This window comes from Aeromonas sp. 2HA2 (assembly GCF_029237345.1).
Classification (GTDB): domain Bacteria; phylum Pseudomonadota; class Gammaproteobacteria; order Enterobacterales; family Aeromonadaceae; genus Aeromonas; species Aeromonas salmonicida.
Genome location: NZ_JAACGB010000006.1, coordinates 57,672 through 173,014, shown reverse-complemented (window position 1 = coordinate 173,014; position 115,343 = coordinate 57,672). Strand labels below are relative to the sequence as shown.

Annotated in this window: 106 protein-coding genes, 2 tRNA genes and 1 pseudogene (2 of these 109 cut by a window edge); 54 read left to right on the top strand and 55 right to left on the bottom strand. The window is 59.1% G+C overall.

The features are described from left to right. The 3 genes from GWQ29_RS10595 to GWQ29_RS10585 all read right to left on the bottom strand — a co-directional run. A protein-coding gene (locus GWQ29_RS10595) for a methyl-accepting chemotaxis protein (protein ID WP_275919388.1) crosses the window boundary here: on the bottom strand, positions 1–1,091 show its 5' portion. The gene continues 799 nt to the left of window position 1, outside the view; only the first 1,091 of its 1,890 coding nucleotides appear in the window; the start codon lies at positions 1,089–1,091; its stop codon lies off the left edge, out of view. A 254-nt stretch (positions 1,092–1,345) separates the two neighbouring features. After that, positions 1,346–2,716 (bottom strand): phosphatidylserine decarboxylase family protein, encoded by a 1,371-nt coding sequence (locus GWQ29_RS10590; protein WP_275919387.1) that lies wholly within the window; start codon positions 2,714–2,716, stop codon positions 1,346–1,348. Between the two features lie 306 nt (positions 2,717–3,022). Beyond that, positions 3,023–3,099, bottom strand: a tRNA-Trp gene (locus GWQ29_RS10585). A gap of 201 nt (positions 3,100–3,300) precedes the next feature. Between GWQ29_RS10585 and GWQ29_RS10580 the strand changes: the two genes are divergently transcribed. The 4 genes from GWQ29_RS10580 to GWQ29_RS10565 all read left to right on the top strand — a co-directional run bounded on the left by GWQ29_RS10580 (position 3,301) and on the right by GWQ29_RS10565 (position 6,213). Then, complete coding sequence (locus GWQ29_RS10580; RefSeq protein ID WP_275919386.1) at positions 3,301–3,843, top strand: hypothetical protein; 543 nt, start codon at positions 3,301–3,303, stop codon at positions 3,841–3,843. 274 nt (positions 3,844–4,117) lie between these two features. Next, a complete protein-coding gene (pyrB, locus tag GWQ29_RS10575; RefSeq protein WP_059111826.1) occupies positions 4,118–5,038 on the top strand; it encodes an aspartate carbamoyltransferase in 921 nt (306 codons plus the stop codon). A gap of 17 nt (positions 5,039–5,055) precedes the next feature. Beyond that, positions 5,056–5,520 carry an aspartate carbamoyltransferase regulatory subunit gene (pyrI, locus tag GWQ29_RS10570; protein WP_005318436.1) on the top strand — a complete coding sequence of 155 codons (465 nt, stop codon included), beginning with the start codon at positions 5,056–5,058 and terminating at the stop codon, positions 5,518–5,520. A gap of 201 nt (positions 5,521–5,721) precedes the next feature. After that, entirely contained in the window at positions 5,722–6,213 is a 492-nt protein-coding gene (locus GWQ29_RS10565) for an arginine repressor ArgR (RefSeq protein ID WP_005318434.1), read from the top strand. 191 nt (positions 6,214–6,404) lie between these two features. On the opposite strand, the gene GWQ29_RS10560 is transcribed toward GWQ29_RS10565, so the two are convergent. From GWQ29_RS10560 to arcA, 4 genes are all read right to left on the bottom strand, one after another. Next, complete coding sequence (locus GWQ29_RS10560) at positions 6,405–7,811, bottom strand: YfcC family protein (RefSeq protein ID WP_111588556.1); 1,407 nt, start codon at positions 7,809–7,811, stop codon at positions 6,405–6,407. 122 nt (positions 7,812–7,933) lie between these two features. Continuing rightward, a complete protein-coding gene (gene argF, locus GWQ29_RS10555) occupies positions 7,934–8,938 on the bottom strand; it encodes an ornithine carbamoyltransferase (protein ID WP_275919385.1) in 1,005 nt (334 codons plus the stop codon). A gap of 102 nt (positions 8,939–9,040) precedes the next feature. Next, complete coding sequence (arcC, locus tag GWQ29_RS10550; protein ID WP_087756965.1) at positions 9,041–9,967, bottom strand: carbamate kinase; 927 nt, start codon at positions 9,965–9,967, stop codon at positions 9,041–9,043. A gap of 62 nt (positions 9,968–10,029) precedes the next feature. Further along, positions 10,030–11,250 (bottom strand): arginine deiminase, encoded by a 1,221-nt coding sequence (gene arcA, locus GWQ29_RS10545; protein ID WP_058395113.1) that lies wholly within the window; start codon positions 11,248–11,250, stop codon positions 10,030–10,032. A gap of 747 nt (positions 11,251–11,997) precedes the next feature. Here arcA and GWQ29_RS10540 point away from each other — a divergent pair. The 3 genes from GWQ29_RS10540 (at position 11,998) to GWQ29_RS10530 (ending at position 13,291) form a co-directional block, all read left to right on the top strand. Then, on the top strand, positions 11,998–12,174 hold the full coding sequence (locus GWQ29_RS10540) for a hypothetical protein (protein WP_005318424.1): 177 nt from the start codon (positions 11,998–12,000) through the stop codon (positions 12,172–12,174). Between the two features lie 99 nt (positions 12,175–12,273). Beyond that, a complete protein-coding gene (locus tag GWQ29_RS10535; RefSeq protein WP_265461759.1) occupies positions 12,274–12,921 on the top strand; it encodes an AAA family ATPase in 648 nt (215 codons plus the stop codon). Between the two features lies 1 nt (position 12,922). Beyond that, entirely contained in the window at positions 12,923–13,291 is a 369-nt protein-coding gene (locus GWQ29_RS10530) for a hypothetical protein (protein ID WP_005318419.1), read from the top strand. Between the two features lie 602 nt (positions 13,292–13,893). On the opposite strand, the gene GWQ29_RS10525 is transcribed toward GWQ29_RS10530, so the two are convergent. From GWQ29_RS10525 to GWQ29_RS10500, 6 genes are all read right to left on the bottom strand, one after another. After that, positions 13,894–15,627: a methyl-accepting chemotaxis protein gene (locus tag GWQ29_RS10525; RefSeq protein ID WP_275919384.1), complete on the bottom strand. Its 1,734-nt coding sequence runs from the start codon at positions 15,625–15,627 to the stop codon at positions 13,894–13,896. Positions 15,628–15,678: 51 nt separating this feature from the next. Then, positions 15,679–16,689: a galactose/methyl galactoside ABC transporter permease MglC gene (mglC, locus tag GWQ29_RS10520; RefSeq protein ID WP_017412477.1), complete on the bottom strand. Its 1,011-nt coding sequence runs from the start codon at positions 16,687–16,689 to the stop codon at positions 15,679–15,681. Positions 16,690–16,705: 16 nt separating this feature from the next. Beyond that, positions 16,706–18,226, bottom strand: a complete 1,521-nt coding sequence (gene mglA, locus GWQ29_RS10515; RefSeq protein ID WP_021141103.1) for a galactose/methyl galactoside ABC transporter ATP-binding protein MglA — start codon at positions 18,224–18,226, stop codon at positions 16,706–16,708. Between the two features lie 53 nt (positions 18,227–18,279). Then, on the bottom strand, positions 18,280–19,266 hold the full coding sequence (mglB, locus tag GWQ29_RS10510; RefSeq protein WP_005318413.1) for a galactose/glucose ABC transporter substrate-binding protein MglB: 987 nt from the start codon (positions 19,264–19,266) through the stop codon (positions 18,280–18,282). A gap of 234 nt (positions 19,267–19,500) precedes the next feature. Continuing rightward, positions 19,501–22,578, bottom strand: a complete 3,078-nt coding sequence (locus tag GWQ29_RS10505; protein ID WP_275919383.1) for a beta-galactosidase — start codon at positions 22,576–22,578, stop codon at positions 19,501–19,503. 218 nt (positions 22,579–22,796) lie between these two features. Further along, complete coding sequence (locus GWQ29_RS10500) at positions 22,797–23,801, bottom strand: substrate-binding domain-containing protein (RefSeq protein WP_275919382.1); 1,005 nt, start codon at positions 23,799–23,801, stop codon at positions 22,797–22,799. 204 nt (positions 23,802–24,005) lie between these two features. Here GWQ29_RS10500 and galE point away from each other — a divergent pair, with 204 nt between their 5' ends. The 6 genes from galE (at position 24,006) to bacA (ending at position 30,737) form a co-directional block, all read left to right on the top strand. Next, entirely contained in the window at positions 24,006–25,019 is a 1,014-nt protein-coding gene (gene galE, locus GWQ29_RS10495; protein WP_275919381.1) for a UDP-glucose 4-epimerase GalE, read from the top strand. 82 nt (positions 25,020–25,101) lie between these two features. Continuing rightward, positions 25,102–26,160, top strand: coding sequence for a UDP-glucose--hexose-1-phosphate uridylyltransferase (locus GWQ29_RS10490; RefSeq protein WP_275919380.1), 1,059 nt, complete (start codon positions 25,102–25,104; stop codon positions 26,158–26,160). After that, positions 26,157–27,305, top strand: a complete 1,149-nt coding sequence (gene galK / locus GWQ29_RS10485) for a galactokinase (RefSeq protein WP_059168213.1) — start codon at positions 26,157–26,159, stop codon at positions 27,303–27,305. The genes GWQ29_RS10490 and galK overlap by 4 nt, the downstream gene beginning before the upstream one ends. 186 nt (positions 27,306–27,491) lie before the next feature. After that, positions 27,492–28,472 (top strand): galactose-1-epimerase, encoded by a 981-nt coding sequence (gene galM, locus GWQ29_RS10480; RefSeq protein ID WP_265422522.1) that lies wholly within the window; start codon positions 27,492–27,494, stop codon positions 28,470–28,472. Between the two features lie 182 nt (positions 28,473–28,654). After that, the gene (locus GWQ29_RS10475; protein WP_275919379.1) at positions 28,655–29,650 is read left to right on the top strand and encodes an aldo/keto reductase; all 996 of its coding nucleotides are present in this window, start codon (positions 28,655–28,657) and stop codon (positions 29,648–29,650) included. Positions 29,651–29,921: 271 nt separating this feature from the next. Continuing rightward, the gene (gene bacA, locus GWQ29_RS10470) at positions 29,922–30,737 is read left to right on the top strand and encodes an undecaprenyl-diphosphate phosphatase (protein WP_021141140.1); all 816 of its coding nucleotides are present in this window, start codon (positions 29,922–29,924) and stop codon (positions 30,735–30,737) included. Between the two features lie 63 nt (positions 30,738–30,800). On the opposite strand, the gene GWQ29_RS10465 is transcribed toward bacA, so the two are convergent. The 3 genes from GWQ29_RS10465 to GWQ29_RS10455 form a co-directional block, all read right to left on the bottom strand. Further along, entirely contained in the window at positions 30,801–31,478 is a 678-nt protein-coding gene (locus tag GWQ29_RS10465; RefSeq protein ID WP_275919378.1) for a ChrR family anti-sigma-E factor, read from the bottom strand. Further along, a complete protein-coding gene (locus GWQ29_RS10460; protein ID WP_275919377.1) occupies positions 31,471–32,040 on the bottom strand; it encodes a sigma-70 family RNA polymerase sigma factor in 570 nt (189 codons plus the stop codon). The genes GWQ29_RS10465 and GWQ29_RS10460 overlap by 8 nt, the downstream gene beginning before the upstream one ends. A gap of 132 nt (positions 32,041–32,172) precedes the next feature. Next, positions 32,173–32,739 carry an LON peptidase substrate-binding domain-containing protein gene (locus GWQ29_RS10455; protein ID WP_021138448.1) on the bottom strand — a complete coding sequence of 189 codons (567 nt, stop codon included), beginning with the start codon at positions 32,737–32,739 and terminating at the stop codon, positions 32,173–32,175. 313 nt (positions 32,740–33,052) lie between these two features. On the opposite strand from GWQ29_RS10455, the gene argS reads away from it, so the two are divergent. The 4 genes from argS to hslU all read left to right on the top strand — a co-directional run bounded on the left by argS (position 33,053) and on the right by hslU (position 37,747). After that, a complete protein-coding gene (argS, locus tag GWQ29_RS10450; RefSeq protein ID WP_058395123.1) occupies positions 33,053–34,798 on the top strand; it encodes an arginine--tRNA ligase in 1,746 nt (581 codons plus the stop codon). Between the two features lie 3 nt (positions 34,799–34,801). After that, positions 34,802–35,629: an SPOR domain-containing protein gene (locus tag GWQ29_RS10445; RefSeq protein ID WP_275919376.1), complete on the top strand. Its 828-nt coding sequence runs from the start codon at positions 34,802–34,804 to the stop codon at positions 35,627–35,629. 191 nt (positions 35,630–35,820) lie between these two features. Further along, complete coding sequence (gene hslV / locus GWQ29_RS10440) at positions 35,821–36,354, top strand: ATP-dependent protease subunit HslV (protein WP_005318389.1); 534 nt, start codon at positions 35,821–35,823, stop codon at positions 36,352–36,354. 64 nt (positions 36,355–36,418) lie between these two features. Then, positions 36,419–37,747 carry an HslU--HslV peptidase ATPase subunit gene (hslU, locus tag GWQ29_RS10435; RefSeq protein ID WP_005318386.1) on the top strand — a complete coding sequence of 443 codons (1,329 nt, stop codon included), beginning with the start codon at positions 36,419–36,421 and terminating at the stop codon, positions 37,745–37,747. A 73-nt stretch (positions 37,748–37,820) separates the two neighbouring features. Here the strand turns inward: hslU and GWQ29_RS10430 are convergent, their stop codons facing one another. Then, positions 37,821–39,215 (bottom strand): MFS transporter, encoded by a 1,395-nt coding sequence (locus GWQ29_RS10430; RefSeq protein WP_275919375.1) that lies wholly within the window; start codon positions 39,213–39,215, stop codon positions 37,821–37,823. A gap of 190 nt (positions 39,216–39,405) precedes the next feature. On the opposite strand from GWQ29_RS10430, the gene GWQ29_RS10425 reads away from it, so the two are divergent. From GWQ29_RS10425 to mgtE, 12 genes and pseudogenes are all read left to right on the top strand, one after another. Next, entirely contained in the window at positions 39,406–40,326 is a 921-nt protein-coding gene (locus GWQ29_RS10425; protein WP_275919374.1) for a LysR family transcriptional regulator, read from the top strand. A 226-nt stretch (positions 40,327–40,552) separates the two neighbouring features. Continuing rightward, the gene (locus GWQ29_RS10420; protein ID WP_265448362.1) at positions 40,553–41,185 is read left to right on the top strand and encodes a TetR/AcrR family transcriptional regulator; all 633 of its coding nucleotides are present in this window, start codon (positions 40,553–40,555) and stop codon (positions 41,183–41,185) included. Beyond that, positions 41,182–42,150 carry a secretion protein HlyD gene (gene hlyD / locus GWQ29_RS10415; protein ID WP_265448361.1) on the top strand — a complete coding sequence of 323 codons (969 nt, stop codon included), beginning with the start codon at positions 41,182–41,184 and terminating at the stop codon, positions 42,148–42,150. The genes GWQ29_RS10420 and hlyD overlap by 4 nt, the downstream gene beginning before the upstream one ends. After that, positions 42,147–43,901 carry an ATP-binding cassette domain-containing protein gene (locus tag GWQ29_RS10410; RefSeq protein ID WP_265448360.1) on the top strand — a complete coding sequence of 585 codons (1,755 nt, stop codon included), beginning with the start codon at positions 42,147–42,149 and terminating at the stop codon, positions 43,899–43,901. The genes hlyD and GWQ29_RS10410 overlap by 4 nt, the downstream gene beginning before the upstream one ends. Then, positions 43,898–45,007 carry an ABC transporter permease gene (locus GWQ29_RS10405; protein ID WP_265448359.1) on the top strand — a complete coding sequence of 370 codons (1,110 nt, stop codon included), beginning with the start codon at positions 43,898–43,900 and terminating at the stop codon, positions 45,005–45,007. The genes GWQ29_RS10410 and GWQ29_RS10405 overlap by 4 nt, the downstream gene beginning before the upstream one ends. Positions 45,008–45,011: 4 nt before the next feature. Further along, positions 45,012–46,100, top strand: a complete 1,089-nt coding sequence (locus tag GWQ29_RS10400) for an ABC transporter permease (protein WP_275919373.1) — start codon at positions 45,012–45,014, stop codon at positions 46,098–46,100. 244 nt (positions 46,101–46,344) lie between these two features. Next, entirely contained in the window at positions 46,345–48,891 is a 2,547-nt protein-coding gene (gene nirB, locus GWQ29_RS10395; RefSeq protein ID WP_275919372.1) for a nitrite reductase large subunit NirB, read from the top strand. Beyond that, positions 48,891–48,962, top strand: a pseudogene (gene nirD / locus GWQ29_RS10390) (nitrite reductase small subunit); the annotation flags it as partial. The gene nirB and the pseudogene nirD (GWQ29_RS10390), both read left to right, overlap by 1 nt. Before the next feature lie 35 nt (positions 48,963–48,997). After that, positions 48,998–49,315, top strand: coding sequence for a nitrite reductase small subunit NirD (nirD, locus tag GWQ29_RS10385; protein WP_234592656.1), 318 nt, complete (start codon positions 48,998–49,000; stop codon positions 49,313–49,315). Positions 49,316–49,366: 51 nt separating this feature from the next. Further along, positions 49,367–50,176 carry a nitrite transporter NirC gene (gene nirC, locus GWQ29_RS10380; RefSeq protein WP_275919371.1) on the top strand — a complete coding sequence of 270 codons (810 nt, stop codon included), beginning with the start codon at positions 49,367–49,369 and terminating at the stop codon, positions 50,174–50,176. A gap of 12 nt (positions 50,177–50,188) precedes the next feature. Then, positions 50,189–51,595, top strand: coding sequence for a siroheme synthase CysG (gene cysG / locus GWQ29_RS10375; protein ID WP_275919370.1), 1,407 nt, complete (start codon positions 50,189–50,191; stop codon positions 51,593–51,595). A 150-nt stretch (positions 51,596–51,745) separates the two neighbouring features. Next, positions 51,746–53,170 carry a magnesium transporter gene (gene mgtE, locus GWQ29_RS10370; RefSeq protein ID WP_265448519.1) on the top strand — a complete coding sequence of 475 codons (1,425 nt, stop codon included), beginning with the start codon at positions 51,746–51,748 and terminating at the stop codon, positions 53,168–53,170. Positions 53,171–53,235: 65 nt separating this feature from the next. On the opposite strand, the gene GWQ29_RS10365 is transcribed toward mgtE, so the two are convergent. Beyond that, positions 53,236–55,089, bottom strand: coding sequence for a methyl-accepting chemotaxis protein (locus tag GWQ29_RS10365; protein WP_265421821.1), 1,854 nt, complete (start codon positions 55,087–55,089; stop codon positions 53,236–53,238). A gap of 145 nt (positions 55,090–55,234) precedes the next feature. Here GWQ29_RS10365 and rraA point away from each other — a divergent pair, with 145 nt between their 5' ends. After that, positions 55,235–55,720: a ribonuclease E activity regulator RraA gene (rraA, locus tag GWQ29_RS10360; RefSeq protein ID WP_005318362.1), complete on the top strand. Its 486-nt coding sequence runs from the start codon at positions 55,235–55,237 to the stop codon at positions 55,718–55,720. 270 nt (positions 55,721–55,990) lie between these two features. On the opposite strand, the gene GWQ29_RS10355 is transcribed toward rraA, so the two are convergent. From GWQ29_RS10355 to GWQ29_RS10345, 3 genes are all read right to left on the bottom strand, one after another. Further along, the gene (locus GWQ29_RS10355; protein WP_275919369.1) at positions 55,991–56,665 is read right to left on the bottom strand and encodes a 7-cyano-7-deazaguanine/7-aminomethyl-7-deazaguanine transporter; all 675 of its coding nucleotides are present in this window, start codon (positions 56,663–56,665) and stop codon (positions 55,991–55,993) included. A 170-nt stretch (positions 56,666–56,835) separates the two neighbouring features. After that, a complete protein-coding gene (locus tag GWQ29_RS10350; RefSeq protein ID WP_275919368.1) occupies positions 56,836–57,123 on the bottom strand; it encodes a DUF3630 family protein in 288 nt (95 codons plus the stop codon). Between the two features lie 10 nt (positions 57,124–57,133). After that, on the bottom strand, positions 57,134–58,561 hold the full coding sequence (locus GWQ29_RS10345) for a protein adenylyltransferase SelO (RefSeq protein ID WP_275919367.1): 1,428 nt from the start codon (positions 58,559–58,561) through the stop codon (positions 57,134–57,136). Between the two features lie 104 nt (positions 58,562–58,665). Between GWQ29_RS10345 and GWQ29_RS10340 the strand changes: the two genes are divergently transcribed. Continuing rightward, positions 58,666–58,968 (top strand): c-type cytochrome, encoded by a 303-nt coding sequence (locus GWQ29_RS10340; protein WP_125608323.1) that lies wholly within the window; start codon positions 58,666–58,668, stop codon positions 58,966–58,968. Between the two features lie 86 nt (positions 58,969–59,054). Here the strand turns inward: GWQ29_RS10340 and recQ are convergent, their stop codons facing one another. Beyond that, complete coding sequence (recQ, locus tag GWQ29_RS10335; RefSeq protein WP_265421824.1) at positions 59,055–60,878, bottom strand: ATP-dependent DNA helicase RecQ; 1,824 nt, start codon at positions 60,876–60,878, stop codon at positions 59,055–59,057. 133 nt (positions 60,879–61,011) lie between these two features. Between recQ and GWQ29_RS10330 the strand changes: the two genes are divergently transcribed. The 3 genes from GWQ29_RS10330 to GWQ29_RS10320 all read left to right on the top strand — a co-directional run bounded on the left by GWQ29_RS10330 (position 61,012) and on the right by GWQ29_RS10320 (position 62,471). Next, positions 61,012–61,476, top strand: a complete 465-nt coding sequence (locus GWQ29_RS10330) for a thioesterase family protein (RefSeq protein WP_058395137.1) — start codon at positions 61,012–61,014, stop codon at positions 61,474–61,476. 124 nt (positions 61,477–61,600) lie between these two features. Then, positions 61,601–62,128 carry a hypothetical protein gene (locus GWQ29_RS10325; RefSeq protein WP_005318344.1) on the top strand — a complete coding sequence of 176 codons (528 nt, stop codon included), beginning with the start codon at positions 61,601–61,603 and terminating at the stop codon, positions 62,126–62,128. Between the two features lie 94 nt (positions 62,129–62,222). Then, the gene (locus tag GWQ29_RS10320) at positions 62,223–62,471 is read left to right on the top strand and encodes a hypothetical protein (protein WP_275919366.1); all 249 of its coding nucleotides are present in this window, start codon (positions 62,223–62,225) and stop codon (positions 62,469–62,471) included. A 2-nt stretch (positions 62,472–62,473) separates the two neighbouring features. On the opposite strand, the gene GWQ29_RS10315 is transcribed toward GWQ29_RS10320, so the two are convergent. The 9 genes from GWQ29_RS10315 to GWQ29_RS10275 form a co-directional block, all read right to left on the bottom strand. Further along, a tRNA-Pro gene (locus GWQ29_RS10315) sits at positions 62,474–62,550 on the bottom strand. Between the two features lie 112 nt (positions 62,551–62,662). Continuing rightward, positions 62,663–63,409 (bottom strand): MOSC domain-containing protein, encoded by a 747-nt coding sequence (locus tag GWQ29_RS10310; protein WP_265421826.1) that lies wholly within the window; start codon positions 63,407–63,409, stop codon positions 62,663–62,665. Between the two features lie 45 nt (positions 63,410–63,454). Next, a complete protein-coding gene (locus GWQ29_RS10305; RefSeq protein WP_005318337.1) occupies positions 63,455–64,297 on the bottom strand; it encodes an ABC transporter permease subunit in 843 nt (280 codons plus the stop codon). Positions 64,298–64,447: 150 nt separating this feature from the next. After that, positions 64,448–65,353, bottom strand: coding sequence for an ABC transporter permease subunit (locus tag GWQ29_RS10300; protein ID WP_005318334.1), 906 nt, complete (start codon positions 65,351–65,353; stop codon positions 64,448–64,450). Further along, on the bottom strand, positions 65,350–66,504 hold the full coding sequence (potA, locus tag GWQ29_RS10295; protein WP_005318332.1) for a polyamine ABC transporter ATP-binding protein: 1,155 nt from the start codon (positions 66,502–66,504) through the stop codon (positions 65,350–65,352). Before potA ends, GWQ29_RS10300 begins: the two co-directional genes overlap by 4 nt. Positions 66,505–66,580: 76 nt before the next feature. Then, positions 66,581–67,666, bottom strand: coding sequence for a polyamine ABC transporter substrate-binding protein (locus tag GWQ29_RS10290; protein WP_059111854.1), 1,086 nt, complete (start codon positions 67,664–67,666; stop codon positions 66,581–66,583). Positions 67,667–67,782: 116 nt separating this feature from the next. Then, positions 67,783–68,880: a polyamine ABC transporter substrate-binding protein gene (locus GWQ29_RS10285; protein ID WP_081097817.1), complete on the bottom strand. Its 1,098-nt coding sequence runs from the start codon at positions 68,878–68,880 to the stop codon at positions 67,783–67,785. Positions 68,881–68,934: 54 nt separating this feature from the next. Continuing rightward, positions 68,935–70,296 carry an aspartate aminotransferase family protein gene (locus GWQ29_RS10280; RefSeq protein ID WP_099994574.1) on the bottom strand — a complete coding sequence of 454 codons (1,362 nt, stop codon included), beginning with the start codon at positions 70,294–70,296 and terminating at the stop codon, positions 68,935–68,937. A gap of 178 nt (positions 70,297–70,474) precedes the next feature. Continuing rightward, on the bottom strand, positions 70,475–71,806 hold the full coding sequence (locus tag GWQ29_RS10275; RefSeq protein WP_219598034.1) for a glutamine synthetase family protein: 1,332 nt from the start codon (positions 71,804–71,806) through the stop codon (positions 70,475–70,477). A 467-nt stretch (positions 71,807–72,273) separates the two neighbouring features. Here GWQ29_RS10275 and GWQ29_RS10270 point away from each other — a divergent pair, with 467 nt between their 5' ends. From GWQ29_RS10270 to pseC, 10 genes are all read left to right on the top strand, one after another. Continuing rightward, positions 72,274–72,660, top strand: coding sequence for a TraR/DksA C4-type zinc finger protein (locus GWQ29_RS10270; protein ID WP_005318322.1), 387 nt, complete (start codon positions 72,274–72,276; stop codon positions 72,658–72,660). A gap of 50 nt (positions 72,661–72,710) precedes the next feature. Beyond that, positions 72,711–73,565 carry a hypothetical protein gene (locus GWQ29_RS10265; protein WP_271773843.1) on the top strand — a complete coding sequence of 285 codons (855 nt, stop codon included), beginning with the start codon at positions 72,711–72,713 and terminating at the stop codon, positions 73,563–73,565. A 174-nt stretch (positions 73,566–73,739) separates the two neighbouring features. Beyond that, positions 73,740–74,198: a CreA family protein gene (locus tag GWQ29_RS10260; RefSeq protein WP_275919411.1), complete on the top strand. Its 459-nt coding sequence runs from the start codon at positions 73,740–73,742 to the stop codon at positions 74,196–74,198. Between the two features lie 77 nt (positions 74,199–74,275). Then, a complete protein-coding gene (locus GWQ29_RS10255; protein WP_159167252.1) occupies positions 74,276–75,265 on the top strand; it encodes a 2-hydroxyacid dehydrogenase in 990 nt (329 codons plus the stop codon). 177 nt (positions 75,266–75,442) lie between these two features. Further along, complete coding sequence (gene yegD, locus GWQ29_RS10250) at positions 75,443–76,804, top strand: molecular chaperone (RefSeq protein ID WP_059111859.1); 1,362 nt, start codon at positions 75,443–75,445, stop codon at positions 76,802–76,804. A 334-nt stretch (positions 76,805–77,138) separates the two neighbouring features. Next, positions 77,139–77,558: an META domain-containing protein gene (locus tag GWQ29_RS10245; protein ID WP_058395143.1), complete on the top strand. Its 420-nt coding sequence runs from the start codon at positions 77,139–77,141 to the stop codon at positions 77,556–77,558. A gap of 137 nt (positions 77,559–77,695) precedes the next feature. Beyond that, positions 77,696–78,544, top strand: coding sequence for an HDOD domain-containing protein (locus tag GWQ29_RS10240; RefSeq protein WP_005318309.1), 849 nt, complete (start codon positions 77,696–77,698; stop codon positions 78,542–78,544). 6 nt (positions 78,545–78,550) lie between these two features. Next, the gene (gene malZ, locus GWQ29_RS10235; protein ID WP_275919365.1) at positions 78,551–80,380 is read left to right on the top strand and encodes a maltodextrin glucosidase; all 1,830 of its coding nucleotides are present in this window, start codon (positions 78,551–78,553) and stop codon (positions 80,378–80,380) included. Between the two features lie 221 nt (positions 80,381–80,601). Beyond that, positions 80,602–81,606 (top strand): UDP-N-acetylglucosamine 4,6-dehydratase (inverting), encoded by a 1,005-nt coding sequence (pseB, locus tag GWQ29_RS10230; protein ID WP_275919364.1) that lies wholly within the window; start codon positions 80,602–80,604, stop codon positions 81,604–81,606. Continuing rightward, positions 81,603–82,733: a UDP-4-amino-4,6-dideoxy-N-acetyl-beta-L-altrosamine transaminase gene (gene pseC, locus GWQ29_RS10225; RefSeq protein ID WP_275919363.1), complete on the top strand. Its 1,131-nt coding sequence runs from the start codon at positions 81,603–81,605 to the stop codon at positions 82,731–82,733. The genes pseB and pseC overlap by 4 nt, the downstream gene beginning before the upstream one ends. Here pseC and GWQ29_RS10220 read toward each other — a convergent pair. The 16 genes from GWQ29_RS10220 to GWQ29_RS10145 all read right to left on the bottom strand — a co-directional run bounded on the left by GWQ29_RS10220 (position 82,730) and on the right by GWQ29_RS10145 (position 99,464). Beyond that, positions 82,730–83,326 (bottom strand): class I SAM-dependent methyltransferase, encoded by a 597-nt coding sequence (locus GWQ29_RS10220; protein WP_275909134.1) that lies wholly within the window; start codon positions 83,324–83,326, stop codon positions 82,730–82,732. The genes pseC and GWQ29_RS10220 overlap by 4 nt on opposite strands. A gap of 21 nt (positions 83,327–83,347) precedes the next feature. After that, positions 83,348–83,866: a class I SAM-dependent methyltransferase gene (locus tag GWQ29_RS10215; RefSeq protein WP_275919362.1), complete on the bottom strand. Its 519-nt coding sequence runs from the start codon at positions 83,864–83,866 to the stop codon at positions 83,348–83,350. Between the two features lie 3 nt (positions 83,867–83,869). Further along, a complete protein-coding gene (locus GWQ29_RS10210; protein WP_275919361.1) occupies positions 83,870–85,582 on the bottom strand; it encodes a hypothetical protein in 1,713 nt (570 codons plus the stop codon). Beyond that, the gene (locus tag GWQ29_RS10205; protein WP_275919360.1) at positions 85,579–86,793 is read right to left on the bottom strand and encodes a hypothetical protein; all 1,215 of its coding nucleotides are present in this window, start codon (positions 86,791–86,793) and stop codon (positions 85,579–85,581) included. Before GWQ29_RS10205 ends, GWQ29_RS10210 begins: the two co-directional genes overlap by 4 nt. After that, positions 86,783–87,577 carry a methyltransferase domain-containing protein gene (locus tag GWQ29_RS10200; protein ID WP_275919359.1) on the bottom strand — a complete coding sequence of 265 codons (795 nt, stop codon included), beginning with the start codon at positions 87,575–87,577 and terminating at the stop codon, positions 86,783–86,785. Before GWQ29_RS10200 ends, GWQ29_RS10205 begins: the two co-directional genes overlap by 11 nt. Next, complete coding sequence (locus GWQ29_RS10195; RefSeq protein ID WP_275919358.1) at positions 87,570–88,298, bottom strand: HAD-IA family hydrolase; 729 nt, start codon at positions 88,296–88,298, stop codon at positions 87,570–87,572. The genes GWQ29_RS10200 and GWQ29_RS10195 overlap by 8 nt, the downstream gene beginning before the upstream one ends. Positions 88,299–88,325: 27 nt before the next feature. Next, positions 88,326–89,654 (bottom strand): glycosyltransferase family 2 protein, encoded by a 1,329-nt coding sequence (locus tag GWQ29_RS10190; protein ID WP_275919357.1) that lies wholly within the window; start codon positions 89,652–89,654, stop codon positions 88,326–88,328. An 83-nt stretch (positions 89,655–89,737) separates the two neighbouring features. After that, entirely contained in the window at positions 89,738–92,077 is a 2,340-nt protein-coding gene (locus tag GWQ29_RS10185; RefSeq protein ID WP_275919356.1) for a hypothetical protein, read from the bottom strand. After that, complete coding sequence (gene glf, locus GWQ29_RS10180; RefSeq protein WP_275919355.1) at positions 92,037–93,197, bottom strand: UDP-galactopyranose mutase; 1,161 nt, start codon at positions 93,195–93,197, stop codon at positions 92,037–92,039. Before glf ends, GWQ29_RS10185 begins: the two co-directional genes overlap by 41 nt. Beyond that, positions 93,194–94,165, bottom strand: a complete 972-nt coding sequence (locus GWQ29_RS10175) for a glycosyltransferase (RefSeq protein WP_275919354.1) — start codon at positions 94,163–94,165, stop codon at positions 93,194–93,196. Before GWQ29_RS10175 ends, glf begins: the two co-directional genes overlap by 4 nt. A gap of 171 nt (positions 94,166–94,336) precedes the next feature. Continuing rightward, positions 94,337–95,542, bottom strand: coding sequence for an acyl-CoA reductase (locus GWQ29_RS10170; protein ID WP_275919353.1), 1,206 nt, complete (start codon positions 95,540–95,542; stop codon positions 94,337–94,339). After that, positions 95,521–96,579 carry an acyl-protein synthetase gene (locus GWQ29_RS10165; RefSeq protein ID WP_275919352.1) on the bottom strand — a complete coding sequence of 353 codons (1,059 nt, stop codon included), beginning with the start codon at positions 96,577–96,579 and terminating at the stop codon, positions 95,521–95,523. Before GWQ29_RS10165 ends, GWQ29_RS10170 begins: the two co-directional genes overlap by 22 nt. Beyond that, complete coding sequence (locus GWQ29_RS10160; protein ID WP_275919351.1) at positions 96,579–97,949, bottom strand: AMP-binding protein; 1,371 nt, start codon at positions 97,947–97,949, stop codon at positions 96,579–96,581. Before GWQ29_RS10160 ends, GWQ29_RS10165 begins: the two co-directional genes overlap by 1 nt. Further along, on the bottom strand, positions 97,949–98,698 hold the full coding sequence (locus GWQ29_RS10155; RefSeq protein WP_275919350.1) for an SDR family NAD(P)-dependent oxidoreductase: 750 nt from the start codon (positions 98,696–98,698) through the stop codon (positions 97,949–97,951). Before GWQ29_RS10155 ends, GWQ29_RS10160 begins: the two co-directional genes overlap by 1 nt. Continuing rightward, the gene (locus tag GWQ29_RS10150; RefSeq protein WP_005318271.1) at positions 98,698–98,931 is read right to left on the bottom strand and encodes a hypothetical protein; all 234 of its coding nucleotides are present in this window, start codon (positions 98,929–98,931) and stop codon (positions 98,698–98,700) included. The genes GWQ29_RS10155 and GWQ29_RS10150 overlap by 1 nt, the downstream gene beginning before the upstream one ends. Then, complete coding sequence (locus tag GWQ29_RS10145; protein WP_275919349.1) at positions 98,928–99,464, bottom strand: GNAT family N-acetyltransferase; 537 nt, start codon at positions 99,462–99,464, stop codon at positions 98,928–98,930. Before GWQ29_RS10145 ends, GWQ29_RS10150 begins: the two co-directional genes overlap by 4 nt. A gap of 165 nt (positions 99,465–99,629) precedes the next feature. Here GWQ29_RS10145 and pseF point away from each other — a divergent pair, with 165 nt between their 5' ends. The 6 genes from pseF to GWQ29_RS10115 are packed head-to-tail and all read left to right on the top strand — an operon-like array spanning position 99,630 to position 104,911. Further along, entirely contained in the window at positions 99,630–100,325 is a 696-nt protein-coding gene (pseF, locus tag GWQ29_RS10140) for a pseudaminic acid cytidylyltransferase (RefSeq protein ID WP_275919348.1), read from the top strand. Continuing rightward, complete coding sequence (pseG, locus tag GWQ29_RS10135; protein WP_275919347.1) at positions 100,315–101,598, top strand: UDP-2,4-diacetamido-2,4,6-trideoxy-beta-L-altropyranose hydrolase; 1,284 nt, start codon at positions 100,315–100,317, stop codon at positions 101,596–101,598. Before pseF ends, pseG begins: the two co-directional genes overlap by 11 nt. Continuing rightward, on the top strand, positions 101,574–102,620 hold the full coding sequence (gene pseI, locus GWQ29_RS10130; protein ID WP_275919346.1) for a pseudaminic acid synthase: 1,047 nt from the start codon (positions 101,574–101,576) through the stop codon (positions 102,618–102,620). Before pseG ends, pseI begins: the two co-directional genes overlap by 25 nt. Beyond that, positions 102,613–103,908, top strand: a complete 1,296-nt coding sequence (locus GWQ29_RS10125; protein ID WP_275919345.1) for a 6-hydroxymethylpterin diphosphokinase MptE-like protein — start codon at positions 102,613–102,615, stop codon at positions 103,906–103,908. Before pseI ends, GWQ29_RS10125 begins: the two co-directional genes overlap by 8 nt. Then, entirely contained in the window at positions 103,905–104,168 is a 264-nt protein-coding gene (locus GWQ29_RS10120; RefSeq protein WP_275919344.1) for a hypothetical protein, read from the top strand. Before GWQ29_RS10125 ends, GWQ29_RS10120 begins: the two co-directional genes overlap by 4 nt. Then, the gene (locus tag GWQ29_RS10115; protein ID WP_275919343.1) at positions 104,165–104,911 is read left to right on the top strand and encodes a crotonobetainyl-CoA--carnitine CoA-transferase; all 747 of its coding nucleotides are present in this window, start codon (positions 104,165–104,167) and stop codon (positions 104,909–104,911) included. The genes GWQ29_RS10120 and GWQ29_RS10115 overlap by 4 nt, the downstream gene beginning before the upstream one ends. Here the strand turns inward: GWQ29_RS10115 and GWQ29_RS10110 are convergent. From GWQ29_RS10110 to GWQ29_RS10080, 7 genes are all read right to left on the bottom strand, one after another. Next, positions 104,893–106,254 carry a DUF4910 domain-containing protein gene (locus GWQ29_RS10110; RefSeq protein WP_275919342.1) on the bottom strand — a complete coding sequence of 454 codons (1,362 nt, stop codon included), beginning with the start codon at positions 106,252–106,254 and terminating at the stop codon, positions 104,893–104,895. The two genes, GWQ29_RS10115 and GWQ29_RS10110, sit on opposite strands and share 19 nt — an antisense overlap. Next, positions 106,251–106,652: a VOC family protein gene (locus GWQ29_RS10105; protein ID WP_275919341.1), complete on the bottom strand. Its 402-nt coding sequence runs from the start codon at positions 106,650–106,652 to the stop codon at positions 106,251–106,253. The genes GWQ29_RS10110 and GWQ29_RS10105 overlap by 4 nt, the downstream gene beginning before the upstream one ends. Continuing rightward, positions 106,642–107,406, bottom strand: coding sequence for an AAC(3) family N-acetyltransferase (locus GWQ29_RS10100; protein WP_275919340.1), 765 nt, complete (start codon positions 107,404–107,406; stop codon positions 106,642–106,644). The genes GWQ29_RS10105 and GWQ29_RS10100 overlap by 11 nt, the downstream gene beginning before the upstream one ends. Continuing rightward, positions 107,403–107,633 carry an acyl carrier protein gene (locus GWQ29_RS10095; RefSeq protein WP_096118969.1) on the bottom strand — a complete coding sequence of 77 codons (231 nt, stop codon included), beginning with the start codon at positions 107,631–107,633 and terminating at the stop codon, positions 107,403–107,405. Before GWQ29_RS10095 ends, GWQ29_RS10100 begins: the two co-directional genes overlap by 4 nt. After that, positions 107,626–109,308 carry an HAD-IIIC family phosphatase gene (locus GWQ29_RS10090; RefSeq protein WP_275919339.1) on the bottom strand — a complete coding sequence of 561 codons (1,683 nt, stop codon included), beginning with the start codon at positions 109,306–109,308 and terminating at the stop codon, positions 107,626–107,628. The genes GWQ29_RS10095 and GWQ29_RS10090 overlap by 8 nt, the downstream gene beginning before the upstream one ends. Positions 109,309–109,407: 99 nt before the next feature. Then, positions 109,408–109,947 (bottom strand): ATP--cob(I)alamin adenosyltransferase, encoded by a 540-nt coding sequence (locus GWQ29_RS10085; protein WP_265432084.1) that lies wholly within the window; start codon positions 109,945–109,947, stop codon positions 109,408–109,410. Positions 109,948–110,037: 90 nt separating this feature from the next. Then, on the bottom strand, positions 110,038–111,180 hold the full coding sequence (locus GWQ29_RS10080; protein ID WP_059111892.1) for a DUF5610 domain-containing protein: 1,143 nt from the start codon (positions 111,178–111,180) through the stop codon (positions 110,038–110,040). A 172-nt stretch (positions 111,181–111,352) separates the two neighbouring features. Between GWQ29_RS10080 and trmA the strand changes: the two genes are divergently transcribed. The 4 genes from trmA (at position 111,353) to GWQ29_RS10060 (ending at position 114,978) form a co-directional block, all read left to right on the top strand. Beyond that, on the top strand, positions 111,353–112,486 hold the full coding sequence (gene trmA / locus GWQ29_RS10075) for a tRNA (uridine(54)-C5)-methyltransferase TrmA (RefSeq protein ID WP_021138480.1): 1,134 nt from the start codon (positions 111,353–111,355) through the stop codon (positions 112,484–112,486). A 136-nt stretch (positions 112,487–112,622) separates the two neighbouring features. Continuing rightward, complete coding sequence (gene rstA, locus GWQ29_RS10070) at positions 112,623–113,330, top strand: two-component system response regulator RstA (RefSeq protein ID WP_275919338.1); 708 nt, start codon at positions 112,623–112,625, stop codon at positions 113,328–113,330. 85 nt (positions 113,331–113,415) lie between these two features. Further along, a complete protein-coding gene (gene rstB, locus GWQ29_RS10065) occupies positions 113,416–114,741 on the top strand; it encodes a two-component system sensor histidine kinase RstB (protein WP_275919337.1) in 1,326 nt (441 codons plus the stop codon). Positions 114,742–114,795: 54 nt separating this feature from the next. Continuing rightward, on the top strand, positions 114,796–114,978 hold the full coding sequence (locus tag GWQ29_RS10060) for a hypothetical protein (protein WP_021138483.1): 183 nt from the start codon (positions 114,796–114,798) through the stop codon (positions 114,976–114,978). Positions 114,979–115,057: 79 nt separating this feature from the next. Here the strand turns inward: GWQ29_RS10060 and GWQ29_RS10055 are convergent, their stop codons facing one another. Beyond that, positions 115,058–115,343 carry the end of a malic enzyme-like NAD(P)-binding protein gene (locus GWQ29_RS10055; protein ID WP_275919336.1) on the bottom strand. It continues 959 nt past the right edge of the window, so 286 of the gene's 1,245 nt are visible here — the last part of the coding sequence; the start codon falls outside the window, past its right edge; it ends in the stop codon at positions 115,058–115,060.

The window sequence follows — 115,343 nt, the reverse complement described above, 5'->3', positions numbered from 1 at the left end:
TGGGCTGCCAGTTCGACGGTCACATCCCGCAAGCGGCTGACGATGCCGTGTAGGCGGGCCACAAACTGGTTGAAGCTCTCGGCCAGCTGGCCCACTTCATCCTTGCTGCGGGTGTTGATGTGAACTGTAAGGTCCCCCTCGCCGTGGGCGATATCGTGCAACGCCCCTGCCACCCGGCCCAGATCCTGGAACAGGTACTTGAAGGTGCTGGTCAGCACCAGGCCGAACACCAGGATCAGACCCGCACTGATGAGTGACAACTGCAACAGCAGGCTCTGCAACGGCGCCATCAGCACATCCTCATGCATCACCATGGCCAGCAGCCAGTCGGTGTTGGGGATCGGCAACACCAGCATCTTGGTGTCGCGTCCGCCGATCTGCACCGCCTGCAGGCCGCCCTGCTGACTCATGCCCACCAAGCGGTTGACATCGAGCTCAGGCGCCAAGTCCTGGCTCTTCTTGAGCGCCAGATCCTTGTTCGGGTGAGCGACGATGAGGCCGCTCTTGTCCAGCAGCATGGCGTAGCCATCCCCCTGCACCCGCATCGCCAGCACATCCTTGATGAGCTGTTCCAGCGCCAGGTTGGCACCGACCACACCGGCCAGTCGGCCCTGCTGCATCACGGGCTCGGCCAGGGTCACCACCAGCTGCTGCATGGTCACGCTGACATAAGGTTCCGTGATGATGAGCTTGCCCGCCTTGACCGCATCCTGATACCAGGGCCGCGCACGCGGGTCATAATCACCCTTGTTGAGGGAGGGATCGTTGCGGGTCATCACCCCCTCCTCCGAGCCGTAGTAGGCCAGCCCGAAGCCGCCGGAGCGCAAGGTCTGCTGCAGATGAGGCACCAGCTCGGACGTCGGGTGGTTGGCGATGACATTGACCTGGGCGGTCAGGCTCTCGCGCCTGTCCTGCATCCATTTCCCGATCCCCTCGGCGTAGGCGCTGGCATAGTTGCGCGCCTCGCTGTCGATGGCGCTCAGGGTCTGGTTTTTCAGGGTATAGAAGGCGGTCATGCCCAGCAGGCAAACCGTGATCAGGACCACGCCAAGACTGGTGGCCAACAACTTGCCGCGAAGGGAGAGATTCATGGGATATCCTTATGGCTGTCTCAATGGCGTCAAACAAGGCTGCACACCTTGTGTGGACTATATCGACTGAAAATCCTGTTCCATGAATACCAATCCCTTGATTTTAAATGCATCAGTAGCTATCCCACTGGCAACGTTCCTTTCCATCCGGCACTCATCCTTTCCCTCTTGATCCACTGTCGGTGCAACCCCAACCAACGTAAAAAGGCCGCCTTGAGAGGCGGCCCGTCTTGTATCCCGTCACACGCGCCTACCTAGCGCACCCGGGCGATGGCGGTGTTGAGCCTCATGTTGCCTGCATCCAGGCTCGGGGTTTGACCGTAAAACTCGAACTCCAGCTTGACCCCGGGGCGGAACACCAGACAGTGGGTCGAGCCGCCGAAGTGGAACATGCCGAGCGGATCCCCCTTCTTCACCCTGTCCCCCGCCCTCACGGTAACATCGCAGCTCGACACCTCCGCCATGCCCACAGGCACCACGCACATCAGCCCGATTTTGGGGTTGTCTGCTTCGATGAAGATCAACGCCCGGGTTGCCACCGAGGTAAGGAAAGGCTGTGAGTTGTTGGGCGCGCTGGGGTCCGCCCCCTGCGGGTCGAGAAAGCCCTCGAACTGGTTCTCCAGATAGTAGGTGCCGTTGACCACGCGCACCTTGCGGATGGTGCCGCTCACCGGGCTGTGCCAGCGGTGATAGCTGAGCGCACTGAGGAAGGCCTGATAGACTGTGCCGCCATCGAAGCGGGGCGCCAGATCGTCGAAATCGAGCATGTTGTCCAGCGAATAGGACTGTCCCTTGAGCCAGAACTGATCGCTGCGGCTCACCCCTTTCTTCACCTGCAGCGGCGCCGATTCGCAGGCGTTGACGATGACGTTGTCATCCTCAGGTGCCGAAACGGGTCGCACATCAGGACGGAAGGTACGGGTGAAAAAGTCATCCCAGCAACTGAAACCGTGATACTCGGCCGACGGGTCACATTGGAAAATCTGCTCAAAGCTGCCAGGTGTCGGATTTGTCCCTTCCCCCAGGGCCCCGCAGGCCACCTTGACCATTTCACTCTTGGCCGCCTTGCCGAGCCAGGGCACCACCAGAGTCTCTTTATCCAGCTTGCTGACCGGCTCATTCAGCACATAGCGTGAGACCGGACTTTGCAGAAACAGCGCCCAGTAATCGAGGATTTTCTTGAACTGCTGATTGATCAGGGCGTTGGCAAAGAAGTGATAACCGGATTGGGTCGCCATGGGCCAGTCGAGCAGGGCATTGATGGGAAAACCGATAAGGCCGGAGGGTTCGTGCGTCGGAATATCCTGATATGCCTCTGGTGCCGTGGTCATGATGCCGTTGAGCAGCCCCAGAAACTCCTCGAAGGATCGCACCTCGACCTGGCCGAGCGGGGTCAGATGCTTGTGACGCCAGGCCTCCTTGAACATGGCTTCTGCCTGGGCGTGCAACCAGGGATCGGCATTGACCAGATCCCGCAGCTCGGCGATGGGGGGCACCAGCTCACCCGGCTGGTTGGCGACATAGTGCTTCATCCGCCGGATCCAGCGCGCTATATGAGCACTGTCCCGGGGTACCCAGCCGCCGGGGCGAGACTTGTTCAGTCGGGTTTCAACTGCCTCGTTCATGAGTCTATCTCCGCAAGTGATGTTCACGCCCACAATCCACGGCTTGAGCATTGGCTATCTGAGCGCCATCAAAGCGCAATGGCACCGCCCGTCTTGTGTAGCACAGGGAGCCATGAAGCACGATTGCCAGAAACGACAGGGCGGATTGGTGCAATAGCGACTAGCGGTCAAGGCAGGCGTTGAATGTGAAGCGAGACAACTGCCGCGAAACGGCCGCAACACAGGGAAGAGAGAGGGAACCAGGGGAACAAAACCGGGAACGCAGAAATGCGAAAAGCCAGCTCAATGAGCTGGCTTTTCTGAAAATGGCAGGGGCGGCAGGACTCGAACCCGCAACCATCGGTTTTGGAGACCGCTGTTCTACCAATTGGAACTACGCCCCTGCAACAAACGAGGCGAATTATACAAAGCCGGGTTCAAAGGTAAAGGCTTTTTTCTCACTTTCGATGCGATTGCACAAATGACGAGCAACTTGCATTAATTTGCGCAGCATCACTGGGTAACTTGCTGTATTTACAGCCTTGTCAGGGTAGGAAAGCCGCATAAATGGGGGTAGGGTGAAGATTGGTTCCGGGAGGCTGTTCATGCTCAATTACCGATTGCTCCAACAACTGGCGCCGCTCAACTTCAGGGATGAACGCAAGACGGAGTCCCTGCCCGACTATCTCGACCGGGTTGCCCCGCAGGTCCCCTTCATTCCCCACAGCGTGCTTTCTCAATGGATTTATCGTCATTGGCGCGGTTTTGAGTCCAACTGGAGCTTTATCGATCTCGCCCGTCACCAGTTCGAGTGCGAGCAGTGGCCCACCGAGCGGATCATCGCCCAGACCGGCTCCCGTCATATGGAGGTGATCGAGCGCTGGGGCGAGATGCTGCGCCACAACCGCTACGTACGCCGATCCTGGCTCGGCGACTACATGCTGACGCAAGGCACCTGGTCAGAGCCCATCATAGTGCTGGCCACGGCGCCGGATAGCCGTTACCCGGACGGGCAGCCGCTGCCACAACCCTATTGCCTGCTGGAAGGACATCACAGACTCGCCTATCTGCGTTCCATGGCCGAAGATCAACAGCCCCTGCAAACAGAACACAGCGTGTGGGTTTGCCGACCCGTTTACGCCACTTAAACGTTTTCCTGCGCAAATCCTGCCTTTGAAATAAATTTTTGACAATTCAAAAACCGGCCCTATAATCTGTCCGGTTTTGAAAAAGGTCGGGACAAGACGATGCAGTTTTTGATTCGGAAAACAGCCTTGCAGACGGGTGGTGCGCACCAGAGCGGCCCCGTTGTTTCCGGTTCCCGCCCCACAGATCCCCAGTTATTTTTAAAAAAGGCCCCTGTTTCAGGGGCTTTTTTTTGTGCCCGAAAAACCTTCATTGATGTCAAAGGGAATGCAGACGATGACCAATCCACTCTATAAGAAACATGTCATCTCCATTTCGGACCTGACCCGGCCCGACATGGAACTGGTGGTCGCAACCGCACAGCGGTTGAAGGCCGAGCCCGACACCCGCCTGTTGAAAGACAAGCTGATTGCCAGCTGCTTCTTCGAAGCGTCTACCCGTACCCGCCTCTCGTTCGAGACCGCGGTCCAGCGCCTGGGTGGCAACATCATCGGCTTCGCCGACGGCGGCAACACCAGTGCCAAGAAGGGCGAGACCCTGGCCGACTCCATCAAGATCATCGGCTCCTACTCGGATGCGGTAGTGATGCGTCACCCGAAAGAGGGCGCCGCCCGCCTCGCCTCCGAGTTCTCCCGCGTGCCTGTCATCAACGGCGGTGACGGTTCCAACCAGCATCCGACCCAGACCCTGCTCGACCTTTTCTCCATCCATGAGACCCAAGGCAAGCTCGATGGCCTCAACGTAGCCTTCGTGGGTGACCTGAAATACGGCCGCACAGTTCACTCCCTGGCACAGGCCCTGAGCCTGTTCAACTGCCGCTTCTTCTTCATCTCCCCGGAAGCGCTGGCGATGCCGGACTACATCTGCGAAGAGCTGGAAGAGAAGGGCATACGGTTCAGCGTGCACGAAACCATGGAAGAGGTGATGCCGGAGCTCGACATCCTCTACATGACCCGGGTGCAGAAAGAGCGCTTCGATGAGACCGAATACAAGCACATGGCCGCCAAATTCGTGCTGGAGCTGGCGACCCTGGAAGGGGCCAAGCCCACCATGAAGATCCTGCACCCCCTGCCCCGCGTCGACGAGATCGATGTGGCGGTCGACAAAACGCCCCACGCCTACTACTTCCAGCAGGCGGAAAACGGGGTCTACGCGCGCCAGGCACTGCTGGCTCTGGTACTGAACGAAACCGTCTAAGGGAAAAGGGGAACATCATGTCCGAGAAGAATCAACTGCAAGTCGAAGCCATCCGTCACGGCTCCGTCATCGACCACGTCCCCGCCGGCCAGGGCATCAAGATCCTCAAGCTGTTCCAGCTGATCGAGACCCAGGAGCGGATCACCGTCGGTTTCAACCTCAAATCCGGCGCGCTGGGCAAAAAGGATCTCATCAAGATAGAGAACACCCGCCTGACCGCGGAACAGGCCAACCAGCTGGCCCTGTTCGCCCCCAAGGCGACCGTCAACATCATCGAAGACTTCGCCGTGGTGAAGAAGCATCAGCTGGAACTGCCTGAGTTCATTACCGGTGTGTTCCACTGCCCCAACTCCAACTGCATCTCCCACAACGAGCCGGTCGACAGCTACTTCCGGGTGCGCGAGGTGAAGGGCGTAGTACGCATGAAGTGCAAATACTGCGAGAAGTCCTTCACCCAGGACATCGTCAGCGAACGTTACTGATATCCAAGTGGGCCCCAATGGGCCCATTTTTGACCCCTGTCACATCACAGATTCTCCGTTTAGCTATAATTTGCCATCCAATAAAGGCTAAACATCGTTGATTCCCTGCCTCACGTCTTACCATCAGAATTTTTAGCTATAAAAAAGCATTGATGGCAGATATCGAGCGATAGCCTCCGGTCACCGTCAAAGGAAATCGCCGTGGTCAAAACCCTCAGTCGTCCCGTTGAACAAGAGCCCGATCTGGCCCAGCTGGATGCCTGTCGCCAGATCATCGGCCAGCACTGCTACAGCACCCAGGAAGAGATCCGCCGCGAGCTATCGATGCGCGGCTTTGCCGACATCAGCCAGTCCACTATCTCCCGTCTGTTGCGTCGCCTCGGCGTGGCCAAGGCCCAGAATGCCAACGGCAAGAAGGTCTACACACTAGTGGACGATCAGCTGGAACCCGCCGGCAGCACCCGCTCCATTCACGACATGGTGCGCGAAGTGGTGCACAACCAGCAGATGGTGCTGATCCACACCACACCGGGCGCCGCCACCGTAGTGGCCCGTCTGCTGGATCGCAACGCCAATCCCGAGATCATGGGCGCCGTCGCCGGCAACGATGTTGTGCTGGTCGCCCCGCGACATATCAGCCGTACCCGTCAGGCCCACGCCGCCGTGGTGCGCACCCTGGAGCAGGCCCGCTGAGCTCCTTCCCTGAATGCAGCAAGGCGACCCAGGTCGCCTTTTTGTTGCCTGAGCGCCGCTCGTATCATCACCCACCCCTCCCGTTTTCCCCCACGCCGCCCAAATTGCTCTACAGCAAATGGCCAGCCACGTTATCCAGTCATAAAAAACGGGAGCCACAGGCTCCCGCTTCATATTGCATGTCATCGATGTCATAAGAGCACGGCGCCCAGGCTCAGGCAAACCACGATCAGCACTGTCAGGATACCGAGCAGCGGAGCCACCCACTTCAGCCAGCGCACATAAGGCACCTTGGCGATGGCAAGACCGCCCATGACGACGGCGGAGGTCGGGGTCACCAGGTTCACCAGACCGGAGGCAGACTGATAAGCGGTCACCACCAGCTCGCGACCCACGTTGGCGAAGTCGGCCAGCGGCGCCATGATAGGCATGGTCAGCACGGCCAGACCGGATGAGGACGGCACCAGGAAGGAGAGCACCACTTCCAGCACGAACATGACGTTGATGAACACCACTGTGGAGAGACCGGTCACTATTCCTTCTGCGCTGTGCAAAATGGTGTGAGTGATCATGCCGTTGTCCATCACCACCACGATACCGCGAGCGATACCTATGATCAGGGCCACACCGAGCAAGTCGCGGGCACCGTCGATGAAGTTGGTGGTCAGCTCCTCTTCGCTCATGCGAGAGATGACACCGACTATGATGGCGGCGGCCAGGAAGACGCCGGAGATCTGCGCCATCCACCAGCCGAGCACGGCCACCCCGTAGATCATCACGGCGAAGGCAGCGACGAAGATACCCAGCACTATCTTGCGAGTCAGAGTGAACTCCAGCATCTGGTCGCTCTTGTTGCCAAGGAAGTGGGCACGGTTCTCTTCCCACTTGTCAGCCACCAGGGATTTGCTGGGGTCGTTGCGCACCATCTTGGCGTAACGCATCACATAAGCCACGCACAGCAACCAGCCGGCCACCAGCATGGCGACGCGCAGCCAGATGCCGTCGGTGAAGGAGATGCCCGCCGCGTTGGCGGCAATGACGGTGGCGAACGGGTTGATGGTAGAACCCAGAGTACCGATACCGGCACCCAGCAATACGGTCGCTGCGGCTACTACCGGGTCGAAGCGGGCGGCCATCATCACGGGCACCAGCAAGGTGTAGAAGGGCAGCGACTCTTCGGCCATGCCGTAGATGGTGCCCCCTGCGGCGAACAGCGCCATCAGGATCGGGATCATCCACTCTTCACGGCCACGCAGCCGATCGGTGACCCGTTCGATACCGGCATCGATGGCACCCGTCTTGGTCACAATGCCAAGAAAACCACCGATGATCAGGATGAAGAGGGAGACGTCGATGGCGCCGGCCTCATAAGTGTCGTGGTTGTAGAGACCATCGATGGGTGCCAGCAGCACGTCGACTATCCCCTGGGGATTCCCCTCTACCAGCTTGTAGGTTCCGGCCACCGGCACTTCCTTGCCGAGGGCATCGTTCATGATCATGTCGTATTTGCCGGCTGGCACTACCCAGCTCAGGGCGGCCACCAAGGCGATCAGCACAAACAGTATCGTGTAGGCTGACGGGAACTTGAATTTGGTCATGGTCCAGCTTCCTTCTGTGGTGTGGTATCCATGCAAGCTGCGGGTTGTAGGGTTAGAGGTATTATGCCGCCGTCACATGGTCGAAAAGCCGGGGGTTACCCCCCGGCACCACTACTGCGACCTTAGTCGCCCAGCGTAGCAACCATCACTGCCTTGATGGTGTGCATCCGGTTTTCGGCCTCGTCAAACACGATACTGTGCTCTGATTCGAACACGTCCTCGGTCACTTCCAGACCTTTCATCCCATATTTGTCAGCCACTTCCTTGCCCATGGTGGTCTCATCGTTGTGGAACGCCGGCAGGCAGTGCATAAACTTCACATCCGGGTTCTTGGTGGCGTTGATGACGTCCATGTTGATCTGATACGGGGTCATCAGTTTCACCCTTTGATCCCAGGCTTCTTTTGCTTCACCCATGGATACCCAAACGTCGGTGTAGAGGAAATCGGTGCCCAGCACACCCTCTTTCACATCTTCGGTCAGGGTGATGCGAGCGCCGGTTTCTTCGGCGCTCAGGCGGCACTTGGCAACCAGATCCTCTTCCGGCCAGAAGGCTTTGGGGGCAACCAGGCGGATATCCATGCCCATCTTGGCGGCACCGACCATCAGGGAGTTGCCCATGTTGTTGCGGGCATCCCCCAGGTAGGCGAACTTGATTTGATCCAGACGTTTGCCCTTGCCGTGTTCCAGCATGGTCATGAAGTCGGCCAGGATCTGGGTCGGGTGGAATTCGTTGGTCAGGCCGTTCCAGACCGGGACACCGGCATAAGCGCCCAGCTCTTCCACGATCTCCTGGCCGTAGCCACGATATTCGATGCCGTCATACATACGCCCCAGCACACGGGCGGTGTCCTTCATGGACTCCTTGTGACCGATTTGGGAACCGCTTGGGCCGAGGTAAGAGACTTGCGCGCCCTGGTCGAAGGCCGCCACTTCAAACGCACAGCGGGTGCGGGTGGAAGTCTTCTCGAAGATCAGGGCGATGTTCTTGTCGGTCAGGTGTTTGCGCTCATAGCCACCGTATTTGGCTTTTTTCAGGTCGATGGCGAGATCGATCATGTATTGGATTTCGCGTGGGGTGAAGTCCAGCAGTTTCAGGAAGTTACGGTTACGCAGATTAAAAGCCATGATGAGTTCTCTCTCTATATTTGTTCAGACCAGATAGGCAGTAGTGTTGGCTACGCATTCACAGTTCAAATTTGTTCGAGTCACATTCGGGTGCGCTATTGGCTACACACCCACGGTGCGAGTGGCGATGATATTGGTACCGGCTTCTCCCTTGAGGATGGCGAGACCATCTTCCAGCGAGCCGATCCCGACCATGCCGCCAGTCGCTTTGACAAATTCACAGGACGCCTCAACCTTGGGCCCCATGGAGCCGGCATCGAACTTGACGCCAGCCAGTTCATCCGGGCTGGTGACTCGCAGCGGATGCTGGGTCGGCTTGCCCCAATCCAGGTAGACGGCATCGGCATCGGTCAGGATCAGCAGGGCGTCGGCCTTGATCTGCTTGGCCAGATAGGCGGCAGACATGTCCTTGTCGATGACGGCTTCAATACCGGTCAGGCACTGGCCATCCCAGGTCACGGGAATGCCACCACCACCGGTACAGATGATGAGGTGTCCTTGTGCAATCAGGGTTTCGATGGCGTCGCCCTCGACGATGCGCTGGGGCAGCGGGGACGGCACCACGCGGCGGAAGAACTTGCCGTCAGCCTTGACGACCCAGCGCTTCTCTTCAGCCAGGGCGCGAGCTTCCGCTTCCTCATAGACGGGGCCGATAAATTTGGTCGGATTGGCAAATGCCGGATCCTTGGGGTCAACCTGCACCTGAGTCAGCAGCGCGGTCACGTTGCGGCTCGGCATCAGGTTTTTGAGCTCCTGGATCAGCATGTAGCCGATCATGCCCTGGGACTCGGCGCCCAGCACATCCAGGGGATAGGGAGAGACCTTGGTATAGGCGCTGTTTTGCAGGGCAAGCAGGCCGACTTGCGGGCCGTTGCCGTGCACCAGTACCACGTTGTACTCCTGAGCTATCAGGGCGATGGTCTTGGCAGCGGTGGCGATATTCTTGCGCTGGATATCCGCTTCAAGGGGCTCGCCACGACGGAGCAGGGCATTGCCACCCAGGGCGACGACGACAGTTGGTTTTTTCATGAGTGTTGATCTCGAGTCTTGGTATGTGTGGCGCCAGCCTCTGCCGGCGCCACGCCGTCTTGTCAGATGCCGTCACGTTCCATCGGGCAGCTCATGCAGCGGGCGCCGCCGCGGCCACGACCCAGTTCTTCACCCGGAATGGAGAGCACTGTGATGCCGGCCTTGTCATATTTCTCGTTGGTGTAGGTGTTGCGCTCATACCCCACCACCACGCCAGGACGCACTGTCAGCACGTTGTTGGCATCGTTCCATTGTTCGCGTTCGGCTTCGAAGCTGTCACCACCCGTGGTGATGAGCTTGAGCTGATCCACGCCCAGCGCTTTTTCAATGGCGGAAACAAAGTAACCCTCTTCCTTGATGTTCATGCCGGTGGCACCGCCCGGAGTCAGGCTCCAGCAGTTCACGTCCTTGCGGATGACTTCCGGATAGACGGAGAAGGTATCTATATCCATGTGGGTCATAACGGTATCCAGGTGCATGCAGCTGCGGTGTTTTGGCAGTTGCATGGCGATGACCTGTTTGGCCTGACCGTGTTTGAACAGGCTGCGAGCCAGGTGCTCGACCCCTTGCGGCGTGGTGCGCTCGGACATGCCGATGAGCACGGAGCCACGACCGATTACCAGTACATCTCCCCCTTCGATGGTGGAGTTGTCATAGTCATGATCCTCATCACCGAAGTACTTGATGAAGTCCTGACCGGCAAACTGCGGGTGCCAGCGGTAGATGGCCTTCACATGGTTGGTTTCACGGCGGCGGGCGGCCTTGGCCATGGGGTTGATGGAGACGCCACCGTAAACCCAGCAGGAGGTGTCACGGGTAAAGAGATGGTTCGGCAGAGGTTCAATGATGAAATCGGTCGGAGCGTGCATGCCGACGACCATGTTGACGCCACTGTAAGGCATCTCTGAGTAGGTCAGGCCGCCGGAGAGGATGCGGGCCAGCTCACGGTGCGGCATGTCCGCCAGGAAGCAACGCACGTCATTGGCAAGAGAAGAGCCGAGACGATAATCGGAGACCTGATGTTGCAACAGCCAGGTTTTGGCTTCCGGTACATCCAGGGTTTCAGCCAACAGGTTGGTCAGCAGGAAAACTTCGACATTCTGATCGCGCAGTACCTGAGCGAATTTGTCGTGCTCCTGACCGGCACGCTCAACGGACAGGACATCGTCAAACAGCAGATCCTGGCAGTTGGAGGGGGTCAGACGCTTCAGACTGAGGTTGGGGCGGTGCAGCATGACGCGGCGCAATTGGCCAACTTCAGAACCTACATAAAATTTGCTCATGATTATATTCCGTCTAGCAGTGGTCCCTGCGAGTGATTGAATAGATTCCTTCTATTCATGCTCGTGGCTAAGGCGGGATATTCTTTATGTAGGGTACTCAGCTTGTGTTCTATCCTGCCCTTGCCTTTCGAGACCGAGGTTAGACCTGCAAATCACGCCAAACTTGGACATTGATCACATTCAGCCAGAACTGAATAAAACCACAGTTTATTCTTTGACGAGCATAACAGAACTGACAATCTCCCATTCAACAGAACCGCTTGAATAAGCAATTTCCTACACTTTAATTTCATATTTCAGCTTATTTAATTCATTTTAAATCTCGACAGAGTGAAACAAACAAAAACAAAAAACCTTGTTTTTCATATATATAAAGAGAAACTCTTAATCTATTGAATTTAATATTCAAAAAAATGAATTCTTCACTGATTTTAAAGGGAGGGAGACCAAGATAAAAAGTCATAACCGGATCGCCCGCTGAATAATCCTCTTCTTGTCCCAGATCATGGCATTGTGCCAGACCCGCCAGCACAGGCCTGTGCCGCAAGCTGTCAGTGACATACCTTTTATATGGATATGCACAAAACCAGCATCTTGGTCATGCATTTTTCACCGACCCAGCCACACCCTCTTTTCAAACTTTTTTCATTAGTTGAATTTATTTCGCAACCTTGCGTCACAGGCCGACTCGACTTAACTCAGAAAGTGATCCGGATCACGCCCTGTTCTGTCACCAAGGAGATAGTCATGAAGATCAAGTCCCTGTTTCTGCTTGCTGCCCTGGTTCTGCCCGCAACACCGTCCCTGGTCAGCGCGCAAGGCGCCCCCGCCATCCCCATGGTGGTCTGCCATGTGGACAAGGCTCCCCAGATGCTGGTCCCCGAGTATGTCTGTCAGTGGTACGGAGGTCGTCAGCACTACTGAGTGTGAAAGCCAGGAGGAGCTCGGCTCCTCCTGGCTTGTCATGCATCAACCCCCTCCTATACTCAAGGCAGCTATTTTTCATAGGGATAGGGGACTGTCATGATCCTGCTGGTCGGTGGTGAGAAGGGTGGGAGCGGCAAGAGTTGCCTGGCTCAGAATCTGGCAGTCGACCTCAGAACCCGGTTTCATGGCGAAGTGTTATTGGTCGATTGTGACCCCCAGCGCACCACCTCCGACTGGATCCAGGAGCGCAATGACAACCCGGATCTCCCCCAGATCAACTGCGTGCAGCTATACGGCAACATTCGCAACGACCTCCTCAGCCTGAAGAATCGCTACGACTACGTCATCGTCGACTGCGGTGGTCAGGATAACCGGGCTCTGCGCTCCACCATGGCGGTGGCCACCCATGCCCTGATCCCGCTTAGACCCAAGCGCCGCGATCTCAAGACCTTGCCGCACATGGAAGACCTCATCACCACCTGCAAGATGGTCAATCCCACCCTCAAGGCTGCCGTTGTACTGACCCAGTGCCCTGCTCTGCCCAACCAGGTAAAACGCATTCTGGAGGCCAAGGAGGTCTGCTCCTCGTTCGGGGTCGATGTACTGAACGCCATCACCTACAGCCGCAACGTCTATGACGACAGCGAAGAGAAGGGGCTCTCCGTCATGGAGATCGAGCCAGATGGCAAGTCGGCCGAAGAGATCCGGACCATCGCCAAAGAGTTTTTGGATCTGGAGGTGTGAAATGGGCCTTGCCGACCTGAAGAAGAAGCACAATCTGCATCATCAGAAGAAATTCACCATCGACGAGTTTATCGAGGATGCGGATTTCTACGCCAAGGGCAAACCCAAAGTAGTCAGTCTTGAGCTGAGCCTGCATCGGGATGAAGCCCTGACGGCGCTCGCCTTTATCGAGCGTGGCGAACACCTGAAACCCAGCTATAAAAAGGCAACTTTCTCCCTGAGTACGGCGGCCATCGACGAGCTGGGCAACCTGACCCAGCAGGACGGCATGAACAAATCCCTGCTGTTGCGCCTGTTCACCCACTATTTCTCCTCTCTTAGCCCGGAAGAGCGCCAAACCATCTATGAGCGGCTGCAAGAGCACAACTGAATCTCACCGTATTGGCAACCATTCTCATCCCCCCCGCGCCCCTGTTGTGACTCCCTCTCCACTTCCTGAACCCGAGTTAAATGGAGTGTGAGACATTCGCCATTGACTGCGTAAGCCAGGCGCCTGAAAAGACCCCGCGATAGTCGGAAGAAAGGATCGAAAAACCTGAACAATAAATTATTAAGGTAATGATTTTAAAAACAAAAAAACCATAAAGGTTTCCTTCGTAACCAGATCGGTAAAAACGTTTTTCACACTGCCGTTGTCGTCCCTCCTGAAATCCTTATAGTTACTCCTGCACGGACGCAATGAAGTCGGTCAGGAAGACTGGCTGCCAGGGTTGGGCAAATGGACTCACCACAGGATGTGGTAAAGGACACCTCCCAGGACGGAGAAAGTGCGATGGGAACGGATGACTCGTCAGGCCATGATGGCTAAAGGACACCCCAAAGGATTGGGAAGGGGAAACCTAAAGGAAGAGGTATAGTCAGGGATTGCAGGGAGCAACTTCGTTCAAGGATATGAGCGATAAGACTATCGGGGGCGACGCAAGTCGCCCCCATCTTTTTGGCTTTTTTTACCTCGGCCACACCATAGCGCTATTACGCCAGTCGGAAGTGCCCCACGATTTCTCTCAGCCGATCATAAGTCTTCTGCATCGACGCCGAGCTTGCCACCGTCTCTTCCCCGTTGCTGGTCAGCTGACGGATCACCTCGGCAATGGCACTCATGTTGCGATTGATCTCTTCCGCTACCGCACTCTGCTGCTCGGCAGCCGTGGCAATGTGGCTGATGAGATCGTTGATCTCCACCACTTCACCCGCCATCAAGTCCAGCGACTCGTTGACCTTGGTGGTGTTCTCGGCAGCTCCCTGACAACTCTGCTTGGTGTTGCTCATGGCATCCACCACAGTCTGGGTTCCCCGCTGCAAGCTGGCCAGCATGGTCTGGATTTCGGCCGTGCTCTTCTGGGTTCTAGCCGCCAGCGAACGCACCTCGTCCGCCACCACCGCAAAACCCCGTCCCTGTTCACCGGCGCGAGCCGCCTCTATGGCAGCGTTGAGCGCCAACAGGTTGGTTTGCTCGGCAATGCTGCCAATTACCCCAAGCACTGAACCAATCTGCTGCACATCCTGCTGCATGGCTTCGATGGATCGCGCCGTCGCCGCCACCTCGTCCACCAGCGCCATCACGCTGGCCATGGCCTGATCGACTACCTGACGGGATTGATCCGCCAGCTGCTGGCTCTGGCCGGTGAGCTGGGCCGTGCTGGCGGCACTCTCCGAGACGGAAACCGCAGTGCGACTCATCTCGTTGATGGCCGTCACCACCTGTTCGGTCTCGCGCACATGATCCGCCAGCAAGGATTGAGCGGCACCGGTCTGGTTGGCCAATCCTTCGATGCCGGTATTGAGCTGGCCACTCGCCCCCCGCACCTCTCTCATCATCTCCTGCAGACGCTCGATGAAGCGGTTGATGCCGGCCGAGATCTGGCCCAGGTCATCCTTGCTCGTCACCGCCAGTCGGCGGGTCAGGTCGCCGCTGCCGCGAGAAAGCTCCAGCACCAGATCCCGCAACGAGAGGATGGGACGATAGGCCACATTGAGCGCCAGCATGGCAAGCACCAGCACCAGTACAGCCACCGCCAGCAGGGCCATGACAATCTTGCCGTTGAGTGCCTGGGTCATGGCGCGGATATAGTCGAGATCGACATAACCGGTCAGCGTCCAGCTGCTGCCACGAATATCAAGCTGATTGGGGCGAGACTCGCTTTCTCCCTGCGGCTTGCTGCTGTAGAGCACATTGCCCTGACCGTCAGCAAGGGAGAAGTAGCGCCCTTCCCCGCTCACTTTTTCCAGCAGACGCTTGAACTCGCTCATGTCGAGGTAATAAAGGTAGGCAGAATCGGCACCGCGCGGCACCAGTATGGTAATGACCGGCTTGCCATCCACCTGTTGTAACGGGCTGATGGTGATCTGGTTGTTGGCTTCGGGGATCAGCTTGCGCAGGGCATCCACCTTGGCCGCATCGTTGATGACACCGCCCACGTCGAACGCCATGTCGCCGATCACCTTGACGATGTTGTGAAATCCGGTCTCTTCCAGGGTCTTTTTGACGTTGGTCACGCCGAAGTTGAGGTTGGCCGCCAGCAGGATTTTCTGATTGATGTCTCCCGCCAGCTTCTCTTTGACGAGCGCTATCTGTTCATTGATGTTCTGGGTGGACTGGGTACGAATATAACCACTGATAAAGTGATTCACACTGAACCAGGCGGTGCCGATGGTGACCAGAATGGCCAATAGCAGCAAGAGGTAAATCTTGACCTTGAATGGCATGGGTTCCCTCCAGAAGGGAGGGCCGGCATTGCCAACCCTCCCTGCCAATTGTTATTTCTTCTTGGCGTACTTCATGGAGTCCAGAGCCACCGCCAGTATGATGATGCCGCCCTTGATGATGAACTGCCAGTAAGGGCTGACTCCAATATAGGTCAGGCCGTAGTTGATCAGGGTGAAGATGAGCACCCCTGTGATCACGCCGGCAACCGTCCCCACACCACCGGCGAACGAAACCCCACCCACCACGCAGGCTGCGATGGCATCCAGCTCGTACATGAAGCCCAGGTTGTTGGTAGCACTGCCTACACGGCCCGCTTCCAGCATGCCGCCGAAGGCGTAGAAGACACCGGCCAGGGCATAGATCATCACCAGGTTGACTGCCACATTGACACCGGAAACCTTGGCGGCCTCGGGGTTGCCGCCGATGGCGAAGATGTTTTTGCCAAAGCGGGTCTTGTTCCACAGCACCCAGACAAAGACGCTGGCGATGGCTGCATAGAAGGTGAGATACGAAAGCTTGAACCCCCCTATCCGGATAAAGCCCTGCGCGAAACTCGAGAAGCGGGGGTCAAAACCGGCCACCGGCGAGGCACCCACGGAGTCAAAGTAGAGGGAGTTGATGCCGTAGACGATGATCATGGTACCCAGGGTGGTAATGAACGGGGTTACGTTCAGATAGGCCACGATCAGACCGTTAACCAGCCCGATCAACGCCCCCACGGCACACACCAGCAGGATCACCACGGGAATAGGCACTTCCCCCAGGCTGGGAAACACCTTGTTGACGTTGGTCAGCGCCTGCAACATGGTCGCCGCAATCAGCGCCGCCAGACCGACCTGACGACCGGCCGAGAGATCCGTCCCCTGGGTGATGATAATGCCCGCCACCCCCAGCGCTATGATGACCCGCACCGAAGACTGGGTCAGGATGTTGCTGAAGTTGGTGAGGCTCAGGAAGGATGGCTCCTGGATCACTATGACCATGAGCAGCACCAGCAGCACCAAATAGATGGCGTTTTCCTTAAGCGCCTGCATCAGATTGAAATTTTTAGCCGACTCCATAAATGTCTTCCTGTCTCTAGAGGTACAGAGATGCCAGGCGCAGTATCTCGCTCTGGTCAGTTTCTTTGGTGTTGACGATCCCGGCGACCCGGCCATTGCTCATCACCATGATGCGATCCGTGATGCCGAGCAGCTCGGGCATTTCAGACGAGATGATGATGATGCCCTTGTCCTTCTTCGCCAGCTCCAGGATGAGCTGGTAGATCTCGAACTTGGCCCCCACGTCGATGCCGCGGGTCGGTTCATCCAGCATCAGGATCTCCGGCTGGGTCAGCAGCCAGCGGCCGATAATGACCTTCTGCTGGTTGCCACCGGAGAGGGAGCCGATCTGCGTCTGCTGGGTCGGCGTCTTGACCCGCATGGCGTCGATGACCCACTGGGTGTCGCTCTTCATCTTGTTGTTGCTGAGCAGCCCCATGGAGCCCTTGTAGCTGTCCATGTTGGCGATCAGGGAGTTGAAGGCGATATCGAGGCGCGAATAGATACCGGTGGAGCGGCGCTCTTCCGTCACCAGGGCGAAGCCGTTCAAGATGGCCTCATGCGCCGTATGATTCGCCACCACCTTGCCGTGCAGCTTGATGGCACCCGCACTGTGATCGCGAATGCCAAACAGGGTTTCTACTATGTCGGTGCGCTTGGCCCCCACCAGCCCGGCGATGCCGAGGATCTCCCCCTTGTGCAGGTTGAAGGTCACGTCCTGGATGGAGGGCTGGTTTTTGGCTGTCAGATGTTCGACCTCGAGGATCACCTCTTTGGGCTGGTTGGTTTTTTCCGGGAATCGCTGGGTCAGCTCGCGACCGACCATCATGCCGATGATCTGATCCATGGTCATACCCTTGAGTGGCTGGGTTGCCACCCACTGGCCATCCCGCAATATGGTGATCTCGTCACACAGCTGGAAGATCTCTTCCATCTTGTGGGAGATATAGACGATGCCGCAGCCCTTCTCTTTCAGCTTGTTGATGATCTTGAAGAGATGGTTTACCTCTTTCTCGGTCAGGGAGGAGGTAGGCTCGTCCATGATGACGATCTTGGCGTCATAGGAGAATGCCTTGGCGATCTCGATCATCTGCATCTGGGACACGGAGAGCGTGCCCACCTTGACCTTGGGATCGATATCGATATCCAGCTCGTCAAAGATGCGCTTGGTATCGTCATACATCTTGCCGTGGTCGACAAACCAGCCCTTGGTGGGATAGCGACCTAGCCACATGTTGTCCATCACGGTGCGCTGTAATACCAGGTTGAGCTCCTGATGCACCATGGAGACGCCATTTTCCAGCGCCTCTTTGGAGGAGGTGAAATTGACCTCCTGCCCCTTGAAGAAAATCTTGCCCTGATCCTTTTCATAGATGCCGAACAGGCACTTGAGCAGCGTGGATTTCCCCGCCCCGTTCTCGCCCATCAACGCATGCACAGAATGAGGACGGACCCGTAAATTGACATTATCGAGTGCCTTGACGCCGGGAAAGCTTTTACTGACGTCAATCATCTCCAACAGCCATTCTGATTGTTGCTGTGTTGTCATATCAGCCATCACATCTGGTTGAAAAAAGGGCAAGGGGATCTCCCTTGCCCTGGAGGAGGGAGTTACTCGAATTGAGACAGGTTGTCTTTATCCACACCCACGTAGGCAACACGTACGACCTTGTCGACGATAGTCCACTGGGTACCTTCACCGGCCGGCTTGCCTTCAGCCAGATTCTTGGTCAGCTCGAAGGTGGCTTTGGCCTGGTTGGCTGCATCGTTCAGCACGGTGCCCGCCATGGCACCGCTCTTGACCATGGCCAGCGCTTCCGGCAGCGCATCGACGCCGAACACCGGAATGGCGGTCTTGCCCTGGGCTTTCAGTGACTCGACGGCGCCCATCGCCATGCCGTCGTTGTTGGCGATGACCACTTCAATCTTGTTGGCGTTGGGGCCGGAGATCCAGGCATCCATCTTGTCCTTGGCCATGGCGGTATCCCACATACCTGTATCCATGTGCAGCTGCTCCGTCTTGAGACCGCCATCGTTCAGGGTCTTGACGACGTAGGAGGTGCGGGCTTCGGCATCCGGGTGGCCCGGCTCGCCTTTGAGCAGCACGAACTGGATGACGCCATCCTTGTTCAGATCCCACTCGGGATGAGCTTTCCAGTGTTTGGCGATCAGCTGACCCTGAATGATGCCTGACTCCTTGGAGTCGGTACCCACGTAGTAAGCCTTCTCATAGCTGGCCAGATCGGCAGTGCTCGGCTCCTTGTTGTAGAAGACGACCGGAATATCTTCGCCACGGGCCTTCTCAATCACGACAGGGGCAGCCGCCGGGTCAACCAGGTTGATCGCCAGGGCCTTCACGCCCTTGGCCAGCAGCACATCGATCTGATCGTTCTGCTTGGACTGGTCATTCTGGGAGTCATTCATCAGCAGCTCCACACCCGGGTTTGCCGCTGCTTCCTTCTCGATAGCCTTGCGTACCACAGCCATAAAGTTGTCGTCGTACTTGTAAACGGTAACCCCCAAACGGGTTTCGGCATGGGCAGTGGCCCCTGCCATCAGGCTCATCAGTACGGCGGCAACTGTCGTGATTTTTTTCATTGTTATGCTCCGATCTCTCTATCTGTTTTTGTAGGGAATGCTGTACACCAATTGAACTGGCGCCAGCCTAATGTAATCAGTTTGTTGTATGTCGGTCTGTGATCATGGCAACAAAATGAAAACGTTTACACTCTGTTACATAGCAATAAATTCATTAAAAATCATGGTGTTGAAGTTAACCCCGCTTGGTGGGGACCTGAACGTGCCTTTTCGCTACCTATGAGCAGGTCAGATTCAGCGTAGAACACAGTTCCAATAGTAGCTCCCTGGCTGCAACCAATATTCCGGTCGCACGCTCTGGCTCCAGGAATCATCGCCACCCACCCCCATATGAAAACCATCGAGACAGAGGTGCAGGCCTCCCTGCGTCACCAGATCGGTCTGATGGCGCGCCAGGGTCAACTGCTGCTGACTGTAGCGACTGACGCTGAAGTGGAACTGCCCTTCGACCGTCAGGTCCCCCAGCAACAGTTGGCGCGTCTCACAACGCAGTCCGTTGTCGGTCGGGAACACATAAGGGGTGTGCAGAGCCGTCAGAGGCAACTGCCAGCGACCGAGATCTGCGCCAAGCAGGCGATCCGGATAGTTCTCATGGGGGCCGCGGCCCAGCCAGCTCACCTCATTGAACTCATGGTTCACTCCTTCATCCAGCCAGAGCCTGGTACCGATGCGGGGCAGCGATGGCATGTCTGCGGCGACCTCCACCCTGATGGTGAGTCCCATGGCACCATCGGCGCCAAAGCTGTGCTGCCAGCGGGTCGATAGCTTGAGCGCCTCGTTGACGAAGTAACCGTGAGTGACCACCACACAGCCCTGATGAGCATTGACCTCCAACCCGAGACAGCGATGCTGCAGATGGTTGAGCCCTGCCCTTTCCCAACGGGCAATCCAGGCGTCGGGATCGGCGTGATCCGCTTCGCTGGTGCCTATGTCGTTGTCCAACGGCGCGCGATAGAAGTGATCGGCAATGGCCTCCCGCAGCCGCTCGCGGCCATGTTTCTGCCAACTGCGGATGCGGCCGCTGCTTTTGTCCAGTTGCCACTCGCAGCCAGCCGCGCAGACAAGCCAGTGATCCGACTGCTCGCTTATCGCGGCGGGTTTAAACGCCGCCGGAATCGCCATGGGCGTTGGCAGCATAAATTGCTGGTGCGCCACCTCATGCTCCGGCTCGGCCCAGGCCGTAGCTGCGGGTTGCACTATGGCCAGCTCCAGCCAGGCGAGGGAGCCTGCCGCAAAGGCTGGCAGCGTATCCAGCAAGGTCAGCGCCATACTGGCCCGAGGCGCGAGTGTGAGTGGGCATTCCCCCTGCAGCACGACAACGCCGTTCTCGCACAGTCGCCAGCGCAGCAATTCGTTATCCGTGGTACGGAACAGGTATTCACTGTCGATCCCCACCACCAGGGGATGCTGGCTCAGCAATGTCAGCTCGAAAAATTGCTGGGCCCGCTTTGCCTCGAACAGGGCGGGATGGGGCGTCCTGTCCGGAAACAGCAGGCCGTTGCAGCAGAACTGGCGATCGTTGGGCTGGTCGCCGAAGTCACCGCCGTAAGCCCAATAGTGGCGGCCATCACCGGTCTGCTTGTCGAGCCCCTGATCCACCCAATCCCACACGAAGCCGCCCTGCAACCTGGGATGATCGCGAAACGCCTGCCAGTAGTGGGCAAAGCCCCCCAGACTGTTGCCCATGGCATGGGCGTATTCACACAGGATGAGTGGCCGGGTCTCGCCCGGCAGGCCGATCCACTTGGCCAGCGCCCACTTGGGCACGGCCGGGAAGGGTTGATCCTGATGGGTACGGGCATACATGGGGCAGATGATGTCGGTAGCGGCCGTGTCTGCCCCGCCCCCTTCGTACTGGACCGGACGACTCGGATCACTGCGCTTGAGCCAGCCATACATGGCGTCGTGGGCAGGGCCATAGCCGGATTCGTTGCCCAGTGACCAGATGATGATGGAGGGGTGGTTGAAGTCGCGCGCCACCATGCGGGTGACCCGCTCCAGAAACGCACCACTCCAGGCGGGATCCTGCGCCAGCCGCCCCATGGGCACCATGCCGTGAGTCTCCAGGTTCGCCTCGTCCACCACGTAGAGACCGAGCCGATCGCACAGGCGATACAAGTCAGGATGATTGGGGTAATGGGAACAGCGCACCGCGTTGAAGTTGTGTTGTTTCATCAACCGCAGATCCTGCTCCATGGCGGCAGGGGTCACCACATGCCCCAGGGCTGCGTCGTGCTCGTGGCGGTTGGCGCCGCGAATGAGCAGAGGCTGGCCATTGACCCGCAGCAGACCGTCACGGATCTCCACCGCCCGGAAGCCCACGTCATGGGCCTCGCTCTCGATGGGCTCGCCCTGTTCATCCAGCAGGGTCAGGGTCAGTCGATAAAGGTAGGGCGTCTCGGCGCTCCACTTGTGCGGCGTCGCTACCTCCAGCCATAGCTCGGCCCTGTCTGTGTAAGCGCCCTTCTCGTCGATGGCGCCTGTGCCCAGCGGCTGGCGCCGGTCGGCGATCAGCGTCTCACTGAAATAGAGCTTGGCCTCCACCGCCAGCCCAGTGCCCTCATTGACTTGCAACTCCACCTTGAGGCGAGCATCCCGATAGCAGGCATCCAGCACGGGTGTCAGCCGCACATCCATCAGATGGCGCTCGGGTTTGTGCAGCAGGCTGACGGAACGGAAGATGCCGCTCATGCGCCACATGTCCTGATCTTCCAGATAGGAGCCATCAGACCAGCGCAGCACCAGCACCGCCAACCGGTTGCAACCGACATTGAGGCATGGACTCAGATCGAATTCGGCAGGCAGCCGGCTGTCCTGGGAATAACCGATCCAGCGGCCGTTGCAGAACAGGTAGAAGGCGCTGTCCACCCCGTCGAAGATGATGCGAGTCTGGCCGCTGGCCAGCCAGTCGGCGGGCAACTCGAACTCGCGGGAGTAACAGCCGGTCGGATTGTCTGCCGGTACCCGGGGCGGATCACAGGGGAAGGGATACTTGATATTGGTGTAGATGGGGCCGTCAGTGGCGGGACGCGACGCCGGATAGGCGGCATCCAGCTGCCAGTTGCCGGGCACAGAGATGGCACAGGCATCCGCCAGATCCTGCTCTAGCCACTGCTCCGGCACGAACTCCGGTGCCTCGAAGAAGGAGAAACGCCATTCGCCATCCAGCAGCAACCGTGACGGTGAGGCGAGAGCGGCACGGGCATCCGCCTCGCTGCGCCAGCTGAACAAGGGGGTATGAGCCGCCAGACGATTCACCGATGTAATCGCCTGGGTCTGCCAATCCTGACGGGCCACTATCTCCCTGAGCATCTTTTTCTCTCCCTGCATCGACGCTGAAAACCTATGCAGTGTAGGGGAGTTTTGCCTGGGGATCGGCGATCTTGCTCACACAGATGTAAACGATTACACCAATTGTGTTAAGTAAAGCAGGGTAAAAAATCGCTAAATGAAGGTAAAAATGAGCGCAGCCGGATCGCCCACCTGAAAAAGGGCGATCCGGGACAGGAAACTGACGGAAACAGGAGGGATCAGGCTCGAACGGGTGCCACAGAGTGACGATTGATAAGCGTCGGGGTGTAAATGCGGCTCTGCACAGCGTCACTTTCACCCGCCGCCAGCTGCAACGCCAGCTTGGCTGCCTGGGCCGCCATCAGTTCGATGGGATAACGCATGGTGGAAAGCTTGGGCCTCAGGTATCGGGCGTAGATGATGTCATCGAAGCCCACCACCGAGACCTCCTCAGGCACCTTGAGGCCGTTGTCAGCCAGCACTGAGATGGCCCCCGCCGCCATGGCATCGTTGTAGGCAACCACGGCCGTGATGGGCTGCCCTTTGGCCAGCAGGTTGAGCATGGCGCGCTCCCCCCCCTCCTCGTTGGGCATGCCGCTCTCGACCAGCTCGGGATCGGCGCGCAGCCCAGCCTCGGTCAGCGCATCCTGGTAACCCTGCAACCGCAAGGTAGCATCCTCGATGGCGTGGTCCGAGCTGAGAAAAGCGATATGCCGGTGGCCCAGCTCCAGCAGATGCCGGGTCGCAGTGGCGGCCCCCTGTCGATTATTGAGAGCGATGCAGCGCCCCTTCAAGGCAGGAATGTCGCGATTGATCAGCACCATGCCGGGCACCCGCAGGGCATAATCGATCAACTCCTCGTCACTCAACGCCTTGCTGTGTACCACCAGCGCCTCGCACCGCTTGCCGATCAGCAAATCGATGGACTCGCGCTCTTGCTGCGCCCTGTGAAAACCATTACCCATCAGCAGGTGCAATCCCTGCTCCACTGCCACCGCAGCAACCCCCTTGATCAGGGCACCGAAGAAGGGATCTGCCACGTCACCCACCAGCACGCCCATGGTGTCACAGGTCTTGCTGACCAGTGCTCGGGCGTTGGCGTTGGGGGTATAGCCCAACTCGGCCATGGCTTTTTGTACCACCTCGCGAGAAGCGGCACTGGCCTTGGGTGAGTTGTTCATCACCCGTGAAACCGTTGCCACAGATACATTGGCCAAACGGGCGACATCCTTGATGGTACTCATGCTGTTTTCACTTATTTCACAGTTCAAGACGTAGCCATTATACCGGGCATCATCAGTGATGACAGGGGAAAAAGCCAAGTCGTGTAATTTATAACCACCCACACGAGTGTAATCGTTTACATGCTTTTGTTAAGCAGTTCACAGTTTGCTCGTCAGGGGCTCGGCTAAACTCCTTCACAGGCTTTTTTCAGCATGGAGAAGAGGATGAAAGTACTGGTCACCGGCGGCTGCGGCTATATTGGCAGCCACACCTGCCTGGCCCTGCAGACCGCGGGGATGGAGCCTGTGGTGGTGGATAATCTTTGCAACAGCAAGGTGGGCGTGCTGGCCCGCATCGCCGCCATCAGCGGGTGTGCCCCCCTCTTCTATCAGGGGGACATACGTGACCCGGCACTGCTGGATCGCATCTTCGCCGAACAGCAGATAGAGGCAGTGATCCATTTTGCCGCCCTCAAGGCGGTCGGTGAATCGACCCGCCTTCCCCTCGAATACTATGAAAACAACCTCGCTGGCACCCTCACCCTGCTGCAGGCGATGAAACGCGCGGGGGTCAACAGCCTGGTCTTCAGCTCCTCGGCCACCGTCTATGGTGATCCGGCCAGCACGCCCATCCGGGAAGACTTCCCCCGCAGCGCCACCAATCCCTATGGTCGATCAAAACTGATCATCGAAGAGATCCTCGAGGATCTGCACCGGGCCGAACCGCACTGGAGTATGACGCTGCTGCGCTACTTCAACCCGGTCGGGGCCCACGAGTCCGGCACCATGGGGGAGGATCCCCAGGGTATCCCCAACAATCTGATGCCCTTTCTGACCCAGGTCGCCATCGGTCGTCGTGACTGTCTCTCCGTCTTTGGAAACGATTACCCCACCATAGATGGCACTGGCGTGCGCGATTACATCCATGTGATGGATGTCGCCGAGGGGCATGTCAAAGCGCTGCAGCATTGCGCCCGTCAGGGCGGCGTACATATCTACAACCTGGGCACGGGTCAGGGCCAGAGCGTGCTGCAGATGGTCGCGGCATTCGAAGCCGCGTCCGGTCAACCGCTACCCTGCCGCATCGAACCAAGACGCCCTGGCGACATCGCCGAGTGCTGGGCCGACCCGGGCAAAGCAGAACGCGAGCTGAACTGGCGCGCCAGCCGTGACCTCGCAACCATGTGCGCCGACAGCTGGCGCTGGCAGTCCAGAAATCCACGGGGATACGAGGCGTAAGCATGCACAGCGCCGCTCGCCCTCTCTTCCAGGCCCCGTTGGCGGCCACCCCATCCATTTCATCAGGTAATGAGGAGTGATGATGTTCAACCCGGTTGATCACCCCCACCGTCGTTTCAACCCGCTGACCGGTCAATATGTGCTGGTCTCCCCCCACAGGGCCAAGCGCCCCTGGCAGGGTCAGGTCGAGAAGGTCAGTCAAGCGCCGAGCCAGTCCCACGATCCGGATTGCTTCCTCTGTGCGGGCAACCAGCGCGTCACCGGCGACAAGAACCCGGACTATCAGGGCACCTTCGTCTTCACCAACGACTTCGCCGCCCTGATGCAAGACACACCGGCCACCCGCGGCGACCAGGATCCCCTGCTGAAACTGGAAGCCGCCCGCGGCACCAGCCGGGTCATCTGCTTCTCGCCGGATCACGGCAAGACACTGCCCGAGCTGCCGCTGCCCGCCATAGAGGCAGTGATCACCACCTGGATGGAACAGGTGGCCGAGCTGTCGAGCCAGTGGCAATGGGTGCAGGTGTTTGAAAACAAGGGCGCCGTCATGGGCTGCTCCAACCCCCATCCCCATGGCCAGCTCTGGGGCAGCGACTTTCTGCCCAACGAGATCGCCCGCGAAGAGCAACACCAGCGCAACTGGCTGGCCGAGCACGGCCGCCCGCTGCTGGTCGAATATGTGGAGCGGGAGCTGGCGGATCGCACCCGCATCGTAGTGGAAACCGCACACTGGCTGGCAGTCGTTCCTTTCTGGGCCGCCTGGCCGTTCGAAACCCTGCTGCTGCCCAAGACCCATGTGCCCTCCCTGCTCGGCCTCACCCCCGAGCTGCAGCAGGATCTGGCGGTGGCGCTCAAGGAGCTCACCAGCCGTTACGACAATCTGTTCGAGTGCAGCTTTCCCTACTCCATGGGCTGGCACTTCGCCCCGCCCTATTCAGACTGCCCCGAGGCCTGGCAACTGCACGCCCACTTCTATCCGCCGCTGCTGCGCTCCGCCACAGTGCGCAAATTTATGGTGGGCTTCGAGATGCTGGCAGAGACCCAGCGCGATCTGACGCCGGAACAAGCAGCAGAACGACTTCGCGCACTCAGTCCAATCCACTACAAACACACCAGCCAAGTCAATGAGGAGGCCCTATGACCCCCAGCCAACGCGTCAGCGCCGTTTTTGTCGAGCAGTTCGAACAGCAACCTGACCTGCTGGTGCGCGCCCCCGGCCGCGTCAATCTCATCGGCGAGCACACCGACTATAACGACGGCTTCGTACTGCCCTGCGCCATCGACTACGAAACCTGTGTCGCCATCGGTCTGCGCAGCGACAGTCAGGTGCAGGTGATCGCCGCCGATTACGACAACCAGCGCGACCTGTTCGACCTGCACCAGCCCATAGAGCACCACCCCAGCCAACGTTGGAGCGACTATGTACGCGGTGTGGTGAAGTACCTGCAGGAGCGCGGCCAGGCCTTGCACGGTCTCAATCTGGTGGTATCGGGCAACGTGCCGCAGGGGGCAGGTCTTTCATCGTCCGCCTCGCTGGAAGTGGCCATAGGCCAGGCTTTCAAGGAGGCGCTGGGGCTTCACATCAGCCAGGCCGAGATTGCCCTCAACGGTCAGCAGGCGGAGAACCAGTTCGTCGGTTGCAACTGCGGCATCATGGATCAAATGATCTCCGCTAGCGGCAAGCAGGATCACGCCCTGCTGCTCGACTGCCGCTCGCTCGAAACCCGCCTTATTCCCATGCCATCCGACCTGGCGGTGCTGATCGTCAACTCCAACGTGCGCCGCGGTCTGGTGGACAGCGAGTACAACACCCGCCGCCAGCAGTGTGAAACCGCCGCCCGCCACTACGGGGTCAAGGCACTGCGGGATCTGGACTTGGCTGCACTGGAAGCAGGCAAAGCCGGACTGGATGAGGTCTGTTACCGCCGCGCCCGCCATGTGGTGGGCGACAACACCCGTACTCTGGCCGCTGCCGATGCGCTGGAGTCCGGCGACCTGGTACGCCTCGGCCAACTGATGGCCGAGTCCCACGCCGCCATGCGCGATGACTTCGAAATCACAGTGCCCCCCATCGACGGTCTGGTGGAGATCATAAAAACCAAGCTTGGCCGCGAAGGCGGTGTGCGGATGACGGGTGGCGGCTTCGGTGGCTGCGTGGTTGCCCTGCTCCGCCCGGCGCAGGTCGCCGAGGTGATTGCCGCCGTCGACGCCGAGTACCCGGCCCGCTTCGGCATCAAGGCCGACAGCTATGTCTGCCGCGCCAGTGCAGGAGCGGGCAAGCTATGACAGCCTTCACTCCGCATGACGGTATGCACCCGATCATCACGACTGACAGCCATGTCTGCCGTACCCATACAAGCACAGGAGCGGGCAAGCTATGACAGCATTCACACCCCATGACGGTATGCACCCGATCATCACGACTGACAGTCCTGTCTGCCGTACCCATACAGGCACAGGGGCAGGCAAGCCATGACACCATTCGAGCTGGAAAATGAAGAAGGGCTGCGCCTGCGCGGCCTCGATTTTGGCGCCACCCTCACCTCCCTCACCCTGCCGGTGGCAGGCTCAAGGCGTGAAGTGCTGCTGGGCTGCGCCGATGAAGCCTATCCCGCGCAACAGGTGTGGCTGGGCGCCGTCGCAGGCCGTTTTGCCAACCGTATCGGCGGGGCAGAGCTGGTGCGTGATGGCCAGCACTGGGCTCTGGATGCCAATCAACCGCCTCACTGCCTGCACGGTGGACAGGAGGGGTTTCATCACAGGATCTGGCAGATCAAGGAACAGGAGTCGGATCGGGTCAAACTCGTCCTGCTGTCAAAGGCAGGGGATCAGGGCTTTCCCGGCAACTTGCGGGTGACGATGGAATATCGACTGGAACAGTACGACCTGGTGGTGGAGTTCAGAGCCAGCACAGATGCCCCTACTCCGGTCAGCCTCACCAGCCACGCCTATTTCAATCTGGATGGGGGCAGCAAGGGCGGCGATGTGCGCGACCATGCCATCAGTCTCAATGCCGACTACTTCCTGCCTACCGACGGCAGCGGCCTGCCGCTGACCATTGTGCCAGTGGAAGGTCCCTTCGATCTGCGGGTTGCACGTCCCATAGGCCTGGATTGGCTGAGCCACCCCCAGCAACGGCAGGCCAAGGGGTACGATCACGCTTTTCTCCTCAATGGTCCTGAACAGGGGCGAGCAGCGCAGGTGGTGTCGGGGGATAAACAGCTGACGATGGAGGTCTATACCAACCAGCCTTCGTTGCAGTTCTACACCGGCAACTGGCTGGCCAACACGCCGAACCGCAGCGGTCAGCCCCATCAGGATTACGACGGCTTTTGCCTTGAAGCGCAGCAGCTGCCGGACAGTCCCAACCGGCCAGCGCTCGGTGATCCCTGGCTGCTGCCGGGCCAGCACTATCGTCACCAGACCCGTTACCGTTTTATCCCCGCAGACTAAAACAGGTGCTGGTGGCGTCATTCTCCCGACCGCCCCTCTGTCAGGGGAGGAACCGGCTGACACCCCCTCTGTCAGGGAAGCGCTTTGTGTGCGCCCTTTCTTCTGGCAAGGGTGGGAGCTTTGGCCAACGACACCGGGCATGACAGCACACTGACAGTTATCGAGCCGATTCAGGAGTCTTTATGGATGACAACTACCTGGCCGCCCCCGACCGTTACCAGCGCCAACCCTATCGATCCGTCGGCCGCCACGGCCTGCGCCTGCCCAGCATAGGGCTGGGGCTGTGGCACAACTTCGGCGAGGGCAGCGATCCCGCCAGGGTGAAGGCCATGGTGCATCAGGCATTCGATCTGGGCATCACCCACTTCGATCTGGCCAACAACTACGGGCCGCCCCCCGGCTCCGCCGAGACCACCTTCGGCGGCGTGCTCAAACGCAGTCTGGCTCCTTACAGAGACGAGCTGATCATCGCCAGCAAGGCGGGTTATGTGATGTGGGACGGCCCCTACGGCGATGGCGGCAGCGCCAAGTATCTGTTTGCCAGCCTGCACCAGAGCCTGCGCCGGCTCGGACTCGACTACCTGGACATCTTCTATCACCACAGGCCGGATCCCCGCACCCCTCTGGAAGAAACCTGCCAGGCACTGGCGCTCATGGTGCGTCAGGGCAAGGCGCTCTATGTCGGTCTTTCCAACTATCCGGCCGAACTGGCCGCCCGGGCGGCGAGCCGGCTGGCCGAACTCGGGACTCCCTGCCTGGTCAATCAGCTCAAATACTCCCTGTTCCAGCGGGAAATAGAGGCCGAAACCCTGCCGGTCTGCCGCGAGCAAGGCGTGGGAGTGGTGGCCTTTTCGCCACTGGCTGGCGGCCTGCTCAGCGACCGTTATCTGGCGGGCATACCGGCGGATTCCCGTGCCGCCAGCGGTAGCCCCTTTCTCAAGCCGGAACAGATCACTCCGGACACGCTGGCCAGGATCCGGGCCCTGCACACCCTGGCGCAGCAGCGAGGACAGGATCTGTCACAACTGGCGCTGCAGTGGGTGCTGCGCGATCCCGTGGTGAGCTGCGCCCTGATTGGCGCCAGCAGCCCCGAGCAGATAGTGAACGCTGTCTATGCCCTCGCCTTACCCCCGCTGGATGAGCCGTTGCAACGGCAGATAGAGACGACCCTGGCCTGACCCTTTCCCGCCGCCTCCCTTGCAAGGGGGAGGAGCCACTGCTGCATCGGCGTGGACAAGAGGGACGTGACGACGGCACCTTCCCCGAGAGACGGGCCCCCTCCCCTGGCAAGGGAGGAGCAGGATGGGATCTGGCAACCCTGTATGACGACAGCCCCTCACAGCGCCCCAATATTTTCTGGTTGCCTGCCCGGTTTTCCTCCATCATTGGCCACCCCGACCCAGCTCGGGGTTGACCTTATCCGGACCAATCAACCAAGAGATCTGAACCATGACAGAGTCTTACGCCCTGTTTGTCGCCTTTGTGCTGGGCATAGTAGAGGGCCTGACCGAGTTTCTGCCCGTTTCCTCGACCGGCCACATGATCATCGTCGGCCACCTGCTGGGCTTCGAAGGGCCCAAGGCCGCCACCTTCGAAGTGGTGATCCAGATGGGCTCCATTCTCGCTGTCGTGGCCGTCTTCTGGCGCCGCCTGTTTGGCTTGATTGGCATCCACTTTGGCCAGAAACCACCTCAGGATCACGCCACCCTCTCCCTGGTGCACATCATCCTCGGCATGCTGCCCGCCGTGATCATCGGCTTGGGGATTCACAGCTGGATCAAGGCCAACCTGTTCGGACCGGAAACCGTGATGTACGCCCTGGTTGCCGGCGGCATCTTGCTGATCATCGCCGAGAAGTTTCGTCCGGCGGTACGCTCCGAGACCCTGGATGACATCAGCTACAAGCAGGCGTTCGGCATAGGTCTGTTCCAGTGTCTGGCGCTCTGGCCCGGTTTCTCCCGCTCCGGTGCCACCATCAGCGGCGGCATGCTGATGGGGATCAGCCGTCAGGCAGCAGCCGAGTTTTCCTTCATTCTGGCGGTGCCCATGATGGTGGCGGCAAGCGGGCTGGATCTCTACAAGAGCCGCGACCTCCTCTCCATGGCCGACTTTCCCATGTTTGCGGTGGGGTTCATCACTGCCTTCGTGGTCGCCATGATTGCCATCAAGACCTTCCTGGCGCTGATCCGTCGCCTCGACTTCATCCCGTTCGCCATCTACCGCTTCATCGTGGCCTTCGCCGTCTACCTGGTGTTTGTTGCCTGATGACAGGCAAATAGCCGAATGAAAAAGGGACCTTTCGGTCCCTTTTTCTATTGCTGCCCCACCTCAATAGAGACGATGGGTGATGCCGTTGAGCAGCCGCGACAGTCCCTTGGTGAACTGGACCGGCGCATCCTGCACCGTGTAGCAGAGGCAACCATCCGGTGTATGCGGGCTGTGGGCATGGCTGGCATCGCGCCAGATGAAGTCCCCCGCCTGATAGCAGGTGTCACCATCCTGCATGTTGCCCGCCAGCAACAGGGTCAGCTCATAGCCCTGATGGGTGTGCTCGGGGATACGACCACCGGCCTCGATGTGAAGCAGACTGGCGCGGGCCCCCATCTCGTCCAGCGGCAAACTGTGTTGGCGAATGGCACCGATATGGCGCCACTTGGGGGCATGGTGACGGGCAAGTGCCCGGGGCAGGCGGTATGAATGGCCGGCTACCTGCAATTCGGGGGTAGACGGCGCCGGTTGGCCGAGCTCGGCCTGGCTGGTCACTGGCTGCTGCAATATGCCGGCCAGTACGGCGTCGAGTACCGCTGGCATGGGCTCGCTCACCTCGACTGGCTGCTCGGTCGGCTCCAGATACTGGCGAGCCAGTTCCTCTTCGCAGGCTCGCAGACTGGCAGCACACTCGGGGCAGAGCTCACAATGGGCAGAGACACCGACGGCCAGCGGCAGGGGCAGCTCGTCGGCAGCGAAGGCGCGCAACATGGCGTGAGTCGGATGGGTTTTAATCATGGCCTTGCTCCACTTGCTCTTTCAATTTCTGTAATGCCAGTCTGAGGCGAGATTTGATGGTGCCAAGGGGCACGCCGAGTCGCTCCGCCAGCTCCTGCTGGGAGAACTCCTGCAGATAGATGCCGCGCACCACCTGCTGTTGCGGTTCCGGCAGGGTGGCAAGATAGTGCGCCATCTGACGGGTCAGCACCGCATCCTCACCACCGCTCAGATGCTCCTCTTCCGCTCTGAACTCCAGCATGGGCCACAACTCCTCGGCGCAGAGATCCTCCTTGCTGGCGCGGCGGCGGCGCAGCATGTCGAAGCTCTGGTTGCGCATGACGGTGTAGATCCAGGTGGTTGGTGCCCCCTTCTCGGGATGGTAGAGACGAGCCTTCTGCCACACCAGCAGCATGGTCTCCTGTACCAGTTCCATGGCGTTGGCCTCGCTGCCGAGGTGACGCAGGCCGTAGCTGCGAATGCGCGGCGCAAAGTGATTGAACAGAGTGGCAAACGCGGCCTTGTCGGCATGTTCGGCCACCCGGATGAGAAGAGACTTCAGATCGCCATCTGGATTGTCCATGGGGGGCGATATCCTGCGCAGAGTCGATTGGGGTTGGCCAGTATATGCCATTGCGCCATACCTTGAATGTTGTGGTCATCACCATTACGCCTGACGCGGAAAAAGGATCACCCCTGGGTCGCACATTCGCGCTCAATGAGTGGCAACCAGCAGGCCGCTCAGCAGGGAAAGCGCGGGCAGGTTGTTCTCCGCCGCCAGCAGCCACTGCTTCTGCTCCACGGGAATGGGCAACACCTCCAGCCAGCGCTGGGCCACCCAGCTGGCATCATCCCAGTCGGGGTTGTGGTAGAGCGCCGCATACTCCGGGTAGTCGTTGAACACCTCCTGCAATGCACTGACCAGGGAGTGCTGGTCGGCATTGAGTCGTCCTGTCTGCCAGAGCGGCAGCAGTTCCACCTCGCCGACTCTCAGCCCGTCGGACTCCTGCCACAGATCGACGATCCTGACCCGTTCCATGCCGAGCACTGTAATGCCCAGCAGACCGTCCGGCAGTTGATCGAAATCGACTATTCGCACCCGGGTAGCGATGGGGTACATGTTGCGCAGCGCATCGGGCTGACGGGGGTCGAGCATGCAGAGCACAAAGCCCTGATCTCCCGCCTCGGCGATCATGCGCTGGTATCTGGGCTCGAAGATGCGCAGCGGCATGATGCCACCGGGCAGCAGGTGAGCCGAGAGGGGAAACAGCGCCAGTTTCATCAGGTTATTCCTCTGTTGGAGATGCTTCTTGATACGACGGCCGCACCAGAGCAGATCATTGAGTGCCAGTTGGAATAGAAAAACCCTTAACAATCAGGGGAAAATAGCCTGGACAACCCGATTCGATATGCAGTAGAAATGGATAAGCACCGCTTATCCCAGTGAATATTCTGGATAGTGGTAGCAAATGCAGTGAAATATCCGCCCGACCAACTCTGGCGGGCCGTCCCTATAGTTTTCTCGGGCCGATGCGGGTAAAATTCACGCCCTTATATATCAGTCATTTTTCGACGCGCAACCTTGGTGGTCAGTTATGAAAGAGCATATTCATCATCTACTTGAACAAACGGTAGCCAATCTCAAGTCAGCAGGCGTCTTGCCGGCGGACCTGGAAGCCCGGGTGCAAGTAGACCGATGCAAGGAGAAGGCTCACGGTGACCTGGCCACCAACCTGGCCATGCTGCTGGCCAAACCGGCCCGCAAGAATCCCCGTGAGCTGGCCGCTGCCATCATTGAAAACCTGCCCGCCTCGGATCTGATCGCCAAGGTCGAGATCGCCGGTCCCGGCTTCATCAACTTCTTCTTCGACCAGCGCTGGCTGGCCGGCCAGGTCGAGGCCATGGTGACCAGCGCCAACGCCAACGTGAAGCTGCCGACGCCGCAGACCGTGGTGGTGGACTACTCGGCGCCGAACGTCGCCAAAGAGATGGCCGTGCACCACATCCGCTCTACCGTGCTCGGTGATGTGGCCGCTCGTGCTCTGGAGTTCCTCGGCCATAACGTTGTGCGCGCCAACCACATTGGTGACTGGGGTACCCAGTTCGGCATGCTGATCGCCTATCTGGAGAAGATGGCCAACGAGCACGCCAGCGACATGGCGCTCAAGGATCTGGAAGCCTTCTACACCCAGGCCAAGCGTTGCTACGACGAAGACGAAGCCTTCGCCGAGCGTGCGCGCAACTACGTGGTCAAGCTGCAAGGTGGCGATGAGTACTGCCGCACCATGTGGAAGAAGCTGGTCGACATGACCATGGAACAGAACCAGATCAACTACGACCGCCTGAATGTCTCCCTGACCAACAAGGACATCATGGGCGAGTCCATGTACAACGACATGCTGCCCCAAATCGTCACCGACCTGAAAGCCAAAGGGCTGGCAGTCGAGAGCGAAGGCGCCACCGTTGTCTTCCTGGACGAATTCAAGAACAAGGATGGCGAGCCCATGGGCGTCATCATCCAGAAGAGCGATGGAGGTTTCCTCTACACCACCACCGACATCGCCTGCGCCAAATACCGTTATGAAACCCTGGGCGCCGACCGGGTCATGTATTTCATCGACTCCCGTCAGCACCAGCATCTGATGCAGGCCTGGACCATCACCCGCAAGGCGGGCTATGTACCGGAATCCGTGCCCCTCGAGCACCACGCCTTCGGCATGATGCTGGGCAAGGATGGCCGTCCCTACAAGACCCGTTCCGGTGGTACCGTCAAGCTGGTTGACCTGCTCAATGAAGCGGAAGAGCGCGCCGCCGCCCTGCTGGAGAGCCGCAACAGCGACCTCTCTGCAGAAGAGAAGGCCAACGTGGTCAACGCCATCGCCATGGGCGCGGTCAAGTATGCGGATCTCTCCAAGAACCGCACCACAGACTACATCTTCGACTGGGACATGATGCTGTCGTTTGAAGGCAACACTGCGCCATACCTGCAGTATGCCTACACCCGCATCCAGTCCATCTTCCGCAAAGCCAACATCGATGCCAGCACGCTTATTGGCAACGTGACCCTGAACGAAGAGGCGGAAGAGGTGCTGGCCCAGAAGCTGATCCAGTTCTCCGACGCGGTCAACGGCGTTGCCGACAAAGGCATGCCGCACCTGCTCTGTACCTATCTGTATGAGCTGTCAGGCAACTTCATGACCTTCTACGAAGCCTGTCCGATCAACAAGGATGGCGTCGATGAAGCCACCCGCCAGAGCCGCCTGCTGCTGTGCGCCGCCACTGCCAAGGTCCTGAAACTGGGTCTGGGCGTGCTGGGCATTCATACCCTGGAGCGCATGTAATAGATGGCAACCCGGGATTACGTCGGCAACAGCCCGAGAAGACGGGCCGGTGGTCGTAACACCAAGAAAGCGGCACCTCGCCGCTTTCCTGTTATCCCGGCACTGCTGGCCGGGGCGCTGCTGGCAGGTTTCGGCGGCTTCCTTTACATGATCAATGGCAAGGGCAACGACGCCCCCACCATTGAAGAACAGGTCAAGGCCAACAAGCCCAAGACGCAGAACAATGGTCTGCCTCAGGAGAAGTGGAGCTATATCGAACGACTCGAAAACAAGCAGGTCGATGTCATAGCGCCACCTCCCCAGCCAGGCGTGTTGCCGCCACCACCGGCGGAGACGCTCACCCTGCAGCCGGAGAAACTGCCGCAGCCGGTGCCGACCGACATCCCCCAACCGGGTACGCCCATTGGTCAGGTGCAGCCCTACAAGCCGCAACCGGTTCAACCGGCCAAACCCGCCCCTGTGGCCAGCGCCCAGGAGCAGGTGATCGATCGTCAGGCGGACCGGGAGCGGATGGAGCGCGAGATCCGTGCAGAACTGGAACGTGAGCGGGCCGCTGCGCCCAAACCACAAGTTGCGGCAGCCACGGGCGACGACAGCGGACGCTACATGATGCAGTGCGCCGCCCTGCGTTCGCAGGATTCTGCCGAATCGCTCAAGGCCCGTATCGCCTTCACCGCCGGGCTCTCCTCCAGCCTGCAAGTTGTCAACGGGGCCGGTGGTGCCGTCTACAAGGTGATGGTGGGTCCGTTCAGCGGCAAGGCAGCCACAGATGCGGCCAACCGCAAGCTGCAAAGCGCTGGCATCAGCGGTTGCATCCCCAAGAAGGGGTGAACCCTGTCAGGGGAACCTTGAGAAAGGGCCGGGTCGACAGACCCGGCCCTTTCTCTTTTCTGCGCCACCAAGTCTCGATAGAGGTCGACCCGCTTCGGATACTCCCCCAGGGTTGAAAAGCCAGGCAGGCATCCCCATCTTTCTTGCCATGCACAGTCAGGCCGTTATTCGGCTCAAGCGAGGTAAGTAAAGTGACTACCATAGTTTCAGTTCGCCGCAACGGTCAGGTCGTGATCGGTGGTGATGGCCAGGTATCCCTCGGCAACACCGTCATGAAGGGCAATGCCCGCAAGGTTCATCGTCTCTATAACGGCAAGGTGCTGGCGGGTTTCGCTGGCGGTACTGCCGATGCCTTCACTCTGCTCGAACGCTTCGAAGCCAAACTGCAGGCCCATCAGGGTAATCTGGAACGCGCCGCCGTGGCGCTGGCCAAAGACTGGCGCACCGATCGCGCCCTGCGCCGCCTCGAAGCCCTGCTGGCGGTCGCTGACGAACACAAATCCTTCATCATCACCGGCAACGGTGACGTGGTGCAGCCGGAGCAGGATCTCATCGCCATCGGCTCGGGCGGCAACTTCGCCCAGTCCGCGGCCATCGCCCTGCTGGAAAACACCGAGCTGGATGCCAAAACCATAGTCGAGAAGTCCCTCAAGATTGCGGGCGACATCTGCGTCTTCACCAACGGCAACCACACCATAGAAGTGCTGGATTATTCAGCTAAATAAGCCAGCCAAGTAACCCATTTTCGAAGGGGTGGGCCCTGCCCGCCCCGGATACAGGAACGCCATCATGTCCGAGATGACCCCGAGAGAAATCGTTCACGAGCTGGACCGACACATCATTGGTCAGGCCGATGCCAAACGCGCCGTCGCCGTTGCCCTGCGCAACCGCTGGCGCCGGATGCAGCTCGGTGAAGAGATGCGCCATGAAGTGACCCCGAAAAACATCCTGATGATAGGCCCTACCGGTGTCGGCAAGACCGAGATCGCCCGTCGTCTGGCCAAGCTGGCCAACGCGCCCTTCATCAAGGTGGAAGCGACCAAGTTCACCGAGGTGGGCTATGTGGGCAAGGAAGTGGACAGCATCATCCGCGACCTGACCGATGTCGCCATCAAGCTGGTGCGCGAGACCGAGATGGAGAAGATGAAATACCGCGCCGAGGAGGCCGCCGAAGAGCGCATCCTCGACGCCCTGCTGCCCAACCCGCGCAACACCTGGGGTGAGGAAGAGAAAGCCGACAACTCCAACACCCGCCAGATCTTCCGCAAGAAACTGCGGGAAGGTCAGCTGGATGACAAGGAGATCGAACTGGAGCTCTCAGCCTCCCCGATGGGTGTCGAGATCATGACACCACCGGGCATGGAAGAGATGGCCAACCAGCTGCAGGGGCTGTTCCAGAACCTGGGCCAGAACCAGAAGAAGAAGCGCAAGATCAAGGTCAAAGAGGCCATGAAGGCGCTGATCGAAGAGGAAGCCGCTCGTCTGGTCAACCCGGAAGAGCTGAAGCAAAAAGCCATAGCAGCGGTCGAGAACAACGGCATCGTCTTCCTCGACGAAATCGACAAGATCTGCAAACGCGGCGAGAGCTCAGGCCCGGACGTTTCCCGTGAAGGGGTACAGCGCGACCTGTTGCCGCTGGTGGAAGGCTGTACCGTCAACACCAAGCACGGCATGGTCAAGACCGACCATATCCTGTTCGTCGCCTCCGGCGCCTTCCAGGTCGCCCGCCCGTCGGATCTCATCCCCGAGCTGCAGGGTCGTCTGCCGATCCGGGTCGAGCTGACCGCGCTCACCACAGATGACTTCGAGCGCATCCTGACCGAGCCGAACGCCTCCCTGACCGATCAGTACAAGGCGCTGATGGCCACCGAAGGGGTCAATATCGAGTTCACCAAGGATGGCATCCGTCGTCTGGCCGAAGCTGCCTGGCAGGTCAACGAGCGCACCGAGAACATAGGTGCCCGTCGCCTGCATACCGTGATGGAGCGACTGATGGAAGACATCTCCTTCGATGCCTCCGAGAAGTCCGGCGAGACCTTCGTGATCGACACCGACTACGTCAACGCTCACCTCGGCAAGTTGATTGAAGATGAGGACCTGAGCCGCTTTATCCTGTAAGCGAGTCTCGGCACAGCACTGACTATTCTGGACGCCTCCACTATGGAGGCGTCTTTTTTGTGTCTCATGATCCTCACACCACCGCCAGCGCCTCCTCTCGTCTGCGCCCCACCAGCCATAGCGCCAACCCTGTGAGCAGGCCGGTCAGGGCAAAGGTAACCTGAGTACCGAACACCAGATCGGTCGGCATGGCCATGCTCAGATTGTGCGTCCCCACCAGAGTGGCAAACAGGCCACCGAGCCCGGCTGCTCCCGTCAGCTGACCCAGATTGCGCGACAGGGTCAACAAGCCCGCTACTGCCCCCCGTACCTGCTCACTCGCCCCACCGACCACGGCACTGTTGTTGGCGGTCTGGAACAATGCATAACCGGCCGTCAGCAGCAGTATGGGCAACAGATAGCCGAGCGGACCATATCCCGCCGTCAGGGTTGCCAGTCCAAGGGCTGCTATGACCATGACAGCCAACCCCAGCCGAACGACCCATAGCACGCCAAACCTGTCCACCAGCCAGCCGGCAGGCATACCCGTCAAGGCGGCCAGCAGGGGTCCCCCCGAGATCATGAGCCCGACCGTCGCCATATCGAGGTCAAACACGCCGCGCAGGTAGAAGGGGCCGATCAGCAGTGTCACCACCATGACGCTGGCCACCAGGGCACTGGCGAGCAAGCCGCCCCTGAGCCTGGGTTCGGCCAACAGCACCAGTGGCAACAGGGGAGATGGGTCGAGGCGCTCGCGGCGAATGAACAGTGCAGTGACAAGCAGAGCCCCCGCCCACAACCCCAGCGCCAAAGTCCCTCCCGAGGTCAGCGCCAGCCCGTAGCAGAGCAGCGCCATCACCAGCATCGACAGACTCGCCAGGTTCACCCTCTCTCTTTGTGGCAAAGCGCCCTCAGGTGGCAGACCCAGCATGCCGGCACCCAGTGCCAGCAGGCTGACGGGCACCAGCAACAGAAAGGGAGCCTGCCAGCCAAACGCACCGATCAACAGGCCGCCGAACGAAGGGCCAAGGGCTGTGCCGCAGGCCGACAGGGTACCGAGCAGTCCCATGCTCCAGCCACGCCGCTCTGGTGGCACCAGCTGCCCCACTATGGCGAGCGCCAGAGAGAGCATGCAGGCAGCACCGGCTCCCTGCAGGACGCGCGCCGCAATCAGCCAACCTATGGTGGGAGCCAGGGCGCACAGCAGGGACGCCAATGCAAACAACGCCATGCCCCAAAGCAGTAAACGCCGCCGGCCAAACCTGTCCCCAAGCCTGCCAGCCACCACTGTCAGGCAGGTGATCCCCAGCAGATAGGCCACCAGTACCCATTGCACACTGGCAAAGGGGACGGCAAACACCTGCCCCAACGCGGGCAGTACCATGTTGGCCATGCTCCCCGCCAGCATGGGCAACAGGGTGGCAAGACCGAGCGCCAGCAGGCCAGCACGGCGGGCAAAAGGCGTCGGGATTGTGATGGAATGTGACATGGGCATGACCTCCGGCGAACTATGATGCCGACAAGGCTAGTCAGAGCGTGTATCTGGCGGAAGACGCACGGCTTGCAACTTATAGCTGCACGGCACGCCATATGAAGAGCCGGATTCTCGCGTATGATGAATCCAACCGACCGCCATCAGGTTGGTCACCCCTAACACCCGGCTCGGCGAGGGCACGACCATGACCACCCCCGATTTCAATCTGCTGCTGACCCTGGATGCGCTGCTCGATGAGGGCAGCGTGGCCGGGGCGGCCAGGCGGCTGAAACTCAGCCCCTCCGCCATGAGCCGGGCACTGGCCCGCCTGCGTGACACCACTGGGGATCCGCTGCTGGTGCGCGCGGGCCGGGGGCTGGTGCCAACACCACGCGCGCTGGCCCTGCGCGAGCGGGTCAGCCAGCTGGTGCAGGAGGCCGAGGCCGTACTGCGCCCCCAGCAGGAGATAGATCCGGCCCACCTGGTGCGCACCTTTCGTCTCAGATCCAGCGACGGTTTCGTGGAGAGTGTCGGGGCGGCCCTGCTGGCGCGGCTCGCAGCCGAGGCGCCCGGGGTGCGGCTGCATTTCATGGCCAAGCCCGACAAGGAGAGTCAGCCCCTGCGCAGCGGTGAGCTGGATTTTGAAACCGGCGTGATCGGCACCAATACGGCGCCCGAGCTGCGCACCCAGGCGCTGTTTCAGGATCGCTTCGTCGCCGTGGTACGGCCGGGCCATCCACTGTGCGAGGAGCCCCTGACCGCCGCCCGCTATGCCGCCGCCCGCCATGTGCTGGTGTCGCGGCGCGGGCAGGAGCGCGGCCCCGTCGACGAGGCGCTCGCCGCCCTGAAACTGGAGCGTGCCATCGCCACCCTGGTGCCGGGGTTTGCCACTGCGCTGGCGCTGGTGCGGGGCAGCGATCTGGTAGCGACCGTGCCAGCCCTGCACTGCGCCTCCCTGCACGCCGATCTGGTGACTCTGCCCCTGCCCTTTCCCCTGCCCGGGATCACCCTGGCCCTGCTCTGGCACCCACGGCTGGACGCCGATCCGGCCCACCGCTGGTTGCGCACCGTCATCCGCGAAACCTGCGCCCAGGCACCCTATGGAGGGGACATCAGGGACAGCTGATCCCCCCGGCGGCAGGCAAATCCGCCTCCTGGCCACCCGGGGAGCACGGCGCGGCTGCCCGGGATCCCGAGGGCTCCGGCCCGCTGAACCCGCATTTTCCCTCCGTCACACAGAGCCGCGAGGCGCCGCTCACCCCTTGTTCAAAAAAAGATCGGCCCGCCCCTTCCCTCGAGTTTATACGCGCGTATAATTCAGATCAAAATCTGTGCAACAGGAGCGCTATTAGATGCACCCCACTCGTCAAAAACTGCTCGATACGGGCCTTGCGATCGCCACCGACAAGGGGCTGCGCGGCCTCACGGTGCGCGAGCTGGCGGCGGCGACCGAGGTCAATCTCGGCACCTTCGTCTATCACTTTGGCAACCGCGACGCCTTCATCGACGAGTTGGTGGAGCTCTGGTACACCCCCCTCTTTGATGAGCTCAAGGCGGTGGCTGCCCGCGGCACCTACCCCTCTGCCCTCGCAACCTTCGAGGCCACCATGGTGGCGGTGATCGCCCTGGTGGCGCGCCAGCGCAGCTTCATCAATCACCTATTTGGCGATGCCCTGTCCGGCGAGAGCGCGGCCCAGCGCTTTTTGCTGAGCCTGCCGCGCCGCCACCCCCTGCTGCTGCTCGAGCAGGTTCAGAAGGCGCAGGCGGAGGAATCCCTGGTGGCGGGTAACCCGTTGCAGCTGATGATCTTCATCATGGGCTCCGTCGGTCTGCCCCTGGTGATCGCCGGTGGCGGTCGCCAGCTCGGCTGGCTGCCTCCGGAGGCGGCGCCGTTTTTGTCCCAGATAGACAATCCCGAGGCCGCCCAGCAACGCCTGGTATGGGCCCTGCGCGGCCTGCGCCGCCCCGAAGGAGATCCCGCATGAAGCAACGCATCGCCATTCTGGCCGTGCTGCTGACCCTGCTCAGTGGCTACCTCTGGTGGCAAAGCCGCCCAGCCGACGGCTCCATCCTCTACGGCAACGTCGACATCCGCGATGTGAACCTGGCATTCAGGGTCGGCGGCAGGGTCAGCGAGGTGCTGGTCGATGAGGGGGACATCATCAAGGCGGGTCAGCCGCTGGCCCGTCTCGATCCCGTACCCCTCGCCCACGAGCGCGACAGCGCCCGCGCCAATCTGGCCGCGATTGAAGCGGCCAACGCCTTGATCCACAAGGGGTATCGCAGGGAAGAGACCGACAGGGCACGGGCCGAGCTGGCCGCCGCCGAGGCGGCCGCCCTCGAGGCAGAGCAGCAGTGGCGTCGCCAGAGTGCGCTGGCGGCGACCGGCGCCATCTCCCGTGGCCAGCTCGACAGCGCCCGCTCCCAGCGGGATCAGACCCAGGCCCAGGTGCGCTCCGCCCGCGAGCAGCTCGGCCAGCTCGAGACCGGCTATCGCCCCGAAGAAATTGCCCAGTCAGATGCCCAGCTGCAAGGGGCCAAAGCGGCGCTGGCCAGCGCCGAACTGGCACTCGCCGACGCCGTGCTGACAGCCCCGAGCGACGGCATACTCCTCACCCGCGCCATCGAGGCCGGTAGCATAGTGCAGCCGGGGGCTACCGCCTTCAACCTCTCACTGACAGCGCCGGTCTGGGTGCGCGCCTATGTGGAGGAGCCCTGGCTCGGCCACTTCCCGAGCGGTGCCAGGGTGACCCTGACCACTGACTCAAGGCCGGACAAGCCCTATCAGGGGGTGGTGGGCTTTGTCTCCCCCACCGCCGAGTTCACCCCCAAATCCGTGGAGACGCCGGATCTTCGCACCCACCTGGTCTACCGGCTGCGCATAGTGGTACAGGATCCTGACTCCGCCCTGCGCCAGGGGATGCCGGTCACCGTCAGGCTACAGCCATGAACACCGCCATCCAGCTCGCAGGGCTCACCAAGCGCTTCGGCGAACGGGTGGCTCTCAACGCCATCTCGGCCACCATTCCGACCGGCGGCATCACGGGCCTGGTGGGGCCCGACGGAGCTGGCAAGAGCACACTGCTGCGCCTGCTGGCCGGTCTGCTGGTACCGGAGACCGGGGAAATCCGGGTGCTGGGGCTGGATCCGGTGCGCGAGGGGGACGCCCTGCGTCAGCGGCTGGGCTACATGCCCCAGCAGTTCGGGCTCTACGAGGATCTCAGCGTGCAGGAGAACCTCAGCCTCTATGCTGACTTGCGCGGGGTGCTGGAGCCAGAGCGCAGCCCCACCTTTGCGCGCCTGCTCGCCTTAACCGATCTAGCCCGCTTCACCGCACGGCCGGCGGGCAAGCTGTCGGGGGGAATGAAGCAGAAGCTGGGTCTGGCCTGCGCCCTGCTCGGCACCCCGGACGTGCTGCTGCTCGACGAGCCCGGGGTCGGGGTCGATCCCATCTCCCGCCGTGCCCTCTGGAAGATGGTGCGCGAGCTGGCTCAGGGAGGCATGACGGTGCTCTGGAGCACAGCCTACCTCGATGAGGCTGAGCTGTGCGACCACGTGCTGCTGATGGCGGACGGCGAGCTGCGCACCAGCGGCACGCCAGCAGATCTCATGGGGGCCATGGCGAGCCGCTGCTGGCTGCTGGAAGCCGGAGAACTGGACGGCCGTGAGCGGCGCGCCCTGCTGCGCCGCGCCCTGGCCCACCCGGCGGTGATGGACGGCACTGTGGCGGGGGAGCGGGTGCGTCTGCTGCTGCGCCCGGGCCAGATACCACCTCCCCTGGCGGAGCTCGGCCTCTCGGAGGGTGGCTTCGTACCGACCCCTGCGCGGCTCGAAGATGCCTTTATCGATCTGCTGGGGGGAGGCCCGGGTGGAGAATCCAGCCTGGCTCAGCTGATGCGCGAGGCCAGCCTGCCCAAGGGGGTCTCCCCGGAGGCGGTGATCGAGGCCCGCCGCCTCACCAAGCGTTTCGGCGATTTCACCGCCACCGACGACGTCAGCTTCGCGGTGCGCCGGGGGGAGATCTTCGGCCTGCTCGGCCCCAACGGCGCGGGCAAGTCCACCACCTTCAAGATGGAGTGCGGCCTGCTGCGCCCAAGCAGCGGGCAGGCGCTGGTGACTGGCATCGATCTGGCCCGCAGTCCCTCGGCGGCGCGTCAGCACCTCGGCTACATGGCCCAGAAGTTCTCCCTCTACAAGCAACTCACCGTGGCCCAGAACCTGTCGTTCTTCGCCGGCATCTACGGCCTGTTCGGTCGCCAGCAGCAGACGCGCATCGACGCCATGGTGAAGGCGTTCACCCTCGGCCCTTGGCTCGGCCAGCAGACGGAATCCCTGCCCCTTGGCCTGCGCCAGCGCCTGTCCCTCGCCTGCGCCCTGCTCCACGAACCGCCGTTGCTGTTCCTCGACGAGCCTACCTCAGGGGTCGATCCGGTGACCCGGCGGGAGTTCTGGTCCCACATCAACGCCCTGGCCGATCACGGCGTGACAGTGCTGGTCACCACCCACTTCATGGACGAGGCGGAGTATTGCGACCGCATCGCCCTCATCTACCGCGGTCGCCTGCTGGCGCTCGGCACCCCGGACGAACTCAAGGCCAGTGCCGCCGGGGGGGCCACCCTCTCCTTACCAACCTCTTCATTACCAACGATGGAAGAGGCCTTCATCACGCTAGTCGAACAGGCCAGCGAGGAGGACGCATGAGCATCAACCGCCGCCGTCTGCTGGCCCTGTGCCACAAGGAGTCCCTGCAAATAGTGCGCGACCCCAGCAGCATCCTCATCGCCTTCATCATGCCTGTGGTGCTGCTGGTGGTGATGGGCTACGCCATCAACCTGGACGTGGATCACCTGCGACTCGGCATCTGGCGCACCGATGGCGGCGCACCGGCCATCCGCCTAGAACAGGCCCTGCGCGGCTCGAACGCCCTTGAGGTGCAGGGCGGTCCGAGCAAGGAGGCGCTGCTCGGCAGCCTTGAGCGCGGCGAGATCCGCGGCCTGCTGGTGATCGACGAGGGGTTCTCCCGTGCCATGGCGGGCCAGGGCGGCAGCACCCCCAGGGTCTTGCTGCTCACCGACGGCTCCGAACCCAACACGGCGAACTTCGTCACCAACTATGTGCAGGGGATCTGGCAGGGGTGGCTCGTCAGGGAGGGAGTTTCCCTGCCGGTGGCGGTGGAGAGCCGCGCCTGGTTCAACCCGGCGCTGGTGAGCCGCAACTTCCTGGTGCCCGGGTCCATCGCCGTTGTGATGACCATCATAGGCGCACTGCTCACTTCCCTGGTGGTGGCCCGGGAGTGGGAGCGCGGCACCATGGAGGCGCTGCTCGCCACCCCGGTGACCAAGACAGAGCTGCTACTCTCCAAGCTGCTGCCCTACTACGGGCTCGGCATCGCCGCCATGCTCATCTGCCTGCTCTTCTCGGTGGCTGTGATGGGGGTCCCCTGGCGCGGCTCGCTGATCGCCCTGTTCGTGCTCACCACCCTGTTTCTCGGCAGCGCCCTCGGGCTCGGGCTCTTTCTCTCCACAGTGATGCGCAGCCAGTTCAACGCCGCCCAGGCCGCACTGACGGCGGCGTTTCTGCCGGCCATGATGCTCTCGGGTTTCGTGTTCGAAATCGCCAGCATGCCGCCGCTGCTGCGAGCCATCACCCACCTGATCCCGGCCCGCTACTTCGCGAGCTCGTTGCAGACCCTCTACCAGGCGGGCAACGTGCTCTCCATCCTGCTGGTTAACGGCGTCTGCCTGTTGCTGCTGGCCGCCTTCTGGCTGGCCCTCACCGCCCGCAAGACGCGGCGCACCCTGGAGTAACCCCATGCTGATCCGACTCTGGTGGCTGATCCGAAAAGAGTTGCAAGCCCTGATGGGCAATACCCAGGGACGCTTCCTGCTGATCATGCCGGTGCTGCTGCAAACGGCACTCTTCCCCTTCGCCGCCACCCTGGAGGTGACCGGCAACACCCTGGCCATCTACGACCAGGATGGGGGGGCGCAGAGCCGGGAGCTCATCAAACGCCTCACCCACATGCCCGCCTTCACCACTGTAATGCCGGTGGCGGGCGAGGCTGGGATGACAGATGCCATCACGGGGCAGCAGGCCCTGATCGGCCTCATCATCCCGCAGGATTTCTCCCGCCGTCTGGCCAGGGGCGAACAAGCCAAGCTGCAGCTCATCATCGACGGGCGCCGCTCCAACGGGGGGCAGGTCGCGGCAGGCTACATCAATCAGGTGATCGCCCGCTGGCAGAGCGAGGGCAAGGGGCTGCCGGAGCTGGCGGTGCGCCACCTCTACAACCCCAACATCGAGTTCAGCTGGCACATACTGCCCTCCCTGGTGGCCATCATCACCACCATAGGCTGCCTCATCGTCACCGCCCTGTCGGTGGCGCGGGAGCGGGAAGAGGGCACCTTCGACCAGTTGCTGGTCTCCCCCCTCACCGCGGGCTGGATCATGGCGGGCAAGGCGGTACCCGGCATTCTGGTGGCGGTGGGCCAGGGTACCATAGTCGCGCTGGCAGCCCGCTTCCTCTATCAGGTGCCGTTTGGCGGCAGCACCACTCTGCTGATGGCGGGCATGGTCTGCTACGGCCTGGCGCTGGCGGGGATAGGGCTCTTCGTCTCGTCCTTCTGTTCGACCCAGCAGCAGGCGTTTCTCGGGGTCTTCTCCTTCATGGTGCCGGCGGTGATCCTCTCCGGCTATGTCTCCCCCATCGAGAACATGCCGCTGTTGTTCCAGTGGCTGGCGGCCGTGGATCCCCTCAGCCATTTCATCCTGCTGCTCAAGGGGGTCTTCCTCAAGGATCTCGGCTGGTCGGCGGCCTGGCCCCTGCTCTGGCCCCTGCTCGCCATCGCCGGTGTCACCCTCTCCCTGGCGCTGGCCATGTTCCGCCGCCATATCGCCTGATGACCCGGCCCCTGCCAGGGGGCGGCCTCTTGCCCCCCATGCTGGAACTCGACCGGGGCCAGCGGTCGCGCCGGGTACGGAAACCGTCAACTGGTATACCCATTTATGTATAGGTTTGAATTCCCTCGAATTACCCCTGAGGAGATATATAAATAGACACTTGATTTGCATCAATCGTCCCGTCCCTGCGACTGGGTAGCCTAGCCTCAGAATGATGTTTTATTACTCCAAACTAGAGGCAATCATGAGCAAAGTCAGGCTGGCCGTCATAGGGAACGGCATGGTGGGGCACCGCTTCATCGAAGAGTTGATCGAGCGGGCCGATCCGGACCGGTTCGAGATCACCGTCTTCGGTGCAGAACCGCGTCCCGCCTACGATCGTGTCCATCTCTCCTCCTACTTTTCCCACCACACCAGCGAAGATCTCTCCCTCGTCAAACCCGGTTTTTACGAGAAGCACGGCATCCGCCTGCTGCTCGGCGAAGCGGTGAAAAAAATCGACAGGGCGGCCCGCGAAGTGCATTCCAACAAGGGCACTGTGGTCGTGTACGACAAGCTGGTGCTGGCCACCGGCTCCTACCCCTGGGTGCCGCCCATTGCGGGCAGTCAGCACCACGAGAGCTTCGTCTATCGCACCATAGAGGATCTGAAAGCCATCCGCAGCGCAGCCAAGAGCGGCAAGAGTGGTGTTGTCATTGGGGGCGGCCTGCTCGGCCTGGAAGCGGCCGGCGCCCTCAAGGCACTGGGCCTCGAGACCCACGTGGTGGAATTCGCTCCTGTATTGATGGCGGAGCAGCTCGACGGCCAGGGTGGCCAGCTGCTGCGCCGCAAGATCGAATCCATGGGGGTGCAGGTTCACACCAGCAAGAGCACCAGCGAGATCCTGATGCACGGCGGTCGTGACGCCCAGCATCGCCTCGCCTTTGCCGACGGCAGCCAGCTGGAAGTGGATGTGGTGGTCTTCTCCACCGGCATCCGCCCGCAGGATACCCTCGGTCGCTACGGCGATCTGGCCATTGCCGAGCGCGGCGGCATCGTCATCGATGACAGCTGCCTCACCTCGGATCCCGACATCTACGCCATCGGCGAGTGCGCCGCCTGGCAGGGCCGCTTCTTCGGCCTGGTGGCCCCGGGCTACAAGATGGCCCAGATCACGGTCGACCATCTGCTAGGCGGCGACAGCCGTTTCGAAGGGGCGGACATGAGCGCCAAGCTCAAGCTGCTCGGCGTCTCCGTCGGCTCCATCGGTGATGCCCATGGCCGCACCCCGGGCAGCCACAGCTATGTATTCCAGGACGATCAGGCCGGCGTCTACAAGCGTATCGTGGTGAGCGAAGACAACAGCCGCCTGCTCGGCGCCGTGCTGGTCGGTGACGTGGATGACTACGGCAACCTGCTGCAGCTGATGCTCAACGCCCTGCCGCTGCCGAGCCACCCGGACACCCTGATCCTGCCCGCCTACGCCGGCGCCAAGCCGACCTTGGGGGTGGATGCCCTGCCCGCCAGCGCCCAGATCTGCTCCTGCTTCGACGTCTCCAAGGGCGACATAGCCCAGGCGGTCGCGGAAGGGCACACCACGCTGGCCGCCATCAAGCAGCACACCAAGGCCGGTACCGGCTGCGGCGGCTGCGTACCCCTCATCAGCCAGGTGCTCAACGCCGAGCTGGTGAAGCAGGGTATCGAGGTCAACAACCACCTCTGCGCCCACTTCCCCCACTCCCGCCAGGAGCTGTTCCACCTGGTCAAGGTGGAGGGGATCAAGAGTTTCGACGAGCTGCTGGCCAAGCACGGTCACGGCCATGGCTGCGAGGTGTGCAAGCCCACGGTCGGCTCCATCCTCGCCTCCTGCTGGAGCGACTACGTACTGAGCCCGCTCAATACCCAGCTGCAGGACACCAACGACATCTTCCTCGGCAACATGCAAAAGGACGGTAGCTACTCCGTCATCCCGCGCATGGCCGGTGGTGAAGTGACCCCGGAAGGCTTGCTGGCGGTGGCCGAAGTGGCCCGCGACTACCAGCTCTACACCAAGATCACCGGCGCCCAGCGCATCGGCCTGTTCGGGGCCCAGAAGGATGATCTGCCCGCCATCTGGCGGAAATTGCTGGCCGCGGGCTTCGAGACAGGTCAGGCCTACGCCAAGGCGCTGCGCATGGCCAAAACCTGTGTCGGCAGCACTTGGTGCCGCTTCGGCGTGCAGGACAGCGTCGGCCTCGGGGCCTTCCTCGAGAACCGCTACAAGGGCATTCGCACCCCCCACAAGATGAAGTTCGGTGTCTCCGGCTGTACCCGCGAATGTGCGGAAGCTCAGGGCAAGGATGTCGGCATTATCGCCACCGACGCGGGCTGGAACCTCTATGTGGGCGGCAACGGCGGCATGAAGCCGCGCCACGCGGACCTGCTGGCCTCGGATCTCGACCGCGAGACCCTGATCAAGCTGATCGACCGTTTCATGATGTTCTACGTCACCAGCGCCGACAAACTGCAGCGTACCTCGGTCTGGCTCGGCAACCTGGAGGGTGGGGTCGACTACCTGCGCGAAGTGATCGTCGACGACAAGCTGGGACTGAATGCCACCCTGGAGCGCGATATCCAGGTGCTGATCGACAGCTACGAGTGCGAGTGGTCCCGCACCCTGAATGAAGAGGAGGCGCTCAAGCGCTTCAGCCACTTCATCAACAGCGACAAGCGCGACCCGGACGTCCAGTTCGTCAGCGAGCGCGATCAGCACAGGCCCGCCACTCCGGCGGAGCGCATTCCCATCTACCAGATCGAAGTGGAGGCAAAGTGATGAAATTAGCCTGTCAGCTCAATGACATTTTTCCGGGCACAGGCGTCTGTGCCCTGCTGGAAGGGCGCCAGAATATGCCTGTTTCGCTCGATGTGGAGGTTCAATCATGAAATTCGCCTGCCAACTCAACGACATCCTGCCGGGAACCGGCGTCTGCGCTCTGATCGAGGGGCGTCAGATCGCCCTGTTCCGCCCGAGCGCGGCGGCCGAGGTGTTCGCCATCGACAACCGGGACCCCTTCTCCGCCGCCAACGTACTGTCGCGGGGCCTGATCTGCGAACACGAGGGCACGCTCTGGGTGGCCAGCCCGCTCAAGAAACAGCACTTTCGCCTGAGCGATGGCCACTGTCTCGAAAATGCAGCCATGTCGGTGCAGAGCTACCCCGTCGAAGTGCGCGACCAGCAAGTCTGGGTCGCCGTCTAATTCCATGAATATCGGGGCTGCCCGCGGGCGGTCCCCCTAAAGAGAACACCTATGTATACCGAGACCATCAACAAGTGCGCCGCCAACGCGGCCCGCATCAACCGCTTCGAGCGCAGCGACAAGCTGGGCTTCTGGCTCAGCTCCGCCATGGCGGGGGCCTATGTGGGCCTGGGCATCATCCTCATCTTCACTCTGGGCAACCTGGTCGACCCCAGCATTCGCCCGCTGGTAATGGGAGCCACCTTCGGTATCGCCCTGACGCTGGTGATCATCGCCGGCTCCGAGCTGTTCACCGGCCATACCATGTTCCTCACCTTCGGGGTGAAGACGGGCAAGATCACCATGGGCGACCTGCTGCGCATCCTGCCCCAGACTTGGGCCGGCAACCTGCTCGGCTCCATCGCTGTAGCACTGATCTACTCCTACGGCGGCAGCCTGCTGCCGGATGCGGGCAGCCTGGTCCACAAGGTGGCACTGGCCAAGACCCAGGCACCGGCCCTGACCCTGTTCATGAAAGGGGTGCTGTGCAACTGGCTGGTCTGCCTCGCCATCTGGATGGCGCTGCGCACCGAGGGTGCCGCCAAGTTCATCGCCATCTGGTGGTGCCTGCTGGCCTTTATCGCCTCCGGCTATGAGCACTCGGTCGCCAACATGACCCTGTTCGCCCTCTCCTGGTTCGGCGCTCACTCAGACGCCTACACCCTGGGCGGCATAGGCCACAACCTGCTGTGGGTGACCCTGGGCAATACCGTCTCCGGTGCCCTCTTCATGGGTCTGGGCTACTGGTATGCCACTCCCAAGGCGGATCGCCCGGTCGCCGTGACCGACGCCAACGCCGTCAGCCAGACCCAAACCGCCTGATCCGGAGGCCCCATGGACTACTTGCCCATCTTTTGCCGACTCGACAACAAACCCGTGCTGCTGGTTGGCGGCGGCGACGTGGCGGAGCGCAAGGCGCGCCTGCTGCTGGATGCCGGCGCCCGGCTGACTGTGGTCTCTCCCGCGCTCGACCCCGAGCTGGCAGCCCTTGCCACCAGCGGGACGATCGACTGGCTGGCTGCCGAGTTCGAGCCGGCACACCTGACGGGCAAGTGGCTGGTGGTGGCCGCCACCGACAGGCGCGAGGTCAATGCGCTGGTCTACCAGAGCGCCAACCAGGCGGGCATCTTCGCCAACGTGGTGGACGATCCCAAACGATCCAGCTTCATCATGCCGTCGATCATCGACCGCTCACCGCTGATGGTGGCCATCTCCTCCGGCGGCAAGGCCCCCGTGCTGGCCCGCCTGCTGCGCGAGAAACTGGAGGCCCTGCTGCCCCAGCATCTCGGCGCTGTGGCGGCCTTCGCCGGTGGCCTGCGTGAGCGGGTCAAGGCCCGTTTCGCCAGCATGGGAGAGCGGCGCCAGTTCTGGGAGCGGCTGCTTGGCGCCGACCGGCTCGGTCAGGCGCTGGCGCGGGGGGATCACGCCTCTGCCCACCAGCTGGCCGACAACCTGTTTGCCGAGGATGCCGGTGCCCAAGGGGAAGTGATCCTGGTCGGTGCCGGCCCCGGCGATCCCGGTCTGCTCACCCTGCACGCCCTGCGCCACATGCAACAGGCGGACCTGGTGGTCTATGACCGACTGGTCTCCGACGAGGTGATGGCGCTGGTGCGCCGCGATGCCAAACGCATCTTCGTCGGCAAGCAGGCGGGCAACCACTGCGTACCGCAGGAGGGGATCAACCAGCTGTTGCTGGAGGAGGCGAAGAAGGGGCTGCGGGTGGTGCGGCTCAAGGGGGGAGACCCCTTCATCTTCGGCCGGGGCGGCGAGGAGCTGGAGACGCTGGTCGGCAGCGGCGTGGGCTTCCAGGTGGTACCGGGGATCACGGCGGCGAGCGGCTGCGCGGCCTATGCGGGCATTCCTCTCACTCATCGCGATCACGCCCAGAGCGTGCGCTTCGTCACCGCCCACGGCAAGGGTGGCACCCAGGATCTGGACTGGCCCCTGCTGGCTCGGGATCAACAGACGCTGGTGTTTTACATGGGACTCTCATCGTGCGCCACCATACGCCAGAAGCTGACGGCTCACGGCAAGGCGGGCACAACGCCGGTGGCGCTGATCGAGCGGGGCACCCAGCCTCGCCAGCGGGTCATCCGCGGCACCCTCGACCAGCTGCCGGAGCTGGCCGTCGGGGTCGAGAGTCCCGCTCTTATCATGGTGGGCTCGGTGGTAACCCTGGCCGACAAGCTCGCCTGGTTCGGTCAGACCAACCATGGGATGCAAGCCGCCGCACTGGCCTGAACCCGCTATCTGCCAGTCCATTCAGACCGCCGCCATCATGGCGGCGGTTTTTTATGACGTCTGACGGCACTCATGGTCATAACCTCCTGTTTTGAGTCTGGTATCCTATGGGGAGGTCATCCGGCCAACCGATTTCAGGAATTCCGTTTCATGTCTCACCCCGTCAAGAACAGCGCCAAACAGCGTGAAAAAGACAGAAGGCGCATCCTCACCCTGCTGCTGGCCGACGATGCCCTCACCGACAGCCTGCTCGACCCCCTGTCGTCACAGGATGCGACCCAGCGCGACCAGACTGGCGAAATCATCCGTCTGGTGAACCGACTGCCCGCCGCCGACGTTGCCGATACCCTGGAATCCCTGCCGCCGGACGAGCGGCACGCGCTGTGGCAGCTGGTGAATGAAGAGAAGCATGGCCAGATCCTGGTCGAGGCATCGGAGACTGTGTGGGACAGCCTCATCAACGGCATGAGCGACAAGGCGCTGCTGCACGCTCTGCGCTCTCTCGACATCGACGATCAGATCTATCTGGGCCAGTACCTGCCTCGCAACCTGATGGGCCGCCTGCTCACCTCCATGGCACCGCCCCAGCGCGAACGGGTACGGGACGTGATCCGCTACGGCAAGCACACCGTCGGCGCCATGATGGACTTCGAGATCATCACGGTGAGAGCCGAGGTGAGCCTGGCGACAGTGCAGCGCTACCTGCGCCTGCGCGGCAAGATCCCCGTCAACACCGACAAGCTGTTCGTCATCGACAGGCGCAACCGCCTGCAGGGGGAGCTGCCCCTCACCACTTTGCTGCTGCACAAACCGGATACCCTGGTCGCCAACGTCATGGAACGGGATCCCGTTACCTTCGACCCGGAAGACAACGATGAAGCGGCGGCCCGAACCTTCGAGCGGGATGACCTGATTTCCGCAGCCGTGGTGGATGCCAAGGGCAAGCTGATGGGTCGCCTCACCGTCGCAGAGGTGGTGGACCTGGTGTATGAAGAGAGTGACACAGACCTGCGCCGCATGGGGGGTATCAGCGAGGATGAAGACCTGTTCGCCCCGGTCAGCAAGGCAGTCAAGACCCGCTGGGCCTGGCTCGCCATCAACCTCTGTACCGCCTTCGTGGCATCACGGGTCATAGGCCTGTTCGAACACACCATCTCGCAACTGGTGGCGCTGGCGGCCCTGATGCCCATAGTCGCGGGGATAGGTGGCAACACCGGCAACCAGACCATCACCATGATAGTCCGAGCACTGGCACTGCAGCATATCCAGGCGGGCAACATCTCCTTCCTGCTGTGGCGTGAGCTGGGAGTAGCCCTCGTCAACGGCCTGGTGTGGGGCGGTACCATGGGGGTCGCGACCTATCTGCTCTATCAGGATCCGGCGCTGGGTGCCGTGATGACACTGGCCATGATGATCAACCTGCTGGTCGCAGCCCTGATGGGGGTCATCATTCCCATGACCATGACCCGTCTCGGCCGGGATCCCGCAATAGGTGCCAGCGTGATGATCACCGCCATCACGGATACCGGTGGCTTCTTCATCTTCCTCGGCTTGGCCACCCTGTTCCTCATCTAGGAACGACCAGCCTCAAACAACAAAGGGAGCCACTATGGCTCCCTTTGACTATCCCGCTCGGGCAGCTACACCCGGTACTTGGCCACCGCCTGGTGGAGCAGCTTGGCCTGCTCGGTCAACCCATGGCTGGATTTGGCATTCTCCTCCGCCATCAGGCTCGACTCCTGGGCGATATCACGGATGTTGGTCACGTTGCGATTCACCTCGTTGGCCACCAGGCTCTGCTGCTCGATGGCGGCAGCGATCTGGGTGCTCATGTCCATGATGTGAGTGACATCCTGGGTGATCTGCCCCAGCAGATCACCCGCCGTGCTGGCCTGCTCCGAGCTGCTGTTGCCCTGTTCCCGGCAGGTTGCCATCATGCCCACTATGCTGCCGGTCTGTTTTTGCAGCGAGCTAATAATGCCGGCGATCTCCTGGGTCGACTTCTGGGTACGGATGGCGAGACTGCGTACTTCGTCTGCCACCACCGCAAAGCCACGGCCCTGATCTCCCGCCCGCGCCGCCTCTATGGCCGCATTGAGAGCCAGCAGGTTGGTCTGCTCGGCAATGCCGCGGATCACGTCCAGCACAGAGCCTATGGTCTCGCTCTCTTTCTGCAACTGGGCCACCTCGCGGGAGGAGCTCTCCAGATTGCCCGCCAGCGAGCGGATCTGGCGAACTGTGTTTTCGACCGCAGTGCGCCCCTCCATCGCTTTGATGTTGGTCGCCTGGGCATTGTTGGCAGCCTGCTCAGTGTTGCGTGCTATCTCCTCTATGGTGGAACCCATCTCGGTGGAGGCCGTCGCTACCTGGTCTGTCTCCTGCAACTGCCTTGACGCCCCTTCGCTCGTGCGCCTGACGTTGCTGGAGAGGTGATCCGCCGCCTCGGTCAAGGCATGCACGCTCTGCTTCACGTCGCCGATGAGATGGCGAAAGCCGCCCAGCATCACGTCCAGATTGCCCGCCAGCTGGGCCATCTCGTCAGCCCCTTTCAACTCAATCCTGAGGCGCAGGTCATTATCCTGGCGGATGCGATTGACTGTGTCATTCACCCGCGAGATGGGTCTGTCTATGCTGCGGCCCAGCAGTACGCTCATGACGCCAATCAACACTATGATCACTCCGCCACACACCAGCATCAGACTGTTGAGGCGGGAGGTCTGCCGTACCAGCTCGTCGGCGATATGCTGGTCGACAACCGCAAAGCCCTGCTCGGTCTGATGCACCAGATCCCGCATCTGGTTGCGCAGTCCCTCATCCTCTTTCAGTCCCAGCACCTGCATCCCCTGCACCAGGGCAACGAAGTCCTGCCGGTAATGCTGGCTGGCCTGCTCCAGCTTGCCACGGTCAGCCTCCGGCAATGCTGCCAGATTATCCTGGAAGCTCTTGTGCAGGGTCTGGAAACGCTCCAGATACTGGATGTCGGAGCGCAGCATGAAGTCTTTCTCCGCCCGTCTCAGTTGCAGCATAGTGACGAGCAGTCCTTGCTGATCCAGCTGTTTGAGCCCCTCTTCAACCTGATGCACCGCCGCTCTCAAGCGGCCATAAAGCCCATCTTCCGGCCCCAACCCGATAGTCTGCTGCTGGGCCACCAGATCGTTGAAGGCCTTGCCATAGAGCCCCATCTGCTGATCCAGCCTAGCCAGTTCACCGTGCACGACGCTGATGTTGTCATCTGTGCTCAGAGTCCGGTTGAGGGCGTGGAAATCAGCCAAATCTTTATTGAAGCGCTCGACGAAGGTCAGATCCTTGCGGATCAGGAAGTCTTTCTCGGCACGCCGCAGGTTCAACATGGCGATTTCGAGCCCATCCACATTGCGTTGGGCTTCAGCCAGGTGGCGGCTTACCTGGCTGGAGTAGAGGAACAGAGCGCTCAGCACCAGCATGGCAACGGCTACCAGCGCGGTATTCAGGATCAATTTATGACGGATCAACACTATGGGCCTCTCACAAACAAGGGATGGACTGCATTGAGCTTATGCAGAAAACGTTATCCCTGTTGTTGTTCAAGGAATATTCATTGAAATGCCAGTCCCACTCCTTATACTGGTTCCACCTGTTTCCAGCGGTGGATTTGACACAATGGAATACAACACTTCAGAACTGTGCGACATCTATCAGGACATGGTGGATGTGCTCGAACCCATGCTCTGCTCCTTCGGCGGCCGCGCCTCTTTCGGCGGCGTCATCACCACGGTCAAATGCTTCGAATCAAACGGTCTTATTCGTGAGCTCGTCAAAGAGAACGGCGTCGGCCGCGTGCTGCTGATCGATGGCGGTGGCTCCATGCGCCGAGCCCTGATCGACAGCGACATTGCCACCACAGCCGCCGAGAACGAGTGGGAAGGGATCGTCTGCTATGGCTGCGTGCGCGAAGTCGATATCCTGGAAGATCTGGATATCGGTATCCAGGCACTGGCGGCCATTCCGGTCGGCGCCGACAGCAAGGACGTGGGGGAGACGGATCTGCCGGTCAACTTCGGTGGCGTCACCTTCCTGCCGGATGATCATCTTTACGCAGATACCACAGGGGTGATCCTCTCCCCTGAGGCACTCGATATCGAGTAAGCCGAAATCAACATGACGATGGGAGCCCTGGCTCCCATTTTTTATGGCTGAAACTTGCTGAAAAAAAGACAAAAAAAGAGGGCCAGAAGAACTGGCCCTATAACTGGAAGCAATGTGAGCAATGTCGTGCCTTCACAAGAAGTCCATCACGTTGGAACGAATGAAGTCTTTCCCGGAAAACAAGTTAACAATAATCATTCTCATTTAACTAAGCAACCCTTATTTTCCGAAAGTGCAAAAAATTGACCACCGCCGGGGTGGTCAATCTCGTCAGGCTTGGCGCGTCGCCGTTTGCAGACCGGCCAATCCGGCCTCACCCACCAGCTTGCGGCTGAGGTAACGCAGCAAAACACCGTAGAGCGGTACAAACAACCCAAGGCTTATCAGCAGCTTGAAAACATAGTCCACGGTGGCGATCTCGACCCAGTGCTCGGCCATGAAGGGATCCGTGCTGCGCCAGAAGGCGATGCTGAAGAAGGCGATGGTATCCACCAGATTGCCAAACAGGGTCGAGGCAGCTGGCGCCACCCACCAGGCCCTGAGCAGGCGCAACCGGTTGAACACCACCACATCCATGAACTGGCCCACCAGATAGGCCATGAAACTGGCCAGAGCGATGCGCGCCACGAACAGGTTGAACTCGGCCAGATTACCGACCCCCTGGAAACTGCCTTCGAGAAACAGTACTGAGAGGACATAGGACACCGTCAGCGCAGGCAGCATGACTGTCTGGATAATCTTGCGTGCCAGGCCAGCACCGAAGATCCGTACCGTCAGGTCGGTGGCCAGGAAGATGAACGGGAAGCTGAACGCCCCCCAGGTGGTGTGAAAGCCGAAAATGGTGATCGGCAGCTGCACCAGATAGTTGCTGCTGGCAATGATCAGGATGTGGAACAAAGAGAGACGCACCAGCGCCGTGCGGTGCTGAGCAGGGGTCAAATTCATATTGTGACCTTTTTGGTTAATGGGGTTAGGGAACCCATACCGCCACCATTGGCGATAATCGAGGGGCGAGATTATACGCCCCCCAACTGATAGTTCAATCTTTATGCTGCTGATTCGGCCAGCGGCCATTGTCGCCTAAGGAACAAGACCATAGGCCCCAAACCGATAGTTCAATCTTTATGCTGTCGGCCAATCCAGATCACCACCTCGCGATCTGCCGGCTGCACTGCCGCCAACCAGCAACCGCTGTAGTGCTCATATTCCAGCCTGAGCTGACTCCCTTCAAATTCCAGCCGCCAGCTGTGACGATCGGCGCCCCACTCCTTGTCGACAAACCCTAACTCCCACTCCTGCAACAAGCCCTCGGCCAGCGCCGGAAAGGTATCCCAGCAGAGTCCCGGGCAATCCAGCATCACAACGCCTTGCTCCAGTTCGATGCGATTCACGCGCCAATTCATGGTTTATTCCTCAGCTACTGCAAGAAAGCTCACCACCGCAATACCACTGAGGGACGGGCGTAGCCAGATCTGCATACTCGGGTTGTTCATCATAGGGCTGCTGCAAGGCAGCAAGCAGCCGCTCGAACGGGGTCATATCCCCACTCTCGGCGGCATCTATCGCCTGCTGGGCCAGGGCATTGCGCAGCACGTACTTGGGATTGATGGCATCCATCTGTGCCTTGCGGACAGCATCCTCGCTCCCCTCCCGGGTTAGCCGCACCCGATAAAGTTCAAGCCATCCCTGCCAGATGGCAGGATCCGGCAGCAAGGCCAGCAGAGAGACAGGCCACTCCCCCTTCCCTGTCACCTCACCCAGGCGGCGCAGGAAGAGGTGATAATCCACCCCCTGGCTCGCCAGCAGCTGGAACAGCTGGCGGAACAGGGCGGGATCTTCCTCCTCCCACTGCGTCAGCCCAAGCTTGGCTCGCATCAGCTCGGAGTAGTGCAGCATCAGCTGATGTTCGTACTGGGCCAGCGAGGTGGCCAGGGCGTCGCCGTCGACATGCCCGGCCAGCGCCTGAGCCAGCTTTTGCAGATTCCAGTAACCCACCGCCGGTTGCTGATCCAGTGCATAGCGACCATCCGGATCAGAGTGGTTGCAGACAAAATCCGGCACATAGGCATCGATGAAACCGTATGGACCGTAATCCAGGGTCAAACCAAGCAGGGACATGTTGTCGGTATTGAGCACACCGTGGCAGAAACCCGCCGCCTGCCACTTGGCGATAAGCCGTGCCGTGCGGCGCACGACTTCGGCAAACAGCTCGGCGCCGTTTTCCTGTTCGGGGAAGTGGTAACGCAGCAGATAATCGATGAGAGCCGGGATCTTCTCCCCCTGACCACTCCAGGCAAAGTATTCGATGTGACCGAAGCGCAGATGGCTGGGCGCGGTACGCAGCACGGTTGCGCCCGTCTCTTCCTGCTCCCGGTACACGGGCTCCTTGCTGCCCACCAGCACCAGTGCGCGGGTGCTGGGGATACCGAGGGCATGGAGCGCCTCTGAGGCAAGATACTCGCGGATGCTGGATCGCAGCACGGCCCGGCCGTCACCGAAGCGGGAGAAGGGCGTCTTGCCAGCCCCTTTCAGGTGCAGATCCCAGCGCTGGCCATCGGTGGTCAGTTGCTCCCCCAGCAACAGGGCGCGGCCATCACCGAGGCGCGGGCTGTAACCACCGAACTGATGGCCCGCATAGACCTGCGCCACAGGCTGCATGCCAGGCAGCTGCTGCCCCAGACCACAACAGGCAAGCCAGTCAGTGTCACTGACACCCTCCAGCCCAAGCTCGGCCAGCAGACCACGATTGAGATGCAGCAACCTGGGTTCACGCAGTGGCTGGGGGACGACAGGCTCACAAGCCCAGGGCAATTCAGTGGCAAAAGTGTTGATCAGCTTCATGGTGGTGCGATTCGTCCCTGCGTATGCTCGTGTCACTCTTTATACCGCCGTCGGCCGAGTTCGGCTAACAGGCGATTGCGCTATTTCATTTCAAGGAGAAGAAGATGCAAAGATGGGTGTATGCCCTGCCGCTGCTGGCACTGGCTTGGGGACATCTGGCCAAGGCCGCCGATATCGAAGCGGGCAAGGCCAAGGCGGCGGTCTGTGCTGCCTGTCACGGGGTAGAAGGCAAGGCACTGATCCCCAACTATCCCCATCTGGCCGGCCAGAATGCCGCCTATCTGGTGAAACAGTTGAAAGCCTTCAAGGATGGCAGTCGCCAGGAGCCCTTGATGGTGCCTTTTATGGCCCCCTTGACCGAAGCAGACATGGAAAATCTGGCTGCCTTCTATGCCAGCTTGAAATAACCCCCTTATCCAGGCGACCCCAGCCCTTGTAAAGAAGGGTGTAAAAGTGCCCCTCCCATTCTTGAGCGGGAGGCTGGGGTCATTGCCTACCGCCGACAGTAGTCGATGATAAGGTCCATAAAGGCTTCGCCGAAGCGCTCCAGCTTGCGATGCCCGACGCCATTGATGGCGAGCATCTCAGCCTCGGTCATCGGCATCAGCTGAGCCATCTCCACCAGAGTCGCGTCATTGAACACCACGTAGGGCGGCACCTCTTCGTCTTCGGCGATCTGCTTGCGCAGACCGCGCAGCTCCTTGAACAGTCGTTTGTCGTAGTTGGCGTTGTCCAGCAGGCCGCTGCGCTTCTCCTTGCGACTGGAGATGGGTTGCAACCGTGGCACCGCCAGTTCCAGCTTCATCTCGCCACGTAGCACGGGGCGGGACGCCTCGGTCAGCTGCAGCACCAGATTGCGGGTGATGTTCTGGGTCAGCAGCCCCTTGTGGATCAGCTGGCGGATCACGCTCATCCAGTACTCGTGGCTCTGATCCTTGCCGATGCCGTAGGTCGACAGCTTGTCGTGGCCATGGTCCTTGATGCGCTGGTTGAGAGAGCCGCGCAGCACCTCCACCACGTAACCGACCCCGAAGTTCTGACCCACCCGCCAGACGCAGGAGAGCGCCTTCTGGGCATCCTCGGTGCCGTCATAGCTCTTGGGCGGATCCAGACAGATGTCACAGTTGCCGCACGGCTTGTCGTTGTACTCGCCGAAGTAGTTGAGCAGCACCTGACGACGACAGGTCTGCGCCTCGGCAAAGGCCGCCATCACGTTGAGCTTGTACTGCTCAACCTGCAACTGCTGCGGGTTTTCTATGTTGTCGAGCAGGCGCCGCACCCGGCCTATGTCGGCGGGGTCGTACAGCAGCAGCGCCTCGGCCGGGGTACCGTCACGGCCGGCCCGGCCCGTCTCCTGATAGTAGGATTCGATGTTCTTGGGGATGTCGTAGTGCACCACGAAGCGCACGTTGGGCTTGTCGATTCCCATGCCGAACGCCACCGTCGCCACCACTATCTCGATGTCATCCTTGAGGAAGGCATCCTGGGTCTGCTGGCGCTGGGCCAGGGGCAGACCGGCGTGGTAGGGCGCGGCCTTGCTGCCGTGGCGGGAGAGGCGCTCGGCCACCTCCTCCACCCGATTGCGACTTGAGCAGTAGACGATGCCGCAGTTGCCCTTCTGGCTCTGCACATAGCGCAGCAGCTGCTCCGCCGCCTTGAACTTCTCCACCAGGCTGTAGCGGATGTTGGGCCTGTCAAAGCTGGCGGTATGGATGAAGGGATCGTTGAGCTCCAACCGGTGCAGCATGTCGCTGCGGGTCGCCTCGTCGGCGGTGGCAGTGAGCGCCACCACGGGCACCTGGGGGAACCACTGCTTGAGTCGGCCGAGCGCCGCGTATTCCGGCCGAAAATCGTGGCCCCACTGGGAGACGCAGTGGGCCTCGTCGATGGCGAACAGGCCGAGCGGCAGCTCCGCCAGCCGATCCATGAACTCATGCTGCAACAAGCGCTCGGGGGAAACGTAGAGCAGCTTTATCTCGCCGCGGCGCATGGCGGCAAAGTTCTGGATCATCTCCTCCCGGCTCAGGGCCGAGTTGATGTAGATGGCCGCCACACCGTTGGCGCGCAGGCTGTCGACCTGATCCTTCATCAGCGAGATAAGCGGGGAGACCACTACGCCCAGCCCGGGTCGCAGCAGCGCCGGGATCTGGAAGCAGAGTGACTTGCCGCCACCTGTGGGCTTGAGCACCATGGCATCGCGTCCCGCCACTATCTGCTCGATGATCTCCAGCTGGCCCGGCCGAAATTGCTGGTAGCCGAATACCGCCTGCAACAAGGCAAGTGGAGTATCGGGCAGGGTTTCGGCAATGACGGTCATGGGCTCTCCTTTGGGGTCGCCATTCTAAAGCAGCCGCCGCTCACAATAAACCTGCCATTGCGACTGTTAATAAAGTGTTGCAGACTGGCTGGAGTTTTTACTCGGCTTTGATGACAGGGATCGGTATCAGAGAATGAAACACATGCTGAAGAAGATGGCGCTCAGTGGCATTGCCAACCTGTTCGCCGAGCGGATGCCGTTCAACAAGCTGATTGGCATGCAGGTGACCCACTACGACTTCGACAAGGTGGAGCTGCGCATCAAGATGGATGACAAGCTGATCGGCAACCCCTTCCACAACATCTTGCACGGCGGCGTCACCGCCAGTCTGCTGGATGTGGCCGGCGGCATGATAGTCGCCGCCTCCTGCATCGACGAGCTGGAAGACTTCTCCCCCAGCTACCTCAAGGAGCGATTCTCCCGCCTCGGCACCATAGACCTGCGGGTGGACTACCTGCGCCCGGGCCGCGGCAACGAGTTCATCGCCACCGCCCACATCATCCGTGCTGGCAGCAAGGTCGCCGTAGCCCGAATGGAACTGCACAACGAAGAGGGCACCCACATCGCCTTCGGTACCGGAACCTATCTGGTGGGCTGACCCCACCTATTGCATAAAAACCACGCTGCTAATCTGATTTTAATCATTAGAATCGTTACCCCCTCTGCCGCCCACGGGTCCATACTGAAATTCGGGATTATGTGCAGAGGGAGGATTGCAGGCGATGAGTGCGAAACTGGCTACCAAACCATCCAGAGCCTTGTTGACACAGCTCGAGTCCATGCTCGACGAGGTGCAGACACCTGAGTGTCGCCACTGGCTGGAACAGGAGCTTGAGGGATACTCTCTCTGTTCGCACCTGCCCTGGTATCGCATCGTAGCCTGTCGGCAACGCGGTCACTTCTTGGATCTGAAGACGGGAAAATATTTGACCTGTCACATAAACAGTCAAACGCTAAGCCAACGCGATCTGGCCCAGATTCAGTTCATTTATGCCCGTGAACCCGCCGCCCATTATCTACTGCAACGCAATTCCGGTATTGAACCCTGGCCAGAACAGCTGCTGGAAGACTATCAGGAGCAGTTGATCCCCGGCCATTTATGCCTGCAAGCCTGGCATGAGCCCGTGTCTTCATTACGTTCACAACTGATGGAGGGAATCGAACATTTCATTAGTGAGTACCCCAAGCACGCGGCCTTGCAACCTCAACACAGCTTCAAGGCATTGCGGCATCAGCACTGGCATATCTGAGTAAGCGCCTGGCGCGCAAGGAGGGCACCATAGACAAGACCCATAGCGAGATTGCCACAATCTAGAGTGCCGGAGTCAGGATCAGACTCCACCCATGGGCCACCGAGCGGTGGCCCTTTTAATGGCTGCGCAACACGACGGCAAGAAGAGACAAGATGAAAAAGGAAAGAAAAACTGTCTTGGTATCGATATGCCTCGGTCACAACCAGCAACCAGCAACCAGCAACCAGCAACCAGCAACCAGCAACCAGCAACCAGCAACCAGCAACCAGCAATATTTTTCGTACCGAAGATCAGCAAAAACCAGATGCGAAAAGGCCGCTCATTGAGCGGCCTTTTCTAATATGGTCGGTGTGAGAGGATTCGAACCTCCGACCCCTTCGTCCCGAACGAAGTGCGCTACCAAGCTGCGCTACACACCGATGTCTGCGGGGCGAGAATTTACCTAAAGCCCTGACATGACACAAGCCTTTTTTACGTTTGACAGGAAAAAAGTGGCCATTGGTTCAACTATTCAACGCTTTGGCCCAGGGTTCACAGAAAGGGTGCACCGCTGTGACATTTTTCCAACCTACCTAAGAAAAACTGAAATTCGGCCGGGCCCAACAAACGGCGCTGCCAATCAGCCACCACACCATGTTCCAGCCAGTTGGCCGCATGCTGGCGCCAATTGGGGGAGAGCGCCGGGTTTTCCAGCAGCAACAGCAGATCCGCTTCGTTGCGCACCTGGTTGAACAATATGTCTGCGGTGCGCTTTACGGTCAGAGCGGGATAGGGTCTGTCGACCAGCTCCATAGTCTCTTGCGGTACGACCGTCCCCTCCTCCAGCACCCGCAGCAACCAGCCACAGCGACCATTGAGTTGCATCACCTGAGAGAGCTGGGGGTAACCAAAGCGCAGGTTCAGTTTGAAACAAGGGGACCTGGGCTGGCTTATCTGGATCAGCGCCTCACCGAGCCGATAGACATCACCAATACAGGCCTGCTCCTCGGTCAACCCAAGGCCGGACAGATTCTCGCCAAAAGCGGCTGGTTGCCAGGGTGTGCGGGGCGCAGCAAGGCCCATGGCGGTTTGCCAGTTGTGCCACCAGGGGTAGTGATCGGCAGGGTAGTAGTGCAGCGCCCTATCCGGGCCGCCATGATGACGTGGGTCACTTTGCTCATCGCCACCCAGGCCGCCAAAACCGCACCAGAGCGGTATGGTCGTGGCTTGCTTGTTGATGGCACTGACCAGGCCCGGTACCAGTTCGGTACCCTGGCCACTAAAGATGGAGATCCGCATTCTCATCCTCCGGATTGACGAGAGAATGCGGATATTAGCACGAGGTCAGGCGACTGCCTGCATCTGGGTAGTCATGGCGATCTCGGCGCGGCGACGTTTTTCCGCCCTGGCCATCAGATACCAGCTGCTGAAGGTGAACAGCGACACTGACAGCAGGATCAGGCTGGCCACAGCGTTGATCTCGGGTTTCACCCCGAGCCGCACTGCCGAGAAAACTTCCATCGGCAAGGTGGTCGCGCCCGGCCCCGAGACAAAGCTCGCCAGCACCAGATCATCCAGCGACAGGGCAAACGACATCATGCCGCCAGCCGCCAGCGAAGGGGCGATCATGGGGATGGTGATCAGGAAGAACACCTTCCAGGGCTTGGCCCCCAGATCCATGGCCGCCTCCTCGATGGAGAGATCCAGCTCCCGCAGTCGCGCCGACACCACGATCGCCACATAGGCGGTACAGAAGGTGGTATGGGCAATCCAGATGGTCAGCATGCCACGCTCGGCAGGCCAGCCCACCAGTTGCGCCATGGCGACGAACAGCAGCAACAGCGACAGACCCGTGATCACTTCGGGCATCACCAGGGGTGCCGTCACCATGCCACCGAACAGGGTCCGGCCACGGAAGTGCGGGATCCGGGTCAGCACGAAGGCAGCCACAGTCCCCAGCGCCACGGCAGCAACCGCAGTGTAGAGCGCTATCTCCAGCGAGCGCAGCACGGATCCAATCAGCTGCTTGTTATCGAGCAGGCCGAAGTACCACTTGAGTGACCAGCCTCCCCAGACCGTCACCAGCTTGGAGGAGTTGAAGGAGTAGATCACCATGATGACCATGGGCAGGTAGATAAACAGCAACCCCAGCCACAGCATCATCTTGGCAAAACCGAAACGTTTCATACCTTGCCCTCCAGCTCTTTAGCCTGGTTGCAATTGAACAGGGAGGACAGAGGGACTATCAGCAGCTCCTTTTTCATACCTTTTCCTCCAATTCCTTAGCTTGGTTGCAGTTGAACAGGAATGACAGAGGGACTATCAGCAGTTCCTTCTTCATACCTTGCCCTCCAGCTCTTTAGCCTGGTTGCGGTTAAACAGGATGATGGGGACTATCAGCACCGCCAGCATCACTACCGCCAGGGCAGAGGCCACCGGCCAGTCACGGTTGTTGAAGAACTCCTGCCACAGCACCTTGCCGATCATCAGGGTCTCCGGGCCACCAAGCAGCTCCGGGATCACGAACTCACCCACGACCGGGATAAACACCAGCATACAGCCGGCAATGATGCCGTTCTTGGAGAGGGGCACAGTGATCCGCCAGAAGCGTGTCAGGTTGCGGGCACCGAGATCGGAGGCTGCCTCCAGCAGACTCTGGTCATGCTTGACCAGATTGGCATAGAGCGGCAGCACCATGAACGGCAGGTAGGAGTAAACGATGCCGATGTAGACAGCCAGGTTGGTGTTGAGGATCTGCAGCGGCTCGTCGATGAGGCCTATGCCCATCAACAGACTGTTGAGCAGGCCGTTGTTGCTGAGGATCCCCATCCAGGCGTAGACCCGGATCAGAATGGCGGTCCAGGTTGGCATCATGATGAGCAACAACAAGACCGTCTGGGTCTCCTTGTTGGCGCGCGCTATGGTGTAGGCCATGGGATAGCCGATCAACAGACAGAGCACTGTGCTGATGAAGGCTATCTTGAGGGAGCCAATATAGGCAGCTATGTAGAGCTCATCCTCCTGCAGCAAGAGGTAGTTGCCCAGGTTGAGCAGTATGGTGAGCTGATTGTCGGCCCAGCTCACCACGTCGGTATAAGGCGGGATCGCCACGTCCGCTTCGGCGAAGCTGATCTTCACCACTATGATGAAGGGCAGCAGGAAGAAGAGGAACAGCCAGAAGAACGGAATGCCGATCACCAGCTGGCGCCCACCCAGTCGCTTCAGTCGTCTCAATGCCTTCATGATTGCAGCACCACGCCGCTGTCATCTTCCCAATAGAGGAACACCTGGTCATCCCAGGTTGGCCGCTTGCCGTGGCGTTCGGCATTGGCGATGAAAGCCTGAACGATTTTGCCCGAGGGCAGCTGGATATGATAAACCGAGTGACCACCCAGATAGGCGATGTCATAGACCTCACCCTTGGTCCAGTTGAAGTCCGGATGCTCGATCTCGGTCGGTTTCTGGGTACTCATCAGCAGTTTTTCCGGCCGCAGCGCGTAGGTCACCTTCTTGTTCTCGGCGCGGGAGCTGATGCCGTGGCCCACGTAGATGGGCTGCTCCAGATCGGCGCAAGCGATGGTGGCATGGTCCTGCTCATCCTCCACCAGCAGGCCGTCAAACAGGTTGACGTTGCCGATGAACTCGCACACCAGCCGGCTGGCCGGGGTTTCGTAGATATCCATCGGGCTGCCTATCTGCTCGATGCAGCCGAGGTGCATGATGGCGATCCGCTCGGCCATGGTCATGGCCTCTTCCTGATCATGGGTCACCATGACGCAGGTTACGCCGACCCGCTCTATGATCTCCACCAGCTCCAGTTGCATCTGTGAACGCAGCTTCTTGTCCAGCGCCCCCATGGGTTCGTCCAGCAGCAACAGCTTGGGGCGCTTGGCCAGGGAACGAGCCAGCGCGACCCGCTGGCGCTGACCACCGGAGAGCTGATGCGGCTTGCGGCGCGCATACTGGGCCATCTGCACCAGCTTGAGCATCTCTTCCACCCGCGCATCCACCTCCGCCTTGGGCAGGCCATCCTGCTTGAGGCCAAAGGCGATATTCTGCGCCACCGTCATGTGGGGGAACAGGGCGTAGGACTGGAACATCATGTTGATGGGACGTTCATAAGGCGGCATGTCGGTGATGTCGACCCCATCGAGGAACAGCCGCCCCTCTGTGGGGCGCTCGAATCCCGCCAGCATCCGCAGCAGTGTCGATTTGCCGGAGCCGGAACCTCCCAGCAAGGCGAAGATCTCCCCCTTGTGGATGTTGAGGGACACGTTGTCGACCGCCAGCGTTTCATCGAACTGCTTGCTTACCCGATCTATTTTGACCAGCACTTCTTTGCGCTGCTGGTTGCCCTCGAGGGCTTTCTTGTAGGCACTGGAGGCTATCGCCATTACCAAACTCCCAAACGTGATACCGGCCTTTGGCCGATCCATAAAACAATCTGGCGCCCCGGGGTGGGCGCCAAGGTTAGGTTCCGGACTTGATCTTGGTCCAACTCCGGGTGATCAGACGCTGCACTGCCCGGGGATGCGCTTGCTGCACATAGAGTCGTTCCAGCACCGCCTGGGGTGGATAGACTGACTCGTCATCTCGCACGCTCTCGTCCATGTACTCTCCCGCCTTGGCATTGGGATTCGCATAGCCCACATAGTTGCTGACCTTGGCGATCACTTCGGGCTGGAGCACATAGTTGATGAGGGCATGCGCCTCTTTCACATTGGTGGCATCCGCCGGGATAGCCATCATGTCAAACCAGAGATTGCCCCCCTCTTTCGGGATGCTGTAGGCAATATTGATCCCCTTGCCCGCCTCGTCGGCACGGGCCGCTGCCTGCAATATGTCGCCGGAGAAACCCGCCGCCACACAGATGTCGCCATTGGCGAGATCGGCTATGTACTTGGATGAGTGGAAATAGGTCACATAGGGCCGCACCTTCAGCAACTGTTCCTCGGCACGCTTGATATCTTCCGGCTTATGGCTGTTGGGATCGAGTCCGAGGTAGTTGAGCACGGCCGGGATCATCTCGTCCGCCGAGTCGAGGAAGGCGACACCACAGCGGGACAGCTTCTGCATATTTTCCGGTTCGAAAATCACAGCCCAGGAGTCAATCTTGTCGACTCCCAGCACATCCTTGATCTTGTCGACGTTGTAACCGATGCCGTTGGTTCCCCACAGATAGGGGACTGCGTATTGGTGACCCGGATCCACCTTGTCGAGCTGCTTGAGCAAGACGGGATCCAGATTGACCAGATTGGGCAGCAGGGCGGGATCCAGCTTCTGGAATGCACCTGCCGTGATCTGCTTGGCCAGGAAGTTGTTGGAAGGCACCACCAGATCGTAACCGGTACGTCCGGTCAGCAACTTGCCTTCCAGGGTCTCGTTGGAATCGAACACGTCATAGACGGTCTTGATCCCGGTCGCCTGCTGGAAATCGCTGAGGGTGGTTTCACCGATATAATCGGACCAGTTGTAGAAATGAACCACGGGGGCGGCATGAGCCAGGCTTGCCAACCCCAGGGCCAGGGTCATAGTCACTGTCTTGGTTGTGTGCACGTATCAGTCCTCATCTGTTTTTGGTATGCCAGCTGCGCATCCATACGCGCCGTTCAACCTGTCGGGTTGTCACCACCCTCCCGGCCGAACTGCAGACCGGGAGGGGTACTCGTCACTTACTTGCCAGACTTGATCTTGGTCCAGCTGCGGGTCATCAGGCGCTGCACCTTGGCCGGCAGATCCGGGAAGGTATAGATCTTCTGCAGCGTCTCGGCATTGGGGTAGATACCCGGGTCGGTACGGATAGCCTCATCCACCAGGGGCGTCGCTGCTTTGTTGCCATTCGGGAACTGCACAAAGTTGGTGATGCTGGCGATCACCTCAGGCTTCATCAGGTAGTTGATGAAGGTGTGCGCGGACTCTGCGTTCTTGGCATCAGCCGGAATGGCGATCATGTCAAAAAAGCTGCCCGCCCCCTCTTTCGGAATGCTGTAGGTCAGCGCCACGCCGTTGTTGGCTTCCGCTGCCCGCGCCTTGGACTGCTGCAAGTCACCGGAATAGCCGACCGCGACGCAAAGGTTGCCGTTGGCCAGATCCGAGATGTACTTGGAGGAGTGGAAATAGGCGGTATAGGGGCGGATGGAGAGGAACAGTGCCTCTGCCTGCTTCAACTCGTCCGGCTTCTGGCTATCCGGTTTGAAGCCCAGATATTGCAGGGCGGCCGGCAGCATTTCGGTCGGTGAGTCGAGGAAGGAGACACCGCACTCCTTCAACTTGGCCATGTTCTCCGGTTTGAACACCAGATCCCAGGAGTCCACCGGCGCATCCTTGCCCAACACTGCTTTTACCTTCTCGGCGTTGTAGGCATAGCCGATGGTGCCCCACAGGTAAGGAATGGAGTACTGGTTGCCCGGGTCACTCGGTTCGAGCGCCTTCAACAGGTCGGCATCCATATTTTGCCAATTGGAGAGTTTGGACTTGTCCAGTTTCTGGAACACGCCCGCCTTGATTTGCTTGGCCAGGAAGGGGTTGGACGGCACGACTATGTCGTAACCTGAACTGCCCGCCAGCAACTTGGCTTCCAGCACCTCGTTGCTGTCGAACACGTCGTATACCACCTTGATGCCCGTCTCTTTCTGGAAGTTTTCCAGGGTCTCCGGCGCGATATAGTCGCTCCAGTTGTAGACGTGCAACACCTTCTCGTCGGCCATCGCCCCGGTACTTGCCATGACCAGCGCCACAGAAGCGGCAATCATTCCCGTTTTGAAAGACATCGTCCTTGTCTCCTAAGCAAATTATATGCGTAAGCCAACCTGCCCAGCCCCCGCCTACCCTTTCAGCTTTGCCGCCGTCAGATCCAGACTGAGCCTGGCCAGATTGACCAATTCATCCACCTGTTCCTCGGTGATGACCAAGGGGGGCGATATGATCATGGTATCGCCGACCGCCCGCATCACCAAGCCATTGTTAAAGCAGAATTCCCGGCAGGTCATGCCGGCTTGCAGCCCAGCCGGGAAGCGGCTGTTGGTCTGCTTGTCCTGCACTATTTCCAGCGCGGCCACCAGGCCTTTGCCACGGGTTTCGCCCACCAGCGGATGGTCTGCCAGCTCGCGCCAGCGGCGCTGCAAATAGGGGCCGATAGTATCATGAATTCGCTTAACTATGCTTTCGCTTTGCATAAGCTTAATGTTGGCAATGGCGACGGCGCAGGCCACTGGATGACCGGAATAGGTGAAGCCGTGGTTGAATTCGCCGCCCTCGTCCACCAGCACCCTGGCAACGCGATCCCCCACCATCACGGCCCCCATGGGCAGATAGCCGGAGGTGATGCCTTTGGCCAGGCACATGAGGTCCGGCTTGATGCCGAATCCCTCGCTGGCGAACCAGTGGCCGGTACGGCCAAAGCCGCAGATCACCTCGTCGGCAATGAGCAGGATACCGTAGTGATCGCAGATACGCTGGATCTCGGGCCAGTAGCTGTCGGGGGGAATGATGACGCCGCCGGCGCCCTGGATGGGCTCGCCGATGAAGGCGGCCACCTTGTCCACCCCCAGTTCCAGGATCTTCTGCTCCAGCTGGCGGGCACGCTCCAGACCGAACTCGTGGGCACTCATGCCCTGCCCCTCACCGAAGTGATAGGGCTGATCGATGTGCACTATGCCGGGAATGGGCAGGCCGCCCTGGGCGTGCATGCCCTTCATGCCACCCAGACTGGCACCCGCCACGGTGGAGCCGTGATAGGCGTTGTGGCGGCTGATGATCACCTGCTTGTCCGGCTGCCCCTTGCTGGCCCAGTAGTGGCGGACCATGCGCAGCACCGTATCGTTGCACTCGGAGCCAGAGCCGGTGAAGAAGACATGATTGAGATGGGGCGGAGTCACCTCGGCCAGCAGGGTCGCCAACTCGATCACAGGAGGGTGTGCTGTCTGGAAGAAAAGATTGTAGTAGGGCAATTGCTGCATCTGTTTGGTGGCTGCCTCCACCAGCTCCTGACGACCGTAGCCCATGTTGACGCACCAGAGTCCCGCCATGCCGTCCAGAATGCGACGCCCGTCGGAGTCTTCCAGATAGATGCCTTCGGCCCTGGTGATGATGCGGCTGCCCTTCTGGTTCAGCGCCTGAAAATCGGTAAAGGGATGCAGGTGGTGGCTGGCATCCAGCTGCTGCCACTCACGTGTCGTGTGCTGCATTGTATTTGCTCCTCGGTTCCTTCGATTTAAGCGGGACTCTTTCGTCAATCAATACGGGTGGCAGGCGCGCTTTCAGTCACTGCCACTCACAGCTGGCATGCTTTCTGGTGTCTTCGATACAAGGACAGGAGAGGCCGGGTCTGGCCTCCCCACTGTAGGGGCTGGCACGCCCACGGGATCACACGTTCAGCAGCAGGAACTCGCGCTCCCAGCGGCTGATCACCCCGAAGTAGGTCTCGTACTCCTTGCGCTTGACAGCCACGAAGGCGCGGATGAAACGCTCCCCCAGCATCTCCTTGAGGGGCTCGCACTGCTCAAGATGGCTCAGAGCCTCCTCCAGCGAGCGGGGCAGACTGTAAGGCAGGTCATAGGCGCTCGACTTCATTTCCGGCAACGGATCCAGCTTTTCCATCATGCCGAGGTAGCCGCAGGCCAGGGTCGCAGCCAGCGCCAGATAGGGGTTGGCATCGGCGCCAGCAAAACGGTTCTCTACCCGGCGGGCACTGGCATCGGAGAAGGGCACCCGCAGGCCACAGGTGCGGTTCTCTACACCCCACTGCACGTTGCGCGGCGCGCTCTCGCCAAAGGTGAGCCGACGATAGGAGTTGACGTTCGGCGCCAGCAAGGCGGTCACGGCTGGTGTGTATTTCTGCAGACCGGCGATGAAGTGCATGAACTGCTCGGTATTACCGCCATTGTCCGTGCCGAACAGGTTGCGACCGTTCACATCTTCCAGGCTCTGGTGGATGTGCATGGCGGAGCCCGGCTCGTCGCTCATCGGCTTGGCCATAAAGGTGGCATAGATGCCGTGACGGTGAGCCGCTTCCCGCATGGTGCGCTTGAACAGGAACACCTGATCAGCCAGAGCGATGGCATCGCCGTGCAGAAAGTTGATCTCCATCTGGGCGGCGCCGGATTCGTGGATAAGGGTGTCCACTTCCAGTTCCTGCGCCTCGCAGTAGTCGTACATGTCCTCGAAGATGGGGTCGAATTCGTTGACCGCATCGATGCTGAACGACTGGCGAGCCGTCTCCGGGCGGCCATTGCGGCCAATGGGCGGTACCAGTGGATAGTCGGGGTCTTCGTTGCGCTTGACCAGGTAGAATTCGAGCTCGGGGGCCACCACCGGCTTCCAGCCCTGCTTCTCATAAAATGACAGGACCCGACGCAGCACCGAACGCGGCGCTATGTCGATAAGATTGCCATTGATGTCGAAACAGTCGTGGATCACCTGAGCGGTCGGCTCCAGCGCCCAGGGCACGAAACGAATGGTGTTGGGGTCCGGGTAGAGCTGCATGTCCCGCTCCAGCGGGTCTATCATGCTGTCGTCATCCGGGTACTCGCCGGTCACCGTCTGGGTGAAGATGACCTCGGGCAGCCGCATGCCCCCTTCGCGCAAAAATTTGTTGGCTGGAATGATCTTGCCTCGGGCATTACCGGTAAAATCCGGAAACAGGCACTCCACTTCCGTGATGCGATTGCTCTCCATCCAGCCCTTGATACTGTCCATGTTAAACCCCGACTTTACGATTGCCATTGGCAAGGGTGTCTAGTATATGGAACACCCTTGTTATCAAATTGTAATCAACAACACCATAAAAGCCCGCCGTTAAGGCCGATGTCAAGCGGTGGTGTTTAAAAAATTATAAATAACGGTGCATATAATGACCATGTCGGCACCAAATACTAAACACCTTGGCTCACCCAGGACCCACTGCAAGGCCGATGCCAACGAGGGTGCCTGATCCCCCATGTTCTCAGTCAGACCCTGTCCGGATCGGGTCATTTTTTTGCAAGGGCGCACAATCCTTATCCTATTTGCTTTGCATGCCTGCATTTTTTTGGTACAAGGCCCGCCCTGATTTGCACTCTCCTGCTTGGATTTGGTGCAAATTCAGGACACAGGGCTTGGTCTGCAGGCAGACAGCCCCCATAAACAGGGATAATTGGGTTAGTAACTGACTGGTAGTAAACCGTATGTGTGATTTCATGACTAAAGACCAACTGGCCTTTTACAAGGGGCAGATCGAGCGTCAGATCCTCGAACTCGAAGATCGCCTCAACTCCCAGGCCAGCCAGGCCATCGCCACCGATACCAACGAGATGGCTGATGAAATTGACCGTGCCAGTATCGAGGAAGCCCGTCGTCTGGAGCTGAACCGCATCGAGCATGACAAGTTGCACCTGCGCAAGCTGCAGGGTGCGTTAAGGCGTATCAACGAAGGGGATTTTGGTTACTGCGAATCTTGCGGTGACGAGATTTCTCTCAAGCGGCTGCAGGCTCGTCCCGAGTCCCGCTTCTGCGTTGAATGCCAGAGTACCAAGGAATTCAACGACACTCATGTGTACCGTCGCGTTGCCTGATTCTTCTGTTAGACTCCGGGCAAGTCCCGGATTCTACAGGAGAGCAGAGAGTGAAATGGTTCCTCAGACTGTGCTTGTGTCTGCCGTTGCTGGCACAAGCACAGACCCTCACGGTCAAGGTTCCCAGCCGACCAATCAACGATCTCGATAAGGAATATCAGCTCAAACTGCTGGAACTGGCGCTGACACATGCCGGACAGCCGTTTCGCATCGAGCAGGTCGAGCTCAACCTCAACCAGTACAGCCTGCAGCAACAGCTGAGCAAGGGAAAGACCATCAATGTATTCTGGATGGGTACCTCCAGCGCACTAGAATCCTCCCTCATTGCCGTCCCGATCCCGCTGTTTCGCGGTCTGGAAGGCCTGCGCCTCTCCTTTATCCACAGCGACGCTCAGGAGAAGTTCAACCAGATCAATTCGCTGGCCGATCTCAAGCAATTGAAAGCGGCACAAGGTGTGGGCTGGGCTGACAACAAGATCCTGGAAAACGCCGGCATCCCGACTTATTCCGGTCGCTACAGCACGCTGTTTCGTCTCATCAACGACGGCGACAAGCTCGATTTCTTCCCGCGCAGTCTGGTGGAGATCTTTGCCGAGCGCAGCGAACTGGTGGCGCAATACCCCAATCTGGTCATCGATCAGCGCCTGCTGATCCGCTATCCCTTTGCCGAGTTCTTTTTCGTCAGCCCCGAGTACCCCAAGCTGGCCAAGGCGATCCAGGCAGGGCTGGAACGGGCCTATGCCGATGGCAGCTTCATGACCTTCTTCCGTGAGAATCCCAAGATCCGTGAAGCCCTCGCCAGCGCCAATCTGGAGAAACGGGTCACCATTCAGCTCCCCAACCCGGACATGACCCCCTTGCTCAACAGTATTCCAGCCCAATATTGGGAGTATCCTCCGCGGTAACAGTGTTCGAACTGCATGCGCTTTGAGCGGCACTGGCATCACCGCCGGGATTATCCCCAGCCCATCAGGGACCGGGGGCAGACAGCCCTCTGAGGCAAGCGGGGTCGTGGCAGCCAGAGTGCCGGGATCGCGCCCTGCCTGCTGCTGACAACCCAAGGAAACCATATGCGAAACATGAATACAGGCCTGCTGCTGGCGGGCTGTCTGATGGCAATGCCGGCCCTGGCAGACAAGGCCGACCCCATAGGGGAGGTGAGTACCGCCTTCAAACTGTTCGGCCCCAACCACAAGATCCTGGTGGAAGCGTTCGATGACCCCAAAATCGCCGGCATTGCCTGCTACCTGGCACGCCCCAAAACCGGCGGCGTCAAAGGCGGGCTGGGACTGGCGGAAGATCCCTCTCACGCCTCGCTTTCCTGCCATCAGACTGGCCCCATCTCACTGCCTGCCAAGCTCAAAGCAGGGGAGGAGGTGTTCGATGTCAGCATCTCACTGGTGTTCAAGGAGCAGAAAGTGGTGCGTTTTTACGACGAAAAGCGCAATGCGCTGGTTTATCTGACCTACAGCACCAAATTGGTAGATGGTTCGTATAAAAGCGCAGTGAGTGCGGTTCCCATCATGCCATGGAGCTGAATCGGCCCTATTTATCCCGTGATGACGGTCCACATTTGTTGTAATTTAACTACATCATTATTTGCGGAGAGCACACCATGAAAGTCGCCGTTTTCAGTACCAAGAGCTACGACAAGGAACACTTCAATCAGGCCAACAGCCAGTACGGCTATGAGCTGGAGTTCTTCGACGTACGGCTGGAGGCCAAGACAGCCCGGTTGGCCCACGGCTTCCCCGTGGTGTGCCTGTTCGTCAATGACGACGCCGACCGGGAAGTGCTGACCGAGCTGGCCGCCAACGGCACCAAGGTCATCGCCCTGCGCTGTGCCGGTTACAACAATGTGGATCTGGCTGCCGCCAAGGAGCTGGGGCTGAAAGTGGTACGGGTCCCCGCCTACTCCCCCGAAGCCGTTGCCGAACATGCGGTGGGGCTGATGATGACCCTCAACCGCCGCATTCATAAAGCCTATCAGCGCACCCGCGATGCCAACTTCTCGCTGGAGGGGCTGGTCGGCTTCAATATGCATGGCCGCACCGCCGGCATTATCGGCACCGGCAAGATCGGCATCGCCACCCTGCGCATCCTCAAGGGCTTTGGCATGCGTCTGCTGGTAAGCGATCCCTACCCGAGTCAGGCGGCCATCGACTTGGGTGCCGAGTACGTGGATCTCGACACCCTGTTCCGCCAGTCCGATGTCATCAGCCTGCACTGCCCCTTGTTCAAGGAGAACTATCACCTGCTGAACAAGGAGGCGTTCGCCAAGATGAAGGATGGCGTGATGATCATCAACACCAGCCGCGGCGGTCTGCTCGACTCCAACGCCGCCATAGAGGCGCTCAAGACCGCCCGTATCGGTGCCCTGGGGCTGGACGTCTATGAGGAAGAGGAAGACCTCTTCTTCTCCGACAAGTCCAATGAGGTGATCACCGATGACGTGTTCCGTCGTCTGTCGGCCTGCCACAACGTGCTGTTTACCGGCCATCAGGCCTTCCTGACCCGCGAAGCGCTGCACGCCATCGCCGATACCACCCTCGGCAACCTCAAGGCCATAGAGAGCCGAGGCCATAGCGACAACGAGGTGGAGTAATCCTCTCGCACCCGTAGCCATGAACGACAGAGGGAGCCATTCCCTCTGTGTTCCACACAGACATGCTCCCCCTTATGTATTTTCCCCTGCGACCTCAATATCCGGGGCGTCGGGTTGTGAGACCCGACGTCATCGGGTAGGCTACCTGCCCTTTTTTATTCAGGAGTCTGGCTGCCCATGTTTATCGGATTTGATTACGGTACTTCCAACTGTGCCGTCGCCGTGATGGAACAAGGCAGCCCCAGGCTGCTGACTCTGGGCGGTTCCCGCTATCTCCCCTCCACGCTGCACGCGCCCCACAGAGACGCCATCGCCGGCCTACTGGCCGAAGGGCTGGCACCGGCCCAGCAGGCCGAATACCTCAAGCTGCGCGGCCCTGTGGTTACCCGTGCCCAGGCGGTACGCCGCCAGATGCGGGAAGAGGGGTTGATCGACGAACTCAGCTTCGGCGCTGCGGCGCTGGAGCGCTATCTGGAGGAGCCGGACGATGGCTATTACATCAAGTCGCCGAAATCCTTCCTCGGCGCCTACGGCCTCAAGGCTCCCCAGATCGCCCTGTTCGAAGACATCGTCTGCGCCATGATGCTGCACGTACGCCGCGAGGCGGAGCAGCAGCTTGGCACTCAGGTGCGCCGCGCCGTGATAGGTCGACCGGTCAACTTTCAGGGGCTGGCAGGGGAAGAGAGCAACAGGCAGGCCATCGCCATCCTGACCGAGGCGGCCCGTCTGGCCGGGTTCGAGCAGGTGGAGTTCCTCTATGAACCCGTGGCGGCCGGTTTCGAGTTCGAGGCGCGGCTGGATGAAGACGCCGTCGTGCTAGTGGTGGATATCGGCGGCGGCACCACAGACTGCTCCATGCTGCGCATGGGCCCGAGCCATCGCGACCAGCTGGATCGCAGCGGCGATCTGCTCGGCCACAGCGGCCAGCGCATCGGCGGCAATGACTTCGATATCAGGCTGACAGTGGAAGGCATGATGCCGCTGCTCGGCATGCACGAAACCCTCAAGACAGGTAAACCGCTGCCTCACCCGCTGTTCTGGGATGCCGCCGCCATCAACGACGTCAGCGCCCAGGGCCGTTTCTACAGCCTGGATACCGCGCGTCAGCTGCAGGATCTGCAGCTCGACAGCCTGCCGGGCAGCAAACTGGGACGGCTGGCCAATCTGCGCGCTCACAAACTGAGCCACCAGCTGGTATGGCGTGCCGAGCAGGGCAAAATCGCCCTCTCGGAGCAGGAGCTGAATCGCCAATCCCTGAGTGAACTGGAGAAGGGGCTGGAAGCCGAGCTCAATCGTGAACAGCTGGCCAGCGCCTCTGCCCTGCTGCTGGAGAAGATTGGCGAGCTGATGGACGAAGCCATTACCAATGCAGGAGTGCAGCCGGACCGCATCTTCGTCACTGGCGGCAGCGCCCGTTCGCCGCTGATCGCCGCCTTTATTCGTCAGAAGTTGCCCACGATTCCGCTTGAGGGGGGCGATGACTTTGGCTCGGTGGCGGCAGGGCTTGCTCGTTATGCCGAGCGCCTGTTTGCTGGCTGACCATGACACCGCCAGTCAGCATCCGCCAGAAGCTGCCTGCCACGCCTCTTGAAGGGGGCGATGACTTCGGTTCCATTGCGGCAGGACTCGCTCGTTATGCCGCACGTCTGTTCGCTGACTGAGGCCCGCAGTTCCACCTCACGGAGACAGAGGCGATAAGTGTTCTTATCGCCTGTTCAGCATCGAACGCATCCCGATCACGGCAAGGTGTTGCCATTTAACGACACAGGGCTGACTCACAGGACGACAGAAGCAGTCGGGGTCGGCTCCCCTCACCCTGCCCCGGGGACGGCGCAGGAGGTATGCTTGTCGCTCCCACTACCGGAGCCCTTCCATGCCCAGATTCCTGCTACTGCTGCTTGCCCTGTTCCTGCTCAGCGCCTGCAGCAGTACCCCCTCGTTCGTTCAGCAAGACTTGCAGCATCATCACTGGGTGCTCGACAAGCTGGATGGCCAGGCCATTGCGGCCTCCCGCGACAATCCGCCCGATTTCGAGATAGGTGAACACTTCACCGTCAACGGTATCGCTGGTTGCAACCGCTACTTCGGCCAGGGCCACCTAGAGGGCGACAGATTCTGGGTTACCAGCCTCGGCAGTACCGAAATGGCCTGTCAGGCTCCTCTCGACGCCATAGAGCAGGCAGTCATCACCACACTGCTCGAAGGCGCCACCCTGAGCGGCACCACCCAGACCTTGATCCTGAAGGGGAAACAGCACAGTTTGGAATACACCTTGCGTGACTGGGTGCTATAAGCGCGGTTGTCTGCCGGCGTAAAACTGACTCAATTGCGGTCGGAACTGCACAGCAACAGACCCTCGTGCTCACGAAACCGGCATCACAAACAGGAACAAGTGTCCCGCCTGTGGCACAATATGAGGCAGTGCTCGCAATGGAGGCTGCCTCAGCCATGTCGATGGATCGTCTGTTTGACAAGATCAAACAACTCCCTACTATTCCGCAGCTGCTGCATGAGTTGATGCAGAGTTTCAGCGATGAAAATGCCCGTATCGACCAGATAGCGGGCAAGATCGCCATGGACCAGGTGATCAGCGTCAAGGTGCTGCGGATGGCCAACTCGGCCGCCCTGCGCCGTGGCAATGATGTCACCTCCATCGAGCAGGCGGTGATCCGCCTCGGTTTCAACCGGTTGCGCTCCGTGGTAGTCGCCTCCGGCATCATAGGCACCTTCAAGGCCCCCCCCAGCTTCGACAAGAACAAGTTCTGGACCGAGACCTTCCAGGTTGCCACTATCGCCAAGACCCTGGCCCAGGAGGCCAAGGTGCTGGATCCCGAGACCGCCTTTACCTGTGCCCTGATCCACAACATAGGTGAGCTGCTTATCCAGAGCACACTGCCGGAAGAGGCCGAGCTCATCAATATGGCGATCCAGAAGGGGAGCAGCCGGGTAGAGGCCCAACGGGAGATGCTGGGGTACGACTATGCCCAGCTCGGTGCCGAACTGGCGCGGCGCTGGAACCTGTCGGAAGCCTTCGTCGATGCAATCTCCCAGCAGCTGGATCCCCTCTCCCACGATCCGGTCAGCAAGGAGGCGGTGCTGATCCGGCTCGCCGTCTTCATCTCCTTCGCCTGGAATGCGGGCGTGCCCGCCCAGGCCATCATTGCCCGTTTCCCCAAGCCGCTTGCCGACCAGCTGGGACTGGATCCCAAATCGCTGGCAGGCCAGCTCGAAACGCTTCACGAACAGGGTAATGCCCTCGCCGACCTTCTGACTCAATAAGCACTCATGACCCATCCATTTCTGTTTCATCCCCAGGTGGCGCCCTGGTTCAAAGAGAGCGCCGACAGCTTGCAACTCACCCTGTTCAGCGAGCTGGATGCCCCGATCCGGGAGGTGTGGCTGCGCCACGAACCTGACAACGAAGAGTACCTGCTGGCGATGACGCCAGTCTCGACCCGGGACAGATTGCAGGTGTGGCAAGTCACATTGCCACTGATCAAAGGGCAGGATATCCATCTCTACTGCTTCAAATGCCTGACCGATGAGGAGCAGTGGTGGTTGCACGGCGCTGGCGTCAGCTCGGCCATGCCGCCTCGGGAGCAGCACTTTCGTTTCAACAGCCTGCACCAGCCGCCAGCCTGGGTGCAGGATCAGGTGTTCTACCAGATCTTTCCCGACCGCTTTTGCAACGGCGATCCGGCCCTGAGCGTGAAGCATCATGAATACGAGTACAGAGGCAAGGCGGTGATCAGCAAGGGGTGGGGTGAGCCGGTCAGCCGTCACGAAGAGGGACTCGGCGCCTGTGAGTTTTACGGCGGGGACCTGGCGGGGATAGATGCCAAGCTGCACTATCTGCAATCTCTCGGGGTCACGGCGCTCTACCTCAACCCCATCTTCGATTCGCCGAGCAACCACAAGTACGATACCCAGGACTACTTCAAGGTCGATGCCCACCTCGGCAGCAATGCACAGTTCGCCGAGCTGACCCGCAACCTGCACCAGCGCGGCATGAAGATCATTCTGGATGCAGTGGTCAACCACACCTCGACCGAGCACCCCTGGTTTTGCCCGCCACAGGGTGCCCAGAGCAACCCGGACTCACCGTGGCGCAGCTTCTACACCTTTGACAACGAAGGTGACTATGTCAGCTGGAAGGGGATCCGCAGCCTGCCCAAGCTCGACTTCTCCAGCGAGCAGGTACAGGACGCTATCTATCGCGCCGACGACGCCATACTGCGCTACTGGATGCGGGCACCCTACCAGATAGACGGCTGGCGCTTTGACGTCATCCACATGCTGGGGGAGCGTGGTACCGCTGAAGGCAATCGCGGCCATGTGCGTGCCATTCGCGGCGCCGTGAAGCAGGAAAACCCGGATGCCTATGTGCTCGGCGAGCACTTCTTCGAGGCAAGCCAGTGGCTGCAGGGGGATCAGGAGGATGGCGCCATGAACTACTATGGTTTCGCCCACCCGATCCGCGCCTTCCTGGCCGGGCAGGACATTGCCTATCACCCCATCAAGATCAGCGCCGAGGAGCTGGACAGCTGGCTCAAGCTGGCACGAGCTCATATCCCGTTCAAGAACCAGCTGGCCCAGTTCAACCTGCTGGACAGCCACGATACCGCCCGCTTTCTCCATCTGCTGGGAGAGGACAAGCAGCGGATGCAGCTGGCCGCCACCCTGCTGCTCACCTATATCGGCGTGCCATCCATCTACTACGGCGACGAAGTCGGCCTCTCCGGTGGCAAGGACCCGGATTGCCGCCGCTGCTTCCCGTGGGAGACCACGGCCTGGGACCACGTGCTGCACGATCACTACCGCCGGCTGATCCAGATCCGCAAGCAGCGGCCTGCTCTGCGACGTGGCGATATCCAGACCCTTTATGCCGGCCCTCACAGCTATGTGTTCGCCCGCACCCTGCAAAGCGATCAAGTGGTGGTCGCCTGCAACCGTCATCCGACCGAGCCGCGCACCATCAGCCTGCCCTTGTGGCAGACCGCCAGCCCCGCCAGCCGCTTCACCGATGCCTTCAACGGTGACAAGTACGAAGTGGTACAGGGGCAGGTACAAGTGACCATACCCGCCAACTCGGCCAGAGTGCTGCTCTCCAGCTAAGCGTCAAAAAAGCGGAACCGGATGTTCCGCTTTTTGTTAAAGCATCAGAGATCGCATAAAGTTGTTTGAGCTGGGTTGGATTTCTCTATGAATCATCTAGTTACTTCACTCATAGTGGAATAAAACTGGCATCATACAAAACTGCTTCCAGCCCTTTTCGGCTAAACTGGTTCCAGGCACATATATTGCTTGCCTCTTGGCATCACTAGCGAGAATCCGTCATGTTCGACAATAAAACCCTATTGATTACCGGCGGCACTGGCTCGTTTGGCAAGATGCTGGTCAAGACAGTGCTGGAACGCTATAAGCCGAAGCGGCTCATCATCTACTCCCGCGACGAACTGAAGCAGTTCGAGATGCAACAGGTGTTCAACGACCCCTGCATGCGCTATTTCATCGGGGATGTGAGGGATGCCAACCGGCTGAACATGGCGATGCGCGGCGTCGATTACGTCGTGCACGCGGCCGCGCTCAAGCAGGTCCCCGCCGCTGAATACAACCCCATGGAGTGCATCAAGACCAACATTCATGGGGCGGAGAACGTCATTCAGGCCGCCTTGCTCAATCAGGTCAAGAAGGTGATTGCCCTCTCCACCGACAAGGCTGCCAACCCGATCAACCTGTATGGCGCCACCAAGCTGGCTTCCGACAAGCTGTTCGTGGCGGCCAACAACATTGCAGGCCAGGATCCGACCCGCTTCGCGGTGGTGCGCTATGGCAATGTGGTGGGTTCACGCGGCTCAGTGGTGCCCTTCTTCCAAAAACGAATAGACCAGGGTGCCAGCACACTGCCCATCACCCATGCCGAGATGACCCGTTTCTGGATCACCCTGCAGCAAGGAGTGGATTTTGTGATGAACAACTTCCCGAGGATGAAGGGCGGCGAGATCTTCGTGCCCAAGCTGCCCTCGGTACGGATCACCGACCTGGCTACCGCCATGGCGCCCCAGCTGGCCCAGGAAATTATCGGTATTCGCCCCGGTGAGAAGTTGCATGAGGTGATGTGCCCTTCCGACGACTCCTACCACACCTTCGAGTTCGACGACTTCTTCATCATCGGCCCCACCATCAATTTCAATAATCGCAACAATGACTTCTCAGTCACAGCTGCAGGCGAGAAGGGGGTCATGGTCGAACAGGGTTTCGAATATAACTCCCGCAACAACAGCGACTTCCTGACGCTGGCCCAGCTAAAAGAGTTGAATGACAAGGTGGTAATGGAATGATCCCGTACGGCAGACAGTCGATCAGCGAGGCGGATATCGAGGCCGTGGTCGAGGTGCTTAGGTCGGACTTTCTGACACAGGGCCCGGTCGTTCCTCGCTTCGAGCAAGCAGTCGCCGATTACTGTGGCGCACGCTTTGGCGTCGCCGTGAACTCGGGCACGGCCGCTCTGCACATCGCTTGTCTGGCTCTGGGTGTTGGCCAGGGGGACTGGGTCTGGACCTCCCCCATCAGCTTTGTAGCCTCGGCGAACTGCGCACTTTATTGCGGTGCTCAGGTCGACTTCGTCGACATAGAGCCGGATACCGGCAACATGTGCGCACTGGAGCTGGAGCGCAAACTGATTGTCGCCAAGGCGCAAGGACGCCTGCCCAAGGTAGTGATCCCGGTGCACTTCGCGGGCTTGCCCTGCGATATGAAAGAGATCCATCGTCTGGGCCGGGAGTACGGTTTTCGCATCATAGAAGATGCCTGCCACGCCCTCGGCGCCCGCTATCACGGCGAACCGACCGGCAATGGCCGCTACAGCGACATCACAGTCTTCAGCTTCCATCCGGTGAAAATCATCACCACCGGCGAAGGCGGCATGGCCATGACCAATGACCCAGCCTTGGCCAAAACCATGCGCATGCTGCGCAGCCACGGCATCACCCGTGAACCGGAAGATTTCATCAACGAACCGGACGGTCCCTGGTACTACGAGCAACAGATGCTGGGTTTCAATTACCGGATGACAGATATCCAGGCGGCGTTGGGGTTGAGCCAGATGAGCAATCTTGACGCCTGGATCGCCAAGCGCAGTGAGATTGCCCGTCGTTACTTTGAAACGCTGGCCCCTGAACTCTTGCCCCGTTACTTCAGCCCAGAACGGCGCAGCGCCTTTCATCTCTATGTGCACCATGTTGCGCCAGAGCATCGCCAGAAGGTGTTCCAGCGACTACGCGAGAATGGTGTAGGTGCCAATGTCCACTATATGCCGATCTACAAACAGCCTTGGTACCAAAAGTGGGCCCATACACCCAGGCCCTACTCTGAACAGTTCTACGTCGGTTGCATCACGCTACCGTTGTTTCCAAACTTAATCCCGAAAGATATGGAATATGTTATCAAAGCAATTCTTGGCAATTAATCAATCCATTTACCATGTCGAATGGCAGTTATCTCTTTTTCGACATTGTTAACTATATACCGATCAAGATTAAATAATAATGAGTAAAAATTTGGGTCTTTTACTGTTCTGTGCAAATTATCACCATGCAAATCTTTAGACCCTGCAAGCCGAGTTGAAATGTTCAGCAGAAGAACACCATTTGGAGATAACACTCTATTTAATTCGGATGACAAATTAAGAATATCATCAAGTTCAAGATGCTCCACCACATCACAGCAAGTAATTAAATCAAAAAAATTATCAGGAAAAGGGATTTTGTGATCTTGCAATAAAAATAGTTTTTTCGACTCAATCCCCCTTTCCTTGGCTATATCTAAGGCAACCTTACTTACATCCACCCCATAAGAATCCTTTCCGAATAACTTGGATCCTAATAGACCAACTACAAACCCTACCCCACAACCATAATCGAGGTGTTTTTCACCCGCAACCCGAATAATATCAGAATGTTCGATAACAATTCTATATCCGGGGCTAAACTCTGCTTTAAGATAATCGGAATTGGAAAGAAAGACATTATTATAAATTTCTTGATAAAGTGAATAACTCATAATTAATTCCTTTTTTTCGATTTATTTAATCACATACCAAGTTGGATATTCACAATAAGGAATTGGCTCATGACACTCAATCAAATTAAGTGTGAGTGATTTTTCCTTAATAAAATCATCCACCACAGAAACAACTTTTGGCCAATCTGAGTGATAGTCATCGCCAGCAAAAATCCCACCAACTCTCAACTTTGGGAACCAATCATACAATGTTTTTCCTTCTTCCTCTCCTGTATGAGCATAGCCATCAACATATATAAAATCAAAGTATTCATCAGGGAACATGTCTAGCGCTTCATCGAATCTCATTTTTAAGAGGGAATATTTTTCCCTATATTTATTCAGCCTCATAAAAGCTGACTTATATTGGTTAATATCATGACCTCGGTCGCCTGCATACATGTCAACACCGTACAAGAAAGAGACATGATCAAGCTGCATTATTCTTTCTGAAAAGATACCTTCTGCGACCCCTAGCTCAATACCAACACCATCCTTTCGAGTATGGTAAATAACACTTTCACGTTTAGGTACATTCATAATCTATGACACTCCCTTAATAAAGGCTGACTCAAGCTTGTTTTTATATGCATTACGACCATAATCTGGAGCAATTCTCAGGTAATAATCTGTTATTTTATCTAATTCACATTGTTGTTCATTAGTAATTGGGGAACCACCTTCTTTAAGACATCTAATGAAAAAATAAGAAAACGAACTTGTATAGCTTACATTACTTTTAATAAAAGAAGCATTGTTTAAATAAAGTTCAATGTCTACATCCATAATGTTATCTATTCTTTCTATCCGAGTAAGCTCGGGATATAGAATACTATCTTTCCCTATAACCTCATTATAATTAAACGCCACGAATGGAATATTATTGCGAGCAGCATCGTACAATAGCGTAGAGTATGTTGACAGAAGTAAATCGCAGTTTACTAAAATCTGGTCGATAGAAGTATCCAGAAGTCCGGTTATAACATCATCAATCAGAATGACATTTAACAACCCAGCTGCGACCCTCAATGAATAGTCTTCTGGGTGAGGGCGAATAAAAAATAATGTATCAGGATTCTTCACGCTTAAATTAGTTATAAAATCATTGACATCTTTCACACTGACACTATGTGCTCCAGCCCAGTGAAAATTGGTGGCGATCATCACTCGATGTGCAAATTTAGATACCCAGCAACCAAATTTTTTTGTTAAGAACTTTGCTTCTACCTTATAAACCGGCCTTACATTTCCAGCAGGAAATACCTTTGAACGAATTACACTGTGGGCGCGTTCAATTATCTCATTCGCAGCAGGTTCACTCCAAGCCAGTGTATACTCAGTCATGGTTGTAAACACATCAGGTAATGTGATGCCATGTTGTAGAGTGATTGTGACCACGTGTAACTCCCGCGCTTTGACAATGAGCCTTGAGCAGGATAGGTGCATAGGTGATAATGGGCCAAGAGTGGATGTTAGCAATATACTACCGGCATTCATAATATTCACATCAAAGTCGCGTAGGAATGAATTTTTGATAGCATGATTTTTGATAAACTTATTAACTATGATAAGATGATGAAATGTCAGATTATCATCATTTATTATCACATGTAAATTTTCATAACCTATTCGAACAACTAAGCCACGTAGAAATGCCAAATCTTGAAAAAAGTGAACAATGTAAAAAAAAGAGCATTGAGAGCCTCTTTTAAAGAGGCCATTCAAGCCATATTTTCCTTTGTCACTTAGTCGTGAAAGTGCAATTCTATCTTGCTTTTTATAAGATATCTTTGCTGCTATAAATTTCGGTTTGGCAATACTATTATTATCGTGACAGGCATTGATGTTCCTCCAGTGTGTGGCGATTAAATCATAGCGCTTGTCGGTATAAACAAGTTCAACCTCAACAGACTCGGTATCTATAATCTTTAGCCCAAATGAGTCGAGCATCTCAAACCAGCCATCTTCACTCGCAGTCGTATTATACTGAGATAAAAATGATGGTCCAACCTGAAAAACGACAATACTCGAGTCAACATCATCCAGTAGTGTTGAAATAGCAGAAGGAAGCTCTTCCTCAGAGTATTTATTAAGAAACCATCTTTGTTGCTGACTAAACCATGACTTAAAAAGATTGTTAGTGCGATTGAATTTAACATGCTGAATCGAGGCTATCTCGCTGTACAGGTGTTCAATAAAATCATTAAAACAAGATTTGAAGTCTAATCCCAATGAGGAAGCAGCAACTTTGGTCATAAGTAGACACCTATTACTGGTGAAATTATTTTCGACAACACCATCGAATTAGCTTTTGCGATATAGTATCTACAGCCATTATAAGTGGTTCCTAGAAAGCCATAACTAGTTACCATTTGTCCTTCTCGCCATAATGCCCGTCTAATAATGCCGTAATTCACTCTTCTCAACTTGTCCATTTTTCTGAGCGACACTTCCATCTCATGATTAATGATGATGTGCTTTGCTTCACCATTGACATCATCAACTCTACGAGAGGAATAGATAATTGATACTTCTTGGCGTGATGGATGGCTAAGAACCCGATTAATTCTTTCCAGAATATCTGTAATGTCATATGCGATTGGTTCTTTAAAAAAATCAAAAACAAGTAATTGCTCACAATTCATTTTCAATATGACTGATGGTATATTTGAAGAATACTCTGAGAGTGACTCACTATTATCTGGCTCTAGAATTTTTTCAATAAAATGCCAATGCCTTAATACTGCTGAATGGCTAACAAGACACGAAGCTCTATATGCAGATCCCATCAGGCCATATGCCCGATAAAGATGAGGAGCAGGGTTAACTCTGTTATAATTTGATAAATAAACAAAGCCACTAATGTAATTTACATCCGGATAGATTCCAGAGAGCACCTCTGAAATGGTACCATATAGCCCGGAGTCAACAATTATTGCATTGCTGTTGGTTGCTGATATAAAATGCTGTGATAGAAATTCTTTTTGTCTAGTTAAGTAATTAGAAATGGAATTGCTAGTTTCATTATTGGCATCAGCAGTAAGCCAACGTTTAACCGAGCTAGGACTAACTAATACATCAAGTATATTGCTATCGAATGAGGACAAATACTTTTCAACATTTATTTCACTTTGTTTCCCTAATAGCTTATCAATCAAATACCTTATTGTTTTATTTTTAAAAACAATAGAGCAGATATGCCCTCCCCACATCCAGTTTTCTGATAAAGCCGCTTTAATAACGACAATTCTTGATACTGGAAAGTCATATAAATCATAATTTGGAGTTATCTTATTAACTTCTAAAAACTGCCTAAATAGAACATTTAATATTATTCCGGCTCTACGACAAAAATATAACCTCGTTTTTGCTGTCATTGAGTACATCGTTGCTAATGCGTGCAACCGATGGCAGAATTCGTAAAAATAAGGTCCCATTGTATCACGATACAGCTCTTCAGAATTCATTATTATATTCACTCCCATAACGAGGAATATCAATAAATGCACTTTCCTTTTTATCCTTCAAAGCGAGGTAGTAGCAGATGTCATGACTGTATTTTTCCAGAGATAAACCACCCTCACGTTTAATCGCCCATAAATACATTTCGGGATGAATGAGTGACAGAGGGTTATTTGTCTTCTGGCTCACATCTAGACCAATTTCTTCGCAGGCGCCCCCCTTACGAACAAACAGCATGATATTTTGCTTATACCAAAAATTGACACCAGGCATATTCCAGATCGCAGGTCTGATAATGTCAAAACAATCAAAACCGAAACGGATGAAATGCTCATTCCAGTAAGAAGGCCAATTTTCACTTTGGTGGCCGGTACCACCTTGATACGGAATAGCAGCAGAGAAAAGGATCACATCACTATGACAAGTCAAATTGCTTATAAGTGTTGCGTGGCTTTCAATCGGAAGATGTTCCGCCACCTCTAGTGAGAGAGCTAAACTGAATTTTCTGCCCAGTTCAATTTTCTGACCAACATTCTCTTCCAACCAGAAACGATCAGGAATCATCAACATTTTTTTGGCGGAAGATGACCCATCAACACCGATAACATCTTCAACCCCGAGATAATGAGCAGCAGCTAGCCACGAACCAGTACCACATCCTATATCCAGAATTGAGTCTGGCTTTTTTATCATATCGAAGAGACAGGACAACACTTTAACCCCAGAGCGATAAGATGCCGATGCCTGATCCTGATAAAAACCTTTATTGTAAACATTTGAATTATCCATTGTACTTTCCCTTCAGTAGGATATGGCCCAACATCTTCATTATTTGTTCTTTATAATAAAAAAATGTTGATCTAGGTGTTAACGTGGCTTTGACTTTATTTGCTTGTGCATTCACATAGTCACTATTATAGTTATCACCGAGATGGTGTATGTTAGCTGTCGAGACACCATATCTATTTGCTAACCAAGAGAATGCATCACCACGATGCTTTGATACTCCGGCTTCACTACTCATAAATATTTCATAGTTGAACTTCACACCTTTACATTTTAAAAGTTCACGCATAATGGCTGAAGATAAATACATATCGCTAAATAATACTATTCTTTTTCCTCTCGCCTCTTGTTTTAGTAGCTCATCTGCAAGTTCAACATTTAAACTCAACAAATTCGACTCAACTATTATTTCTGCTTCTAATAAAAGATCTTTATCTATTTCTGGATCAATAAGAATAGATTGCTGGATTTCGTAAACTTTATCAATAGAGGGTTCGGGAATGATTTTTTTTTCATACAAGTCATACAACCAACGATGTGATTTATATCTCGAATAAAAAATTCTATCTACATTTGATTTTTTGCTTTTACTCAGTTCACTTATTTTCTTTGCAATCAAATAAAAGCGAACTTCTTCAGAGGTTCCATCACGTAACAGCAATGTATCGAAAATATCGACTGATATGATTAGGATATCGTCACCATCATCAATTTTATATTTCATCAACTTGATGCCACCCTCGATATAGAGTTATACCACGTCAATCTGAGGTAGCTTACTTTTGACAAAATCAATTATCTCATCACGGTAAGCAAATGACGCAATAACAATTAAATTAATATTGGCTTTGTCCATATCGTCAGGGTTTCTAACCTCAATACAATTTAGCCTCGAAATTTCCTTCCAAGAGCGGTCATAATAAGCGATAGGATTAAGCCCTGCTGAAATTAGCACTCTTGAAATTCTAGCCCCCATTGCTCCCGCACCATAAATAGCAAAACTATGTTTATATAGACTCACGGTTGAAAGCAGTGACACTATATAGTCGTCCGAAAATACATTTTCATTAAAATTCAGAAACAACCTATAGTCTATCATGGCTTGTTTTGGCCATGGTTGCACAGACAAACAAGGCATATTTTTCTCGGCAGAAAGCATGGCTACAATTTTTTTACAGCATTCATGTTTTGACAGCGCATTAACTAGTATAGTTAAACAACTAGCCTCGAAATTTATTTTTAAATATGAAATTCTTTTTTCCAACAATCCCGATAACTCGCTCAACCCCCCACGAAATTTATTTGGTGTGACGTTCAGAATATTACAATAACTGGCCAGTAATGAATGCATTCTTTCTGAAGAAAGAAATTTATTTTGTATCAAATATCTCTCAACATTAAAATGCCATACAGCAGCGCGTGTTTTATCCATGCGATCTTGCATCGTCGACATAGAACCCTCTCGACGATAATAAATTACGCCTATCGAATGATGAGTAATCAGATGTGCTCCCTGCATGACGATTCGTAAAAGCAAGTCATAATCTTCATGACCGCCATCTACTCTGACGTCTTGAGAAAAACCACCACAGGCCCGTACTTCATTAGTCCAATATAGATAAATATGTGGAGGGCCAATGTTCACTATTAATAATGCAGACAAAGCATCACCAAACGCAGGGATAATATCAACTTCTTTTTCCGTATTTTCGTTTATCTCACGAAAACCAATACAACCTATTGAATTCCCCGATGTCATCATAGCTACTTGATTAGCAACACATTCAGGTAATAATTCATCATCGGCATCGAGAAACTTAATATAATCGCCTTTTGCCATCTTTAATCCAGCATTACGTGCTGCTGATAACCCTTGATTCTTTTGTCTTAAAATATGGATTGGGAAATCATATTCTTCATGTTCTATTTTTATCGCAGGCTCACTTCCATCATCCACAATGATTACTTCAATGGCATCATATGTTTGGCGTTGCACCGAGATTAATGCGCGAGAGAGCAAGTGCCCCTGTTGATAACAGGGGATAACAATTGTCACTAGTTTACTTTTTATATTTTTCATTGAAATTTCTCAGATTTTAATCTCATGTCTGGTCATACATTTTCACAGTTGATTGCAATGTCATTATTCAGTAAGAAAGCCATTTAAACGCAGCCTTTATAAGTGAATATCTCAACCATAGGCGAGGTATCATTACAGGTCGACTTGATCGAATTCACTATTTCAGTGCAAAATGCTCTCGATGCTACACTGTAAGTTTTTAACTTTAAATTTGATGCCTCTGACAACGAAATCACCTTGATACCATTCATATATAAAGAACTACGCTCGGCACGTCGATCGATAATGTGGGTCACGCGAATACCATGCAGTGTTAGTAGTTCATGAACTCGCAGCCCCAAATCCCCAGCTCCGTAAAGTGCTGTTTCATCTTTGTTTTTTTCTTGCAGGAGCTGTAGCAACATGGGGGCCACCTTCTCATCATCCTGATAGGTGGCCAATTCCCCGCAAAGCTGTAATTGATCCGGGAAAGCAAGAGCAACAATACCTGGGTACCAGAAGCTGGTCTGAATAATTGGATTAACACCATCCAATAAAAGTTGGTATGCCTGCACCCCTGAACCGACAATCTCTTTGAGCAATAAGGCATCGCACGGTGACACCAGGGGGATACTTTCCCCAGAAGTCAGAGGGAGGGGTAAACTGGCCAATACGCAGGCCTCTTGCCACATCGGATAAAGAATGAGGCGATAGAGGATGGCAACAAAGTAATGCCGTTCAGATATTGATGGTTCCTGTTCAAGCCAACTGGTTTCTGCAGCAAGTTTCCCCCAGTCGAGAATCGTCTTGATGAATTCATCTAGGTAAGCATCATGCCGGATAGATTCATCAGGCCGCTGTACACTGACACGCGTGATTATTCCCTCATTAACCTGCTGATATGCCCGAGTGGAATAGAGAGAACCATTGAGCAGGATCTCGCTTATTTCCGGATAAGCGGCCAGCTGCTGCGCCCACTCCTTGCATGCGGCCGACTGAAATACATGCAATTTTTGCATTAGGGCTACCCGGTTTGCACGCTGACTGGCATAGAACATGAAGTAGTTGACATCATCGAGTCCTGCTACCAAATGGAGGTTTTGTAACAGGCTCCCGCCACAGCCCCAATCCAGAATGGCTACCTCTGGTGCGTTTTTTACTCCTTGCTGCGAAAGATATTGCAGCAGCCACTGCCGCTGTTGCTGTAGGTACACAATAATAAGAGGCTGGGCAGTTGTCAGCCAGCTCAGCACCTCATGCCAGTGTGTAGTTTGTACCAAATCGGACAAGGTGTGAAATCCGAGTGGAATCCAATCAACCGGACACTCAAGCCCTAGATCCTCCAGCAGTTCAGCCAGTGTATATCCCCGGCGCTGACTGAGCTGATTCACAAGATCCATCGACCAATCACGGCTAGGCAGGAAAGTGGAGCGACGGGAAATGGCTAGCGTCTTGACACTAAGATCGTGTCCGGGAATTTGCTGAACAAGACGCGCGATGACATCGCCTTCGCGCAATAGACAGAACAGTGTTCTAATCCCCTGTTGCTGGCATCTTGCTACTACCCAACGCGCAAAGGCATACAGTACAGGGGCATAGACACGACTGGCTAATCTGGACATGACCGAGCCATCACTGTGCCAGCGCCATTGCCGCCGTAACCGCTCCAATCCAGGGATCGTGCAACGAAACAAGCGTTGCTCGTACTTTAATTGCGCAAGTAAATCATCCCCTAATCCAACATGGCAGACGCTTAGCCCCGATGCCTTTGCCATCTGCAAGTCGGTAATCTTGTCATCACCGATGTGCAACACCGACGCTGGCAGCCAGTTTTGCTCCGCAAGCAGACACTGATACAGGCGGCCATCCTGTTTGCTGGCCTGATATTCGCTGGAAACATAGATCTTATGCAACAAGAGCTGGGGAGCCTTAGCACTGAAGAAGCACTGCAACAAGCTTGCTGGCAGATACATATCGGAAAGCAGTACGATCGGTATATCGTTGTGCTGCTGACTGGCCAACCAAGCGACTAGTACCGGATTAAGCCACCAGTTGTCGTATTCCATCTGCTGCTCTAACTGCGACAACTGCTCACCCTGCGAACTCGGCCAACAGGCATAAATGTGCTCCAGCCGTACCTCTCGGTGACCTTCACGCTGCATCATAAAACGCCGTGCCATCGCTTCAGCCTCTCTACGGTATTCCACAAAAGCGTCAGGATCGTCATTGTGTAGAAGACCCAGCTGGTAGGCCTGCTCTCCCAGCTGATACCAGAGTTGCTCGACGGTTCCGGCTTGACGGAAGATCAAGGTATCGAAGACGTCACATGAAATAGCCCGTATCGGTTGCGCGTCTAGAGCATCATTCAAGTCAGATAGATAATTCCCCACATTTATCCCCCTCTTATCGACTGAACCAGAAACGCTGGAAATGTTGTAGCGCATTATCTACAGCATCATCCATATCAAAGTAACGATATTCAGCAAGACGGCCCAAAGCTATCAGCTGCGGAAACTCGGCCAATTCATTGCGGCAGGCCTGATAATTCTGTTTGGCCACGTCGGTAAACAGCGGGTAGTAAGGCTCCAGCCCCTGCTCTGGCACATAGGCACAGGGATATTCATAAACGATGCTGGTGCCGGGATGTTGCTGCCCGGTCAGATGCTTGAATTCGGTGATGCGAGTATAGGCCTCTTCATTCGGGTAATTGACCGTGGTCACCGGCTGAAATTGGGCTTGCGGCAGATGACAGTGCTCAAAGCGCAGCGAGCGATACGGCAGACCATAGTGATCCTCCGGTATCAGCTGATCCAGCATGCCGGTATAGACCAAGGGTCCGGCAAAAGGCACGCCATCCAGCAGTATCCGTTTCTGTTGCCAATCCAGACAAACATGGGATCCCATGGGGGTGGAGAGCCTGACCTCAATCAAGGGGTTCGCCAACATGCGCTCAAACATGGCGGTGTAACCCTGCTCGGGCACCGCCTGCCAGGGATCGATGAAGTAACGGTCATCACGATTGACGACGACCGGCACTCGCGCAGTGACCTCGGGCGAGACCTGCTCTGCTGATACACCCCACTGCTTGCTGGTGTAGTTGACGAAGGCACGCTCATAGATGAACTGGGCCAGCTCAGCCAGCAGGGGCTCAGCTTCCTGCCGCAGCGCCATGATGGGCACCCTGGCCCCGTCACCGAATCGACTGCGCAGGGCCGCAATCATGACCACGGCCTTCTCGGCCGGGAAGCAACGCTCTATGCTGGTCAGGTTGAACGGGATGGGCACCAACTGACCATCGATCCGTGACAGCACACGATGCTCGTAAGGCCGCCAGGCGGTAAACTGCGACAGGTAATCCCAAACTTCCCGCTTGTCGGTATGAAACAGGTGCGGTCCATAGCGATGGATCAGCACCCCATGCTCGTCATACTCATCGAAGCAGTTGCCACCTATGTGGTCGCGCTGTTCCAGCAACAGCACCTTCCAGCCAAGCTGGCTGGCCATTCGCTCCGCCATGACGGCGCCGGACAGCCCGGCTCCGATGACAATCGCCTGATAACTCACGCTGCATCTCCAAACAGTTGTTGCACGACGCCGGCCGGATTGGTGCGCCCCTCCCACGCCAGCTGGTGCCGCTCGTCGAAAAACCAGCCCGGTGCCAGCGTGGCCACCTCGCTCACCGACTGCTCAAGCAGGTTGAGAAAACGGGCGTAGTCTCCCTGCCGCAAGAAATAGAGCGCGGCAGAGTAGTAGTGATGGGCACGCCCCTGGGCAATGGTCACAGGATCGGCGCCAAAGTCACCGGCATTGTCACAAGCCCGCAGCAGGTCGCGCAGCGACTGCTCACGACGCTCGGCCGATTTACGGGTCTGCCCGCCAAAGCTCTGGGTGTGGAAGCGATAGCGCCCCAGCAGCTCGGGGATAAAGTCGAGGGTTCCCGGGTTGAGAGAGAGATTCAGAATATGCCAGGGGTAATCGAGGATGATCTTGCACCCCTCGTCGATGGCATTTTCCATCCCCTCATAACGCCGAAACATGATGGAGCTGGCATTGACGAATACCCCGAAGCGGATCAAGGCCTCTCGCGTCATCACGGGTTCTAGATAGCGAGCATTGTAATAATCGCGGGTGAAGAGTTTGATCCGTGCCCCTGTCTCATCATCGAACATCTCGGCTTCGTGGTAGCAGAGGGTGCAACCCGGGTGTGCATCCAGATAATCGACCTGGCGCTGCAGCTTGTCCGGCAGGGCCAGATCATCCCCATCCACATAGGCGAGATAGTCACCCCTTGCCTCTGCAAGCAGCCGTTTCTGGGTCTTGGCCAGCCCCATGTTCTGTTCGTTCTGCAGAATGCGCAGTGTCGGCCACTGCCGCGCCAGCCGCTGCAAGATGGCCCAGGAGTCATCATTCGAGCCGTCGTCGATGGCGATCACCTCAAACTCGAAATCCGTTTGCTGCTCGAGCAGGCTGAGCAGGCAGGGTTCGATGAAGCGCGCCAGATTGTAGACAGGCACCAATACGCTGACTTTCATAGGGAAATCCAAGAGAAGATGAGTAGAAAAGAAGCGGATGGGAGAAAATGGGCAAGGCTACCGCACGGTCCCTGTCAACCCTTCCCCCCTCTCTGTCAGGTTTTACTGCAAGAGATATGCCTGACCAAGCTAATCCATTGAAGCTGCGGGATTTATGTGAGCCACACCCGATTATTCATGCTGGGCGAGGCCACGGCTGCAAACGCGCAGCATGTCGATGCCATCCCAGTGCCACTCGAATGCCAGCGCCTGTCCCGGCGCCACCACCCTGTCTATGCGGCAGGCGGGCGCATTCGGCAAGGCATCCTCAAGCTGTGCCTTGTGTGCACCGACCCAGACACAGGTCTGCATATCCCACGGCTGCAACAGCAGCTCATTCAGGCTATCGGCCACAAACTCGGCGACTGTACCTCCTCCGACGTGTGCGAGCCGCAGGGAGGCGGCCGGAGTCAATAAGGTGACACCCGGGAATGCGCTCAGCTGCATCTCACCGTCCAGGGCGGCATTTTGTTGACTGTGGATGAGCCGCTCCATCACCAGAGCGGGATCGTCGGCAAAGGGAGCAAACAGGGCCTCCAGCAGTCGGCGGCGCAACTCGTCGTCGGGCTCGCCCAGCCAGCAGAGGGTGGTCGGCGAGGCACAGGCCTGCTGATTGAAACGGGTACAGTCCTGTTGCAGGGCACCCAGGGTCTGTTGCCAGCCCACAGCATCCAGCCCGGCCAGCCAGTGGCTGTCGAGCACCGCCATGGAGCGGCGATCCGGAAATACCACTTCCTGTGCACTTGGGGAGAGAGGAATGGCCCGCACCTGGCGGATGGTCTCATCGCCGCCCCAGATGATGCGCAGCCGACAGCGGGCCGATAACCAGCCTGTGGTGCCTTCGTCGTGGTCATAACGGATAAAGCGAGTGCGGGCGGCGATCCCTTGCCACTCACTCAGGCTGAAGAGTTCATTGAGGATGGCCAGCATGGCATCCTGTACCGGGTCGCGGCGCGACGACAGCCGCACCACGCAGGGATTGCCCATCAGCAGGGCCATCTGCCAGGAGTAGAAGGCCACGGTCGGCACGTTGGAGGGCACCAGGTGAAACGCGACGCCCACCGCTCCCCGCCCCTGCAGCCGTTGCCGCTCTCTGGCCAGCTGGCGCGGCCGCAGCCAGAAGCCGAACGCCGCCAGATCAGGATGACGCCGCCCCTCCTGTTGCAGGCGTGCCGACAGGGCCGCCACGAAGTCGCAGATGACGGGAGCAAAACAGGGTAACGGCTGCGGGCAGAAGGTCTGCCAGCTGGCAGCCGGTGCCACGAAGCTGACGTCGGGCCCCGTCAACCAAAGCCCCTCTACCGCCTGCGGCGGCGTCACTGGAAGGTGTCGCTGCATCCCCTCACCTCGGCGCCTTGCTGGCGCCCTGATACCTGAAAATAACGGCCATGGCGGCCACAGGGGCAGTCATCCTCCCCCAGCAGCACGCCGAGATCCTCGGTCAGCAGGCTGTGGCCAGGATAACTGCCGGGAATGGCGGAGAGCACCTGCAACAAACCGGGCTGACCGACCCCGAGCGGCTGATGGGTGAGCGGATCGCGCACCTGCAGATCGGCAAACACGGGGGCATGCAGATGCCCCTGCTCGCACTCGACGAAGATGGATCCCACCTGCTCCACCATGCCATAGAAGTTGTGTACCCGACCCAGCCCCAGCTGCTCGCGGCAACGGGCCTTGAAGGCGGGATTGTCAACCGCCAGATGCTGCAGCTTCTTCCAGCCGCCGCTGTGAAACAAAATGCCCTGCTCAAAGGGCAGGTGCAGTCCGCGCTCGCGCAGGGGCTCCAGCAGGCATTGCCAGACCATGAAGGTAAAGCCGAACAGCAGCACAGGCTGACCGGCGTATTTGTCGCAAAACGCCTCTATCACCGGCCAGTTGGGCCGCATCTGCTCGTCGAGGGCATAGGTGTGGTCACGGCCGAGGAAGGAGAGCCCCAGGGCACCTGCGCCACGCGCAGAAAAGCCGCTGCGGTTCTGGATGAGGGCGGGCTGCTCCACCAGCAACATGGGCAGACGCTGCTTGCCGACAAACTCCTGCAGTATCTTCACCAGCACCTTGCTCTGCAACGCTGCGGTCTCCCGATCCAGCACTATCCGTGACGGCGCCCCCGTGGTGCCCGACGAGGTGAGCACCTTGAACACCTCGGCCTCGGGCACGCTCTGCCACTGAGCCAGCTTGAACAGCCGGGCAGCCAGATAGGGCAGCTCGCCATAATCGGCAGCCTCTGCCGTCCAGCCGAAAGCATGCAGCACATTGGCATAAGGGGGGCAGTGCTCGACATGGTGACGGGTCAGGGCATTGAGCCGCGCCAGCAACAGCGCCTGTTTGGCGGCCTGGGGCAGGTCGAAGATGGGGGCTACGAGCAAGCTTTCCATCACGCCTCCTCCGCCAGTCTGGCCAGGGCAGCATAGTCAATCTTGTGGTTGACGGTGCGCGGCAGCTGTACCACCTGTACCACCCGCACCGCTCGTGGCGGTGCCTGCAGCCACTGCGCCAGCTCGCGCTGCAAGCCGTCAGCCGTCAGTTCGCCATGGGGTTCGACGACCACCAGCAGGCAGTCATCACGCCCACAGCACGCTCCCGACCAGCCCCAGCGATGAAGCTGGCTCTCGACCTCCGCCAGACTGACACGCTTGCCAAACAACTTGAGAAAACGGCTGAGACGGCCGCAGATGTAGTAACGGCCCGCCTCGTCACTGCGAGCCAGATCGCCGGTGGCCAGCTCCTGCAGCTGAGCGCCCTGCACCAGATCCGAGAGCGTGCTGGCGTAGCCCAGCATGACATTGTCACCGCGATAGACCAGCTCACCCTCCCCGGGCTTGCCCCCCTCCAGCTCGCGCAGGGAGAAGTGGCCGCCGGGAATGGCGCGGCCGATGGCATCCGGATGGGTGACCACCTCGTGCGCTGCCAGCCAGGCCATGCGCGCCGTCGCCTCTGTCTGGCCATACATGACGAAGAAACGGCGCCCCAGCCGCAGGGCCTGTTCGGCAAACTGCTGCGCCAGCGCGGGTTCGAGTCGCCCCCCCGCCTGGGTCAGGGTCTGCAGGGAGGGATAACGGGCCCAGTCAAAACGCAGCCGGGCCAGCATCTGATAGGTAAAGGGCACGCCGGCAAAGCTGCTCACGCCGTGCAGCCCGACCTGCTGCCAGAAGGTGCGCTCCAGCACGCTCCCCTCGTGTTGTACCAGAGAGGCCCCCACCAGCAGATGGCTGTTGAGCACCGAGAGGCCATAGGAGTAAAACAGCGGTAGGCTGGTGATGGCTCGTTCAGTCATCGTCAGCGCCAGATAGTCGGCAATGGAGGCCGCGTTGGCCGCCAGATTGCGACCCGAGAGGCGCACCCACTTGGCACTGCCCGTGCTGCCCGAGGTAGGCAGCAACACCGCCAGCTCGGGGTGCAACAGTGGGCTGGTATCCCTGAGACGGATCAACTCCCCTTCTTCATTTACCCGGCAGGTCGCGGCGAACTGCTGGCAGCTGGCATCATGCTGGGCCAATGGCAGGGCAGGATCCGCCAGCATCACCGCATGCCCCAGCCTGAGCGCGGCCACATAATGCAGCAGATGGGAAGTGCGGGTGAAGAAGGGCAGATAGACGAGGCTGCGCTCACTCGGGTAAGTCGCCGCCACTTGTGTCACCCGTTGCGTCAGCTCGCCGTAGGAGAGCCAGCCATCCAGCGGATCCCGCCAGGCCGGCGCCGGGTTATCCTCATGCAGATGAGCGAGTAGAGGATGAAGTTGCTTCATCAGACCAACATGCCTCCATCCACGCCTATGACCTGACCGGTCATGTAACTCGACAGGTCGGAGGCGAGGAACAGCGCTACCTTGGCCACCTCGTCCGGCGTGCCGATCCGCCCCATGGCGATGCTGGCGAGACGCTCGGCGAACTTCTGGTCCGGGATGGCACGCGCCATCTCGGTATCGATAAAGCCGGGGGCGATGGCGTTGACCCGGATCTGGCTGGCTGCCAGCTCCTTGGCCAGCGACTGGGTGATGCCGATCACCGCCGCCTTGCTGCCGGCATAGCTGCTGAGCCCGGCGGCGCCCACCCGTCCCATCAGGGAGGCCAAATTGATGATGCTGCCGCCACCGCTGCGCTGCATCAGGCGGGCGGCATACTGGCTGCAATAGACAACGCTGAAGCTGTTGTGACTGAAGGTCTTCTCCAGCTGCGCCTGATTGACCATGCCAAGCAGGGCCTCTTCCAGTATCCCGGCATTGTTGACCAGCACGTCCAGCTGACGAGTCCGGGCAAACAGCTGCTGAAAGGCCTGCTTGACCGCCTGCGGCTCGGCCACGTCGAAACAGAGCGGCTGGCAGGGGACGCCGAACTCGGCGCCGAGGGCGGCCGCCAGCTGGCTCATGGCCGCTTCATCGCGGCCCCCCAGCCAGAGCTCGGCACCTTGTGCGGCGAACTGGCGGGCGATGGCGAGGCCAATCCCGCGCCCGGCACCCGTGATCAGTACCCGCTTGCCCTGCAGCAGCCCCTGCATCAGAGGGCGACCCCGTATTTGGCCAGGATCTCCCGCGCCTTGGCGACCGAGCTCATGTCGATGATGTCATCGGTATCGAGCAAGACGCCGTAGCAATCCTCCAGCTGGGCGATCAGGCCCATGTGGGCGACGGAGTCCCACTGGGGAATGCTGTTGTAAGCCAGCCCGTCGCTGACGGTGCCGACGTCTATGCCGAGGGCATCGGCAAAAACCTGTTCCAACGCTGTAGTCATCTGAAAAATCTCCGTAGCCGTTCACGGGCGGCATAATAATCGGCGGGTTGCAGTTCAAGGGCGAGAAAGTCGCCCTCCTGCCCATGTTGGCGATAACCCAGCTGCTCGTTCAGGCGCAGGGCGGCGCCGTTGCACGCGCGCACCAGGGTGCGGATGCAGCCGAGCTCGAAGGTATCGAAACCCTGATCGAGCTGGGACAGGGCGGCGGCAACGGCCAGCATGGGGTGACGCACGCTGGAGGTGCCCAGATAGAGGCCCGCATCGGCCACCGGCTGACCTTGCAATGGCTGGTGCACTTCCCCTTTCAGATTGACGTAGCCTGCCCGCTGACCCCGACACCAGAGCACCCAGTGTTGCTGATCCGGCCGCTCACGGCTGCTGACAAACCACTGCCGCTGCTGGCGGGGGGAGATGAGCGCCTGTTCGACCATCTGCAGCCGTACCTCATCCTGATTGCGCCAGCGCCTCAGTGTGGGCAAGTCCCACGGCTGAACCGGGCGCAGCTCGACACCATAACTCATGCTCAATACCACCCACTTCCTATCACTTGCCCATGTTATCGACCATAGCAGGGCGATTCCGTAGCAAAGCTCAATAATATAAGATGAAAACTCGGTATAATCTCAAAAATAATCAAAGAGTTGTCAGCAATTATCCGGACGGGGATGCCAGATCCCGTCCCTCAGGGAGAGAGCACCATGGCCATCGCCATCATTCCGGCCCGGGGCGGCAGCAAGCGCATTCCCCGCAAGAATATCCGCCCCTTCTGCGGCCAGCCCATGCTCGCCTACGCCATTCAAGCGGCCAGGGCAGCAGGCTGCTTCAGCCGAATTGTGGTCTCCACCGATGATGAGGAGATCGCCGACCTGGCCTGCCAACTCGGCGCCGAGGTGCCCTTCCTGCGCCCCGCCAGCCTGGCCGACGATCATACCGGCACCACCCCAGTGGTGATCGATGCCATCCGGCAACTCGACGATCTCGGCATTCAGGCGGAATACTACTGCTGCATCTATGCCACAGTGCCACTCATTCAGGCCAGCGATCTGAGCGCCGCCCACGACCGCCTGCTCGCCAGCCAGGCGCCCTTCGTCTACACGGTGGCCGAATTCGGCTTCCCCATCCAGCGGGCGGTGCGCATGGACGCACAGGGCAGAGTCAGCCCCTTCTGGCCGGAGCAGATGGCGCAACGCTCTCAGGATCTGGAGCCCGCCTACCAGGATGCCGGCCAGTTCTACTGGGGCAGCCGCGCAGCCTGGCTGGGGGGGATCAGCCCGGTGGGCGGGGAAGGGATCGGCCATATTCTGCCAAGGCACAGGGTGGTCGACATAGATACGCCGGAAGACTGGCACCTGGCCGAACTGCTCTATCGGGTGCGGAGCCAGGATGGCGTTTAACGTCGCCTTCCGGCTCGATGCCGGCGCCGAAATCGGGCTGGGCCACCTGATGCGCTGCCTGGCTATCGCCGATCGGCTACGGGCGGCGGGGGCCGAGTGCCACTTCCTCTGCCACGACTTGCCCGCGCATCTGCTGCCGCTGCTGCATGCCCATCACCACCACTCTCTGACCACACAGGACGACGCCGGCCCGCTGCCTGGCTTGCAGCCCGATTGGCTGGTACTCGATCACTACCAAATTGACCACATGGTCGAACAAGAACTGGCGGTCCACTGTGACCAGCTGCTGGTGATCGACGATCTGGCCGATCGCCCGCACCACTGCCAGTTGCTGCTGGATCAGGGACCACTGCGCACAGCCGCCGATTACCAACCGCTGATCCCGGCCGATTGCCGACTATTGCTTGGCACCGACTATGCCCTGCTGCGGCCTGCCTGTCGCCAACTGGCACGTCAACAAACCAGCCAGTGGCAGCGAGGGCTCATCTGCTTCGGCGGCGCCGACCCGGCCGGTGCCTGCCTCACTACCCTCAACAGTCTGGCCCGCTTGCCGTGGGCGCGAACCATCCAGTGGACCCTGGTGGCAGGCGGCGCCAACCCCTTCTGGCCCGAGCTGGAGCAGAGGGTGGCAGAGCTGTCCGAGTTCAAGATCGTGCTGCTGCGCCAGAGCGATCAGATGGCGCAGTTGATGAATCAGCACGACTTCGCCATCGGCGCTGCCGGCGGCATGACTTGGGAGCGGGCCTGTCTCGGCTTGCCGACCCTGGCGGTGCCCATAGTCGACAACCAGCAGTTCAACGACGAAGTGATAGCCCGCTTCCAGCTGGCCGAACGGCTGACGCTGGGCGAGCTGGCCGAGCCGGCACGGCTCCTGCAGGCCTTGCAGCAACTGGAGCGACAGGCTGATGACTATCGCCAGCGCGGCCAGCAACAGGTGGATGGCCTGGGGCTGGATCGCCTCACCGCCTGGCTGCTGCCCCAACCCGATTATCAACTGATACCTGACGGCCAGCAGTGGCGGTTCCAGCAGGATGACAAACTTCTGCTTACCCTGACCCTGTGCGGCCCACATCTGGTATGGCAGGCCCATCCGTCACTCACGCCACAGCAATGGCAAGAGCTGGCACATCGCTTGCAAACAATTTTCTCCCAATTTCCCCTCTATCTTGCCGAGCCACCCAAGATAGCGCCCCCTGCCCCCTGGCAGCCGGCGCCGCAAGGCTGGCAACTTGGCACAGGAGCCCACAGATGCAGATCGCCCTTAAATCCATAGGCCCGGCGCAGGCGCCCTATGTGATCGCCGAACTCTCGGCCAACCATAACGGCAACCTGGAACGCGCGCTGGCCATCATGACCGCCGCCAAGGCGGCCGGGGCCAGTGCGGTCAAACTGCAGACCTACAGACCCGATACCATCACCCTCAGAAGCGATCGGCCCGAGTTCCAGATCCACGGCGGCCTGTGGGATGGTCACAGCCTGTATGACCTCTATGAGTGGGCGCACACGCCGTGGGAATGGCATCAGGCCCTGTTTGCCAAGGGGCGCGAGCTGGGGCTGACGGTGTTCAGCAGTCCGTTCGATTTCAGCGCCGTGGATCTGCTGGAATCCCTCGACTGCCCGGCCTACAAGATTGCCTCCTTCGAGCTGGTGGACCTGCCCCTGATCCGCTACGCCGCCCAGACCGGCAAGCCGCTCATCATGTCCACCGGCATGGCCAACGAGGCCGAGATCGCCGCCGCCGTCGAGATGGTGCTCAAGCATGGCAGCGGCCAGCTGGCGCTGCTGCACTGCGTCAGTGGCTATCCGGCGCCCGCGGCCGAATACAACCTGCGCACCATCCCCATGCTGCGCCAGCGCTTTGGCGTCGAGGTGGGGCTCTCCGATCACACTCTGGGTTCGGCCACCGCCATCGCCGCCACCGCGCTCGGGGCGACCCTCATCGAGAAGCACTTCACCCTGGCCCGTGCCGACGGCGGACCGGATTGCGCCTTCTCAATGGAGCCTGCCGAACTCACCGAGCTCATTGCCTCGGTCAACACCGCCCATGCTGCGCTCGGAGTGGCCGACTACCAGCTCACCCAGAGCGAGCAAGGCAACCGCGCCTTTCGCCGCTCCCTCTATCTGGTCAAAGATATTGCGGCCGGAGAGGCGCTCACCGCCGCCCACATCAAGTCGGTGCGCCCCGCCCTCGGCCTGCCTCCCGCCGATTACGATCGACTCATCGGCAAGCGGGTCAGCCGCGACATGACAGCCAATCAGCCGCTGAGCTGGGAGTGGATAGACAAAGATGAGTGATGAAGTGTTCGCCCAGCACGGCAGGCTTATCAGCCAGCGCTGGCCAGCCCTCTGGCCCCGTCTGCTGGCGCAGGATGTGGAGAGCATCCAGGCCGAGCTGACCGAAGGACTGGGCTCGACCCTCAGCATCGACGGCATCCAGCTCACCAGTCGTCATGACAGGGTGAAAGAGGCCGAGCTGCAGGCTGCCAGCCTGCCCGAGGTGGCCGTGCTGCACCTCTACGGTACCGGGCTCGGCGATCTGCCGCGCGCCCTGCTGGGCCGCACCGGCCTCAAGCGGCTGGAAGTGAAGATCATGAATGGCGCCCTGTTTGCGCTGGTACTGCGGCTGCTGGACCAGCAGGACTGGCTGGCGGACCCCAGGATCGAACTGATGATGGCGGGGGACGAGAGCGAGATCCGTCTGCCCTTCTTCGCCCTGCCGCCCGAGTTGCAGCTGGTGGAAGACGCCGCAGCCCGTATCCGGGACCGGCTGGTGAGCGAGATAGACCTGCCGTTTGCCAGCGCCAGATTCGATGCCGAGCATCCGGCTGTCACCCGCCGGCTGGCCGAAAACCGCGAGCTGCTGACAAGCGATGGCGACGTGGCCAGCCTGTTCGGGCTGGCACGAGGCAAACATGCCCTGATCGTCGCCAGCGGCCCGACCCTGCAAACCAATCTGGCCACCTTGCAGGCCCAGTTGCAGACACGGCGTCAGGACTATCTGCTGATCAGCGTCGATACTGCGCTGGCCTTTCTGCTGCGCCACGGCATCCGGCCAGACATAGTGGTCACCATAGATGATGCCATCCACGGCAGCCGGTTGCCCGCCGACCAATCGGCCCAGACTACCCTGGTCTACTACCCCACTGTGCCGACGGCCGCCCTGCTGGCCTGGCAGGGGCCGCGCAAGGCAGCCTATTCCCGCAGTCCCATGTACCAGACGCTGAGGCAGGAGATCCCAAAGGGAACCCTGCACTCGGGCGGCAGCGTGATCCATCCCGCCGTCGACCTTGCCGTGCAGATGGGCTGCCAGCAGGTCACTCTGCTGGGAACGGATTTTGCCTTCCCCGGCGAGCTAACCCACTCCGGATGGGCGGATGGCGCACTCGGCCCCACTGCCAGCCAGGCACTCAGCTGGACCCTCGACGGGCACGGTCGCCGGGTCAAGACCAACCCGAACTTCTCCGCCTATCGCACCGAACTTGAACGATACATAGCGCGCCATCCCGAGGTGCATTTCTGGAACAGCAGCCGGGAAGGGGCCGAGATAGCGGGCTGCAGCTACCACCCGGAGTACCTATCATGAGTGATAGTCTGACAACCCGCATCAGGGCGCTGGCACACCAGTTCAGACTGGGGCAGTCGCTTGCCGCGAGCCAGACTCTGCCCGGTTTGCTGCAAGAGGCCCTCACCGCACGGGGCAGCCTGCCCCCCGAGCTGATAGCCGCCCTGCTCCGCAGCCAGGAGCGGCAAGACTGGCTCGGGCTGGCTGATTACCTCGAATATGAGCTGGTGCATACCCTGACAGCCCCTTCCGCCCCCACCACAGCAGGAGATGTTTCATGATCAAGGCTATTTCCAATGCCTCCGACGAGGAGCTGTCTCGTCGCCAGACGTTCAGCGAGCTATTGCGCGCCAGCCCGCTGCCCCCGGCCGAGCTGCAAAACAATCTGGGCCTCTACCTCAAGCGCCAGTCGCTCTCCCGCATTCTGTTCATGCATGAGCTCTACCAGAAGATCATTCCGGTACACGGCGTCATCATGGATTTCGGTACCCGCTGGGGTCAGAACCTGGCACTCTTCTCCTCGTTTCGCGGCATGTATGAGCCCTACAACTACAATCGCAAGCTGGTGGGATTCGATACCTTCAGCGGCTTCCCCTCCCACGCACCGCAGGATGGATCGGATGCGGCCATCCAGCCGGGCGCCTATGGCGTCACACCCGACTATGAGCAACATCTGGCGCAGCTGCTCGCCGCCCATGAAGCAGAAAGTCCGCTGGGCCATATCGTCAAGCACGAGCTGGTAAAGGGGGATGTGACCGAGACGCTGCCCGCCTATCTGGCCCGTCAGCCGGAAACCATGATAGCGCTGGCCTATTTTGACTTTGATCTCTACGAACCGACCCGCCGCTGCCTCGAGCTCATCACGCCGCACCTCACCAGGGGTTCGGTACTGGCCTTCGATGAGCTGAACTGGCCCGCCTTTCCGGGGGAAACCCTGGCCCTCAAGGAGGTGCTGGGGCTGGATCGCTACGCCATCCGCCGCACCCCGCACAACCCGGGGCCGGCCTATCTGGTGATCGAGTAATCCGGCCGCAGGCTGAGGCGACGCAGCAGCCCTGCTTCCAGCAGCATGCTGGCCAGTGGTACCACCCGCCAGAAAGGCACCTTGATGGTCTCGGCGATCTCGAACAGGGTCAGCTGGCCATCGCTGTAGGCCAGCAGATTCATCATCTCCCTCACCTGCCAACCGGAATAGCGAGTCGACAGATCCGGATAGAGACCCCGCTTGCCGAGCTGGGGCTCTCCCAGCACGGTCACCTCGCAACGCTCATCCAGCTCCAGACACTCGATGGCCCGTCGCAGTGCCAGGAAACCTCCCGCCAGACCGGCAGGGGTCACCAGCGAGAGATCATCGAGCGAGGTGTGGTATTCGGCATAGCAGCCATATTTGCTGCGCATCAGGGTAGTGACCGGCAGGTCGATGCCGGGGGCGCACAGCTGGCGCTCGTTGGAGCCTCGCTCCAGGAAGCTGTAAGCCTTGTAACCCGGCGCCAGGTGGCCCAGCACATGACGGCCGATGCGATCGGCCAGCGTGTTGCCCTGGCGTGAGGGCAGGAAGGAGTAGCTGCGCTCATCTCCCAGGCAGGTCAGGTTGAAGCCGGCCAGGGTGTGCTGCTTGAGGTGGTCCAGATGGCGGGAGAGGTAGACGATGGCCCCCAGGGTTTCGGGCACCAGCATCAATCGATAGCTGTAACGGCGCTTTGGCAAGGAGGCGAGCCAGGCCATCAGGAAGACACCGACGCAGGGGCCTGACAGCTCGTTGTTGGCCATGGAGGGGTGACAGGTGTAGCTGGACAGCAGTATCTCCTGCTCGCTCTCTCCCGGCAGCACCCACTCGCCATACGTCAGCGAGCCCGGCGCCAGGCTGGCGTCGATCACCACCTCATAATCCCCCTCCGGCAGCGCCTCGCGCACCTTGTGCGGCAGGCAGAAGCCCCAACGACGCTTGTAGTAGGAGGTGACATAGGGAATAGCATCCGGCATGTCGGGCAAGGAGTGCAGATGGGGCTGCAGTTCGGCCAGGGAGAGGGTGCAGCGCACCGGCTCCGAGTAGCCCACCAGATGCAGATTGTGATCCTTGAAATCCACCACCTTGTGACCGTCCGGCCCCACTATGTAGGCCTGCTGTACGTTCCACTCATCGGGCACTGTCCAGTCGAAACATTGGGTGCCACTGGCCACCTCCCTGATCTGCAGATCAGGGAGGTAGTGCTGGCGGATCAGGGCCAGAGTCTGGCGCACGCCATCACCGGTCAGACTGCGGTTGAGGGGGAACAACAGGGTCAGCAGGCGATGCAGCTGCTCGCCCAGCTGAGCCTGATCATCCCAGTCCACAGGGAGGTAGCCAGTATTGTGCGGAGAGGTCATGCGGGCTCCTCGATCAATTCGACTATATGGCCAAGGGGGCTCAGGAAAAACTGGACGTGGGCACCGCCAAAGGCGATGGCCGGCTGGCTGGGACCAAGGGGAAGGTGACGCAGATCCCGCAGTCTGGCGGCACTCTCAGCGAGGCAGGGCACCCGATAGGCAAGATGATTGATGACGTTGCGCCGGGTCTTGAGCACCTGGGTCACAGGACTATCCTCTGTCGCCGGCGCCACCAGCTCATAGCAAAGTCCGTCCTCATCGTGCACGAACTGCACCCATACCTTCTGCAACGGATCTTCCACCGCCACCGAGAAGCGAGTCAGCCCCAGCACCTCCCGGCAATAGGCCTCACCGCTGGCGAGATCCGGCACCACCAGACCTATATGGTCAAACTGCATGGGATTCCCCTCCTGCACGGATCAGGGCATATGGCGCCATCGCCACCAGTTCACTGGCGGCCAGGATGAAATCGCGACAGGACACGGCCCAGACGGGTACCCGCTGGCACAGGGTCTGATGCCAGGCGCCCCTCTCCTGCAACAGGGCCACCAGCCGGGAGAGGTCGATTTCGCTGGCCAGCGCCAGATCCCGCACATAGTAGTCGGCCTGCCAGTCGCGCAAAGCGCCGGCGACACACACCTGCCCCTCGAATAATTTGTGGTAGCGATAGGGCACGGCCAGCCGTTGTTCCACATAGTGGGTAAAGGTGATCCTGTCCGGGTGACAGCCCAATCCCAGCAACCAGCCATCCTGCTCCGCCAGCCAGCCAAACGGGCTCTCCTGACCGAAGCAGTCGTGACACTCACGGGCCACCAGCTCGGCCCCATGGGGGCCACTGATGGCAAAACTGAAGATGGGATCCAGTGTGCGGACCACCCCGTCACGCTGCCTGAACACCTCCGTCATCAGCCCCACCTTGCTCGGAGTGAGGGCCGGGTCGAAGCACTCACCCGCCATTGGGCTGTAGGTGAAGGCCGGCACCAGCAGATCCCCCGCCAGCCACTGTTCTAGGCAGGTCCAAAAGGTGGCTATCCCCTGGGCATTGCCCATACCAAGAAACTGGGCCACGACCATGGCATCCGAGTGCACCATGAGGGCGCTCCCCTTGGGGATCCCCAGTTCGCTCAGCGCCTGTTCGATGGCCTGCTTCACTCGGCAACCCCTTTGCGCTGCAGAGCCTGTCTGATATCGGCCAGGCTCTTCAGCTCGGCCAGCTCCTGCGGTTCGAACCGCACGGCAAAGTGCTGCTCGATGAGCAGCAGCAGATTGAAGTGTCCCAGAGAGTCCCACTCAGGAAAGCTGCCGAGGCCAAGGGCGGCCTGCTCGTTGATGCTGGCCTGGGGAAATTGCTGGCGAACCAGCGCGATGAGGTCATTCATTGGCATAAAACTCCAGAAACGGGAGAGAAAGAGAGGGGAGATCCAGGCAGAGGAACATCTCGTCCGCCAGCGGCGTCAATCCCGCTGGAGTGGTTATCGGCCGGGTCGGCAGGGTCGCCAGAAAATCCCGCGCCGGCTGGTTGCGATCCGTGGGCACCATGCTTATCACCAGTTGGTCAACGCCTTTTGCCATCAGTCGGGCAGCCACTTGCGCCAGCAGCCAGTGTTCGAAGCCTCGCCCCAGCACCCGACAGCTGATGGCCAGGGTATCGAGCAGCACGGCCTCCTCATTGAGGGGGCGTAGCACCAGCAGGGCCGTCATGCCGTGATCGGCAAACTTGTCCTGCAACGAGGCCAGCCAGACCTCGCCCTGCGTACTGGCAAGCTGTGCCAGTTCACCCGCCTTATAACGCCGGGCAGAGAGATTGAACTGGTTGGTCTTCTGGCTCAGCTGCTCGGCCCGCAGCTGGTTGCTTTGGGAGAGCGGCTGCCAGCTCGCCCGCAGCCCCAACTGTTGCAAGAATGCCTGTTCGTCGCCCAGTTGCTGGCGCTCTGCATTCGCCTCTGCCTGTGCCTGATAGGAGCATTGGCGCAAGCCGTCATCCCGGCTCTGGTGGCGGCTTTGCAGCTCGGCGAGCGTCATCAGCGCATCGGGCCAACCCCAGATCTCGGCGGGGGGCGTGATGACGGTGACCTCGGGGCAATTGGCACGCACCTCGGCACGCTCCAGCTCGCTGTCATCCCAGAACACCAGACTGTCCAGCCCCACATTGAGCCGCGCGGCCAGGCGCCGCAGGCCGGCGGACTTGGGCTCCCAGCCAATCTCGGCCGCGGCTATGTGCTGGCGCTCAAGCACCATGCCCTGGTGCTGATCGAACAGCCGCCACACATCGTCGGCCAGATTCTTGGAGCAGAGCGCCAATATGACGCCCTGCCCATGCCAGTAAATGGCCGCCTGCTGGAAGGCTTGATAGAGGCGCCCCACCCCATCCTGCCCCAGCAGGACGCCACCCACGCCATCTTCGCCGACCACGCCACCCCAGAGGGTATTGTCGCAATCGAGCACCAGCACCTTGTGAGCTGGCCTGTGCAGCCGCTGCAGCAAGGGGGCAATCCACTGCGCCAGACTGGCCAACCCGGCCATGGAGAAGGGGCAGGACATCAGATAGTGATTGCGGCTGTCGAAACAGTGGTGGCGACCCTGCTGTTGCAACCAGAGTGGCAAATGCAGGTCATCCAGGCCGAGATGCTGCTGCCGCAAATGGACAAGCTGACGCTCACATTCACGGGCCAGACAGGCAAGCGCTGAGGGCGCCGCGCCAAATACGGAGACAGGGGAACGACTGCAGACCCCGACCAGCAGATGATCCTGCGGCCGACGCTGCAAACGCTGTTGCAGGGGCTGACAGAGTGATGCGACGAAGGCGGCCACAGCCAGCTGTTGCGCCTCTTGTGCCAAACCGCTCCACGCTACCAGCGTCTGTGCCGGCACCAGATCTTCCCACAGCCAGATGATGATGTGAGTCTGGGGGGCAACCGCTTCAGATGGATTCATCAGGGTTTGCAGCCACTGCCCATGGGGCGCGACCTGCACCTCGCCATGGGCAGCCAACGACCGCCAGGCCAGATTGCCCGGCATCAAAAACGAACTGCCACTGAGATGAATCGTCGTCATGACTTCCCCCGCTCCGCTATCGGCGCCATCCAGATTGCAATGGCATGGCTGGATCGTCTTTTATCTTCCAGAAAAATAAAAGCCTTTTCAGCCACTTGGTCAGTAATTGATACTGACGTAGGGCACTTCTTCCACTTGCCACAACTGCTTGAGGAAGACGGTCAGCACGAAGAAGAAGTTGGCCAGCAGGTTGGCGAAGCGATAGAGGATGGGATCGAAGCGGACGCCGCTCTCTTCGAGGCGCACCAGCAGGCGAACCACCTTCTTGCTGCCGCAGCGGCACAGGTGCAGGGTGGGGATGGGCTGCGGGCCACGAGGCAAGACAAAACCCGTGACCCGACCGCGGCTCGCCTCGTTGTAGTGGTCATACCGCGTTTTCAACCACGCCAGATCCTCTTCAAAAATACCGAGCTTGCCCCGTACCGAACCGTTGAGGTTGTAGATGAGTCGCTGCAGGGCCCCCAGGTCGGCCACCATCTCGCGGGTCTTCTCTTCCGAAGGCAGCTGGGCAAGCACGGCCCCCACCTGACAGCAAAGCTCGTCGGTGGCTATCTCGTAATCACACTGGAACTGGGTTTCGAAGATGAAGGGGTAGCAGAGCTCGCGCTTGTCTCTGGGCTTCTTGGGATTCGGGTTCATGGGCTGACCGGATTGGGAAAAGAGCCAGTTTGCCAGCCCCCGGAGGAGCTGGCAAACGGCAGCTTATGGCTTGAACCTGGCGATGGCGGCTCAGACGCTCTTGCTGGCGGGCTCGGTCGCAGGCTGGAACTGGCCTATCATTCGCAGCGCCTCCAGCATCCGCTGGTTGAAGCTGGTAAAGCTGTTCACCTGAGCCGGTTCGGTCTGGCCACGGGCCGCCAGCACCGCAGGGGTCAGTGCCTGTTGTTGCGATTCCGGCAGCAGGGTATCCGCCTGTTGCTGTACCTGATTCAGCTTGGGCAGGTAATCCGCCAGCGGCTTGAGGAGATCCTGCAGGGAGCTGGCCCCCTGGTAGGTCTGGCTCAGCTTGACGCTCTGCTTGAGCTTGAGGGAGTAGGAGGCCAGCTGGCTGTCATCCAGCTTCAGCTCGCCCGCCTTCTTCAACAGGTCCTCGAAATTGCCGGAGAAGAAGTTTCCCGCCAGATCGTCGATTCCCTTGATCAGCTTGCCGATGGAATCCATCTCGTCGCTGCTGAGATCCCCCTCCAGCGAGAAACTGAAGCTCTGGCTCGACTTGAGGCTGAACTGACTGCCGCTCTCGCTGTTCTCGGATTTGACCTGCCAGCTGTCGTTGAAACGCAGTACCACCTTGTCCCCATCCTTGGTCTGGATCTCCAGGTATCCCTGCTGACGGCTGGCCATCTCGGCCGCTCCCATCTCGGTGGTGGAGACCTTGCCAAAGAACTCTTTTTCGAACTCCTCAAGCCCGTCCTGGATCAGCTTGTAGCTCTGATCGATGCCGGTCTTGATGTCTTCGTTCTCGGTGGCCCAGTCACCCAGCTGCTCCCTGGCGGCACCAAATCCCATGTCCACGCCCTTGCGGGCCTGTTCCATCATTTCGGTCAGGTCATCATCGGACTTGCCGTCCGCACGGGCGGCGCCAAGCCGGCCTGTGATGAACTGCAACACATTGTCTGCCACCGACTGGAAGTCGAACAGGGTCTCGGGGGTGACCACCTCCGGCTCTTTTGCCTTGGGCGCCTGATAGCGCTGACCGTTGATCTCCAGCGCAAACTGCAACGCCTGCTGTACCAGTACCTGCGCCCACTTGGGCGGTTGGTGCAAGGAGACTTCTTCCCCGCTGCTGGCCTGCTTCTCTTGTGCCTGTTGGGGTGCCTTGGGCGAAACGCCCACTCCCTTGGGTTGGGCTGAGCCCACGCCGTCGATTTGCATAATGTGTCCTCCCACCATGCCTGTAGATCAGGTATCGGCCTGACTGAACACTTCTTGACCACAAAATACTGGACAATCTGCGGCTGGCTTTTAAAATCGGGCCCCTTTGGGTGGCCTGCTGCCTTCCCCCCGATTTCGACCCGGCTCTGCCGGTGTGCATGTGAGGTATATCATGACCCAAATCCAGCAAGCTGGCGCCGACTCCCAGGCCCTGCGGACCCCCGCCGACTATCAGGCCCAGCTCGACGAAAAGCGCGAGCGACTCACCCAGCTGTTTGCCGGCTTCAATCCTCCCGCGCTGGAGGTGCATACCTCACCCGCCGAGCATTACCGGATGCGCGCCGAATTTCGCATCTGGCACGAAGGGGATGACCTCTTCCATTGCATGTATGCCCAGGCCACCAAGGAGATCATCCGGGTCGATCACTTCCCCACCGCCAGCCTTCTGATCAACCAGCTGATGCCGGTGCTGCTGGCAGGGCTGCGCCCGCACTTTGTGCTGCGTCGCAAGCTGTTCCAGATCGATTACCTCTCGACCCAATCCGGCCAGATCATCGTGAGCCTGCTCTACCATCGCAAACTCGAAGCCGAATGGCAGCAAGCCGCCGAGACGCTGCAAGCCGATCTGCGGGCTCAGGGGTTCGACCTGCGGCTGATTGGCCGCGCCCACAAGCAGAAGATATGTCTGGGCGATGACTTCGTCATCGAGCAGCTCAACGTGGCCGGCCGCCAGCTCACCTACAAGCAGGTGGAGAACAGCTTCACCCAGCCCAACGCGGCCATCAATGAGCAGATGCTGGGCTGGGCGCTGGATGTGACCAGGGGGAGCGAAGGGGACTTGCTGGAGCTCTACTGCGGCAACGGCAACTTCTCCATCGCGCTGGCCCAGAATTTCCGCAAGGTGCTGGCTACCGAGATTGCCAAGCCGAGCGTCGACTCCGCCCAGTTCAACATCGCCGCCAACGGCGTCGACAACCTGATCATACTGCGCATGTCGGCCGAAGAGTTCACCATGGCGATGCGCGGCGAGCGGGAGTTCAACCGCCTCAAGGGAGTCGATCTCAAAAGTTACCAGTGCAACACCATCTTCGTCGATCCGCCCCGCGCCGGTCTCGACGATGCCACTGTCAAACTGGTGCAGGAGTACGACAACATCCTCTACATCTCCTGCAACCCTGAGACACTGCAGGCCAACATGGCGGTGCTGGGCGAGACCCACGAAGTCGCCCGCTTCGCCCTGTTTGACCAGTTCCCCTGGACCCATCACATGGAAGCCGGGGTCTACCTGAAGCGCAAGACAGGCTGATTCGGCAGGTCTCCACGACCGGCATGACAACAGGGCCCAAGGGCCCTGTTTGATTAGTTATCCCGGTGCATGCCACGCGGGGAGCCGTTATGCTGGCAGGCGCGCATCCGCGCCACTGCCAGGGTGTCACGCCACAATGCAACGCATTCTTTTTGTTGAAGATGATCCCGAAATAGGCCAGCTCATCAGCAGCTGGCTTGCCCGCCACGACATCGACGTGCTGCTGGAGCCCAGAGGCGACATGGCACTTGCCAGAATCGAAGCCGAGCAACCAGACCTGGTGCTGCTCGACATCATGCTGCCTGGGCAGGATGGTCTCTCCCTGTGCCGGGATCTGCGGCCACGCTTCAAGGGCCCCATCGTCATGCTCACCTCCCTCGACAGCGACATGAACCAGATCCTGAGTCTGGAGCTGGGTGCCAACGACTACATCCTCAAGACAACGCCGCCCCCTGTGCTGCTGGCCCGGCTGCGGGTCCAGTTCCGCCAGCAGGGACAGGCACCGCAAGCAGCAGTGGCCAATACGCCGCCCCAGCGCCTGCAGTTCGGCCGCTTGCGGATCGACGGGCCGGGTCGGGACGTTCGGCTCGATGGCGACAGCATCCCCCTCTCCACCGCCGACTTCGACCTCTTGTGGGAGCTGGCCTGCCATGCGGGCCAGATCCTGGGACGGGAGGCGCTGTTTCGCAGCCTGCGTGGCCGCGACTACGACGGCCAGGATCGCAGCATGGATGTGGCCATCTCCCGCCTGCGCCGCAAGCTGGGGGATGACAGCAGCAACCCGACCCGCATCAAGACGGTGCGCCAGAAAGGCTATCTGCTGGTGCCCCACGCCTGGGAATAAGCAGCCACCGAATGATGTTGATGCTCCCTTCTCCCCTGCGGAGGATGAGGGGCAACGACGCAATTCAGGAAAGATGAGGGATCCCATGCGCCGCCTGTTTATCCAGTTCTACCTGCTGCTGATCGGCTGTTTCACCCTGGCCATACTGCTGGTCGGCATCGTCTATCAGGTCAGCGCCGAGCGGGCGGGCGACCGCTATCTGGAGCGGATGATGCAAGGCTCCCTCGGCCTGCTCACCGGCGAACTGGCGAGATTGCCGCCAGAGCGCTGGCCCGTGCGCATGGCGGAGCAGAGTCGCCAGCTCACCCTGCCGCTGCAGATCGGCGCCCTCGCCAACCAGCCGCTGGCCAAGGAGGATCAGGCCTTTCTCGAGGCGGGCAACATAGTCATCGTCGAGGGGGATGACACCTTCCTGCAGCGCATCCCGGGCACCGATCAGGTGCTGATCGTCGGCCCAGTGCCCTATCTCTCCTATCTGCACGAGCTGCACTGGGTCGATGTGGGGCTGCTGCTGGCCATAGGTCTCTCCCTCGGTCTGCCGATCCTGCTCTGGCTGCGCCCGCACTGGCGTGGCCTGCAACGTCTCGAACAAACCGCCCGCCGGGTTGGTGACGGGGATCTCTCCAGCCGCACCGGCCTGCCGCCCGGCAGCAGCCTGGACCGGGTGGGACGCACCTTCGATCAGATGACGGAGCAGCTGCAAGCCATGCTGGCCAGTCGCAAACAGCTGACCGATGCCATCGCCCACGAGCTGCGCACCCCGCTGGTCAGGCTGCGCTACCGGCTCGCCATGCTGGACCCGCAACCATCGGCAGCGGAACAACAGGGGCTGGAGCGCGATCTGGGGGCACTGGACGCCCTCATCGAGGAGATGCTCACCTACGCCAGGCTGGATCGTCCCGAGCTGCCGTTGCAATGCGGCGAGCTGGAGCTGGCCAGCTGGGCCGGCATCCGCCTACCGGACTGGCAGGCGCTGCGGCCAGAAAAACGACTCGACTTGGTGTGTCCCACCCATCCCCTGCCCTGGCGCGGCGATCCCCGCCTGCTGGATCGGGCGCTGGAGAACCTCATCGGCAACGCCCTGCGCCACGCCACCAGCCGGGTGACCCTCGCCATGAGCCAGCAGCAGGATCACTATCTGCTGGAGGTGACCGACGACGGCCCCGGCATAGATCCGGCGCTGGCGCCCCAGATCTTCGAGCCCTTCATGCGGCTGGATCAAAGTCGGGATCGCCGTACCGGCGGCGCCGGTCTCGGCCTAGCCATAGTGCGCAGCATAGCCCGCCACCACTGTGGTGAGGTGCAGTTGCTGCCCAGTGCAGTCGGCGCCCGCTTCTGCCTCAGGCTGCCTGTACATTTGGATACAAACCGTCACCAGCCACTCACTGAACCGCCAGCGGAACAGCCCTAGGATGAAGTCATGGAGAAAGGCTCCATGTCATCAACCCGAATGAGGAACTGGAATATGAACAAGCTGATCCCCCTGAGCCTGGCCGCTGTCTTCGCCCTGACCTCAGGCTTCACCATGGCAGCCACCCCCACCAAGGCAGCCGCCCCTCAGGCGACCCAGACCAAGGTGGTGAAAAAGCACCACAAGGCCACTCATGCCAAGGCACCGGCCGTCAAGGTCGCTCCCAAGACCAAATAACGACGCATCAAGCTTCCCGTAACAAAAAGGGGCCCCATGATGGGGCCCCTTCTGTCGTGATCGGCATGGCGCCGCAGACTTATTCCAGCATGTAGTCTGCCGGCAGAGCGACGCGCGCCACGCCTGAGGCGACCGCCGCCAGCGCCACGGCACGGGCCACCCGTGGCAGCAGACGGGCATCCATCGGCTTGGGAATGACGTAGTCCTTGCCGAAGGAAAGCGCGCTCACCCCTGCGGCGGTCAGCACCTCGGCCGGTACGGGCTCCTTCACCAGACCGCGGATCGCCTCGACCGCGGCTATCTTCATGGCATCGTTGATGCGGCTGGCGCGGGCGTCCAGCGCGCCGCGGAAGATGAAGGGGAAG

Bases quoted from the DNA above. Each gene is read 5' to 3' on its own strand.
- GWQ29_RS10590 (WP_275919387.1), bottom strand. From the start codon at position 2,716: ATGAACGAGGCAGTTGAAACCCGACTGAACAAGTCTCGCCCCGGCGGC.
- GWQ29_RS10580 (WP_275919386.1), top strand. From the start codon at position 3,301: ATGCTCAATTACCGATTGCTCCAACAACTGGCGCCGCTCAACTTCAGG.
- pyrB (WP_059111826.1), top strand. From the start codon at position 4,118: ATGACCAATCCACTCTATAAGAAACATGTCATCTCCATTTCGGACCTG.
- pyrI (WP_005318436.1), top strand. From the start codon at position 5,056: ATGTCCGAGAAGAATCAACTGCAAGTCGAAGCCATCCGTCACGGCTCC.
- GWQ29_RS10560 (WP_111588556.1), bottom strand. From the start codon at position 7,811: ATGACCAAATTCAAGTTCCCGTCAGCCTACACGATACTGTTTGTGCTG.
- argF (WP_275919385.1), bottom strand. From the start codon at position 8,938: ATGGCTTTTAATCTGCGTAACCGTAACTTCCTGAAACTGCTGGACTTC.
- arcC (WP_087756965.1), bottom strand. From the start codon at position 9,967: ATGAAAAAACCAACTGTCGTCGTCGCCCTGGGTGGCAATGCCCTGCTC.
- arcA (WP_058395113.1), bottom strand. From the start codon at position 11,250: ATGAGCAAATTTTATGTAGGTTCTGAAGTTGGCCAATTGCGCCGCGTC.
- GWQ29_RS10540 (WP_005318424.1), top strand. From the start codon at position 11,998: ATGAAGATCAAGTCCCTGTTTCTGCTTGCTGCCCTGGTTCTGCCCGCA.
- GWQ29_RS10535 (WP_265461759.1), top strand. From the start codon at position 12,274: ATGATCCTGCTGGTCGGTGGTGAGAAGGGTGGGAGCGGCAAGAGTTGC.
- GWQ29_RS10530 (WP_005318419.1), top strand. From the start codon at position 12,923: ATGGGCCTTGCCGACCTGAAGAAGAAGCACAATCTGCATCATCAGAAG.
- GWQ29_RS10525 (WP_275919384.1), bottom strand. From the start codon at position 15,627: ATGCCATTCAAGGTCAAGATTTACCTCTTGCTGCTATTGGCCATTCTG.
- mglC (WP_017412477.1), bottom strand. From the start codon at position 16,689: ATGGAGTCGGCTAAAAATTTCAATCTGATGCAGGCGCTTAAGGAAAAC.
- mglA (WP_021141103.1), bottom strand. From the start codon at position 18,226: ATGGCTGATATGACAACACAGCAACAATCAGAATGGCTGTTGGAGATG.
- mglB (WP_005318413.1), bottom strand. From the start codon at position 19,266: ATGAAAAAAATCACGACAGTTGCCGCCGTACTGATGAGCCTGATGGCA.
- GWQ29_RS10505 (WP_275919383.1), bottom strand. From the start codon at position 22,578: ATGCTCAGGGAGATAGTGGCCCGTCAGGATTGGCAGACCCAGGCGATT.
- GWQ29_RS10500 (WP_275919382.1), bottom strand. From the start codon at position 23,801: ATGAGTACCATCAAGGATGTCGCCCGTTTGGCCAATGTATCTGTGGCA.
- galE (WP_275919381.1), top strand. From the start codon at position 24,006: ATGAAAGTACTGGTCACCGGCGGCTGCGGCTATATTGGCAGCCACACC.
- GWQ29_RS10490 (WP_275919380.1), top strand. From the start codon at position 25,102: ATGTTCAACCCGGTTGATCACCCCCACCGTCGTTTCAACCCGCTGACC.
- galK (WP_059168213.1), top strand. From the start codon at position 26,157: ATGACCCCCAGCCAACGCGTCAGCGCCGTTTTTGTCGAGCAGTTCGAA.
- galM (WP_265422522.1), top strand. From the start codon at position 27,492: ATGACACCATTCGAGCTGGAAAATGAAGAAGGGCTGCGCCTGCGCGGC.
- GWQ29_RS10475 (WP_275919379.1), top strand. From the start codon at position 28,655: ATGGATGACAACTACCTGGCCGCCCCCGACCGTTACCAGCGCCAACCC.
- bacA (WP_021141140.1), top strand. From the start codon at position 29,922: ATGACAGAGTCTTACGCCCTGTTTGTCGCCTTTGTGCTGGGCATAGTA.
- GWQ29_RS10465 (WP_275919378.1), bottom strand. From the start codon at position 31,478: ATGATTAAAACCCATCCGACTCACGCCATGTTGCGCGCCTTCGCTGCC.
- GWQ29_RS10460 (WP_275919377.1), bottom strand. From the start codon at position 32,040: ATGGACAATCCAGATGGCGATCTGAAGTCTCTTCTCATCCGGGTGGCC.
- GWQ29_RS10455 (WP_021138448.1), bottom strand. From the start codon at position 32,739: ATGAAACTGGCGCTGTTTCCCCTCTCGGCTCACCTGCTGCCCGGTGGC.
- argS (WP_058395123.1), top strand. From the start codon at position 33,053: ATGAAAGAGCATATTCATCATCTACTTGAACAAACGGTAGCCAATCTC.
- GWQ29_RS10445 (WP_275919376.1), top strand. From the start codon at position 34,802: ATGGCAACCCGGGATTACGTCGGCAACAGCCCGAGAAGACGGGCCGGT.
- hslU (WP_005318386.1), top strand. From the start codon at position 36,419: ATGTCCGAGATGACCCCGAGAGAAATCGTTCACGAGCTGGACCGACAC.
- GWQ29_RS10430 (WP_275919375.1), bottom strand. From the start codon at position 39,215: ATGTCACATTCCATCACAATCCCGACGCCTTTTGCCCGCCGTGCTGGC.
- GWQ29_RS10425 (WP_275919374.1), top strand. From the start codon at position 39,406: ATGACCACCCCCGATTTCAATCTGCTGCTGACCCTGGATGCGCTGCTC.
- GWQ29_RS10420 (WP_265448362.1), top strand. From the start codon at position 40,553: ATGCACCCCACTCGTCAAAAACTGCTCGATACGGGCCTTGCGATCGCC.
- hlyD (WP_265448361.1), top strand. From the start codon at position 41,182: ATGAAGCAACGCATCGCCATTCTGGCCGTGCTGCTGACCCTGCTCAGT.
- GWQ29_RS10410 (WP_265448360.1), top strand. From the start codon at position 42,147: ATGAACACCGCCATCCAGCTCGCAGGGCTCACCAAGCGCTTCGGCGAA.
- GWQ29_RS10405 (WP_265448359.1), top strand. From the start codon at position 43,898: ATGAGCATCAACCGCCGCCGTCTGCTGGCCCTGTGCCACAAGGAGTCC.
- GWQ29_RS10400 (WP_275919373.1), top strand. From the start codon at position 45,012: ATGCTGATCCGACTCTGGTGGCTGATCCGAAAAGAGTTGCAAGCCCTG.
- nirB (WP_275919372.1), top strand. From the start codon at position 46,345: ATGAGCAAAGTCAGGCTGGCCGTCATAGGGAACGGCATGGTGGGGCAC.
- nirD (WP_234592656.1), top strand. From the start codon at position 48,998: ATGAAATTCGCCTGCCAACTCAACGACATCCTGCCGGGAACCGGCGTC.
- nirC (WP_275919371.1), top strand. From the start codon at position 49,367: ATGTATACCGAGACCATCAACAAGTGCGCCGCCAACGCGGCCCGCATC.
- cysG (WP_275919370.1), top strand. From the start codon at position 50,189: ATGGACTACTTGCCCATCTTTTGCCGACTCGACAACAAACCCGTGCTG.
- mgtE (WP_265448519.1), top strand. From the start codon at position 51,746: ATGTCTCACCCCGTCAAGAACAGCGCCAAACAGCGTGAAAAAGACAGA.
- rraA (WP_005318362.1), top strand. From the start codon at position 55,235: ATGGAATACAACACTTCAGAACTGTGCGACATCTATCAGGACATGGTG.
- GWQ29_RS10355 (WP_275919369.1), bottom strand. From the start codon at position 56,665: ATGAATTTGACCCCTGCTCAGCACCGCACGGCGCTGGTGCGTCTCTCT.
- GWQ29_RS10350 (WP_275919368.1), bottom strand. From the start codon at position 57,123: ATGAATTGGCGCGTGAATCGCATCGAACTGGAGCAAGGCGTTGTGATG.
- GWQ29_RS10345 (WP_275919367.1), bottom strand. From the start codon at position 58,561: ATGAAGCTGATCAACACTTTTGCCACTGAATTGCCCTGGGCTTGTGAG.
- GWQ29_RS10340 (WP_125608323.1), top strand. From the start codon at position 58,666: ATGCAAAGATGGGTGTATGCCCTGCCGCTGCTGGCACTGGCTTGGGGA.
- recQ (WP_265421824.1), bottom strand. From the start codon at position 60,878: ATGACCGTCATTGCCGAAACCCTGCCCGATACTCCACTTGCCTTGTTG.
- GWQ29_RS10330 (WP_058395137.1), top strand. From the start codon at position 61,012: ATGAAACACATGCTGAAGAAGATGGCGCTCAGTGGCATTGCCAACCTG.
- GWQ29_RS10325 (WP_005318344.1), top strand. From the start codon at position 61,601: ATGAGTGCGAAACTGGCTACCAAACCATCCAGAGCCTTGTTGACACAG.
- GWQ29_RS10320 (WP_275919366.1), top strand. From the start codon at position 62,223: ATGGGCCACCGAGCGGTGGCCCTTTTAATGGCTGCGCAACACGACGGC.
- GWQ29_RS10310 (WP_265421826.1), bottom strand. From the start codon at position 63,409: ATGCGGATCTCCATCTTTAGTGGCCAGGGTACCGAACTGGTACCGGGC.
- GWQ29_RS10305 (WP_005318337.1), bottom strand. From the start codon at position 64,297: ATGAAACGTTTCGGTTTTGCCAAGATGATGCTGTGGCTGGGGTTGCTG.
- GWQ29_RS10300 (WP_005318334.1), bottom strand. From the start codon at position 65,353: ATGAAGGCATTGAGACGACTGAAGCGACTGGGTGGGCGCCAGCTGGTG.
- potA (WP_005318332.1), bottom strand. From the start codon at position 66,504: ATGGCGATAGCCTCCAGTGCCTACAAGAAAGCCCTCGAGGGCAACCAG.
- GWQ29_RS10285 (WP_081097817.1), bottom strand. From the start codon at position 68,880: ATGTCTTTCAAAACGGGAATGATTGCCGCTTCTGTGGCGCTGGTCATG.
- GWQ29_RS10280 (WP_099994574.1), bottom strand. From the start codon at position 70,296: ATGCAGCACACGACACGTGAGTGGCAGCAGCTGGATGCCAGCCACCAC.
- GWQ29_RS10275 (WP_219598034.1), bottom strand. From the start codon at position 71,806: ATGGACAGTATCAAGGGCTGGATGGAGAGCAATCGCATCACGGAAGTG.
- GWQ29_RS10270 (WP_005318322.1), top strand. From the start codon at position 72,274: ATGTGTGATTTCATGACTAAAGACCAACTGGCCTTTTACAAGGGGCAG.
- GWQ29_RS10260 (WP_275919411.1), top strand. From the start codon at position 73,740: ATGAATACAGGCCTGCTGCTGGCGGGCTGTCTGATGGCAATGCCGGCC.
- GWQ29_RS10255 (WP_159167252.1), top strand. From the start codon at position 74,276: ATGAAAGTCGCCGTTTTCAGTACCAAGAGCTACGACAAGGAACACTTC.
- yegD (WP_059111859.1), top strand. From the start codon at position 75,443: ATGTTTATCGGATTTGATTACGGTACTTCCAACTGTGCCGTCGCCGTG.
- GWQ29_RS10245 (WP_058395143.1), top strand. From the start codon at position 77,139: ATGCCCAGATTCCTGCTACTGCTGCTTGCCCTGTTCCTGCTCAGCGCC.
- GWQ29_RS10240 (WP_005318309.1), top strand. From the start codon at position 77,696: ATGGAGGCTGCCTCAGCCATGTCGATGGATCGTCTGTTTGACAAGATC.
- malZ (WP_275919365.1), top strand. From the start codon at position 78,551: ATGACCCATCCATTTCTGTTTCATCCCCAGGTGGCGCCCTGGTTCAAA.
- pseB (WP_275919364.1), top strand. From the start codon at position 80,602: ATGTTCGACAATAAAACCCTATTGATTACCGGCGGCACTGGCTCGTTT.
- pseC (WP_275919363.1), top strand. From the start codon at position 81,603: ATGATCCCGTACGGCAGACAGTCGATCAGCGAGGCGGATATCGAGGCC.
- GWQ29_RS10220 (WP_275909134.1), bottom strand. From the start codon at position 83,326: ATGAGTTATTCACTTTATCAAGAAATTTATAATAATGTCTTTCTTTCC.
- GWQ29_RS10215 (WP_275919362.1), bottom strand. From the start codon at position 83,866: ATGAATGTACCTAAACGTGAAAGTGTTATTTACCATACTCGAAAGGAT.
- GWQ29_RS10210 (WP_275919361.1), bottom strand. From the start codon at position 85,582: ATGACCAAAGTTGCTGCTTCCTCATTGGGATTAGACTTCAAATCTTGT.
- GWQ29_RS10205 (WP_275919360.1), bottom strand. From the start codon at position 86,793: ATGAATTCTGAAGAGCTGTATCGTGATACAATGGGACCTTATTTTTAC.
- GWQ29_RS10200 (WP_275919359.1), bottom strand. From the start codon at position 87,577: ATGGATAATTCAAATGTTTACAATAAAGGTTTTTATCAGGATCAGGCA.
- GWQ29_RS10195 (WP_275919358.1), bottom strand. From the start codon at position 88,298: ATGAAATATAAAATTGATGATGGTGACGATATCCTAATCATATCAGTC.
- GWQ29_RS10190 (WP_275919357.1), bottom strand. From the start codon at position 89,654: ATGAAAAATATAAAAAGTAAACTAGTGACAATTGTTATCCCCTGTTAT.
- GWQ29_RS10185 (WP_275919356.1), bottom strand. From the start codon at position 92,077: ATGCGCTACAACATTTCCAGCGTTTCTGGTTCAGTCGATAAGAGGGGG.
- GWQ29_RS10175 (WP_275919354.1), bottom strand. From the start codon at position 94,165: ATGAAAGTCAGCGTATTGGTGCCTGTCTACAATCTGGCGCGCTTCATC.
- GWQ29_RS10170 (WP_275919353.1), bottom strand. From the start codon at position 95,542: ATGCAGCGACACCTTCCAGTGACGCCGCCGCAGGCGGTAGAGGGGCTT.
- GWQ29_RS10165 (WP_275919352.1), bottom strand. From the start codon at position 96,579: ATGGAAAGCTTGCTCGTAGCCCCCATCTTCGACCTGCCCCAGGCCGCC.
- GWQ29_RS10160 (WP_275919351.1), bottom strand. From the start codon at position 97,949: ATGAAGCAACTTCATCCTCTACTCGCTCATCTGCATGAGGATAACCCG.
- GWQ29_RS10155 (WP_275919350.1), bottom strand. From the start codon at position 98,698: ATGCAGGGGCTGCTGCAGGGCAAGCGGGTACTGATCACGGGTGCCGGG.
- GWQ29_RS10150 (WP_005318271.1), bottom strand. From the start codon at position 98,931: ATGACTACAGCGTTGGAACAGGTTTTTGCCGATGCCCTCGGCATAGAC.
- pseF (WP_275919348.1), top strand. From the start codon at position 99,630: ATGGCCATCGCCATCATTCCGGCCCGGGGCGGCAGCAAGCGCATTCCC.
- pseG (WP_275919347.1), top strand. From the start codon at position 100,315: ATGGCGTTTAACGTCGCCTTCCGGCTCGATGCCGGCGCCGAAATCGGG.
- pseI (WP_275919346.1), top strand. From the start codon at position 101,574: ATGCAGATCGCCCTTAAATCCATAGGCCCGGCGCAGGCGCCCTATGTG.
- GWQ29_RS10125 (WP_275919345.1), top strand. From the start codon at position 102,613: ATGAGTGATGAAGTGTTCGCCCAGCACGGCAGGCTTATCAGCCAGCGC.
- GWQ29_RS10120 (WP_275919344.1), top strand. From the start codon at position 103,905: ATGAGTGATAGTCTGACAACCCGCATCAGGGCGCTGGCACACCAGTTC.
- GWQ29_RS10115 (WP_275919343.1), top strand. From the start codon at position 104,165: ATGATCAAGGCTATTTCCAATGCCTCCGACGAGGAGCTGTCTCGTCGC.
- GWQ29_RS10110 (WP_275919342.1), bottom strand. From the start codon at position 106,254: ATGACCTCTCCGCACAATACTGGCTACCTCCCTGTGGACTGGGATGAT.
- GWQ29_RS10105 (WP_275919341.1), bottom strand. From the start codon at position 106,652: ATGCAGTTTGACCATATAGGTCTGGTGGTGCCGGATCTCGCCAGCGGT.
- GWQ29_RS10095 (WP_096118969.1), bottom strand. From the start codon at position 107,633: ATGAATGACCTCATCGCGCTGGTTCGCCAGCAATTTCCCCAGGCCAGC.
- GWQ29_RS10090 (WP_275919339.1), bottom strand. From the start codon at position 109,308: ATGACGACGATTCATCTCAGTGGCAGTTCGTTTTTGATGCCGGGCAAT.
- GWQ29_RS10085 (WP_265432084.1), bottom strand. From the start codon at position 109,947: ATGAACCCGAATCCCAAGAAGCCCAGAGACAAGCGCGAGCTCTGCTAC.
- GWQ29_RS10080 (WP_059111892.1), bottom strand. From the start codon at position 111,180: ATGCAAATCGACGGCGTGGGCTCAGCCCAACCCAAGGGAGTGGGCGTT.
- trmA (WP_021138480.1), top strand. From the start codon at position 111,353: ATGACCCAAATCCAGCAAGCTGGCGCCGACTCCCAGGCCCTGCGGACC.
- rstA (WP_275919338.1), top strand. From the start codon at position 112,623: ATGCAACGCATTCTTTTTGTTGAAGATGATCCCGAAATAGGCCAGCTC.
- rstB (WP_275919337.1), top strand. From the start codon at position 113,416: ATGCGCCGCCTGTTTATCCAGTTCTACCTGCTGCTGATCGGCTGTTTC.
- GWQ29_RS10060 (WP_021138483.1), top strand. From the start codon at position 114,796: ATGAACAAGCTGATCCCCCTGAGCCTGGCCGCTGTCTTCGCCCTGACC.